We start from the raw sequence: 113,619 nt of genomic DNA, 5'->3' as shown, positions 1-113,619 counted from the left end.
GCACGGGACCTCGGCACCGCTGGATGAGGATCCCTCGCCGACGGTGTATGCGGCCAAGGCGGCCTATGAAGCCGCAGGCATCGGCCCCGAAGATGTCGACATCGCCCAGCTGCAGGACACCGACGCCGGCGCAGAGGTGATCCACATGGCCGAAACGGGACTGTGTGCCGACGGCGACCAGGAGAAGCTGCTTCTCGAAGGCGCGACGGAGATCAACGGCACGATGCCGGTAAACACCGACGGCGGCCTGATCGCCAACGGCGAGCCGATCGGCGCCTCGGGCCTGCGCCAGATGCACGAGCTCGTACGTCAGTTGCGCGGCGAGGCCGGCGAGCGCCAGGTACCGGGTAATCCGCGGGTCGGTCTGGCCCAGGTCTACGGCGCGCCGGGAACGGCCTCGGCCACCATCCTGTCGCTCTAGCTTTTCCGAGCAGTCCCCCGCAAGCGGGAGGAGCCCCCAGTGAACGTCCCCCGCAACCATCGTTTCGGGGGACGTTCGTGTCCGGTCGCACCGGGGCGGGCCTCAGGCGGGCAGTTCCAGCGGCTGCGGCTCACCTTCCAGGCGTCGCAGCCAGTCCTCACAGAACTTCAGCACCTCGGCGTGACCTGCCGTCATGCCCAGCGCCTGCTCCATGACCATCACCCGCGACACACTGGCCGCGATGAATGTCCACACGACGGGCGGCACCTCGGACGCCTCGACGCCGTAGCGCCGCAGCGCCCCGTCGATCGCCTTGGTTTCCGCCTCGCGGAACATCTCGGCGTAGCGGCCGATCTCAGCCCGCAGCGCCGGTCGATGGTTGGCCAGCCCCGTCATCTCCATCGTCAAGCGCGTAGCGCTCGGGTCGGTGCCGAACCGCCACAGCGCCCACAGCGGCTGCGGCGAGCTCAGGGCTTCGGCCTGCGCAGCCAGCCCCTCGTCAGCCCGCCGCACGAACACCGCCAGGAACAGGTCGTCCATCGTGCGGAAGTAGTAGTGCACCAACTGGGGCTTGAGACCGGCCCGCTCGGCCACCCGCCGGGACGTGACCGCGACGTACCCTTCCTCGATCATCAGCGCCTCGGCGGCGTCGAGCAGCACGATCCGGTTCTTCGCGTCAGGCGCCCCGATCCTTCGCGCCGATGCCATACCCGATCCTCCTTACGACTTACCCCCGACAACGTCTGCCTGATCGTAACTTTCGCCCAGCCACGTGACCTTGACCACGACTCTACCGTCATGCTAAGCAGGTGCTCAGCAATTTTCGCAAATTCTTCGCGCGGCGCAGCCCGTCGCGAAACCACCGCAGCGCATATCGATTTCGGGAGGCAGCGCACACCATGAGCGAGACCAACTACGACACTGTCGATTACTTCACCGACCAGTCGCTGGTGCCCGACCCGCACCCGTACTTCGACCACCTGCGCAGCAAGTGTCCGGTGGTGAAGGAGCCGAATTACGGCGTCATGGCCATCACCGGATTCGAGGAAGCCACCACGGTCCTCAAGGACACCGATCTCTTCTCATCGTGCATCGCGGTAGCGGGCCCGTTCCCGCCGCTGCCTTTCACGCCCGAGGGCGACGACATCACCGAGCAGATTGCCGCGCACCGCTCGCAGATGCCGATGTTCGAGCACATGGTCACCATGGACCCACCCGACCACACCAACGCCCGGTCCCTGCTCAATCGGCTGCTCACACCGCGCCGTTTGAAGGAGAACGAAGACTTCATGTGGCGGCTGGCTGACCAGTGCCTCGACGACTTCATCGCCGACGGCAAGTGTGAGTTCCTGAGCGCCTACGCAAAGCCCTTCTCCCTGTTGGTGATCGCCGACATGCTCGGCGTACCGGAAGAAGACCACGACGAGTTCCGCACGGTGCTGGGCGCCCCACGGCCCGGGGCTCAGGTCGGTTCACTCGACGGCGACCTCGTTGCCAGCAATCCGCTGGAATGGCTCGACGAGAAGTTCAGCGCCTACCTCGAAGACCGTCGAAAAGAACCGCGTGACGACGTGCTGACGGCACTCGCCACGGCGAACTACCCAGACGGTTCCGTACCGCCCATCATCGAGGTCGTTCGGTCCGCCACGTTCCTGTTCGCGGCCGGCCAGGAGACCACCACCAAGCTGCTCTCGGCCTCGCTGCGGGTACTCGGCGACCGCCCGGACATCCAGCAGGCCCTGCGCGACGACCGCAGCCGCATCCCGACCTTCGTCGAGGAAGCGCTGCGAATGGATGCACCCGTCAAGAGCCAGTTCCGGCTCGCCAAGAAGGACACCAAGCTCGGCGACATCGAGGTGCCTGCCGGTACCACCCTGATGGTGTGCCCCGGCGCGGTGAACCGCGACCCGGTCCGGTTCGAGGACCCGCACACGTTCAGCCTGGATCGCAAGAACGTCCGTGAGCACATCGCGTTCGGCCGCGGTGTGCACAGCTGCCCGGGTGGCCCACTGGCCCGCGTCGAGGGCCGGGTGTCGCTGGAGCGGATCCTGGACCGGATGGCCGACATCGGTATCGACGAGCAGTTCCACGGCCCCGCCGACGATCGTCGTTACTCCTACGAGCCGACGTTCATCCTGCGCGGCCTGACCGAGCTGAACATCACTTTCAAGCCGGTGCGCTGACTCCGCCGTTCGACAGGCGATTCCGCGGATCTCGCCTTCGCCGTATTTGCTATTCTCCAATTACGAGAATCACAATCTCAATGGCGAAGACGAGATTCCGGTTTCAGCACGGAGAAGCCTGGTCTCGTTCTATAGTCAGCCGACCAGTGCCAAGCCGTGGAGGTGCGTGTGAAGTCCAGCTTGATCCGTATGGCGATGAGCGCCGCGCTCGGGTTGGGGACAGCAATCGCATTGGCGCCGCCGTCGCAGGCCATGTATTTCGGCAACTACGCCCTGAACATGCCGGACCGCAGGGATTTCCACACCTGGATCTGGTCGGCGATCACCCCATGCCGCGATCCGGGGTCCGACGTCAGGCAGCACGACTGCATCACCATCAGGACCATCCCGCAACCGGTCGCCAAGGCGGTGCCCAACAGCGCGAACGCGAAGCTGGTCGATGGTCGCTACACGTTGACGATCGACGAGTTCTACGGACTCCGGTGCGGGGACATCTACTACGGGCCCACCATCCCGACCCACGACGTGTACTCGTGGGATGCCAACACACTCGCCGGCGAGATGGTGTCCTCGTTCGATGTCGGCTGCGACGGCGCTCCCGGTGGTTCCTTCACCTACCCGTTCACCCTGACAAGGATGTGATCGATGCGCGACTGGATGAGCCGGCCATTTACCTTGGCGACGGCGGCCACACTGGCCGCCGGTGCAATCGCCACGGCCGCACCGGCATTCGCCGATGATCCGGCGCCGGCCGGTCCGCCGCTGCACCACGTGCAGTACACGGTGACCGCTGACGCCCCGTACTGGGCCCACATCTACTACCGCGACACCGACCCGGTGCAGTTCTCGGATTACAGCCACAATCCGTACGAGTTCAGCCCGAGAGCCGACGTGGACGTCGCGCCGGACAGGCCATGGGTGTTCGATGCCATGCTGGCCGATCCGGACCTGTGGGCGATGGTCCTGGTGCAGAGCGGTGAGTCACCCAACTTTCCGACCCCGGGGTTCAACTGCAAGCTGGCAATCGACGGCGTGGTGGTCAAGACCAACAGCGGGCCCAAAGGCGCGCTGTGCTCGGTCCGGAACTGGTAGCCCGGCTTCACGAAACAATCGTCAAAACGCTTGAGGCGACGCAGTTTGCGTCGCCTCAAGCGTTTTCAGTCGTTGCGTCTCAGGCGTCGCCGCGAAGCCAGCGCGTCTCACCGTTCATCGGAACACAGCTCAGGAACAGCCCGTCCGGCGCCTGTGCCACCGAGTTCTGCTCGTTGATGCACAGGCTGTTCTCGTCGCGGATGCCCACCATCGGTGGCGAGCGGAACCATCTCGGCTCGTAGCGCCGCGGCGAACCACAGAACACCAGCCGGCCCCACCCGTTGCGGGCGTCGACCCCGAACACGTAGTACGAGGTGTTGTCGCACGGAGCACCGAGTACCGCGTTCGGGTTGATGCCCGGCGTGCAAAACGCGTCATTACATGTCTGCGGTCCCGCGTTTGCCTGCGGAGCAGCCAGCATCCCGGCGACAATCACTGAAGCGGTCGCCATCACCGTCACACGCACGTTGCTACTTTCGCATAGCTGGAAATTAAACTCTCAGTTTTGGAGAATATTACTACGAACCACCCGCCGCTGGTCCCCAGGATGGCAGCCTGACGGGTTGCCCTGCCCGAATCCATCGTGGAGCAGGCATTGATAGTGATATTCTCCGAAACTGAGAACATGGCTACCACGTCGTCAGGTCGGCCAGAAGGAGCGTTCATGTCAGTCTCCCGGGTTAGTGCCGTTGCGGTGGCCATCGCCGCCGCGACAACTATCGGCCTCAGTGGAGCCGCCCCGGCCAGTGCGGGCGAGCAGTGGGGCATCAACGGCACCTTCGCCACGTCGTCCAACGGCGATTGGGCCAAGATCAACGACCGCTACGAGAACCAACCCCCGGTACGCAGCAACTGGACCATATCGACCCAGTGCGTCTCCCCCACCGAATGCAATGGCACGGTGAACAGCGATGCGGGCTGGACCGCACCGATCTACACGACAAACGGCCTCTGGTACGTCAAGCGAGTCGTGCCGAACTGGCGTTTCTGCGCCGACGGCACACCCATCGAGGGCATGCAGGTATACAAGATCTACCCGGTGGGCTTCGACGGCCACGTGGACCTGGCCTCGACCGAATACACCGGCGAGGATGTGACCACCGGCCCCAGCGGCTCATGTGGGCGTAATCAGTGGCCTGCCATCCGGATGCCGTTCTACATGCGGCCCGCTTAGCTGCTGGCAGCTTCAAGCCAACACTAAAGCTGAAGACAGACAAAAGAATTGGCCCCGGGCTGTTGCCCGGGGCCAATTCTTTTGCCCTGCACTCTAGGTCGGCATCAGGTCCTGCCAGGTCTTGGGCGTGGACACCAGATCCGTCTGCTTGTACAGGTTGCCGTCACTACCCATGTACTCCCCGGTGCGCGGGTTGTACTTGGCGATCGCCACCGACGGTCCGTTTCCCGTACCGCCCTTGAACGCGCTCGGCGCCGCGCCGGGTTGTGCGGGCATGGGAAGCTCAGGAGCGTCCGGAAACACGCCTTGGCCGTGCGGGACCGGCGGAACCTCGGTTGCCTGTGGCAGGTCGGCCGGAGGCGTCGGCACCGCGTTGGGATCGCCCGCCGGTGGCGGCGGTACGCCGGGAACCGGCGGCTCCAGGTACATCGGCCGACCGGGCAGCAGCGGGCCTGGACCCGTACCGGCGAAGTTCGGAGCCGGCTGCGGTTCAGGTGCTGCCCCTGGCGGCGGGGCGTTCACTCCGGGCGGCAGGGGGGTGCCGCCGAGCGGCCCGAAGATCTTCTCGTCCGGCAGCACCCGGGTGTCGGGGGGCACACCCTGAGCGATCAGGCTGGGGTCGATCGGGTAAGGGCCGAGCGCATGCTGACGTTGCGCGATCGGCTGGAATCCCTTGGGGTCGTTGCACAATTCGACCGTGGGCGCCCGCTTGCCCGGATGCCCCATACACGGATAGTTGCGTGCGCCGCGCACGCCGATGGGGGAATCCTGCGGCAGCTTGCAGTAGATGTTGTCCGGAGTGTCGATCACGGTGGTGTCGGCCGGCGATCGCCAGGCCGAGGGCGGCAGGAAGCCGACAGTACACGTCGGTGGATCACCCAGGCCCAGCGAGAAGTCGGCCATCGGCAGACCGCTCGTGTTGTTGGTCGGCGCGTAGGTCTGCAGCTGAGCGACGTACGGCGGCAACAACACCAACAGCTGCTCGATCGACGGGTTGTAGGTCACCGCGATCTGGCCGAACGTGGTCAGATTCGCCAGCAGGATCGGCAACGTCGGCTTGATCTGCTCGAGCAGCTTGGTGGTTTCCTGGGCGAAACCCGGACCGTTGCGCAGCAGCGATCGCACCTCGGGATCGTTCTCCGCAACCTGCCCGGTGATACCGGCCAGACTTGCCGCCCAGGTTCTGATCGAATCGGTGGTCTGGGCTTGCGCGTCCAGGAACGGCTTGGAGTCATCGATCAACGCACGAGTCTGGTCTGAGATCGCGTTGGAGTCCCTGGTGATCGTCGATGCCGAGTCAAGCAGCGACCCGAAGTCATATCCGGTGCCGTTGAACGCGTTGTAGGACTCATCCAGCAGCTGGCTCAGCTTGTCCTTCGGGATGGTGTCCACAAGTGCGCTGAGCTGATCCAGCATCGGACCGACCTGCTGCGGAATCTTGGTGTTCGACACCGTGATCACCGAACCGTTGTCCAGGTAGGGCCCAGAGTTGGTGCGCGGCAACAACTCGACGTACTGCTCGCCGACCGCCGACATGCTCCGGACCTCGGCAGCCAGGTCGGCAGGCACCTTCGGAGAGCGGTCCAGGGACAGCGTCGCCTCGGCACCCTTCTCGGTCAGCTCCACCGAAGTGACCTTGCCGATCTGGGACCCGCGATAGGTGACATTGCCGAACTGATATAGGCCTCCGGTCGCCGGCAGTTCCATCTTCACCGTGATGCGACCGACACCGAGCAACGTCGGCACCTGCATATAGGCGAACAGCATGACGGCCACACCGACCACCGAGGCGACGGTGAAGAGAATCAGCTGAGTCCGGATGAAGCGTGTGAGCATTACCCACCACCTTGTGTCGTCGGCGCAGTGGGCGGAGCGGGCGGCGCCGGCTGTTCAGATGGCGCCGAACCACGTTGCTGCGCATAGGGACCCGCGAACACCGATGTCGACGGACTCGGCGGCGCAGCCGGCTGCGGCATGCCACCGGGCATCGTCATCGGAGCCGGAGGCACCACCGGAAGCACCGGGCCGGAATAGGTCGGCGCCGGGAGATCCGGTGGGGGCGGCGCGTCTGGCACGCCCGGCTCCGCTGCCTCCGGGAATGCGCCCGGCGGCGGCGGGTTCACGCCGGTCTTGAGCGGATCGTAGGTGTAGTTCAGATAGTTCGGATCGCCGGGCACCGGAACGTTTTGCGCATCTCCCTGCTCCCAACGAGTCCCCATCATCAAGCTGCGCTTGAGATGCGGGATGGTCATGTCGAAGTACGCGAACAGGTTGTAGTAATCGCCTCGGATCACCCGGTCCATGAAGCTCTGGGTGAACGGGAAATGCGGGGCATATTCGAGCACCTTGGTCAGGTCCGGCCCCACATTGGCCAGGGCCTTCAGTGCGGGTTCCAGGTTCTTCAGATTCCTGACCAGATCAGCCTGCGACTCGTTGACGAACTGGTTCGCTGTGTTGCTGAAAGTGCCCAGTTTCTGAAGTGCGGTGGTGAATCTCGGCCGCTCTTTGATCAACACGTCGAGCGCCGGTGGGATCTTCTCCAGCGCCCGGGTGATCACATCACGTTGCCCGGCGAAGGTCGAGGCCAGGCGATTCAGGCCCTCGATGGACGCCACGATGTTGTCGCGCTGGGCATCCAGCGCCCCGACGAAGGTATCCAACCGGGTGAGCAGGTCACGGAAATCGGTTTCCCGACCATTGATCGCGGCACTGAAGTTGTGGATGACGTCACCCATCTGTCCGAGACCACCACCGTTCACCACAGCGGCCAGCGAGGACAACGTCTGCTCCGTCGTCGGGTACGTCGACGAGTTGTTGAGCTGAATCGTTGCTCCCGGTTGGAGTTTTCCGTCGGGAGCCTGGCCCGCGGGCGGGTTGATCGCCAGGTGCATCGAACCCAGGAGGCTGGTCTGCCCGACGCTGGCCACCACGTTGGCCGGCACCACCACACCCGGCTTCACCGAGAACTCGACGTCGGCGTGCCAGTCCTTCACCGACAGGCTGCGTACGCTACCGACCACGACATCATTCATCATCACCGGTGAATTGGGTTCCAGTGTAGCCACATTCGCGATCTCGACGTGGTACACGCTGGAGTCGGCACCGCGGCCCACCGCCCCCGGGAGCGGCAGCGAGTTGACGCCTTGGAAGGCGCACCCGCTGGTGGTCAACGCGACGCAGGATCCGATGGCCATCGCCAGCCGCAGCGGCTTTCCCCTGATCATGCTGGCGGCGTCCCTTCTGCTGGTAACGGTGTCGCGGGCGCCGGCGCTTCGGCGGGCAGCGGACCTGGTGCAGGTCCCGGCGGCGGACCCGGTTGTCCACCAGTCGGATTGAGCATGTCCGACACCGTGTTCGGCATGTTGGGCGGATAGAACTCCCCACCCGGCAATAGCTGCTGGGCCCCTGGTGGCGGCACCCCGGGCTCCCGGCCGGTGAACGGCGGGGGCGGCTCGGGGCCAGGGTTGTAGGCAGAGATCGACGGCGGGATCTCGGGTGCGGTAGGCGACCCACCCTCGCCACCCGGTACCAGACTCGGTTCGGAGTACTCGAGCTGCTCGGGACTGGCCGATGGCATCAGGTACGGCGAGATCGGGAACGGCAGGTAGTTGAAGTTGAGCAGCCGCAACGCCGGCCCGAGATACTGCGAGCAGAGTTTCGCGGTCTCCGGTGCGGTGGTGTTCTCGACGGCGCCGATTGCACCGCAGATGAACTCGACCGGGTTGGAGAAGTTGTTCATCACGAACTGACCGACCGCGCTGCCCGAATCCGGGTTGTAAATGTTGTAGCCGTTCATGAAGGCGTTGGGCGCGACGTGGAGCAGATTCTCGATGTTCATCTTGTTGTCGACCAGGTTCTGGGTGACATTCGCCAGCCGCTGCACCTGCTCGGAGGTCTGATCACGGCTACCCGCCACGAACCGCTGCACTTCGACGACCGCTACCGACAGATTCGTCAGCGCCGCATCGAGGTCTGACCGGCTGCCGTCGACCACGCTGGTCAGGGTGGCCAACCGGTTCTGGAACTGCACCACCTGCTGGCTGCTGTCCCGCAATGCGGTAACGAACGTCTGCAGGTTCTTGATGATGTCGACGATGTTGCCGCTACCCTCGGCCAGCACTCGGGCGACGCCGGACAACTGCGAAATCGTCTGGCGCAGTTTGTCACCGTTGCCGGCCATAGCGTCGGCCGTGCTGTTGATGAACCGGGACACCGATGTCCCGTCGACGCCGCTCTGCGGTCCGAGGTCGGTGGACAACCGCATCAGCTGCTCCTTGACCTGATCCCACTCCACCGGAACGGCGGTGTGGTCCAGGCCGATCACTGCGTCGTCAGGCAGTGTCGGGCCACTCGACCGGTAGGCGGGCGCGAGCTGCACATAGCGTGCGGCGACCAGGTTCTGGGCGACGATCACCGCTTTGGCGTCCGCGGGGATCGGCACGTCATGATTGACCTTGAGGGTGACCCGGGTCTGGGTGCCCTCGGGCTTGATGGACTCGATGGTGCCGACTTTGACGCCGGAGACCCGGACATCGTCACCCGGGTAGACGCCGGTGGCCGAGGTGAACAGTGCCGAGATGGTCTTCTGCCCGAAGAACGTCTGACGCAACAGCACCGCCGCGCCGACAACCAGCAGCGCCACCAACGCCACCGCAAGCCACTTACCGAGACGACTGCGGTTCATCAGCGTGAACCTCCGGGGATTCCGTTGTAGGGCAAGGGCAATTCAGCCCGCGGACCGGCATTGTCCGGCGGCTGGCCGGCATTCTCTCCGCGCCGGAACCCGAACGCGTAGTCGAAGAACGGCTGCAGCAGCTGTGCCGGTTGCAGGTTGGGAACGTAGGCGTTGTAGTACGCCCCGTTCGCCAGGGTCTCGGCCTGGGACAACTGGAACTTGTTCAAGTTCGGCAACGCCTTGCTGATGTTGTCGCGGTTGCGCTCCAGCATCGCGGTCACGGAGTTGAGGCGCTTGAGCGTCGGCGCCAGCTGAGCCTCGTTGTCGGCGACGAGTCCCGTGAGTTGCTGCGAGACGGCTGCGGTGTTGGCCAGCAGATCGACGATGGCCTGGCGCCGGTCGTTGAGCACGCCGAGCAGATCATTGGCGTTGAGGATCAACGTGTTCAGCTGATTGCTGCGCTGTGACAGCACCACGGTGACGTCGCTCGCACTCTTGAGCAGGCTGGCCAGACTTTCGTTGCGGCCGTTGATCGATTTCGACAGGCGGCTCAGGCCGTCGAATGTCGGACCGAGCTTCGGTGCGACCTGGTCGATGGTCGCCGACAGCGTGTCCAGGGACTGGTTCAGCGATGCCGTGTCGGTACCCGCCGAATTGGTGGTCAGGTCTCCGACCACGTCGGTCAGCGAGTACGGCGACGACGTACGGGACGTGGGGATCACGTCGGTGGTGCGCAGTGTGCCGGCGCCATCGGACTCCAACGTCAGCACCCGCTCACCGAGCAGTGAACCGGTGCGGATGTGCGCGGTGGTCAGCGACCCCAGGGGGTACTTGCCCTCGGTGGTGAAGGTGACCAACGCGTCGCCGTTCTCCAGCGAAACGTCCGTGACGGCACCGATCTTGATTCCGGACAAGGTCACGTCGTTGCCGACGGCGATGCCGCCGGCCTCGCTGAACAGGGCCTGATGACGCACAGAGGAGGCCCATTGCTGCAGCCGCTCGGGCTGCAGCCCCACGGCGATGATGAGCATCATCAGCACGACGCCGATGAAACCCGCCTTGATCAGATTTGATTCGCGGTACTTAAGCATCAGGGCTCCGCGCACCTCCCGCCTTCTTGTTTGATCATCGGGAAGTGCGCAGTGCGCCCCTGTAGATCGGTGACACGGATACCAAGTCCGCAGATGTAGTACATGATCCAGCTGCCGTAGGAGCCCAGCCGGGCCAGCTTGCGGAAGTTGTCGGGGGCCTTCTGCAGGCCCCGGTCCAGGACGATCTGGTGGTCATCGAGCAACGGAGCCAGTCGGTTCATCTGATCGACGGTTCCCTTGAGCGGTGGGCGCGCCTCGGTGAGCAGGCTGGCGAGCGAGGCCGTCCCATTGTCGAGCTGGGTCACCGCTGTGCCCAACGGGTCGCGGTCCTGCGACAGACCGCTGATCAACTGCTCGAGCCGGTCGACGGTTCCGTCGAACTTCTTACCGTCCTTGGCCAGCGTTCCGACCACCGAGTTCAGGTTGTCGATCAGTTGCTGGATGACCTGGTCGTTGTTGGCCAACGTGTTCGAGAACGACGAGGTCTTGCTCAGCAGCGAATCCAGCGTGTCGCCCTGCCCTTGGAAGATCTGAATCAGGGAGGACGTCAACGCATTCACGTCCTGCGGGTTGAGCCCCTGGATCACCGGACGTAGGCCGCCTAGGAGCAGATCGAGATCGAGCGCGCTCGCGGTGCGGTCCTTGGGGATCTGCGATCCCGCTGGCAGTAGCTTGGTCGAGCCGGGGCTGTCGATCAGTTCCAGGTAGCGGTCCCCAACCAGGTTCAGGTAGCGCACCGCGACCTTGGTGCTCGTGGTCAGCGCAACACTGCGGTCGGTGTCGAAGTGGACCAGAACCGACTTATCCGGTTGCAGCGAAACGCTTTTCACCGTGCCGACCCGGACGCCGGCAACCCGCACCGAGTCTCCGGACTCAAGACGTGAGGCGTCACCGAAGACCGCAGAGTAACCCGAGTAGGAACCGCCGCGGTACTCAGAGAACGTCATGAACAGGAAGGCCGTCAGAACGGCCATCACGACGGCGAACGACGCGAACTTGATGAATGTGCTTCTGCCGCGCTTCATCCCGGCTGTCCGATCTGCATTGTGTTACGTGGCGGGCCGTCCAGGGGGCCGAACAGGATCTGCTTCAATCCGTCGGAGTTCAGCAGGATGCCCTGGTTGCCGTACTTGAACGGGTTGGCGTTGGTGTCGGTGACGAGGTACTTCGCCTTGTTGCCAAATCCGATGTACGGCAAGCCCATGCAATGCGGGCCGCCCTTGGCTGCCACCTTCGGCAGGTTCTGCGGGTAGCGGTAGCGCTCGATCCCCAGCGTGAACGCCACGTTGACCACGACGCCGGGTTCCATCTGCGGCGGCTGGTTGTAGAGGTACAGCATGCCCTTGAGGCCGCACTCGAGTCCGGGTGCGTACTCGTTGAGCAGATCGGTGGTGGGCGCCAACAGGTTCAGCGTGGTGCTGAGCGCCTGCCGGTTGCCGCCGATGACGTCGTTGCCGGCGTCGGCCAGGCCGATCGAGCTGACGAGGAAGTTGTCCAGGTTCTGCTGCTCGGCCACGATGCTGTCGCTGAGCCGGTTCGTGTTGTCGACGGTCTTGAGCAGGTCGGGCGCCGCGTCACCGTAGGCCCGCGAGACGGCGGCCATGCTCTCGATGTCGCCGGTCAGATTGGGCAGGCTCGGCTCGATCTTCTTCAGCACCGCATCGAAGTCGGACAGCGACTGCCCCATCGCCTCGCCGCGCCCGGAGAACGCCGACGACAACGCGCCGAGGGTCTCGTTCAGCTTCGCCGGGTCGATCTTGTTGAGGACATTGGTCAGTTGCTGGAAGACCGTGTTCATCTCGACCGTGACATGGTCGCCCTGCAGGGTCTGGCCGGGGCGGAGCTTGTCGGACGACGGCTTGTCCGGCGCGACGAGCTGCACGTACTTGGCGCCGAACACTGTCGTCGAGGCGATGTCGGCCTGAACGTTGCCTGGGATCAGGCGCAGCTGTGACGGGTTCATCGCCAGGTGCAGCACGGCCTTGCCGTCGGCGCGGTGCTCGATCGAGCTGACGGTGCCGACCTGCACACCACGCATCTTGACCTTGGCGTCCGGGTTCATCACCAGGCCGGCGCGGTCCGAGATCAGGGTGAGCGGCTCCGTCTTGGTGAAGCTGCCGCGGAACAGCGCGACCGCCAGCCCGAAGATCAGGCCTATCGCGACCACGGTCGCCAGGCCGGCCAATGGCCGCGCGGAGCCCCGCGCACCGAAGCTGCGTCCGGGGCGTGCTGCCACCGGCGCCGCGGTACTTGTGGTTTCGGACCGGTGGGCGGGGCCCGGTCCAACGTTTCTTGTCAACTCTTCTCCCTAACCCGACAGGTTGAAGTTGCCGTTGGAGCCGTAGACGGACAGTGACACCAGCAGGGTCACCGAGACCACGACGATCAGTGAGGTACGCACGGCGTTGCCGACCGCCACCCCGACCCCGGACGGTCCGCCGGAGGCGAAGTAGCCGAAGTAGGTGTGGATCAGCAGGATGGTGATGGCCATCAGGACGGCCTGCAGGAACGACCAGAGCAGGTCGATCGGATTGAGGAACGTCGTGAAGTAGTGGTCATAGAGGCCGCCTGACTGCCCGAGCAGCACCACGGTGGTGAACTGTGAGGCCAGGAAGGACAGGATCACCGCGATCGCGTACAGCGGTGTGATGGCGATCATCCCGGCCACGATGCGGGTCGACACCAGGTATTCGACCGGCCGGATCGCCATGGCTTCCAGCGCGTCGATCTCCTCGTTGATCCGCATCGCCCCGAGTTGGGCCGTCACGCCGGCGCCGAAGGTCGCGGCCAGGCCGATGCCGGCCACCACGGGCGCGGCGATCCGGACGTTGATGAAGGCGGCCAGGAATCCCGTCAGCGCTTCGATGCCGATGTTGCCCAGCGAGGAGTAGCCCTGGATGGCGAGCACGCCACCGGTAGCCAGGGTCAAGAATCCGACGATCACGACTGTGCCGCCGATCATGGCCAATGTGCCTGCGCCCATTGATATCTCGGCGATCAGCCGGACCAATTCCTTGCGGTAGTGCATCGCCGCATGCGGAGTGCCGGCCAGCGCCTTGATATAGAACAGCGTGTGATCGCCGATCCGGCTCAAGGTGGACACCGGCTTGTTGAACTGCCGGGTCACCCGCGGATAAGTCGACCGCAGGATCGTCATGGTTCCCATTGCGTCCCCTGCCTCAGTGCGCCGTCATGCGGATACCGATGGCCGTGACGACCACGTTGATGACGAACAAGGCCATGAAGGCGTAGACCACGGTTTCGTTCACCGCGTTACCCACCGCCTTGGCGCCGCCGCCGGTGATCGTCAATCCGCGATAGCAGGCCACGAGTCCGGCGATCAGGCCGAACAGCGCGGCCTTGACGCACGAGATGATCACCTCCGGCACACCGGTCAACAGCGTGATACCCGCCGCGAACGCACCCGGGTTCACGTCCTGGATGAACACCGAGAACACGTAGCCACCCAGGATGCCGATGATCACCACCAGGCTGTTGAGCAGCAACGCCACCAGTCCCGAGGCCAGCATCCGCGGCGTCACCAGACGCTGAATCGGATTGATGCCGAGCACCTCCATGGCGTCGATCTCCTCGCGGATCGTGCGTGAACCCAGATCCGCGCACATCGCCGTCGCCCCGGCACCGGCGACGATCAGCACCGTCACCATCGGTCCCAGCTGTGTCACCGCACCGAAGGCAGCGCCCGCGCCCGAAAGGTCGGCCGCGCCGAGTTCGCGGAGCAGGATGTTGAGGGTGAAGCTCACCAGCACGGTGAACGGGATCGCGACCAGCAGCGTCGGCGCCATCGACACGCGGGCCACAAACCAGCACTGCTCGAGGAACTCCCGGCCCTGGAACGGACGCTTGAAGATGAACCGGATGGCGTCCAGCGACATCGCGAACAGCGCCCCGACGGCCTGCATCGGACCCGACAGGCCGCGTAGCGACACTCCGGTCGACCATTTATCTGCCATGAGAACTCCTGTCCCGGCAAGTGGCTGCCGACACCGCGGTCGGTGCGCCGATGTTAGGTGCTTCACTGCGCCGGCGCTCGAGCAGATCTACTGCGTACGGTGCGGCCTGCGGCCCCAGCTGGGTCATGCCGCAACCCCGGACTCAGCACGTGCCAATCGGCCGGTTGGGCACCTGCCGATTCGGCTCTCAAACGAATTCAACTGAGTTCCAATATCTTTCACGGTCATAACAGCGCCCGAGCCTGGCAGCTCGACAATTGCCGGAACGTACGAGGTGCGTTCGGACATCTGACGCACCTCCTGTTTCCCGCTGATCTTCTGCGCTCCGCCAGACCCACCGGCGAAGCCGGACAGACTTGCCCCAACGACCGCCCCCCGAGTGCCTGATGCTATCGGACCCGGTATCTGTCGCGAAGGCAAATAACGCAGAACTTGCTCGGGTAGTTGACAATTGGGACGGCACCGGTCGTCCGGTTGCACCGCATGACTGCTCGTGCCGTGGGCTGCGATGGCAGCAGCCCACGACAGACGGATTGCGCTGGAAGCGATGAAGGGCATGACGCAGGTGGCCTAGGTGACTGCGCCGACGGTCTTGAGTTCGATGATTCGATCCCAGTCCAGACCGAGTTCGCCCAGGATGTCGTCGGTTTGTTCGGCGAATCCAGGTGCCGGCCCGGTGCTCGGCGCCGTGACGTCGAATTGCACTGGGTTGGCCACCAACTCGAGCTCGCCGGCCTGCACCAGGTACTCGTTGGCCCGGATCTGGGCGTCCTGTCCCGCCTGGAGGGTGTCCTGTACCGGAGCCCACGGCCCGGCCAGCGTGGTGAATCGCTCGCTCCACTCTGGCAAAGTCCGCTTCTTCATCGCCTCGGTGAGGATCTCGACTGCGTCGGGCGTGTGCTCTGCGAACGATTCGGCCGTGGCGAACCTCGGGTCGTAGATGTAGCCCTCCAGGTCCATGTGCCGGCAGACGTCGGCCCAGAACTTGGTCGGCTGCATCATCACGAACGAGATGTAGCGGTCGTCCGCTGTGCCGTACAACCCGACGAGCGGGTTGATCGGCGACCCGTGCACACCGGGTGGTGGTGTCACCATCAATTGGTTCAAGTGCTGGGTCAACGCCACCGTATGGCCCATCGACCACAGGCCGCTGCCCAGCAGGGATACGTCGACCACCGACGGCTCACCGGTGCGCTCCCTCTTGAACAGTGCCGCGGCGATGCCGCCGGCCAGATTGGTGCCCGAGATGGTGTCCCCGTAGGCCGGCCCGGGTGGGGCGATCATTCCCGCCATCCCGGCCGGGGTGATTGTCGCGGCGGTGCCGGCCCGGCACCAGAAGGCGGTCATGTCGTAACCGCCCTTGACCGACTCGTCACCGCGGGGACCCAGCGCGCTGCCGCGGGCGTAGATGATGTTCGGGTTGACCGCGCGGATGTCGTCGACGTCGATGCCGAACTTCTGCCGGTGCCCGGGCAGGAAACTGGTGAGGAACACATCGGCCTTTTTCGCCAGCTCGAGCAGAATCTCGCGCCCTTCGGGCACCGACATGTCGAGCCCGATGCTGCGCTTGCCACGGTTGGCGTGCTCGATGTTCGGGTTGGGATCGCCCTCGACGCGCAGCGGACCCGTCTGTCGCAGGCCGCGTTGCGGGTCGCCGGTGACGGCGTGCTCGACCTTGATGACGTCGGCACCCCACTCCCCCAGCACGGCCCCGGCCGACGGGACGAAGCCGTACATCGCAACCTCGAGAACACGGACGCCTTCGAGCGGGCCGGTCATGACAGCACCCGCGCGAACGTCTTGGCTTCCATGAACTCCTCGAGTCCGGCGGTTCCCATTTCCCGGCCGATGCCGGACTGTTTGTATCCGCCGAACGGACTGTCGGGGCTGAAGTAGTTGCCGCCGTTGATGGAGAACGTCCCGGTCCGGATCCGCCGGGCCACCGCGAGCGCGCGGTCCTCGGTACCGAACACCGCGCCGGAGAGCCCGTAGATCGAGTTGTTGGCGATGCGTACCGCGTCGTCGTCGTCTTCGTAGGCGATCACCGCGAGCACCGGTCCGAAGACCTCTTCCTGGGCGATCTCGCTGTCAGGGTCCACATCGGCCAGCAGCGTCGGGGTGTAGAAGTAGCCGGGATCGACCTTCTCGCCACCGGTCACCAGCGTGGCCCCGGCCTCGACGGCGCGCTTGACCATGCCGTCGACCTTGTCGCGCTGCTTCTCGCTGATCAACGGACCCATGTACGTCTTGGGATCCGTCGGATCCCCGTACCGAACCAGGCCGAAGTTGTTCTTGATCAGCTCGACGATCTCGTCTTTGTGCTTGGCCGGCACCAGCAGCCGCGAGGTCAGCGCGCAGCCCTGACCGGCGTGGGTGACCATGCTGAACGCCGAGAACAGTGCCGCGGTGTTGAAGTCGGCATCGTCGAGCACGATCGCGGCCGACTTGCCGCCGAGTTCCAGGAACACCTTCTTCAAGGTCTCGCTGGCCGCGGCCATGATGCGCCGGCCGGTCGGTGTGGAGCCCGTGAAGGTGACCATGTCGACGTCCGGGCTCGTGGTGAGCACTGCGCCCACCTCGGGGTCAGCGCCCGACAGCACGTTCACGACGCCGGCCGGGATGTCGGTGTGGTTGGCGATCAGCTCGCCGAGGGCCAGCGTGATCAACGGGGTGTCCGGAGCGGACTTCAGCACCACGGTGCAGCCGGCGGCCAGGGCCGGCGCCAGCTTGGCCAAGGCCAGCTGGTTCGGATAGTTGTAGGCGATGATCGCGGCCACCACGCCGCCCGCTTCCTTCTCTACCCACCGGTGATGCTGCATGCCGCGGCTCTCGATGTTTCCGAGGTCTTCGGTCAGTGGGTAGGTCTTGAGCAGCTCCGCGTAGTAGCGGACGATGTCGATCGGCCCGTCCAGCTGCGCACCGGCGCACAGCGCAGCGGTGGCCCCGACCTCGGTGGTGGTCAGTGCGGCCAGCTCGTCCCGGTGCTCGACCAGCGCCCGGTGCAACTGCTCCAGGCAATGGACCCGGAATTCGACGTTGGTGGACCAGTCGGTGTTGTCGAACGCCTGCCTGGCCGCGGCGACCGCAGCCTGGGCATCGGCGACCGTTGCGTCCGGCGCATAGCCGAACACCTCACCGGTAGCTGGATTGACGGAAGGAAACGTCCGCGGCGTCTCGCGCAGCTCTCCGCCGATCAACAACTTCCGGTCAGCCCGCTGTTCTTCCGCGATGGTCGGCGCTTCCTGCTGCATCATCCTCCTCAGGCGATTCCCTACTGTGATGGAAACTGCATTCTCATCACCGGCGAATCATACATTCGCTCGATGAGAACTCAAGTGAAAGCTAGATCAGCTAGTCATGCCCCATTCGCTGCAGATCCACCATCTACCCAGGCGGCACGCAGGTTGCGCCCGGATCTTGCGGTGCACACCGCTCCGAGAGTACGGTTCTCATAATCGGAAGGATGATTCTTGAGCCTTGAGCAAGTCCGGCGTCGCCCGGCGACCGGAGAACTGTCATGAAGAATGCCGTTGTCACCGGAGGAGGTTCGGGTATCGGGGCGGCCATCGCCGCCCGGTTGCGCGCCGACGGCCTCAATGTCGCGATACTCGACCTGCAGCCCTCGGATGACGAGTTCGCTCATGTAGCGGACGTGACCGACCGCGCCGCCGTCGATACCGCACTCAATGCCGTTCGCGCCCAACTCGGCCCGATCTCGGTGCTCGTCAACGCGGCCGGCCTGGACTGCTTCAAGCGCTTCAGCGATGTCTCGTTCGAGAAGTGGCAGCAGATCATCGACGTCAACCTCAACGGCGTATTCCACTGCATCCAGGCGGCATTGCCCGACATGCTCGAGGCCGGCTGGGGTCGCATCGTCAACATCTCGTCGTCGAGCACGCATTCGGGCCAGCCCTTCATGTCGCCCTATGTTGCGGCGAAGTCCGCGGTGAACGGCCTGACCAAGAGCCTGGCGCTGGAATTGGGGCCGAGCGGCATCACGGTCAACGCCGTTCCGCCGGGCTTCATCGACACGCCCATGCTGCGCAAGGCCGAAGGCAAGGGCTTCCTCGGCGACACCGAGAAGCAGATCGCCCAGACCCCGGTTCGGCGGATGGGCAAGCCGGAAGACATCGCCGCCGCCTGCGCCTTCTTCGTCTCCGAGGAGGCCGGCTACATCACCGGCCAGATCCTCGGTGTCAACGGCGGCCGTAACACCTGACGCGCGCGCGACGCACTCGAAACATCATCAGCGAAAGGACAAAATGTGGGAAGCGTAGAAGGCCGGGTAGCCGGGAAAGTCGCATTCATCACCGGCGCAGCCCGCGGCCAGGGCCGCAGCCACGCGGTTCGGCTGGCCGAAGAGGGCGCCGACATCATCGCGGTCGACATCTGTAAGAACTACGACACCGTCGGATATCCGATGGCGACCGCAGAAGACCTTGAAGAGACCAAGAACTACGTCGAGAAGACCGGCCGACGCATCGTCACCGCCCAGGCCGATGTCCGCAACGAGGCCGAGTTGCGCAGCGCGCTGGAGTCCGGACTCGCGGAATTCGGCAAGCTCGACATCGTCGTCGCCCAGGCGGGCGTCGCCGCGATGAAGGGCCAGCCCGCGATGCAGGCCTGGACCGACGGCATCAACACCAACTTCGTGGGCACCATCAACGCCATCCAGGTCGCGCTGCCGCACCTCAAGGAGGGCGCTTCGATCATTGCGACCGCGTCGGCCGCGGCACTGATGGACGCCCACAACAAGCCCAACCCTGGCGCCGATCCGGGCGGCATGGGCTACATGATCTCCAAGCGGCTGATCTCCGAATACGTCCATGCGCTGGCCACCGAACTGGCGGTGCGCGGCATCCGGGCCAACGTCATCCACCCCACCAACTGCAATACCAACATGCTGCAGAGCGAGCCGATGTACCGCTCGTTCCGGCCGGATCTGGAGAACCCCACCCGCGCCGATGCCGAGCCCGTGTTCGGCGTCCAGCAGGCCATGAAGGTCAACTTCATCGAGCCGGAGGACATCAGCAACGCGGTGCTGTGGCTGGCCTCGGAAGAGTCGCGTTACGTCACCGGCATGCAACTGCGTGTCGACGCCGGCGGTTACCTCAAGTGGTACGACTACCACGTCTAATTCCGCGTCCAGCGATTCGAAAGGAGTTGGCGTAGTGAAGGTTTCGGTTGATGCCAGTCGCTGCCAGGGGCACACCCTGTGCTCGATGATCGCGCCGGACTCGTTCGTCCTCGATGACGTCGACGGTCACGCGTCACCGGTTTCCGATGTGGTGCCCTCCGACCAGGAGGACGCGGTCCGCGAGGCCGCGCACTCCTGCCCTGAGCAGGCCATTGTCATCGAAGATTGATGCTGACCCGAATATCAAGGGAGACAACGCCGTGAGCATCCAGGATGTCACGACCGACGACGACCGCAAGAAGAACAACTACCACTTCGACCGGCACACACCGGAATACCGGTTGCAGTTCGAGAAGATCACCGAGGAGATGCAGTCCCGCTGCCCCATGGCGTGGACCGACAGCTACAACGGGCACTGGGTGGCTGCCGACAGCAAGCACGTCTTCGAACTGGCCCGCTGCCCTGTCGTCTCGAATCATCACGACATCAGCGGTGAGACGCCGTATCAGGGCATCACGATCCCGAAGGCCAGCCGGGCGACGGTGGTGCGCGGCGGCATCCTGGAAATGGACGAGCCCGAGCACAGCGCCTACCGCGGCGCGTTGAACCCGTACCTGTCCCCTGCCGCCGTCAAGCGGTGGGTGCCGTTCGTCGATGAGATCACCCGCGCCGCACTCGACGAGCACATCGAGTCCGGCGAGATCGACTTCGTCGAGCATCTGGCCAACGTGGTGCCCGCGGTGTTCACCCTCGCCATGATGGGTATCGAGCTCAAGAAGTGGAACGTCTACAGCGAGCCCACCCACGCGTCGGTCTACACCCCCGAGCACTCCCCCGATCGCGAGAAGATCAACGAGCAGCACCGCGAGATGGGTATCGACATCATCAACAACATGATGGAGATCCGGGAGACGCCGCGACCCGGGCTGGTCAACGCGATGCTGCAGCTACGCATCGATGGTGAACCGGCACCCGACATGGAGATTCTCGGCAACCTCGGGCTGGTCATCGGCGGCGGATTCGACACCACCACCGCACTCACCGCGCACGCGCTGGAGTGGCTGGGGCAGCACCCCGGTGACCGCACCCGGCTGAGCGATGAACGCGCGACACTCCTCGACCCGGCCACCGAGGAATTCCTGCGGTTCTTCACGCCGGCCCCCGGTGACGGCCGGACGTTCTCCGAGGATGTCGAGGTCGAAGGACAGCAGTTCAAGCAGTACGAGCGCTTGTGGCTGTCCTGGGCGATGGCCAACCGCGACCCGTCGGTGTTCGAACAGCCCAACGAGCTCATCATGGAGCGAAAGGGCAACCGGCACTTCAGCTTCGGCATCGGCGTACACCGCTGCGTGGGTTCGAATGTGGCCCGCACCGTGTTCAAGTCGATGCTCACCGCGGTGCTGGATCGGATGCCGGACTATGTGTGTGATCCCGAGGGCACCGTGCACTACGACACCATCGGCGTCATTCAGGGCATGCGAAATCTGCCGGCGCGATTCACCCCGGGCAAGAAGCTCGGCCCCGGCCTGGACGAGACCCTGGAAAAGCTGCAGCGCATATGCAATGAGCAGGAGCTGGCCCGGCCGATCACCGAGCGCAAGGAAGCCGCCGTCATCGACTGATGCAACCCGGCACCGGTTTCGCGAGGACGCCTTGTACGTCTGCCGCCTGTTAACCTCGAACGAGGTCGGGTCCGGCAAACGTGCAAGGCGTCGCCTTCTTGGGCGAACAACATGGGGGTTCCAACAGGTGATCAAGTCTTTCAAGTACATCGCGGCCGCTCTCGGTGGGCTGGCCGTGTCCATTCCGCTGGCGACGGGGGTGGCATCCGCCCAACCCGATTTCAGCGGCGTCGTCAACACGACATGTAGCTACGAGCAGGTGATGGCGGCGCTCAATGCGCAGCGTCCTGACCTGGCCCAGCAGTTCAACGCTTCCCCGTTCGCCCAGGGTGCGTTGCGTAACTTCCTGGCCTCGGGGCCGGTCGAACGCCAGCAGACGGTGGCCCAGCTGCAGGGCAGCCCGGCGGCCGCGCAGTACTTCGGGCCGATCAACTCGATCGCGGGCAGCTGCAACAACTACTGATGTCGCGGCTCCGTGGTCGATGATGCTGCACAGCATCGTCGACTTCGGAGACTGTGATCGAATACCTCGCTACTTCTGCAGCGTGAATTGATTAACGTCGAGATATCCGCCGCGGAAGAGGTCCGGACAACCGCTGAGGTACTTCATGTAGCGGTCATACATCTCGTGGGATTGCACGGCGATGGCCTGGTCACGGTGTTCTTCCAGGTTGGCCGCCCACTCCTCCAGGGTCCGCGGATAGTACTGACCGATCGGCTGCACCCTGGCCACCTTGAACCCGGCTTGTCGGGCGTGCTCCTCGACCATCGATGTCGTGGGCAACCGACCGCCGGGGAAGATCTCAGCCATGATGAACTTGACGAACCGAGCCACGTTCAGCGTCAACGGGATTCCCAGCCGCACCGCGTCCGCCTGGGTGATACCGCAGATCGTGTGCAGCAGCATCGATCCATCGGCGGGGAGCGCGTTGTAGGCCATCTTGAAGAAGGCCGGGTAGCGTTCGTGGCCGAAGTGCTCGAACGCACCGATCGACACGATCCGGTCGACGCTCCCGTCGAACTCCTCCCAGCCCTGCAGTCGAACCTCGACGCGGTGGCCGTTCGGGACTTTCGCCAGCTTGGCCGCGGCGTAGTCGCGCTGTGACCGGCTGAGGGTGAGACCGATGACGTTGACCTCATAGGTCTCGATCGCCCGCTGCAATCCCCCGCCCCAGCCGCAGCCGATGTCGAGCAGCGTCATGCCCGGCTGAAGGTTCAACTTGGACAGTGCCAGATCGAACTTCGCGTTCTGCCCCTCATCGAGGGACATGCCGGGGCGATCGAAGTAGGAGCAGGTGTAGCCCATCGTGGGGCCCAGGAACAGCTCGAAGAACTCGTCTGAGATGTCGTAGATCGACTGCAACGTCTCATAACGTGGACGTAGCGACGCCATGTGTTTGGATGGTAGCCCTCTCGGCTCCGCTACTGCGGTTGATTGGGGACCCCGGGGAACAACTGCTCGGTCGTACCCACCGTCACCCATCCGCCCAGCTTGGTCACCAGATGCGGCGCGAAGACCGAGGCATACACCGCATGCCCGACCACGATCGCGGCGATCACCGACAGCACCCCCGACTGCAGCCGGGTCTTGGAGATCTTGTCGGCCCACATCTCGATGACGTTGCGGCCCTGGGCATCGGTTCGGCCCAGCAGGTAGGTGAACACCATCATCTGCACACCCATCGCGATGGCGTCGTAGATGGGGTACTGGTGTTTGGTCCCCTCCCACAGGCCCAGACCTTCGATCACGTAGCCGTAGTAGAACAGGCCGAGACGCGCGCCGATGATCGCGTTGAAGAACAGCGCCCAGCAGAACCCGACGGCAAAACCCACCAGCAGCAGTGTCTGCGGCCGTCGCCAGTGCCACTTCCCGATCGCCCAGCGCCCCAGTGCGGCACCGATGATCGCCGGTAGTACGAAGTACCCCATGTAGCCGACGGGTACCGCCGACGGCAGCCCGCCCCAGGTCATGTCGAGTGGCCACCACGACGGCATCCGCGGCAGCGCGGGCGGAAACTGTGCATACATCGCCCAGTCGTAGGGTGCCTCGATCCAGGAGAACGAGAGCGCCGAGATACACAGCAACAGCAGCGGATGCAGGCGTCCGCGTCGGTAACTCAGGTAGATGCCGATAGCCAGGAAGCCCAGGCCGGTGAGATAGGCGAAGGCGACGCCGGCTTTGATCAGGAAGTCGACGCTCATCGCTCGACCTCCGGGACGAAGGCGCCACGCGCCTCAGGATCGAAATGGAGCACCAGCCCGACGATCAGGGCAATCAGGACGAGCAGGCTGCCTAGCATGATGATGGCGCCCACCACCACCTCCTTCTGTTGATTCGATGCCCGGTGCTACTGAGGACCGTTGGGCCACTTGAGCAATGAACCCGCGTCGACACGGATGTGTTGCCCGGTGATGTAGCGGCTGTCGTCGCTCGCCAGGAACACCCCTAGATTGGCCATGTCCTCCGGTTCGATGTACGGGATCGGCATGGCCTGGAACAGGTTGAACAGCGGTTCGGCATCTTCGCGGGTAGCCGTCTTCCCCGCGGCTTTGAGGTCGGGACGGAACACCCCGTACATGCCCTCGTTCTGCAGGAGGTGGGTGTTGCAGTTCGTGGGATGAATGGCGTTGATCCGGATCATCCGCGGCGCCAAATGCAGACACATCTCGTCGACGTACTCCATCACGATGCGCTTGCTCCAGCCATACCCGGCACCGCCCGGACCCATGTCGGGGCTGGTGGTGGTGCCGCGGATCATGCCTGCGGTCGAACCGGTGACGATGATCGAGGCACCGTCGGGCAGATGCGGAATCGTCACCGCGACAGTGTTCATCACGCCGAGCAGGTCGACGTCGGAGGCGTCGACAAAGCCCATCGGATCGGGATTCCCCATCGCCATCGGCAGGATGCCTGCGTTGGCGACCACGATGTCGATCCTGCCGAGGTCTGCGATACCCGCCTCGACCGCGTCGCGCAGTTCGTGGCGTTCCCGGACGTCGGCGACACGGGCGACGATGCGACGGCCGAGTTCCTTGACCGCCCTCTCGGTTTCGGCCAGGTCGTCGGGAGTGGCCAGCGGATAGGGGTTCGACGGGATGTCGCGGCAGATGTCGACGGCGACGATGTCGGCACCTTCGCGGGCCATCGCCAGCGCGTGCGCTCGCCCCTGCCCGCGGGCGGCACCGGTGATGAAAGCGACTTTGCCATCGAGCTTTCCGGCCATTGCATGCTCCTTTGGGTGTTCGGTCCGGCTCAGTCGAGCGGGGCAAAAGTGATGTGCAGGGCGCTCAGCCCACGCATGATGAATGTCGGTTCGTAGGTGTAGTCGCGGTTGTCCGGCGGGCCGTGGTGCTCGGGAGAGATCGTGATGTCGCTCATCCGGTCCAGGATGCGGTTCAGCGAGATCCGGCCCTCGGCGCGGGCCAGCGGTGCACCCGGGCAGGAATGGACCCCGCGGATGAACGCGATCTGTTCCCGCACGTTGGCACGGTCCGGCTGAAATACGTTGGGTTCCGGAAACTTCCGTTCATCACGGTTGCACGCACCGGGAAGCACCATGACGGTCGTCCCTGCCGGCACCTCGACATCACCGATGCTCGTGGTCCTACTGGCCATCCGGAAGTGCGATTTGACCGGGCTTTCCAAGCGCAGGGTCTCTTCGAGGAAGGCCGGTATCTTGCTGCGGTCCTCGCGCAGGAGCTTCTCGAATCCGGGGCTGTCCCCGATGAACCGCACCGCCGAACTCACCAGCTTGGTCGTGGTCTCCGTGCCCGCGGCGAACAGGAACGTCGACAGGTTCATCACGTCCTCGATCTCGGGCGTCGAACCGTCCTCGTAGAGGGCCTGCGCCAGCCCGGTCAGAACATCCTCACGTGGCGCGCGCCTGCGGTCCTCGATGTAGGCATAGAACTTCTCGTTGAGCCACTGCAGGGGGTTATGCGTTGTCGGTGCCTCTTTTCCGAGTTCGCCGACCGTCTCCAGCGCGAACGCCGCCTTGAACTCCTCGTGATCCTCGGCCGGGACGCCGAGCAGATCGGCGATGACCAGCAGCGAGAATGGTTTCGCGTAGTCCGCCAGGAATTCGCAGCCGCCCTTGTCGACGAATGTGTCGAGCTGCTGGTCGGCCAGCCGCCACATGAAGTCCTCGTTCTCCTTGAGGCGCTTCGGGGTGATCAGTTTGTTCATCAGACCGCGGGTGCGGGTGTGCACCGGCGGATCCTGTGAGGTGATGTGCTCGGCCATCGGAACCGCCGCGCGGTGCTGCTCGATCAGGTCGGTGACGTCATCACTGTCCCCTGGCCCGAACGGCATCCCGGAGAACGGACCCGCGACCGACACACAGGACGAGAACGCCGGGTCCTTGTAGACGGCCAACGCCTCGTCGTATCCGGTCACTGCCAGGACGTTGAACGGGGTCGCCTGGGTGACAGGACATTTGGACCGCAGTCGGTCGAAGTACGGGTACGGGTCCGGCACCAGCGATTCGTCGGTGAAGAAATCAACCGTTTCGAAATCTGTCACGAAGCGCTCCTAGTCACTTTTCCGCCATAGTTGTCATCCGAACAGAACGGGCAGCGAGGTCGGCGACCGGAAGACCTGCCCGCGGATGTGCGGGTCGTCTCCGTCCGGGTCCAGCCGCAGGTTGGGCAGTCGGTCCAGCAGAAGGTTGATGGCAGTGCGCATTTCGAGGCGTGCCAGGTGCATGCCGAGGCACACGTGTACCCCGTGACCCCAACCGAGGTTCCCCTTCGGGGTGCGGAAGATGTCGAACTCGTCGGGATTGTCCCAGCGGTCCTCCTGCCGATTCGTCGAGCCGAGCATCGGCAGCACCGAACAGCCTTCGGGAATGTGTACGCCGCCGAGCTCGGTATCGCAGGTGGTGGTGCGGGTGATGGTCAGCAGTGGTGGATTCCAGCGCACCGCCTCTTCGATGGCTTGCGGCAGCAGCGAGCGGTCGGCGCGGACAGCATCCAGTTGCGTTGTGTCCGAGAGCAAGGCGAACAGCAGATTCCCCAATGACCGATACGTGGTCTCCACGCCGGCGGGCAGCAGCAGTCGAAGGAAGGAGAAGATCTCGTCGTCGGTCAGCTTCTCACCGTCGATCTCGGCCTCGGCCAGGAGGCTGATCATGTCTTCCTTCGGTTCGGCACGACGGGCCTGCAGGATCGGCTCGAAGTACTCGCACAGCGCGGCCGACGCCGCCAGCCCCCGCTCCGGGTTCACGATCCAACTCAGCAGCGAGATGGACCAGCGTTGGAACTGCGGATAGTCCGCCTCGGGTAACCCCAGCAATCCGGCGATGATCCGGCTCGGGTAGTCGAAGGTGAATTCCTTGACCAGGTCGCCCTTGCCGTTGGCCGCGAACTTGTCGATGAGCTCATTGCCGACTCGGCCAACCAGCTCGTCTTCCCAACGCGCCAAGGCCTTTTGCGAGAACGCCTTCGACACCAGTGAACGCAGCCGGCCGTGCACCGGTTCGTCCATGCCCAGCATCACGCGCTCGCCGAGTACGGGGCCGAAGGCTGCGATGACACCGGACGACGAGTACGTCAGATTGTCCCGCAGCATCTGTTGGGCGTCCTCGTAGCGGTAGACGATGAATACCGGCTTGCCCTCCTCCCCCGGCATCGCGGACATGTCGAGCCGCTGGATCGGCTCCTCACGCCTGAGGCGGGCAAGCTCCGGGTACGGGTCTCGGACGTCACCCGAGACGGCGTCGTCGAACGAACCGAAGTCCTCGAGGTCATCAAATAACTGGGGCAAAGTTTCCTCCTTCAGGCTGCATGCGCTAGAGGGCCGGGTAGGCGACGGACTTGATCTCCGTGTACTGGCTGAATCCTGCGAGGCCGTTCTGGCGCCCGACGCCGCTGTTCTTGTAGCCGCCGAACGGTGTATCGGCGCCGTAGCCCGCGGTGCCGTTGAGCCCGATGAACCCGGCGCGAAGCCGCCGTGCGACAGCAAGCGACCGCTCCAGCGAGCTCGACATGACGTTGCCGGCAAGTCCGTACGGACTGTCGTTGGCGATCCGGATAGCGTCCTGTTCGTCCTCGTAGGGAATGACAACGAGCACCGGTCCGAAGATCTCCTCCCGGGCGATCGTCATCGAGTTGTCCACATCTGTGAACAGTGTTGGGCTGACCCAGAACCCCTTGTCGAACTGCTTTGGCGCCTCGGTGCTGCCGACGAGCATCGTGGCGCCTTCGTCGACACCCTTCCTGACATAGCCGAGGATCCGTGACTGCTGCTTGGCCGAAATGACGGGGCCGCAGAGGGTTCCGGGGTCCTGCGGATCACCGGGCGCGACGTTCTCGTAGATGGCCTTCAGGATCGCGACGCCCTCGTCGTAGCGGGAACGCGGCAACAGCATCCGGGTGGGGGCGGCACAGCCCTGCCCGGCGTGCAACAGGGGACCGATACCGATCAGGCAGGCGGTATCGAAATCCGCATCTTCCAAGACGATCGTCGCCGACTTGCCGCCGAGTTCGAGGAACAGGCGCTTCATCGTCGCGGCGCCTCTCTCCATGATCCGCTTGCCCACGGCTGTGGACCCGGTGAAGGAGATCATGTCGACCTTGGGTGACAGGGTCAGTTCTTCGCCGACGAGGTGGTCCGATGCGGTCACGACATTCACCACACCCGCAGGGATATCGGTGTGCTCGGCGATCAGCCGGCCGAGCCGCGTGGCGTTGAACGGGGTGTCCGGCGCGGGCTTGAGCACCACTGTGTTGCCGGTCGCCAGCGCCTGTCCCAGCTTGTTGATGGCGACCTCGAACGGAAAATTCCACGGCGTGATAGCACCGACCACCCCGACCGGCTCACGCCACACCTTGCGGGTGGTGTTCACCCCGGTGACGGAGACGACGGTGTCGCCGAGATCGGTTTCCCACGGGAACGTTTCAATGAGCCGGGCCGGATACTTGAGACCGTCGGCCAGCGGAGCGTCGAGCTGCGGGCCGTGCGTCACGGCCCGCGGAGCACCGGCTTCGGAGATGAGTTCCTCGCGCAACTCCTCCAGCTCGCCCACGATCGCCTCGTGCAGCTGTTCGAGGCACCGCTTGCGAAGTTGGTGGTCGGTCGACCAGTCCGTCTCGTCGAATGACCGACGGGCAGCATCGATCGCGCGGTTCATGTCGGCCTTCGAAGCATCCGAGACCTCTCCGAGGACCTCTTCGTTGGCCGGGTTGATGTTGGCGAACGTACCGGCCTCGCCATCGACGAGCTCGCCGTCGATCAGCATTCTCGATTCGAAGTCAGCCATGGTCTGTGTCTTCTCCTCGCAGTGCGCCGAACCGCGGGATGCCCATCATCAGCCGGGTCATCTGGTGCAACCCCGCTGCGGGAAGCAAACGGTTGGCAATCAACAACATTCGTGCATCAGGTCCAACGGCCGTCCTGACGAACGGCTTCGAGCTCCCGAGCGCCTCGGCCAGGCCCGCGGCGAACTTCTCGGGAGATTTGGCCGCGCGCTTCATCATGGCCCGCCCACGTTTGTCCATCGTGCGGTGGTGCGGCGCATACGGTCCCTGCAGATCGCGGTCGTCGGTGGTTCCGGCGTCGGTGATGATCTCGGTGTCGTAGGTGCCGGTGACCAGGATGGTGACGCCGATCCCGAATGGCGCCACCTCGCCCGCCATCGCCTCGCCCCACCGCTCCAGCGCACCCTTGACAGCCGAATACGGTGCGGTTGCGGGCATTCCGCGCACGCCGGCAGCACTCGATATGAGCACGATCCGGCCGGCCCCCGCCGCCCGCATGGACGGCAGAAGGGCCTTGGTGAGCGCCACCGGGCCGAAGACGTTCGTGGCGAACATGCGCTCCCAGAGGTCGGGTGATGTCTCCTCGACCATCCCCGCCGCAGAGATACCGGCGTTGTGCACCAACGCATACGGCGCACCGACGGCTTCCTCGATCGACTTGGCCGCCGCCGCGATCGACGCTCCGTCGGTGAGGTCGAGCTGGACCCCGATCAGCCTGTCGTCGTTCTCGGCGGCCCCCACCGCCGAGCGCAGCAGCGGCATCCCCGTCTCCGGGCTGCGCATCGCAGCCGCCACGCGCCACCCCTCGCGATAGAGGCGCACGGTCGAGGCGAAGCCGAGTCCCCGGGATGCACCGGTGATGACGACACTGCGGGGTTCACCCATTCTGGTTCTCCGGCGCGCACCGATCGCTCTTCGAGCCCAGCTCGACGTCGGGGTTGCGGGACGGCCCCTGCTGCCAGGTGGACCACTTGCCTACCGAGTAGGGTCCCTCGGCTCCGTTCGCCCGGTAATAGCCCTGCGGGTCATAAATCTTGGCCTCGGGATAGGGCCACGGGCACGCGACCGAGGTTGCCAGCCCGCTCGCCTTGATCGCCCAGAACCAGCCGCCGTAGGCGAAGTACGACACGTTGATGATCGCGAACATCACCAGGAACGTGCCGAGCACCGGCTTCGTCGGGAAGAGCTTCGCCTTCGCGGCGAGCTTCTCGGCGACCGATTTTCCGGTGTCGTCGCGGTAGACCAGGATCGCCGCGGGGACCATCACGAAGGTCACCGAGAGCGACTCCCAGATCAGCGGGAACTGGAAGGTGCTGCCGGGGAACAAAGTTCCGAACGGGATCGCCTGCGAATAGATGTAGAGGCCGGTCCGCACCAGGCTGACCTCCAGCATGGCGTCGAAGATGAAGCCGATCACCAGGACCAGACCGCCCAGGCTGATGAGCGGGTGCCGGGTGACGAACGCCTCCGGACCGTACTCGGCCTGCAACTTCCGCAGGATCCAGATGGCCGGGAAGTACGGCCCGAAGTAGAACAGTACGTAGCCGAACACGATGAACGGTTCCACCGTCGGCGACATCATGATCAGGTACCAATTCTCTGGCCAGTGCAGCAGCATCGGGTTGTACACCGCGTACGGCGACCAGTTCATGATCGGGTCCTGCCAGACGATCAGCGTCGTGCACAACACCATCAGCAACACCGGGCTGCCGGGGTTCTTCCGCCAGCCGCGGATGAAGGCGACGGTGAACACCACGACGATGATCACGGCGCCAGCCTGCGGGATGATCTGCCAGTGATCGAATGCCGTCAGGAATGCGACCGGACGGGGGCGCCCCTCGACGCTCGGGTTGGCCACCCGCGGGTCGACGTCCGTGCGTCCGACCGCGAGGAACAGTCCGAGGAAGCCGAGCCACGCGAGCAGGGCGATCACGCGGCCCCAGTTCGGACCCTTTCGCGCTGGTCTGTCGACCTGTGTATCCGGCGGTAGTGATTCCTGTGTCGTCATGATCATTACTCCCCGAAGCGATCGACCAAGTGCGAGTTGACCCCGTCCGCATCGAGCGTCCGGGCGACCAGGTACCCGGTGCCCATCCACGCACGCCGTGTCCACTTCCCCAGGGACACCCGGGTTCCGGGCGCGCCGGACGCCGCGGGCATCATCTTCACGCGCTCGAGGGCTTCTTTCACCCCGCGCGGGCTCAACGGATGCGCATCGGTGAAGGCACGCACCAGCGTGGCAGCGACATCATGGTTGACAACCGACACGCAGTACTCGGGCCGACTACCGTTGTACCGCTTCGCATACCGGTCCAGCCAGGCCTGCCCCACCGGGTTCCCCTCGTCGTATTGGTCGACCCCGATCCAGCCCAGAAATGCGTTCCACATGATCGGGTTGACCCATGCGTTCTGGAATGCGGTGGTGGTGAAGCGCGGAGGGTCCCAGTTGACAGCCTCAAGCGCCGGGTTGATGAAGACAATGCCGAAACCGAAACCGAGATGCACGATCGCCTCGGCCTTCGCTTCGTGCAGCGTGCTCACCGCGGAGCTGATGTCCTGTGCGGTCTGCGCGATCGCGGCTTCGGCGACAATGCGAATACCCTTGCGGGCACAGGCAGTTCGCAAATTCTTCAGATAGCTGTCACCGATGAGGTTCTGTTCCACCAGGACGCCGATCTCGGTCAGACCTCGCTTGGAGACCAGATCCGCCAGGAAGATGGGTTCGTCGGTCATCGATCCCTGAGGAAAGGCGAACGTCCACTCGCCCAGCCAATCGTCAGTTCCTGTGACGCTGATCGCCGGCACCTTGAAGCGCTCCTCGATCGCTTCCCGCAGTGGCACGCAGTTGTCGGTGATGTTCGGTCCGAACACCACCAGGCAGCCCTCGTCGACGAGCTCGCCATAAGCGTCGATAACCGCCTTGACCGAACCCTTCGGTAGCCCTTCCACCTCGCGGTAGATCATCTGCACCGGGCGATCCATGAGCCCCTGCTCGACCGCCTCTTCGAACACCAGGTCAAACGTCCGCGTGAACGACGCCATCAGTTCTTCCGGGAAACCCGGCGGGAGGGTGAAGTCCATCAGATAGCCGACCTTGATGGGCTGTGCAGTGCTCTCGTACGACATCTGACCTCCGTGTTTCGGCGTTCATCGGAGGAACGCCGTGGGCAGACCTAATATTTGTTCTGACAGTAATGGCGGCCGGACACACCGTCAATCACCAGATGCGGATCCGCCCAGGTAGACGTCGATCAACTCGTGCAACCCGCGCCCCACCGTGACGTCGTCGGTCAACGGTCCCGCGATCGCCACCCTGGCCGCCAACGCGACCGGTAGCCCTTCGGCGATGAGCCGTCCCGCCGCGATCAATACGCGGGTCGATGCGACTTCGCGCAACCCTCCGGCCTCCAGGCGCCGAATGGCCTGCCCGAACCGCACCAACTCGACAGCTGTGGAATGATCCACGCCCGCCTCGTGGGCGATGATGCCCTCTTCGACTTCAGGTGCCGGAAAACCGAACTCGATGGCCACCATCCGCTGGCGGGTCGAGTCCTTGAGGTCCTTGAGAACACTTTGGTAGCCCGGGTTGTAGGACATCACCAGGCCGAAACCCGGTGCGGCGTTCAGCGTGATACCGAGCCGCTCGATCGGCAACTGGCGCCGATAGTCGGAGAGGGGGTGCAACACCACAGTGGTGTCCTGCCGGGCTTCGACCACCTCATCCAGGTAGCAGATCGCACCCTCTCGCACCGCGCGGGTCAGCGGACCGTCCACCCAGACCGTCTCGTCACCGCGCAGCAGATACCGACCCACAAGGTCCGCCGTCGTGAGGTCGTCGTGGCAGGCGACGGTGATCAGCGGCCGCCCGAGGTCGTGGGCCATCGCCTCGACAAACCGTGTCTTACCGCACCCCGTCGGACCCTTGAGAACCAGCGAAAGACCTTGGCGGTAAGCCGCCTTGAACACGATCTCCTCGTTACCGACCGGCCGGTAATAGGGGCGCGTACTCACAGCCTGCGAATTGGCGCCGTTCTGGTGGGCGAGTCCGGACTCGTTGGCCATCAACACACCTTTCGTCGTATCCGCAACACTGCGGTACCGAAGTGAGCCTATCGCGGAACAGATGTTTGTTTCAACAGTTAGTCTCAGTGACGGCGCTAAGGCATTGACACGTCCAATGCCCCTCTGGCACTTGATATCACCGCCGCCAGATACCTCTACGACACCCGGCGACGAACCTCTCCGGAGCGGATCGCGGAGCGGAACAACGGGCCGATGACGCCGGCGAGCTGATCGGGACCGGAGATGGTGGCGTGTGCCGCACTACCGAAGACTCGCCGCAAGGACTCCACGTCGGTGCCGGCGCCGATGGTCAGACACACACAACCGGTCCCCCGGCGGCGCGCCTCGGTCAAGGCGCGTCTGGCATCGGCAGCACCGTAGGCGCGCTCGTAGCCGTGGTCATAGGCCAGTCCGTCGGACAGCACGACCAGTAGCCGGCGCGAGGTGCCACCGCGCTCCTCCAAGACCGCCGAACCGTGTCGGATCGCCGCTCCAAGCCGCGAATATGCGCCGGGCTCAAGGCTGTTCAGTCGCCGGAACACCTGCGCATCGAGGTGGTCGTCGAACCGCTTCACCGGAACCATGGTCACCGCCGACCGGCCCTGGGAGTAATAGGCGTACAGCGACACCCGATCGCCCAGATCGTGTAGCGCCGCCATCAGATGTGCCACCGCCGTGCGCTGCTGTTCATGCACGGTGCGCCCCACCGTGCCCGGCTCCGCGGTCGAACCGGAGATGTCCAACAGCAGCAGCACCGACAAATCCCGCCGGCGGCGCAGACTGTCCAGATAGACGGCCTCATCGGGCACCGATCCGGCCCGGACTTCGACACGTGCCTCGAGGGCTGCATCGATGTCGATGTCGTCGCCTTGGGGCTGGCGGTGCCGCCGATGTAGGCCCATGCCGAGGCGCGCCAGGGGGCGTCGCACGCTGATCGCACCCTCGATCTGTTGGGTGGCGTGCGGTTTGATCTGCGGGTCAACCTCGCGGACCGTGCACCAGTCGAGCCGGTAGACCCGGCGGTCGGCGTTCCATTCCGGGTACTTCACCCCGTCGGTCTTGACGTCGACGACTTCCTCCGACGAGACCGTGGCCAGCGATGAGACCGCATGTGCCCCGCGTTTCGTCGAGTTGGTGCGGTGTGTCGGCGAATCGGCACCGGGCGGCCCCCCGCCGTCACCACCTGTCTTGCGCGCCGATGACAACAGCTTCTTGAGCCATTTTCCGATGGCCCCGCCCCCGCCGACGGGGCTGGAGAACAGATCGGGGTCATCCGAGTCGTCGACGTTGTCCTCATCGAATTCCTCGAGTTCCTGCTTGCCACCCCGCCGCGGCACATGCCCCACCGACTGCTGATCGGCCGGCTTGGCCGCCGCGCACGCTGCCAGGACCTTCTTGACCTGGATCGCCCCGAATCCCGTCGGCGGATCAGGTAGCGCATCCTTTCCGCGCGCGATCTCCAGGGACGCCGCCGGCGAATCACTGCGTGCACCGATGCTGCGATCCGCCAACGCGCCCAGGGCGTTTGGCAACAACGCGTTGTTCGCCAACAACGCCCGGTGCGCCTCGACGGCGAGGTACCGCCTGGCGAGTCGCCGGTGCCGGACCAGCGTGCCGACCACCTCCGGGGCGAGACTGCCCGCCGCGATCAGCGACGCCTGCACCGCCACCGATTCGAGCCGTTCGCTTGCGGGGGCTGCGGGGTCGATGAACACGGTCCGGCCATCGGTCCACGGTGCGGCACCCGGGGCGGCGGCAGCCACCGCGACCGGACGATCTGCGAGCGCGGAGGCCAGCATGCCCAGCCCGGAAAACTGGCCGCCGTCGTCGCCACCGCCATCAGGCACCCGACACCTCCGCACCACTTACCCGCGTTGACCAAATATCTGTTCCACCGTAGAGTTCGACCCCACCGGAGTCAATCGACCGAGCCGGAACACCAACCAGTAAGGGCTGCAAAGTGATCGACTTCAACGACCAGGTGGCCGTCGTGACCGGCGCCGGCCGCGGGCTCGGCCGGGCGTACGCGCTCGAGCTGGCAAGGCGTGGCGCCGCCGTCGTCGTCAACGATCTCGGAGGCTCCATGTCAGGCGACGGCTCGGACGTCGCGGTCGCCGACCAGGTTGTCGGGGAGATCGTCACCGCCGGCGGCACCGCGGTGGCGTCCTACGATTCGGTCGACAGTCCCGAAGGCGGCGAGGCGATCGTGCGCACCGCCGTCGAACGGTTCGGCCGGCTCGACGCGGTGATCAGCAACGCCGGCATCTTCAACAACATCCCGTTCGACGAACTGTCCGCCGAGAACTGGCGCCGCATGCTGCGAGTGCACCTCGACGGCGGCTTCTACCTGTCCCAGCCCGCCTTCCGAGTGATGAAGAAGCAGGGCGATGGCCGGTTCGTGTTCATCGCTTCGTCGGCGGGGATGTTCGGCCAGCATCTCGAAGCCCATTACGCCGCAGCCAAGGCCGGTCTGGTCGGTCTTGCCAACGTGATCGCGCTCGAGGGCGCACCGCACGGAATCCTGGCCAACACCGTGCTGCCGTTCGGCATGTCACGAATGGTCACCGAGACGCTGGGCGATCCGAAAGCCCTTGAGGACAACGGCTTCTTCAAGGCGATCCGGCCCGAACTCGTCGCACCGTTGGTGGTGTACCTGGCCAGCCGCGACTGCGAGCTCAGCCACCAGAACTTCTCGGCCTGCGCCGGCCGGTTCGCTCGGGTGTTCATCGGACTGGGTGAGGGTTGGCTGGCGCCGCCCGACAGCAACCCGACCGCCGACGACGTGGCCGCTCACCTGTCGGAAGTGACTGCGACAGAGCCGTTCACAGTTCCGGGGTCGATCTACGACGAGGTGTTCGAGGTCACCGAGCGGCTCGGCGTCTCCGCGTGAGCCGTACGGCGACGTTGCGGTCGGCCGGTCATACACATACTCGCGGAGCCCGGGCGACGGTGTTCTACCGGCGCATTCTGCCGTCCGGGATCACCGGCGCACCAGCCCTGTTCTGGTAGCCTCTAACCAAATATTGGGTCTGACCACCCAAAACGCATGACAGGAGCCAGCAATCATCGTGGAGCCGCTGTGGGCCGTCCCCAGGTAACACCTGGGGAGCGCAAGACGCTCAAGCGCACCCCAGGTCGCGCAACCGACGCCGGCTCCACAGTCGAGGACCGCACGCGCCGCACCGAGATCCTCCAGACCGCCGCATCGTTGATCGCCACGTCGGGCCTACGTACGTCGCTGCAGGAGATCGCCGACGCGGCCGGCATTCTGCCGGGCAGCCTGTACCACCATTTCGAGTCCAAAGAAGCGATCCTGGTGGAGCTGCTCGAGCGTTATCACGAGGATCTCGACCTCATTGCCGAGCACGCCCAGAGCCGGTTGGACGGTCCCGATCCGGCGTCGCCGTTCGACCGCATAGCCGAGCTCGGCTCCGACATCGCGCGCTGCGCCGTCGCGCACCGCGCCGCACTGCAGATGTCGTTCTACGAGAGCCCGAGTTCCAACCCCGACCTCATCGCCCTCGCGCAGCGCCGGCCGACGGCCGCGCTGGATGCCATGCAGCAGACCTTGCGGGCCGCCCGATGGGCCGGCTATCTGCCGTCAGACGTCGACCTGGCGCTGCTGGCCGACCGGATCTGCCAGTCCATGCTCCGGGTCGGCCTCGACGTCATGCGCCACAATGCCGCACCGGAGAAGGTCGCCACCCTGTTGTGCCGGATTCTCCTGGAAGGCTTGTCCACCGGTCAGCCCACCGACGCGGAACTCGATGGGTCCCCGGCGTTCCAGGCGGCCGATGCGGTCGTGCGCAGCTGGACCGAGGACGCCCAAGCACAGGCCGACGACAAGACCGCCCACATCCGGGCGGTGGCCCGGGCCGAGTTCGGCCGCCGCGGCTACGAAAGCACCACAGTGCGCGACATCGCGTCAGCCGCCGGCATGGGCACCGGCACGGTGTACCGGCTCATCGGGTCGAAGGACGAACTGCTCGCGGCGATCATGCAGTCGTTCGGCGAGAAGATCGCGGTGGGCTGGACCGAGGTCCTTCGCTCCGACAGCACGACGGTCGAGAAGCTCGACGCGCTGAGTTGGATCCACACCAACGCACTGGACCAGTTCGGAGACGAGTTTCGGATTCAACTGGCCTGGATGCGTCAGTCACCCCCCGATACGCCCAACCCGGGCTGGCTGTTCACCAAGCGGGTCAAACAGGTGAAATCGCTTCTCTCCGAAGCCATCAAGGCCGGTGAGATCAGCATCGACAGCCCGTCGAACGAAATGTTGGCCCGGACGGTCATCGGTGTGGGCTGGATCCCCGAGAACATCCTGCGGCAGTTGGGCACCCGGACAGCGCAGATCCACGTCCGGGACACCAGCCTGCGCGGAGTCATCGCACGCTAGTCCAACCCGCGCGCAGGGAGCCCACCCCCGTTGCGCGAGCAGGAAAAGTCAGCGGCGGGGCAACCCCAGCACCTGGGTGGCGATGATGTTGCGCTGAATCTCCGAGGTTCCACCGGCGATGGTGCCGCCGAAGCTTCTGGCGTAGCGCTCGAACCAGCTGGAGAAGTAGTGGTCGAGATTCATGTGCTCGTACGGACCCGACGTGGCCGGGTGGATCAATCCGTCCGGACCGGCCGCGGTCAGTGCGTTCTCGAACGCACTGCGCTCGGCCTCGGACCCGAACAGCTTGAGCACCGACACCGACGCGGTGTCCATCTCACCGCGGGACGCCTTGGCCAGCGCCGCCGAACCCATCGCCCGCAGCGCCTGATAGTCCATGATCGTGGTGGCGTACTGGTCGCGCTCCAATTCGGTGCGCGGGTGAAAGTCGGCCAGCATGTTGTCGATTCGGTCGGCGAACCCGAGCCACATCATGGTGCGCTCGTGGCCGAGTGAGCCGTTGGCCACTCCCCAACCACCGTTGAGCGGGCCGACCAGGTTCTCGGCGGGCACCCTAGCATCGGTGAAGAAGACCTCGTTGAAGTCGAGGTTCTCCTCGCCGGTCATGTCGGCGAACGGGCGACACACCACCCCGGGGGTATCCGTCGGGATGATCAGCACGCTGATTCCCTTGTGCTTCGGTGCATCCGGGTCGGTGCGCACGAAAGTCAGCAGCCAATCTGCGTCGTGGGCGCCCGAGGTCCACACCTTCTGGCCGTTGACCACGAAATGGTCACCGTCGAGAACCGCTCGGGTGCGCAACGACGCGAGATCCGAACCGGCGCTCGGCTCACTCATACCCAGCGACGCGGTCTTCTCACCGCGCAGCACGGGCACGGCCCAGCGACGTTTCTGCTCCTCGGAACCGAACGTAAGCAGTGATGCCGCAATGATGTTGACGCCCTGCGGGTTGAAGCTGTGGTAGATCCGGCGCCGGCACAGCTCATCGAGGTGGACGAAAGTCTGCACCACGGTGGCGTTGCGCCCACCGAACTCCGGTGGTTGCGCGGGCAGCAGCCATCCGTTGTCGAACAGCAGCCGCTGCCAGTCGCGGGCCCATTGCGGCATGTGGGACACCGACCGGGGACGCTCCAACGTCTGGGTTTCCGACGGCAGGTTGGCGTCGAGGAAGGCGGAGAACTCGGCGCGGAACTCCTCGACGTCGGAATCGAATGTCAGCTGCATTTACAGTCCCCTGTAGGTCGTGCGGTACTCGGCGGCGATCAGCGCGCGGTGCTCGGCGGCGCCGCCCAACAGCAGCTCGCCGGCCTTGGCCCGCTTGAGCGCGAACTGCACGTCGTTCTCCCAGGTGAAGCCCATGGCCCCGAACAACTGCAGGCCGTGGCGGAAGACCACCGCCTGACATTCCCCGGCTGCGGCCTTGGCCATGGCCGATGCCAGCCGCCGGCGCGGGTCATCGGCGGCGATGGTCAGCGCGGCGAAATATGCCAGGGCACGGGCCCGTTCGATGGCGACGTGCATGTCGACGGCCTTGTGCTGCACGGCCTGGAACGACCCGATCGCCACGCCGAACTGCTGGCGCTGCTTGACGTGTTCGAGGGCCAGATCGAGCACCCGCTGGCAGGCCCCGACCATGGTGATGGCCATGCCGGTCAAGGCCAGGTGGTGGGCCTTCTCGGTATCGACGTGGACTCGGTCGGTGTCGTCGACGTGCACGTTGTCGAAGGACACCTCGGCCACGTGCAGCACCGGATCGAAGATCGAGCTGCGAACGACGACTGCTTTGGCCGCGTCGACCAGGAACACTCCACCATCGGTCACGACGGCGAGGTTTTGTGCCCGGTCGCCGTCGAGCACATGACGGGCGGTGCCGGACAGCACCCAGCCGGTGGCATCCCGGTTCGCCGCCACACCGCTGTACACCGCGGCGCCGGCCGTGGACGCGTCGAAGCGGTCCCCCGCCAGGGGGGCATACTGCGTCATGGTTGCCAGGTAGGGCGTCAGGTCGGTGGCCCGGCCGAGTTCCTCGAGCGCGATCGCCAATTCCACGGCGTTCTCGGAGTCCGTGAGCTCGGTCCAGCCCTGGTCGATGTAGCTCTGCCACAGCGGTGTCGGATCGACACCCTGTTCGGCCACCTCACGGACCAGCGTGGCCGGGCACTGTTTGGTCACCGCATCGCGCACGGTTTCCTGCCATAGCCGCTGATCGGCATCGAATTCGAGTAGCACCCGCCGCCTCCTGCTGCACTGTCACGTCCGAACGAGAATATCATTCTCTTTCTATGTTGTTACATTCTCCTCTGGCAAGTAGCGGTTCTCCCGGATAAGTTGCCGTGCGGGTGACCAGCACAGTGCTTACCTGCAGCGAAGCGCCACGTCGTCCCGAGAACTATGTTCTTGCTATCGAAGAATATGGATCTAGACTGGCGGTGAGGTCCGGCGCAGCAGCACGCCGCCATAGGCCCGTGCACAGCTCGTTTCCGGACGAACATCGGAGGACAGTCTTGGCCATCAACGACCCCGCGCAACCCGACAGCACAGGAACGACCGCCAGCTCACCGCTTGTCGATGCGAGCGTGCACGTCTTCTTCGGATCGAACCAGGACCTGCGGCAGAACTTCCTGAAGGAGCCGTTCGCCAGCCGTGGCTTCCCCGATTACGAGATGAACTGGTACGGCGCACCGGGTGGCGAATATGCCAAGGACACCAAGGGACCCGACCGTCAGTACCCCGGCTCGGATCCCGACATCGCCGCCCAGCACCTGTTCACCGACCGTGGCGTCGACATCGCGATCCTGCACCCGATGACGCGCGGCATCATGCCCGACCGTCACCTCGGTTCCGCGCTGGCCGCCGCACACAACGCCATGATGGTGACCCGCTGGCTCGAACATGCCGAACACGGTGAGCGGTTCCGTGGCACCATCCGGGTCAACCCGGACGACATCGCCGGCGCCCTGCGCGAGATCGACAAGTACAAGGACCATCCGCGCGTGGTGCAGATCGGCATCCCGATGCAGTCACGCGAGCTGTACGGCAAGCCGCAGTTCTGGCCGTTGTGGGACGCCGCCGCGGAAGCGGGACTACCTGTGGCCGTGCACATCGAGGGCGGTGCTGGCATCCAGTTCGCTCCGACGCCGTCGGGCAAGACCCGGACCTATGAGCAGTACCTGGGCTTCATGGCGCTCAACTACATCTATCACCTGATGAACATGATCGCCGAGGGCGTCTTCGAACGGACGCCGACGCTGAAGTTCGTCTGGGCCGACGGAGCCGCGGATATGTTGACGCCGTTCATGTGGCGGATGGATTGCTTCGGGCGCCCGCACCTGGAGCAGACGCCGTGGGCGCCCAAGATGCCCAGCGACTACCTGCCCGGTCACGTGTACTTCGTCCAAGGTGCGCTCGACGGACCCGGCGACACCGAGTTCGCCGGCGAGTGGTTCGGCTTCACCGGTAAGGAAGACATGGTGATGTTCGGCTCCAGCTACCCGCACTGGCAGCTGAACGAGCCGGAGGTCCCCAGCTCGTTCAGCACCGAACAGCGCGACAAATTGTTGTGGCGCAATGCCGCAAAGCTTTACGGACTGGAGCAGGATCTCGCAGGTCTGGTCCCATCGTCCGCGGTTGCGGCGCAGTAGGCTTCGAGGGAGGCACAGCACAGATGTCCGTCACAACCAACCCCCGGGTGCCCGCAGCCGAACGGATCGCAGTCCGTTGCGTCGACTCCGACGTCCACCCCATGCCGCGACGCGGTGAGCTGATCGAGTACATCCCCGAGCCATGGCGCAGCAAGTACTTTCTGAACCACAAAGTCGGCGAGCAGATCTATTACGACGCCCCCGATTACGCGCATGCGTACGCCATGCGGGTGGACGCATTCCCACCGGACGGCGAATTCGCGTGCAGCGACCCGGATATGGCCTTGCGCCAGCTCATCATGGAGGCCGGCTCCGACATCGCCATCCTGGAGCCCACCCACTCCGAGCACCGACTGGGCGAGGCCACCGCGGCCTACTGCACCGCGACCAACCTGTGGCTGGCCAATCATTGGCTGGACAGTCGGACCAACTGGCACGAACGCTGGCGCGGGTCGGTCTGTGTGGCGATCGAGGAGCCTCAGCTTGCCGTGGCCGAGATCGAGCAGTGGGCCGAACACCCCTACATGGCACAGGTTCTGCTCAAGGCCGAGCCGCGCCCGTCCTGGGGTGATCCGAAGTATGACCCGATCTGGGCCGCGGCCACCAAGCACGACATCACCGTGAGCTGCCACCTGTCCCGCGGCGAGTACGAGACCCTCCCGACCCCGCCCGTCGGGCTGCCCAGCTACAACCACGACTTCATGGTCAGCTACTCGCTGCTGGCCGCCAATCAGGTGATGAGCCTGATCTTCGACGGGGTCTTCGACCGGTTCCCCACCCTGCGCATCGTGTTCGTCGAGCATGCATTCACCTGGATCCTGCCGCTGATGTGGCGGATGGACGCCGTCTACGAGAAGCGCAAGGGGTGGATGGACATCAAGCGCAAGCCGAGTGAATACGTCAAGGAACACATCAAGTTCACCACCCAGCCGCTGGACTACCCCGAGGACAAGACCGAACTGTCGCGGGCCTTCGAATGGATGGAGTGCGAGAAGATCCTGCTGTACTCCAGCGACTACCCGCACTGGACCTTCGACGACCCCCGCTGGCTGGTCAAGCACCTGCCCGAGCACGCTCGCGAGGCCATCATGTTCCGCAACGGGATTCAGACCTACAAGCTGCCCGAGACCGTTCCAGCCCTTGAGGGACAGGCCCGGGTGTTCTGATGAGCGAGCCCGAGAAGCGCCCCCGACTGGCGCAGGGACGCGAGCACGTCGTCGCCACTGTCGATGAAATCCCGCCCGGCACACACAAACTCGTACCGATCGGACGTCACGGCGTCGGCGTGTACAACGTCAACGGCGCGTTCTACGCGATCGCCAACTATTGCCCGCACGAGGGCGGTCCACTGTGCTCGGGTCGGGCCCGGGGCCGCACGGTGGTCGATGAGAAGGTGCCCGGTGACGCCGTGATGGTGCGCGACAAGGAGTTCATCTACTGCCCCTGGCACCAATGGGGTTTCGAGTTGGCGACCGGCACCACCGCGGTGAAGCCGGAATGGAGTATCCGTACCTATCCGGTCCGTGTGGTTGGAGAAGAAGTGTTGGTGATGGCATGAGCGCGCCCTTGGGCACCCCGGAACTCAACCGGGGCGAGAAGAGCATCGAGATCAACGGCGGCAACGTCGTCTACGAGATCCTTGGCAAAGAGGGCGATTTCATCGCGCTGACACCGGGCGGTCGCTTCAGCAAGGACATCCCGGGGCTGCGCCCGCTGGCGCAAGCCCTGGTCAAGGGCGGCTACCGGGTGCTGCTGTGGGACCGGCCCAACTGCGGCCGCTCCGATATCCAGTTCTACGGTCAGAGTGAATCGCACATGCGGGCGGAGACGCTCTCGGCGCTGATCACCAAGCTGGGCATCGGTCCGTGCATCCTGGCCGGCGGTTCCGGCGGGGCTCGCGATTCGATGCTCACCGCGATGCTCTACCCCGAGGTCGTCACCAAACTCGTGGTGTGGAACATCGTCGGCGGCGTGTACGGATCGTTCGTACTGGGTTCCTACTACATCGTGCCGAGCATTCTGGCCGTCCGCGGGGCGGGCATGAAAGCCGTTGCACACATTGATGAGTGGAAGGAGCGCGCCGCGGAGAACCCCGCGAACCGCGACCGCATCCTGGCTCAGGACCCCGATGAGTTCCTCAAGCTGATGCTGCGTTGGCTCAACGCGTTCGTGCCGAAGCCCGGTCAGACCATCCCGGGCGTCGAGGACGAGATGTTCGACAACATCACCGTGCCGACGCTGATCATCCGCGGCGGCGAGAACGATCTGGACCATCCCAAGCGCACGTCGCTTGAGGTCAGCTGCCTGATCAAGGGTTCCAAGCTGATTGACCCGCCGTGGCCCGAGGACGCCTGGGAGCGCGCTGGTGAGGCTCGAGCCTCCGGAAAGGTCAAGCGGTTCAACATGTTCGACACCTGGGTGCAGGCCGCACCGGCGATCATCGACTTCCTGGGATCTACGCCCTCGGAGCCGACGTGAGCACAGCGCCGGTGTGTTCACACCGTCCGGATGTGCACCTCGCAGTTCAGCGAAGCCTCCAGGGCAGTGTGGATGCGGCTTTCCGGGATGCGTGCCAGGTCGGCCTTGTCCAGGGCCACCGTCACCACATCCCAGCCTTCGGCGTCGACCGACCGGCTGACGTCACCGGACAGGCCGAACCCGGCCAATACACCGCGAACGTCCTCATCGGTGCCGCGGCTGACGAAGGTGACCACCCCCGCCGCAGGGGTGGTGCCAAACGCCTTGGCGCACAGTTCCATCGCGATGGCCTGCAGCTCTGGTGCGTTGTCGCCGGCGATCAGCACCTCGACCTCGCGGCGATGCGCGGGCAGTTCGGCGAGCTGATTGTCCAACACCTCGGCCCCACGTTCACCCAGCAACTCACGGAGCGTTGCCATGCCGTCCGATAGCTGCTCCGCACCGAGCGCACCAGCCGGGTCGACTCCGACGCGCACCACCGCAGTTCTCATGCCGGTAAGCCTAGCCGGGGACGGGATGTGACCATGACAGCCGAACTCACAGTTGCGGTATGGCCGGGTATCACCCCGCGCCTGCTCCGCGACGGGCCGGAGAGCCTGGCTGAGTATCAGCAGGCCGGGGGCTATGGCGCACTTGCAGATTCGGAGCATCTACTGGCCGAAGTGCAGGCCAGCGGACTGCTCGGCCGGGGCGGCGCAGCATTTCCGTTGGCGGTGAAGCTGCGGACGGTGCGCGACAACGGCCGTAGTGCCGCCGAGGTTGCAGGCACCGTGGTGATCGCCAACGGCGAAGAGGGCGAGCCGGCTTCGATCAAGGACCGCTGGTTGCTGCGCAATCGCCCGCACGCAGTGCTCGACGGACTGCGCCTGGCCGCCGGCATCGTCGGCGCCGACCGCGCCGTGGTGTACGTATCGGATCCCCGGGCCGCCGAAAGTGTCGAGCGCGCGCTCGACGAACTCCCCGGCAAGTTGCCGAGTGTGACGATCGAATTGCTCACCGTCGCACCCGGTTACGTCGCGGGTGAGGAGACGGCCGCCGTGCATGTGGTCAACGGCGGACCGGCCAAGCCGACCGACAAGCCTCCGCGCCCGTTCGAGGAGGGCGTGGACGGCAAGCCAACGCTGATCAGCAACGTCGAGACGCTGGCACACCTGGCCTACCTCCACCAGCACGGCGCCCGGACGTTCCGGGAACTGGGCACCGAGGCCTCCCCCGGCACCTTCCTGGCCACGATCACCGGGGCCGGACGCGTGCCTGCGCTGTACGAACTGCCGTACGGCATCGCGTTCGCCGATCTGCTGACCCTGCACGGGGTGTCCGCCGACCACGTTCGCGGGGCGCTGATGGGCGGCTATTTCGCCGGGCTGGTCAACCGCGACATCGTCGGCGCCAAGCTGGATCACGAGTCCGTACGCGCGCTCGGCAGCGGGCTGGGCTGCGGCGCGATCGGCATCCTCACCGATGACTGCCCGGTGGCGGTCGCGGCCTCGGTGCTGGCCTACTTCGACCGGGAGAACGCAGGCCAGTGCGGTTCGTGCTTCAACGGGACCGCCGCGATGGCCGCGGTGGCCACCGGCCTGCGTGACGGGCTCGCGACTCAGGAAGATCTGGACCGGCTGACGCGGTGGTCGGTGGTGCTGCGCGGCCGTGGTGCCTGCGCGACTCTCGACGGCGCGGCCAATGTGGCGGCCAGCCTGCTGGCCCAGTTCCCCGATCACGTGCAGCGTCACCTCGAAAATGGCTGTCAGACCTGCCGTTCCGGTCCATTCACCGCCGCGCGGCCGTACGAAGCGGAGTCCCTGGAGGCGGTGGTCTCGGTATGAAGATCAAGCTCGATCGCACGCTGTGCGATGGCTTCGGGTTGTGCGCCAAGCACGCGCCGGAGTACTTCCCGCTGGACGACTGGGGATACGCCTCGCTTCAGGGTGACGGCAACATCCCCGAGGTCGACGAGGACGCGGTCCGACGTGCGCTGCTGGACTGCCCGGTGCACGCGATCATCGAGTTGAAGGAGACGCGCGCCGAGCGCGAGGTGGGCTGAGGCCCCGTTCGGAATATGAGGTCTGGATCACCTATCCCGGAAACTGGTAACGTGATTCTCCACACGGAATAACCCGCTTACCACCGGAGTCGAGTTGTCACAGATACCGGGGCGTCCGCTCCCGACGGTTACCACGCTCAACGAGTACTTCTGGACCGCCGGCGCCGACGGGGTGCTGCGAATCCAGGAGTGCCAGGACTGCAGCGCCCTCATCCATCCGCCGCAGCCGATCTGCCGCTACTGCCGCAGCCACAACATGGGTGTGCGCGACGTGTCGGGGCGCGCTTCGCTCGCCGGGTTCACGGTCAACCACCGGTTCGGTTTCCCTGATATGCCGCCGCCCTATGTGGTGGCCGAGGTCGCCATCGCCGAGGATCCCCGGGTCCGCTTGACGACCAACATCGTCGACTGTGATTCCGAGGATCTCAAACTCGGCATGCCGGTGGAGGTCGACTTCCAGCACATCGAGGATGTCTGGCTGCCGGTGTTCAAGCGGGCACCGGACTCCACACCGGCCCCTCGGATGGTCGCCGAACCCATCGCACCCCAGGACGTCGCCAAGTACGTCCGGCCGATGCTGACCAAGGCGAAATTCGAGGACCACTCGGCCATCACCGGCATCGGAATGTCCAAGATCGGTCGTCGACAAATGGTGCCGCCGCTGTCACTGACCATCGATGCAGCCGAAAAAGCGGTCGCCGATGCCGGTTTGACGTTCGACGACATCGACGGCCTGTCGACCTACCCAGGCCTGGCGATCGCCGGCATGGGCGAGGGCGGCGTGACCGCCCTGGAGGGCGCACTCGGGCTCCGTCCGACCTGGATCAACGGCGGCATGGACACTTTCGGCCCCGGCGGATCGGTCATCGCAGCCATGATGGCGGTCGCCACCGGCATGGCGCGCCATGTGCTGTGTTTCCGCACGCTGTGGGAGGCGACGTTCGGCCAGCTGGTCAAAGAGGGCAAGATGTCCCCTCCGATGGGCGGCCGCAGCGACAACTGGCAGCATCCGTACGGCGCCACCTCGGCGGCACACACGTTGGCGCAGAACGCCGGTCGCCACTTCGACCGGTACGGCACCACGCGGGAGACCCTGGGTTGGATCGCACTCAACCAGCGCGCCAACGCCGCGCTGAACCCGACAGCCATCTACCGCGATCCGATGACCATGGACGACTACCTGTCGGCCCGCATGATCACGACGCCGTTCGGCCTCTACGACTGCGATGTTCCGTGCGACGGGGCGGTGGCCGTCATCGTCTCCGCCGTGGATGCGGCGCGCGATCTGCCCAAGCCGCCGATCCTGTTCGAGGCAGTGGGCACCCAGATCATCGAACGGCTCGACTGGGACCAGACCACGCTCACCCACGAGCCGCAGGTGCTGGGCCAGAGCGCGCACATGTGGTCGCGAACCTCGTTGCGCCCCAGCGATGTCGACGTCGCGGAGCTCTACGACGGGTTCAGCTTCAACTGCCTGTCCTGGCTGGAGGGCCTGGGCTTCTGCGGCATAGGAGAGGCCAAAGAGTTCCTCGACGGCGGCCATAACATCGCCCGCGACGGCATCATCCCGCTCAACACCCACGGTGGCCAGCTCTCGCACGGCCGCACCCACGGCATGGGCCTGATCCACGAGGCCGTCACCCAACTCCGCGGGGAGGCCGGTGAGCGCCAGGTCGCGAACGCCCGTGTCGCCGTGGCCAGCAGCGGTGGACTCACCCCCAGTGGCGTGCTGCTGATGCGCAGGGACGACTAGGACATGAGCAAGGCCGATCCGCACCCCAGGGTGGTGATGGTCGACGGCGTCCCGATGTCGGCCCTGGTCGCCGAGTCCCCCGACCCGCGCGCCGTCGTCGTCGCACTGCACGGCGGGGCCACCACATCGGCCTACTTCGATTGCCCCGGACACCCGGAGCTGTCGTTGCTGCGCAGCGCGGTGGCCCAGGGGTACACCGTGATCGCACTGGACCGCCCCGGCTACGGTGCCTCCGCGGCCTACCCCGATGCCATGGCCCGGCCCGAACAGCGGGTCGCCTTGGCGTTCGGGGCGATCCGGCGCATCGCCGGTGCGGCGGACCTTTTCGTGCTGGGCCATTCGATGGGCTGCGAGCTGGCCCTGCACCTGGCCGTGCAGCAGCCAGAGGTACTCGGTGTCTCTCTGGCCGGAACCGGTCGCCGGTATCACCCGGCCGCGCAGGAACTGCTCAAAGATGCTTCGCCACAGCAACGGCCGCGCGGTCTGCGCGAGCTGCTATGGGAACCGGCTCGGCTGTACCCGTCGGACGTGATCGGCGCCGGGTTGTCCGCGGGCGGCACCGCCTACGAGGGTGATGTCATCAAAACCTGGGCGCGGCAGGAATTTCCGGCACTGGCCGGGCAGACGACAGTTCCGGTGCAATTCATCGCCGGCGAGTACGAGAACGTCTGGGAATCCGATCCCGAGTCGCTGGCCGCAATCGGTGCGATGTTCACCGTCTCGCCGCGGGTGGAGACCGGCGAACTCGCAGACAGCGGCCACAACCTCAGCGTCGGACTGAGCGCCGAGATCTATCACCGCAAGGTGCTGTCGTTCGCCGAACAATGTGTCGCCAACCGCGGCCTCGTGCCGGTGAAAGACATTGTGAATACCGAAGTGGAAGTGGAGGCAGGTTGATGCGAGTCGGATTTATCGGGCTGGGCAGCCAGGGGGCGCCGATGGCCCGGCGGATCGTCGAGGGCGGATTCGAGACCACCCTGTGGGCACGGCGCCCGGCGTCGCTGGAACCGTTCGCCGACACCGGCGCCAAGACCGCGGGCTCCCCCGCCGAACTGGCTGCCGCCAGCGACCTGGTGTGCCTGTGCGTGGTGGGTGACGACGACGTCCGTCAGGTGCTCGACGGTGAGACCGGCGTGCTGGCCGGGCTGGCTCCCGGTGGCGTCATCGCCATTCACTCGACGGTGCACCCCGACACCTGTCGAGAGATCGCAGACAAGGCGGCCGCCCAGGGGATTTCGGTCGTGGACGCCCCGGTGAGCGGCGGCCAGCCCGCCGCCTCGGCCGGCACTCTGCTGGTGATGGTCGGCGGCGATGAAGAGGTCGTCGAGCGGGTGCGTCCGGTGTTCGCCACCTACGCCGACCCGATCGTGCACCTCGGTGGAATCGGTGCCGGCCAGGTCGCCAAGATCTTGAACAACCTCCTGTTCAGCGCCAACCTGGGCGCAGCCATGAGCGCACTCGAACTCGGTGAGGCGCTCGGCGTTCCGCGCCAGGCGCTGTGCGAGGTGATCTCGCGCGGTTCGGCCACCAGCAAGGCACTCAACAGCATCGCGATGTTCGGCGGGACGCTGGACAACCTGGCACCGATCGCCGGCGCACTGCTGCAGAAAGACTGCAGGCATGCCGCCAGCCTGGCCGACGACGCCTCGGCCCCACAAGGGGCGGTATTCGACGCCGCGGACAACGCCCTGGCCATCATGAACCATCCCCGCTGATGCGCGTCGCCTTCATCGGGGCAGGCCGGATGGGCGCGCCGATGGTGCGCCGCCTGGCCGAGGCCGGACACCAGGTCCGAGCCTTGGGCCGGGACGATGAAAAGCGCGCTGCGATGGCTGAACTCGGCGCCGAACCGGTGGATTCGGCGAGCGCGGCCGTTGCCGACGCCGAGGTGGCGATCGTCTGCGTGTTCACCGATGAGCAGGTCCGGGAACTCTGCCCGGCGCTGATCGACGAGATGCCTGCCGGTTCGGTACTCGTGCTGCACACCACCGGCAGCCCACGCACGGCCGAGGCTCTCGCCGAGCGCGGGGCCGCTCACGGCATCGCCGTCGTCGACGCTCCGGTCAGCGGCGGACCGCACGACATCGCAGCCGGGACCGTGACGGTGTTCGCGGGTGGAGACGAGGACGCGGTGGCCCGTGCCCACGAGGTGCTGACGGCCTATGCCGATCCGGTACTGCACGTCGGTCCGGTCGGCGCCGGGCAGCGGGTGAAGCTGGTGAACAACGCGTTGTTCGCCGCGCAGATCGGCGCGGTGGCCGAGGGCGTGCGCCTAGGCGATCGACTGGGTATCGACGAGGCGACGCTGCTGACCGCGCTCACGCACGGCAGTGCGGCAAGCCGCGCGCTGGGCGGTATCGCCGCCACCGGCTCGGCGGACGCATTCATCGCCCGGGTCGGCGAGTTCATCGGCAAGGACGTCGCCGTGGTCCGCAGAACAGCCTCTGAACTGGACAGCGACCTCGGCAGACTCGAGGGTCTGCTCGACGCCGCGATCAACTGACCCAGCCTGCCGTCACGACCTGATCAGCGCGCATTTTGTGCTTTTCAAACACTCCCAACAGGATTACTGTTAGCGTTACAGTTCAACAGTTTCCCGTAACGTTTCACAGCACTTCCGGCCCAGCCCGCCGCGAAGGAGGAGCCAGCCAATGACCAAGGCCCAGGTGATTTTCGATCCGTTCTCCGAGGAGTTCTTCAACAACCCGTTCGACATGTACCGGCGGATGCGCCAAGACGCGCCGCTGTACTACAACGAGGACTCGGACTTCTATGCCCTGACCCGGCATGAGGACGTATCGGCCGCATTGAAGGATCACGAGGCGTTCTCCTCGTCACGTGGCTGCGATCTGGCCATGGTGCAGAGCGACGAGCCGCCGCAGAAGTCGATCATCTTCATGGACCCGCCCGATCACCGGCACATGCGCAGCCTGCTGAACAAGGCATTCACCCCGCGCATGATCCAGTCCCAGCGCGACACCGTCGTCGAGCAGATCGTTCACCACCTCAGACTGATCGACTCCGACGAATTCGATGTCGTACAGGATTTCTCCGGCCCGTTCCCGGTCGAGGTCATCACGCGGATGGCCGGCGTCGACCCGGAGTACCGCCAGCAGGTCCGGCACTGGATCGATACCAGCCTGTCGCGTGAACCGGGTCAGATCGGCTACTCCGAAGCCGGCATGCAGGCCAATATCGACACCGGCATCTACTACTACGGGCTGGTGCAGAAGCGCCGGGAAGACCCGCAGGACGACATGATCAGCCGGCTGATCGCCGCGGAGATCCCCGGCGAGGACGGCCAGATGCGTCGCCTCGACGACATCGAGATCACCGGATTCGCCACCCTTTTGGGCGGAGCCGGCGCCGAGACCGTCACCAAACTCGTCGGCACCGCGATGGTCCTCTTCGCTCGTAACCCCGAGCAGTGGCAGAAACTGCTCGACGACCGCGAGAAGGTCGGAGCCGCCGTCGAGGAGCTACTGCGTTACGAAGGCCCGGTGCAGTACAACGTCCGCTACACCCTCAAGGACGCCCACGTGCCCAGCGGCACCATCCCGGCAGGCAAGGCCGTGTTCTTGATCAGCGCCGCGGCCAACCGGGATCCCGATGCGTTTACCGATGCCGATACTTTCGACATCGACCGCGATCGCACAGAGGCCCAGAACCTGGGGCTGGGCTACGGCATTCACAGCTGTCTCGGCGCGGCACTGGCCCGCATGGAGAGCGCCGTCGCCCTGGAGAAGTTGCTCGATTTCATGCCTCGCTATGAAGTGAAATGGGATCAGCTGCAGCGGGTTCACATGCAGAACGTCGCGGGCTACTCGCACGTGCCGGTGAGGGTGTTGAGGTGATGAGCGCTTGCGCGAAGAACAGAGGGCGCTGATGACGAAGAAGGTTCACGTCGACTTCGAGATCTGCGAAAGCAACGCTGTCTGCATGGGGATCATCCCCGAGGTGTTCGATCTCGATGATCAGGACTACCTGCACATCCTGCAGGAGGATGTCACGCCGGAGAACGAGGCTCTAATCCGCGAAGCGGTGCGGCAATGCCCCCGGCAGGCCATCTCGATCAAGGACGAGTAGGCGTGCGGTTCGTCTTCGTACACGGCGGTTTTCATGCGGCCTGGTGCTGGGAGCGCACGATCGCCGAGTTGCAGAGTCTGGGTCACGACGGCGTCGCCGTGGACCTGCCCGGGCACGGCGCACGGGTAGCCGAGGAATCGACCCTGGCCAACCGACGGGCCGCGATCCTCGAGGTCATGCAAGCCGGGGACGTGCTGGTGGGGCACTCCGGCGGCGGGTTCGACGCCACCCTCGCTGCCGATGCGGCCCCGGAACTGGTGGGCCACATTGTGTATCTGGCCGCCGCGCTGCCCAGAGAAGGCCGGACGTATCCCGAGGCGATGGCCATGCGTTCGGCTGAAGATGCGTTGGGCGGCGAGTTCGACGGAGACGTCGGCGAGATGCTGGGCTACCTGCATTTCGACGACGAGGGCGCGATGCACTTCGCCGACTTCGACGGCGCGTGGCGCTACTTCTACCATGATTGCGACGAGGCAACGGCCCGTTGGGCTTTCGATCGTCTGGGCCCCGAGCGGTTCGGGGACACCACGGTGACCCCGGTGTCGGTGCCGCAGTTCTGGGCGGCCGATCTGCCCCGCAGCTTCATCCGCTGCCTGCAGGACCGTTCGATGCCGCAGTGGCTGGCCGACACCGTGACACAACGTCTCGGCGTCGAGCAGCTGACCATCGACGCGTCGCACTCACCGTTCCTCAGCCGCCCGCGCGAGCTGGCCGAGCTGCTGGTGCACGCGACGACGACCACGCCGATTGCCGCACTGACACCCGCCTGATTCACGGCTAAGCGGCGATCACCGTCTTGCCGAATTTCTCGGTCGCCTCCAGCGCATGCGCGAGGCTGTCCCCGGGCAGGGTCACATGTAGCCACGTCACACCCAGTGCGGCGAGCTTGTCCACACCGACCAGATACGCGTCGGCATCGAAGTCGTCGTCGCCGGGGTTTCCGCCCTCAAAGTTGTTGAACACGATGTCGATTCCGTCCGGATCACGACCGGCGGCGGCCAACCGGGCGCGCAGATCCTCGATGCCGGCGGCCAGCGCATCCAGCGAATCGATCGCGGCGGTGCCTGCAGTCTTGGCCAGGCCCGGCGGCGCGGCGAACGGGCACCAGCCGTCGCCGTGCTTGGCTACCCGGGCCCGCGCCGCTGAGGTGTTGCCGCCGATCCAGATCGGCGGATGCGGGCTCGCCGCAGGCCGAGGGTGTGCGGTGATACCGCGTGCGCTGAAAGTCTTCCCTTCGAAGCTGTAATCGTCGGTGGTCCAGATCCCGCGGATGACTTCGAGTGCCTCATCGAACAGCTCGGCCCGCTCGTCGTAGGAAACCCCGAGCGCGGCGAATTCCCGCTTGAGATAACCCACTCCGACGGCCAGGGTAAATCGGCCGCCGGACAGCACGTCTAGGGTGGCGCCGGACTTGGCCACCACGAACGGGTTTCGATACGGCAGCACCACAATGTTGGGCACCAGACGCAGTGTCGTGGTGTGCGCCGCGGCGAAGGCCATGGCCACGAACGGATCCACCGCATCGTGACCACCGGCGTCGAGCCAGCGTTGCGACGGAGCGGGATGGTCGGTGAACCCGAAGCCTGCGAAACCCGCCGCCTCGGCCGCAGCCGCTACCGCGGCAACTCCGCTGCCGCTCACCAGATCCGGATGGTACGGGTGAGTGTGCATCGGATAGGTGATGCTGTAACGCACTGCGGCCGGCCGATCAGGCGGGGAAGCCGGAAAGGATCACGCCGTTGCAATCCGCGGCGCCTTGGCGCACCTTGGCAGCCGCCTGGTAGGCGTCGGAGTAGTACCACTCCCGGGCGGCGTCAACGGATTCGAACTCCAGCACCACGGTTTGCGTGCCGTGCCAAGCGCCTTCGATCACCTCAGGCTTCTGGTCGACGGCCACGATGGTCGCGCCGCCCATCGCCTTCGACGCCAGCTTTGCGTACTCGCCCATGCCGGCCGGGTCCTTGATGTCCTCGGTGATGATCACATAGCCTTTGGCTGCCATTACGAATCTCTTTCTCTAGTTGTCGATTTCGCTGATCGCCCGTTCCGGGCAGTTGTCTATCGCCTCGCGCGCCGCGTCCTGCAGGTCGGCGGGGACCTCCTCGGGATCGGCGACCGCCCAACCATCGTCAGACATCTCGAAGACCTCAGGGCACAGCGTCAGGCACATGCCGTGGCCGGCACAACGGTCCTCGTCAACCCTGACCCGCATCAGCTGTCGAACTCCAGATGCAGCTCGGTCAGCCCGCGCAGGATGAAGGTCGGGATGTAGTTGTAGCGCCGGTCGCCGTCGGAGCCGTGCTTGGCCTCGGAGATCCGGATGTCGGTCGTGCGGTCGAGCAACCGCTCGATCCCCACGCGGGTCTCCGCGCGCGCCAACGGGGCACCGGGGCAGCTGTGGATGCCGCGGCCGAAAGCCAGGTGCTGACGGGCGTTCTTGCGCGCCGGGTCAAAGGTGTCAGGATCCTCGAAGCGCCGCGGATCGCGGTTGGCCGCACCGTTGAGCACCATCAGCGTGGTGCCGGCGTTCAACTCGGTGTCGCCGATGGTCACCGGGCAGCGTGACAGCCGGAAGTCGCCCTTGACCGGGCTCTCGATCCGCAGCGCCTCCTCGATGAAGTTCGGGATCAGGCTGCGGTCGGCACGCAGCCGCTGTTGAATCTCGGGCTGTTCACCCAGGACCTTCAGCGCCGTGCTGAGCAGGCGCACCGTGGTCTCCTGCCCTGCCGAGAAGACGTTGGTCGCGACCCGCGCGACATCGCCGACGTCGGGGATGCTGCCGTCCGGGAAGGTGGCCTCGGCCAGACCGGTGAGGACGTCGCCGCGCGGATTGGCCCGGCGATCCGATATGTAGTCGGAGAATTGGCCGTAGAGGAATTCGAGCGGGCTGTGCGACAGCGACTCCTTACTGGTGCTGCCGATGCCGCCGCCGGAATTGTGCTTGATGCCGTTGACGAAGCCTTCGCGATCCTCCGGCGGGATGCCCAGCAGGTCGGCGATCACCAGAAGCGTGAACGGACCGGCGAAGCCCTTGATGAACTCGCCCCCACCGGGCGCCAGGTAGCTGTCGAGCACCTCATCGGCCAACTGCCACATGGCGTCCTCGTTTTCCTTGAGGCGCTTGGGCGTGATCAGCCGCATCAACAGTGAGCGATGATCGGTGTGGGTCGGCGGATCCAGCGTCGGCAGCTGATCGCTGAACGGCAGTTCGTTGCGGTGCTTGTCGATGAGCGCGGTGACCTCTTCAGCACTGCGCCCCTCCAGCGGGACCGGGAACCCCGGGAACGGTCCGGTGACCGACAGGCACGACGAGAAGGTCTCCTCGTCGTTGTAGACCTGCACCGCTTCGTCCCAGCCGGTCACCATGGTGACGTTGTAGAGGTCTTCGCGGGTGACCGGGCACTTGTTCCGCAGCGCCTCGAAGAATGGGTACGGGTCGTCGACCAATCGTTCATCGCGAAAAAAATCGATACCGGTTGGGTCGATCGCCATCAGCTGCTCCCGTTCCAGCCACACGTATGAGAATGCGGCTCTCATCTATGAATAGATAGATTTCCACAGCACCGGTTACGCGTCAACGTCGGACCCCGACCCATCAGCGACAAGCAGCAAGAATAAGATTCTCACCCCCTAAGCGCCCAGCATCGTCAGTCCGCCGTCGACGGCGATCAACTAGCCGGTGATGAAGCCCGCGCCGTCGCCGGTGACCAGAATCCGGCGGCCATGCAACGGTGCGTTCATAAGAAAGATAGTTAGACAGACGTCAACTATTTTCAATAGCCGCATCCGTTGTTACAGTGCCGAATATGGCCAAGGGAACGGCGACGGATGCTGCTGACAGCAGTCAGCGCCGAGCCTCGTTCCAGCGGGCCCGCTCGCACCAGACCAAGCGCGACCTGGTCCAGGCCGCCATGGCGCTCTGGCGCACCAACGGCTACGCCAAGACCACGGTCGCCGACATCTGCCGGGCCGCAGGGGTGTCCCGCGCGCTGTTCTACTTCTACTTCCCGGCCAAAGAGGACGTGCTGTTCGAGGTGGGCCTGACCTCCACCCGGCTGGCCCAGAAGCGGGTGAAATCACTCCTGACCGGCGATTACGACGTGATGGTCGTGATCACCGAGGCACTGCGCAGCCTGGAACGGTCGATGGCCCGCAATCCACCCGATCTGATCGTCGAGACGATCCTGGAGGGGTACCGGCACGAGCACCGGATCCTGGCCGGCGATGTCGACCCGGATACGCAGGACGCCGACATGTTCGGCGAGTTGTTCGCCCGCGCTCAGGCTGACGGCAAGCTCGGCGCGCACGTCGACGTCACCCACCTGTCCCGGCTGTCGCAGATCCTCGTCAGCGAGGGCGTCCGGCACTGGGCCGGCGGCAGTTTCGGCAACCGCTCGTTCACCGACCTCGTCGCGCGCGATATCGGCGCGATGATCACCGGCTTCAATACCAACAACTAGATCGGAGAACCCCGATGGCGTGGGATTTCGAGACGGACCCGCAGTATCAGGAACTACTGGACTGGGCCGACGAATTCGTGACCGAGCAGGTCGAGCCACTCGACCTGGCCTGGCCACACAAGCAGTTCACCCCGCTGGAGGGCAAGCGGCGCCAGGCCATCGACCCGCTGAAGGCGCAGGTGCGCGAAAAGGGTTTGTGGGCTACCCATTTGGGCCCCGAGTTGGGCGGCCAGGGGTACGGGCAGCTCAAGCTGGCGCTGCTCAACGAGATCCTCGGCCGCTCGCAGTGGGCGCCGATCGTGTTCGGCTGTCAGGCCCCCGATACCGGAAATGCCGAGATCATCGCGCACTACGGCACCGAGGAGCAGAAGAAGCGCTACCTGCATCCGCTGCTCGAGGGCGAGCTCTTCTCCTGCTATTCGATGACCGAACCGCATGCCGGTGCGGACCCCACGCTGTTCACCACCAGCGCTGTACGCGACGGGGACGACTGGGTGATCAATGGTTGGAAGTTCTTCTCCTCCAACGCCGCAACGGCGTCGTTCCTGATCGTCATGGTGGTCACCAACCCTGAGGTCAGCGCCTACCAGGGCATGTCGATGTTCCTGGTGCCCACCGACACTCCGGGCGTCAAGATCGTCCGCAACGTCGGCCTGTACGGCGAACCGGACAACGAGGGCAGCCATGCGTTGATCCACTACGACAATGTCCGGGTACCGTCCGAGGCCCTCCTGGGCGGCGAGGGACAGGCATTCGTGATCGCCCAGACCCGGTTGGGCGGGGGCCGGATCCACCACGCGATGCGCACGATCGGCCTGGCCCAGAAGGCTCTCGACATGATGTGCGAACGCGCGCTGAGCCGGGAAACCCAGGGCAGCCGCCTGTCCGACAAACAGTTCGTCCAGGGCTACATCGCCGACTCCTACGCCCAGCTGCTGCAGTTCCGGCTGATGGTGCTCTATACCGCGTGGGAGATCGACAAGTACAACGACTACAAGTTGGTCCGCAAGGACATCGCCGCGGTAAAGGTGGCCATGCCCGCCGTGCTGCACGACATCGCCTGGCGGGCAATGCAGATCCACGGCGCGCTCGGGGTCACCAACGAGATGCCGTTCCTCGGCATGGTCACCGGCGCGGCGGTGATGGGACTGGCTGACGGCCCGACGGAGGTTCACAAGACCACGGTGGCCCGGCAGGTTTTGCGCGACTATCAGCCGACCACCGACACGTGGCCCACCGAGTGGATACCCCGCAAACGCGACGCTGCGAAGGCGAAGTTCGCCGAGTACCTGGAAGCCGAGGTGGGCAACCTGTGAGCGAGATAGACACTGCGCGCCTTGCCGATTGGATGGACAACGCCGGGCTGGTGGGCAAGGGCGAGCCGCTTGAGGCCCGCTTCCTGTCCGGCGGAACCCAGAACGTCATCTACGAGATCCGCCGCGGCGAACATTCCTGCGTCCTCCGCATGCCACCGGCCGGCGCCCCGCCGGACCGGGACAAGGGCATCCTGCGGGAATGGCGCATCATCGAGGCGCTCGACGGCACGGAGGTCCCGCACACCGCCGCGATCGGCGTGTGCCCCGATCCGGAGGTGCTGGGCCGACCGTTCTACGTGATGGGCTTTGTCGACGGCTGGTCCCCGATGGACACCCATGGCCACTGGCCCGAGCCGTTCAATACCGACCTGAGCACCCGCCCCGGGCTGAGTTATCAACTGGCCGAGGGAATTGCGTTGCTGTCCAAAGTCGACTGGCAGGCCAAGGGGCTGAGTGATCTCGGTCGGCCAGACGGCTTCCACGAACGCCAGGTCTCCCGCTGGATCGGGTTCCTCGACCGGATCAAGAACCGGGACCTGCCGGGCCTCGAGGTGGCCACGGACTGGCTGCGGACCCACAAGCCGCTCGATTTCATCCCCGGTCTGATGCACGGTGACTACCAGTTCGCCAATGTCATGTACCGCCACGGCGGCCCGGCCACCATGGCCGCGATCGTGGACTGGGAGATGGGCACCGTCGGCGACCCGAAGCTGGACCTGGCCTGGATGGTGCAGAGCTGGCCGTCCGATACCGACAACCCGGAGCCGTCCGAAATGGGCTATGTCGACATGCGCGGGATGCCCTCGCGTGACGACGTCGTGGCGCACTACGCCAAGGTGTCCGGACGACAGGTCGACGACCTCGACTACTACCTGGTGCTCGCCAAGTGGAAGCTGGCGATCGTGCTGGAGCAGGGTTTTCAGCGCGCCGGCGATGACGAGAAGCTGCTGGCTTTCGGTCCGGTGGTAACCGAACTGATGCGATCTGCCGCTGAGCTCGCCGAATCCACGGATTACCGGTGAAGGCTGTCGTCTGCCCCGAGTACGGGCCTCCGGATGTGGTTCGCCTCGAGGATGTCCCCACTCCCCCGCTCGCCGCCGGTCAGGTACGGGTTCAGGTCGGTGCAGCCGCGGTCAACTTTCCCGACGTGCTGCTGGTCGCCGGCCAGTACCAGATCAAGGTGCCGGTACCCTTCATCCCGGGCAGCGAATTCGCCGGCGTGGTGATCGAAGTCGCCGGCGACACTGACGGTTTCATTGTCGGCGACCGGGTGACCGGCACGGGGTTGTTCGGTGCGTTCGCCGAGCAGGTGTGCGTTCCGACGACCGGGCTGGCCCGAATCCCTGACGGTGTGGACGACGGTACCGCGGCCGCCTTCGGAGTGGCGCACCGCACCGCCTATCACACGCTGCGATCGATGGCCCGGATCCAACCGGGCGACGACGTGATCGTTCTGGGCGCCGGCGGCGGCGTGGGCCTGGCGGCCGTGCAGCTCGCGTCGGCGCTCGGCGCACGGGTCACCGCAGTCGCATCCTCGGACGAAAAACTCTCCACTGCAGCGCGATACGGTGCGGCCTCAGTCGTCAATCACGCAAAGGGCGACCTGCGCGGCGCACTGCGGGAGGTGCTGCCCGACGGCGCCCACGCGGCCCTCGATCCGGTCGGCGGCGACCTGTCGGAGCCCGCCTTACGGACGCTGCGCCGCGGTGGCCGGTTCGTGACCATCGGCTACGCCTCGGGCGCGATTCCCCGCATCCCACTGAACCTGGTACTGGTCAAGGGGATCCACGTCCTGGGCTTTCAGTTCCAGGACATCACCCCGGACGAGTTCACCCGTAACGAAGCCGAATTGCGCGACCTGTTGACCACCGGCGCCGTCCGGCCACACATCGGTGCGGTCTATCCACTGGAGCAGGCATCGGCCGCGCTACGGCAGGTCGCAGAAGGACGCGCCGTGGGCAAGGTCGTGATCGAGCTCAGGACTCCTTCGGCGGATAGAAATACTCCCGCCACGCCGTGATCTTCTCGTCCTTCACCTCATAGGCCCCCATGACCGGCCAGCTCATCTGCTTGCCGTCCACGATCCAGTGATCGCGCCGTTCCATCAGCACGACATCCCCGTCCACCGCGAGGTACCGGATTTCGAGGTCTACACATTTCCCGCCGGCGAAGAACACTTTCATCATCTCGTGGATCGCGTCGCGGCCAGAGAGCTTCGGCCAGTCCGGTCCGATGTCAAAGGTGGCGTCGTCGGCGAAGTGACTCATGACTTCGTCGACGTTGTTACTCCCCCACGCGGCGATCTCGGCACGCACGATCTCTTCAGCGGTCATAAGCCCCCCCTTGGCCGTTGTGACAGATATTTACACTAGCGCGACCCAGTGTAATTCCGATAGGAATCCTTGCCAGCCCTGTGCGCATTTCAATCCGCAACAGGCAGTAGCGAATTCGTTCCAGCACCGGGCACTCACATCCCAATCCTTGACCCAGCTACCTCGCGCCTGCTAAGCAGGTGCACAGCCCTTTCAATACGGTCAGGAGACCCGCCGTGCCCACGTCGACCGAAGCCGACCTGTACTACGACCCGTACAGCGTCGAGCTCAATATGGATCCCTATTCGGTGTTCGCCCGGATCAGGGAAGAGGCCCCGCTGTATTACAACGAGCAGCACGACTTCTACGCACTGAGCCGCTACGACGACGTCAACAAGGCCGTCATCGACCACGAGACCTTCATCTCGGGGCGCGGTGCACTGCTCGAGATCATCAAGTCCGGCATGGAAATTCCGCCGGGCACACTGATTTTCGAGGATCCGCCGATCCACAACATCCACCGCAATCTGCTGTCCCGGGTCTTCACCCCGCGCAAGGTGCTGGCGCTCGAGCCGCGGATCCGCGAGTTCACCGCGCGCTGCCTCGATCCGCTCGTCGGCGCGGACCGCTTCGACTTCGTCAACGACCTCGGTGAGCAGATGCCGATGCGCGTCATCGGCATGCTGCTGGGCATCCCCGAAGACCGTCAGCGGGCGATCACCGACCACGGTGAGGAGACCCTGCAAGGGCAGACGGTCGACGCACTGGCCACCGGTGAGGTGTTCGCCGAGTTCATCGACTGGCGGACCGAACACCCGTCCGACGACATCATGACCGACTTGCTCAATGCCGAGTTCACCGATGAGACCGGCACGGTGCGCACGCTGCGCCGCGACGAGTTGCTGCTGTACCTGACCGTCATCGCCACCGCGGGCTCCGAGACCACCACCCGGCTCATCGGCTGGGCCGGTAAGACCCTGGCCGACGTTCCGGATCAACGACGTGAGCTGGTGGAAAACCCTGAGCTCATCCCCCAGGCGATCGAGGAGATCCTGCGCTGGGAGCCGCCGGCGTTGCAGATCGCACGCTACGTCACCCGCGACGTCGAGTACTACGGCCGGACGGTGCCGGAGGGTTCCGCGATGCTGATGCTTGTCGGCGCGGCCAACCGTGACCACCGCCGGTTCGCACCCGACGGTGACGTCTTCGACATTCACCGGGAACAGAAGTCACACATGACCTTTGGTGCGGGCACGCACTTCTGCATGGGTAACGCCCTGGCCCGCCTGGAGGGGCGGATAGCTCTGGAGGAGATCCTCAAACGCTTCCCCGAGTGGGAAGTCGACTGGGCCAGCGCCAAACCGTCGGAAACCGCTGCGGTGCGGGGCTGGGCAGCCATGCCCACCCTGGTTTAGCGTCGAGTCTGCGTACAGATCGCGAGTTTGGTGATTCTCGCGATCTGTACGCAGGGTCGACGGCGCGGAGCGGACATCGAGCTCCGAAATAGGTCAGAAGGGAAGGTCGACAAAGCCATTCGTGGTGTTGACCTGGTCGTGGTTGTCGACGCTGTAGTGCGGCCCGACCGGGGTAACGGGCTCAGCTGACGCGGGCGCGGCGAGACTGAACACCGCGGCACTCAGACCGCCGGCGATCAGGGTAGCGAAACCGATCTTCTTCATTGTGGTGCCCTCTTCCGATGTGTTCTCCGGTGGCGTCGAGCGTCGTGCTACGGCTCCACAGGCCGGCGATTCGGTACTGCATTTCGCCGATCTGAAACATCAAACATCCAGGTCAGAGGGTTAATTCCGATGGCAGAATTTGACCTGCGTTTGGCAGAATTCTGCCCGCCGGCAGCCCGGCGAGAGAGCGGGCCGCCTCAGCTCGCCGGAATCAGGTCGGCGGGCACCGAGCGGCTGATCATCGTGCCGCACCGGAATTCCTCGCTGGCACCGACAACCCGGGCCTCGGGATCGTTGACCGCCGCCAGCGCCTGCGCCTTGAAAGCGCGTGCGGCAGCCGATAGTTCGTGACGTACGGGATCAACGCGCAGATCCGCCGGACACTCGTCGCCCCACAACGTCACCTCGGTATGCCCCTGCTCCAGCGCACCCAGGACGCCGCGTCGCACACGCTCGTCGGTGTTGAACAGATCGGCGGCCACCGCAACGGTCTGCGGATGCGGGCGGTCCTCCCAGGACTCCAGGACGGACTCCAGCGCAATGGTCTCCACCCCGAGGATCGCCAGCGGCCGGACGTCCTCGTCGGCGCCGATCAGCACCGTGACATCCCAACCCGCCATCACCCGGTCAACGAGCCAGCCACCGGCGAACCGGACTGCGTCCACCACGCAGGGGGCGACCACATCAAGCCGATACCGCATGTCGTCCTCCAATCTCACTGGCCGGCCGCCCCGTTGCGGCCGTCCGGCTGCTCGATTTCCCGCCCCAGCATCTCGGCGTAGCTCTTGAACACGTCCGTCAACGGGAGCGAGGGATCGAGTAGCCATGAGGTCTCCATTCCATTGATGAATGCCAGGATCTCCACGGCCTTGGTGGCCGCGTCGAAGTCGGAGCGATAGCGGCCGTCGAGCTGGCCGCGCGTGATGATGTCGGCGACGATGTCACGTGCAGCCTGCTGCCGTTTGAGCAAACGATCGTGCAGCGGCGCATCCGGCTGGATGTTCTCCACCAGCAGCACGGTGAAAGTGCCGACGAGCTCAGGCGCCCGGACGAACCGGTCGGCCACCCGTTTGATCTCGTCTGCCAGATCTCCGGACCGGTCCGCGTGCACGTCGTCGTCGTGATCGCGGATATCGAGCACCGCATTGAGCAATTGCTCTTTGGACTCGAAGTGGTGCAGCAGTCCGGCCGACGTGACGCCGGCTTCCCTGGCGATCTGCGCCAGCGAGGTGTTGCGCCAACCGTTGCGCGCCAGCAGCTTCTCGGCCACAGAAAGTATCCGCTGCCTGCGGTCTTCCCCCTTGGCCAGGAGCGTCTCATAAGGCCTTGCGCCCTCAGACTGCCCCTGCAGACCAGAAACCGAAGTCACCGAACTCCTTCGTCGAACCAACCTAGTGAACACACAGTAGGTTGGTTTGACGGCTGTGACAAGCGTCTCAGAGAAAGAAGTTCCCGGCAGCCGTCACAGCCGCCGGATGTGCCCGGTCAGAGCCCCAGCGACTTGGCGATGATCACCTTCATGACCTCGCTGGTCCCGGCGTAGATACGGGCCACCCGGGCATCCGTGTACAGCCGGGCGATGGGGTATTCCATCATGTAGCCGTACCCGCCGAAGAGCTGCAGGCAACGATCGATCACCCGCGCCTGCATCTCGGTGCAGAACAGTTTCACCCGTGCCGCATCGGCACCGGACAGCTCGCCGTCGACGTGCAGGGCCACCGCGCGATCCAACATCGCCTGGGCCGCTTCGACCTCCGTCGAGCACGCCGCGAGCTCGAACTTGGTGTTCTGGAACGACGCCACCGGCTGGCCGAACGCCTTGCGGTCTTTGGTGTAGCCGATCGCCGCGGCGATGGCCGAGCGGGCCTGAGCCACCGAACCCACGGCCACGGTGAGCCGCTCCTGGGCCAGGTTGTGGCCGAGGTAGCTGAAGGCCTCGCCCTCCTCCCCCAGCACGTTCGCCACGGGAACCCGGACGTCGGTGAACGACAGCTCCGCGGTGTCCTGCACCTTGCAGCCCATCTTCTCCAGCTCACGGCCCCGCTCGAAGCCCGCCATGCCGTCCTCGACGACCAGCAGAGTCAACCCCTTGCGGCGGTTCTCCGGGTCGGTGGACGTCCGCGCCACCACGACCACCAGGTCGGCCTGGATTCCGCCCGTGATGAACGTCTTGGCGCCGTTGAGCACGAACTCGTCACCGTCGCGGACCGCGGTGGTGCGCATGCCGGCCAGATCTGATCCGGTCCCCGGCTCGGTCATCGCGACCGCGGTCAGCAGCGTGCCCGCGGCCAGCCCGGGGAACCAGCGCTGCCGCTGTTCGTCATTCGCGTAGTGCAGGAAGTACGGCAGGATCACCTCAAGCTGCGTACGCACGGTCGACAACGTCACCAGCGCGCGGGCGGCCTCCTCCTGGAGCACCACGTTGTACCGGTAGTCGTCGACGCCGGCGCCGCCGTACTCCTCGGGGATCGCCATCCCGAGCATGCCGAGTTCACCCATGTGCTTGAAGACGTCACGGGGCATCCGGCCGCCCTTCTCCCACTCGGGATAGGCAGGGACGACTTCCTTTTCGATGAAATCGCGGGCCAGCGCCCGGAATGCCTCGTGGTCCTCGGTGAACAGATTGCGTTGCACTACTTCTCCCTAGCGTCAGTCGATGAGCTCGACCAGCGTGGCGTTGGCGGTACCGCCACCCTCACACATGGTCTGCAGGCCGTAACGAATTCCGTTGTCGCGCATGTGATTGATCATCCGGGTCATCAGCACCGCACCCGACGCGCCGAGCGGGTGTCCGAGCGCGATCGCGCCACCGAGTGGATTCAGTTTCGCCTCGTCAGCGCCCGTCTCTGCCAGCCAGGCCAAGGGCACCGGGGCGAACGCCTCGTTCACCTCGAACACGCCGACCTCGTCGAGGCGGACGCCGGCCTTGTGCAGCACCTTCTCGGTCGCCGGGATGGGCCCGGTCAGCATCAGCACCGGATCGGCTCCGGTCACCGCACCCGCGCGGTACCGCGCAATGGGCGAAAGGCCCATGGCCACAGCGGCTTCAGCGGTCATCACCAGCAGCGCCGCCGCGCCGTCGGAGATCTGCGAGGAGTTGCCCGCGTGAATCACCCCGTCCTCGGCGAAGGCGGGCTTGAGGCCGGCCAGTTTCTCCACCGTGGTGCCACGGCGCACTCCCTCGTCGGCGACCACCGGATCGAGTTGATCCGCCGGGTCGGGAAAAACGGTGATCATCTGGTTCTCGAAGGCACCGCGATCCTGCGCAGCGGCCGCCCGCTCGTGCGAAGCCACCGAGTACTCATCAACCCGAGTCCGGTCGAAACCCCACTTCTGCGCGATCATCTCAGCCGAGATGCCCTGGTTGAATGCGAAATCCTTGTACCGCTGAAATACTTTCGGCCCGTACGGGGTGCCGGTGGCCCGGGCCGCCCCCAGCGGAACCCGGCTCATCACCTCGACCCCGCCGGCCACCACGACATCCTGCTGACCCGACATCACGGCCTGGACCGCGAAATCCAGCGCCTGCTGGCTGGATCCGCAGGCCCGGTTGACCGTCGTGCCGGGGATGTGTTCGGGCCAGCCGGCGGCCAGCACCGAGTAACGGCCGATGTTGCTGGACTGATCGCCGACCTGCGACACACAGCCCCAGATCACGTCGTCGATGATGTCTGGGCTGATACCAGCCCGTTCCACCAGCGCATTGAGCACCAGTGCGGACAGGTCGGCGGCGTGGAAGCCGGACAGGCCGCCGTTGCGCTTGCCGACCGGGGTGCGGACGGCCTCGACGATGACGGTTTCGCGCATGGGATTCTCCGCTTCTGTGGACTAGGACTGTGAGTAGGCGGGGCCGACCGCGCCCTGCTCGCGCAGCACTGCGATCTGCTCGGCGGTCAGGCCGACCCCGCCCAGGATGGCATCTGTGTGCTCGCCGAGCCCCGGCACCGCACCCATGCCCAATTCCATGCCGCTGATCACCGGTGGCGGCAGCAGCGCCGAGATGTCCCCGTTGGGGGTTCCGACCTGACGCCACCGGTCCCGCGCCTGCAGATGTGGATGCACGATGACCTCGCTCGGCAGGTTGTACCGCGAATTGCCGATTCCGGCATTGTCGGCAGTCTGCTGAATGTCATCGAGATCATGCTGGGCACACCAGGATTCGATGGCCTTATTGAGTTCGTCCCGATGTGCACAGCGGTCTGAGTTGGTGGCGAATCGCGGGTCATCGGCCAGGTCCGGACGCTCGATGATCTCGCGGGCCAGCCGCTGCCACTCCCGGTCGTTGGTGGTGCCCAGCACCACCGTCTGCCCGTCGCGGGTATCGAAGGCGCCGTAGGGCGCGACTGCCGGCGAACTCATCCCGAGCGGAATCTGGTCGATCCCGGAGTGCTGAGTGTAGGCCAGCTGGTATCCCATGATGTCGGTCATGGTGTCGAACAGGCTGACCGCCACGGCCGGTGCGGCACCGGTGTCACCCTTGCGCGCCCGGCCGAGCAACAGCGCCATGATGGACAGCGCCGAATACAGGCCGGTGGTGATATCGGCAACCGCCGCACCGGGTTTGGCCGGCATCCCGGCATAACCGGTCGATGCACACGAACCGGATTCGGCCTGCACCAGAAGGTCGTAGGCGCGCTTGTGCGACAGTGGACCGCCGGGGCCGTAACCGTCGATCTCGACCGGGATCACCTGAGGATGACGCACCTTGAGGTCGTCGGGCCCGAGCCCGAGTCGCGCGGTGGCGCCCGGGGCGAGATTCGACACGAAGGCGTCGGCACCGTCGAGCAGTCGGTGCAGTACCTCCATCCCCTCAGCGGACTTCAAATTGAGGGTGACCGATTCCTTACCCCGGTTGGCCCACACGAAGTGCGCCGCCTGGCCGAGCACGACATCGTCATAGTCACGGGCGAAGTCACCGCCCTTGGGGTTCTCGATCTTGATCACCCGGGCGCCGAAGTCGGCGAGCACCCGCGTGCACATCGGCGCGGATACCGCCTGCTCCATCGCGATGACCGTGATACCGGCCAGCGGCAGGGAGGAACAGTCCGTTATCCGTGGTTCGCTCTTGAACTCGCTCACGAAGTCACATAACCATGCCGCCATCGACCGGCAGTACCTGCCCGGTGATGTACGACGCGGCATCGGAGGCCATGAAGACGAATGCGCCCGCGACCTCGTCGGCGTCGGCCCACCGCTTGAGCGGGATGCGGTTCATCATGTTGGCCGCGAACTTCTCGTTGGTACGGATGGTTTCCGTCATCGGTGTCGCGGCCAGGGGCGCCAGGGCGTTGACCATGATGTTCTTGCTCGCCAGCTCACGCGCCAACGACTTGGTGAACCCGATCAGGCCGGCCTTGGCCGCCGAGTAGTTCACCTGGCCCAGGGTGCCGGTGATCCCGGCAGCCGAGGTGACGTTGATGACGCGGCCGGTCCCGTCGGTGGGCATATGCGGAAGCGCCGCCTGGGTGACGTGGAAGGTCCCCATCACGTGGATGTCGAAGGTGACCCGGAACGTCTCGTCGGTCAGCTTGGGGAACATCGCCGGCGATGTGACGCCTGCGTTGTTGACGACGATGTGCAGGTTGCCCTCGCCCAGGGCAGCGGCCTGCGCGGCGGCCGCCACCGCGGCGTCACGGTCACTGACATCCAGCGCGGCACTGTCGGCTTTGCCTCCCGCGCTATTGATCCGCTCCGCGACCAGGGCCGCGGCGTCACCGCTGATGTCGGTGACGAGTACCGAGGCGCCGGCAGCGGCGAGTGCCTCGGATACCGCCGCGCCGATCCCGGCACCCGCGCCGGTCACCAGTGCCGAACGCCCGGTCAGGTCGAAATAGGTCCTCATTGAACTTCGATATCTCCTCAGTAGCTCTTGGGCAGGCCGAGAACGTTCGCGGCGAGGAAGTTCAGGATCATCTCCTGGCTCACCGGTGCGATCTTCATCAGTCGGGACTCCCGGAAGAACCGGGAGATGTTGTATTCCTCGGAGTAGCCCATCCCGCCATGCGTCTGTAGTGCACGGTCGGCGGCATCGAACCCGGCATCCGCGCACAGGTACTTGGCCATGTTGGCCTCCCGGCCGCACGGCTTGCCGTTGTCGTAGAGCCAGGTGGCCTTGCGCAGGATCAGCTCGGCCGCGTCGAGCCGGGCCAACGAGTCGGCGAGCGGGAACTGGATGCCCTGGTTCATGCCGATCGGCCGGTCGAACACCACCCGCTCGTTGGCGTACTTGACCGCACGGTCCAGCGCCACGCGGCCGATGCCGAGTGCCTCGGCGGCGATCAGCATCCGCTCAGGGTTGAGCCCGTGCAGGATGTACTTGAAGCCCTTGCCCTCCTCGCCGATCAGGTGCTCGGCGGGCACGCGCAGATCGTCGATGAACAACTCGTTGGAGCTCACCGCATTTCGGCCCATCTTGTTGATGGGACGGATCTCGACGTGGTCACGGTCGAGGTCGGTGAAGAACAGTGACAGTCCGTCGGTCGGCTTGCCCCCGCGCTTCTCCACGTCCTCTCGGGACTCGGTGCGGGTGAGCAGCAGGATCTTCTCGGACTCGAGTGCCTTCGAGATCCACACCTTGCGCCCATTGACCACATAACCGTCACCATCCCGCTTCGCGAACGTGGTGATTCGCGAAGTATCCAGCCCCGCACCGGGTTCGGTGACGCCGAAGCACACATGCAGATCCCCGTTGACGATCCGTGGAAGCGTCGCCTTCTTCATCTCCTCGGAGCCGAACACCACCACGGGCTGCATCCCGAAGATCGACATGTGGATCGCGCTGGCGGCGTTCATGGCTCCGCCGGACCGGGCCACCTCCTCGGCCAGGATGGTGGCCTCGGTGATGCCCAGGCCATGGCCGCCGTACTCCTCGGGAATGGTCATCCCGAGCCAGCCCCCGCCGGCGATGGCGTCGTAGAACTCCTGCGGGAACTCGTGCGCCTGGTCTTTGGTCATCCAATAGTGGTCGTCGAACTTGGACGACAGCTCCGCCACGGATTTGCGGATCAGCTGCTGGTCCTCGGTCAGTTCGAAGTTCATACCGCCCGACACTGTGTGTTCTCCTATTTTCTCGGCCGTTCGTCTCGGCATTCAGTCGCGCGCGCCGGAAACGGCTTTGGCGTTGGCCTGGAAGTCGGCAAAGCTGGTGCCGGTCTTCTCCTTGTGGCTCAACGCACGGATGGCGACATCGTGACCCTCAGCGGCCTTTCGTAATGCACCGACGGTCGCCTGGTCCTTGGGGACGTGGGCGAACGGTTCGAAGTGGTACAGCCGCATGGCGTTCTCGTGCGTGATCTTGTTGATCTCGTCGTCGGGCACCTCGTAGGTGTCGAACACCGCGCTCAACTCCTCGGGGGCACCCGGCCACATCGAATCGCTGTGCGGGTAGTCCATCTCCCAGCAGATGTTGTCCACACCGATCTCGTGGCGGTTCTTCACCCCGATCGGATCAGAGATGAAACAGGTCATGAAGTGGTCGCGGAACACCTCGGAGGGCAACTTGTCACCGAAGTCCTGATTCGTCCACGTCGAGTGCATCTCGTAGGTGCGATCCACCCGGTCCAGGAAGTACGGAATCCACCCGGTGCCACCCTCGGACAACGCGATCTTGAGCGTCGGGAACTCCTTGATCGGCGCCGACCACAACAGATCCGCGGCAGCCTGCACGATGTTCATCGGCTGCAACGTGATCAACACGTCCATCGGCGCATCCGGTGCGGTGATCGCGAGCTTGCCCGACGACCCGATGTGCACATTCATCACCGTCTCGGTATCAACCAACGCCTGCCACATCGGCCGCCAGTACTCCAGGTCATGGAACGACGGATAGCCCAGGGTCGACGGGTTCTCGGTGAACGTCAGCGAATGCACACCCTTGGCCGACACTCGGCGGATCTCGTCGGCGCACAGTTGCGGGTCCCAGATCGCCGGGATCGCCATCGGGATGAACCGGCCCGGATTCGATCCGCACCACTCGTCGATGTGCCAGTCGTTGTACGCCTGCACCAGCGCCAGGGAGAACTCGGCGTCCTCTGTGGCGAACAACCGTGCGGCGAAACCCGGGAACGATGGGAAGTTCATGGTGGCCAGCACGCCGCCGGCGTTCATGTCCTTGACCCGCTCGTTCGGGTCGTAGCACCCCTTGCGGATCTCATCGAGGCCTTGGGGTTCCAGGCCGTACTCCTCCTTGGGCCGACCCGCCACCGCGTTGAGGGCCACATTCGGGATCACCGTGTCCCGGAACTGCCAGGTGTCGCTGCCGTCGGGGTTGTGCACCAAACGGGGCGCCTCATCCCGGTACTTGGCCGGTAGATGGTTCTTGAACATGTTCGGCGGTTCGATGATGTGGTCATCGACGCTGATCAGGATCATGTCGTCTTTGTGCACTGCCTCACTCCATTCGATCCGCTGTCACATCGGTTCTCTATGAGAGAAAACTAGCTTCTCATCTAGCGAGAATCAATGTCTGATGCCGCTGACGAGCAGATTTAGCCAGGTCACCGCAGAACCTGGCACGTTCTTGTTGACCATCGCCGCAAAAGATGGAAATCTGTTAGTCGGAAATGAGAACCGGATTCTCGTCACCGAGAGTCTCCGATGGTCATCGAGAGGAGAACCGCCCCGTGCGCTTGGCCCCCTTGCCCGCCGAGGAGTGGGACGACGACGTGCGACGAGCACTGTCGGTCATGCTTCCGGAGGAGCGGCTCAATCCCGAGGGAGCGGGAACCGCGCTGTCGACACTGGCTCGCCATCCGTCCCTGACCAAGGCCTTCCTGCGGTTCAGCAATCATCTGCTGTTCCGCTCGACCCTGGACCCACAGATGCGCGAACTGTCCATCCTGCGGATCGCCCACCGCAAGAAGTGTGAGTACGAGTGGACGCACCACGCGTTCATCGGCAAGGCCGAAGGACTCACCGATGAGCGGATCGCGAGCAGCACGAGCGGCGAAGGTTCCACTCCCCTCGACCAACTGGTACTGGATGCCGTCGACGAACTCGACGGGCAATCGGAGATCTCGGACGGCACCTGGGCCGCCCTGAGCGAGCATCTCTCCGAGCGTCAGCGCATGGACCTGGTTTTCACGATCGGCGGCTATGGCCTGATGGCCATGGCTTACAACACCTTTGGAATTGCGCCGGAATCCGGCCACTAACTCAAGAAGAAAGTAGAGGTAGATGATGGCGTTCTTCCCGAAGCCAGCTGCCGGCAGCTGGACCGAGAACTGGCCCGAACTGGGCACCGGCCCGGTCAACTACGAGGATTCGATCGATCCCGAGCACTGGAAGCTTGAGCAGCAGGCCATCTTCCGCAAGACCTGGCTGCAGATGGGCCGGGTGGAGTTGATTCCCAAGAAGGGCAGATACATCACCCGTGAGCTGCCGTCGGTCGGCCCCGGCACCTCAATCATCATCGTCAACGACGGCGATCAGATCCGCGCCTTCTACAACCTGTGCCGCCACCGCGGCAACAAGCTGGTGTGGAACGACTACCCGGGCGAAGAGGTCTCCGGCAGCTGCCGGCAGTTCGTCTGCAAGTACCACGCCTGGCGTTACGACCTCAAGGGCGATCTGACGTTCATCCAGCAGGAGCAGGAGTTCTTCGACGTCGACAAGGCCGACTACCCGCTCAAGCCCGTGCGCTGCGAGGTATGGGAGGGCTTCATCTTCGTCAACTTCGACGACGACGCGGTGTCGCTCGAGGAGTACCTGGGCGAGTTCGGCGAGGGCCTCAAGGGTTATCCCTTCCACGAGATGACCGAGCACTACAGCTACCGCTCGGAGATCAAGGCCAACTGGAAGCTGTTCATCGACGCGTTCGTCGAGTTTTACCACGCGCCGATCCTGCACATGAAGCAGGCGGAGAAGGAGGAAGCCGAGAAGCTGGCCAAGTTCGGCTTCGAGGCGCTGCACTACGACATCAAGGGCGATCACTCGATGATCTCGTCCTGGGGTGGCATGAGCCCGCCGAAGGACCTCAAGATGGTCAAGCCCATCGAGCGCATCCTGCACAGTGGCCTGTTCGGGCCGTGGGACCGCCCCGACATCAAGGGCGTCCTGCCCGACGAGCTGCCCCCCGCGATCAATCCCGGCCGGCACTCGACGTGGGGCCAGGACTCTTTCGAGTTCTTCCCGAACTTCACTCTGCTCTTCTGGGCGCCGGGCTGGTATCTGACCTACAACTACTGGCCCACAGGGGTGGACAGCCACATCTTCGAGGCCGACTTGTACTTCGTGCCGCCGAAGAACCTGCGCGAACGACTGTCCCAGGAACTGGCCGCAGTGACGTTCAAGGAGTATGCGTTCCAGGACGCCAACACGCTGGAAGCCACCCAGACGCAGATCGGCACCCGCGCCGTACTCGACTTCCCGTTGTGCGACCAGGAAATCCTGCTGCGGCATCTGCATCACACCGCTCACAACTACGTCGACCGGTACAAAGAAGCCAAGGCCAACGGGAATGGCTCGACGAACGGCACGCATGCCGTCCCAAGTGACAAGGCCGCAGAAAAGGATGCCGCAAATGTCTAAGTTGCCAGAAGAATTCGCCGACCTGGAGCGGTTCAGCGACTGGTGCCTGCCCACCGAAGAGGAGCGCTATCAGAAGCGTCTCAACTCGTCGATGGACGAGATGCAGGAACTCTACGACGCCGGCATCGCGCGCCTCGAGGACATCATGGTCTACGTCGATGCCCGCTTCCCGCTGGCGAGCATGCCGGACGACGCCAAGGCGCTGGTGCACCTCGGACAGTCGGTCGTGATGGTCAGTTTCCCGATCGAGGTGTGGAAGCAACCGCGGGTGCTCGACAGCGGTGCGGCCTACGTCAATCTCATCAAGGAGCCGGTGGTTTAGTCGTGCTGACCCTCAAGGCTGCGGGTCTGGTCGACGTCGATGCCGGGACGATCATTCGTCCCGGCATTGTCCGTGTCGATGGAGACCGAATTGTCGGTGTCGGAGAAAGCGCGGAAGGCGAGAGCTCCGAGGTCATAGACCTGGGCGACTCCTACCTCCTGCCCGGCCTGATGGACATGGAGGTCAACCTGCTGATGGGCGGCCGGGGTGAGAACCCGGGCCTGTCCCAGGTGCAGGACGATCCCCCGACGCGCGTGCTGCGCGCGGTGGGCAACGCCCGCCGCACCCTGCGCGCCGGGTTCACCACGGTGCGAAACCTCGGGCTGTTCGTCAAGACCGGTGGCTACCTGCTCGATGTCGCCCTCGGCAAGGCCATCGACGCGGGCTGGATCGACGGTCCGCGCATCATCCCAGCGGGCCATGCCATCACCCCCACCGGCGGACACCTGGACCCGACGATGTTCGCGGCGTTCATGCCGGGCGCACTCGAGCTGACGGTCGAGGAAGGCATCGCCAACGGTGTCGACGAGATCCGTAAGGCGGTGCGCTACCAGATCAAGCACGGCGCCCAGCTGATCAAGGTGTGCGTGTCCGGCGGAGTCATGTCACTGACCGGAGAGGCCGGCGCACAACACTATTCGGACGAAGAACTGCGGGCGATCGTCGACGAGGCACACCGTCGTGGGCTGCGGGTCGCGGCCCACACCCACGGCGCAGAGGCCGTCAAGCATGCCGTGGACTGCGGCATCGACTGCATCGAGCACGGATTCCTGATGGACGACGAGGCGATCCAGAAGCTGGTCGACAACGACCGGTTCCTGGTCACCACCCGCCGCCTGGCCCAGGCCATGGATGTCTCGAAGGCACCGAAAGTGCTGCAGGACAAGGCTGCCGAGATGTTCCCCAAGGCCGAGACGTCGATCAAAGCGGCGTACGAGGCCGGGGTGAAGATCGCGGTCGGCACCGATGCACCGGCGATCCCGCACGGCAAGAACGCCGACGAGCTCGTCACGCTGGTCGAGTGGGGCATGCCGCCGGCCGCGGTACTGCGCGCCGCCACCGTGGTGGCCGCCGATCTGATCAACGTCACCGACCGGGGCCGGCTGGCCGAAGGACTGCTGGCCGACATCATCGCGGTGCCGGGCAATCCACTCGAGGACATCACCGTTACACAACATGTGGATTTTGTAATGAAAGGCGGTAAGGTCTTCCGCAATGAGCACATCAACTGATTCCCCGACGCGGACCGAGGATCTCATCGAGATCCAGCAGGTGCTCGCCAAATACGCGGTGACCATCACCCAGGGCGACATCGACGGTCTCATCAGTGTTTTCACCCCCGACGGCACCTACAGCGCATTCGGCGAGACCTACACGCTGAATCGCTTCCCGGTGCTGGTGGACGCCGCCCCCAAGGGCCTGTTCATGACCGGCACCGCCCTGATCGACCTCGTCGAGGGCGCCGACTCGGCGTCCGGCACACAGCCACTGTGCTTCATCGAGCACTCCAAGCACGACATGCGCATCGGCTATTACCGCGACACCTACGTGCGGACCGCCGAGGGCTGGCGGCTGAAGACGCGTGCGATGACCTTCATCCGGCGCAGCGGCGATCACGACCACGGCCGGCCGCACGCGATCGGCAGGCCGGAAGCGGGATGAGCGCGCGTAGCGAGCGAATCGCAGATCTGAAATGCGGGAGCCGAGCATGCGAGGCAACCGCATGAGCGACCTGTTCGACACCGCGACCTTCCGTACGGCGCTACAGGATTGGCTCGCCGAGAATGACCTGACGCCGCCCGACGATCATTCGCTGCAAGGCCACATGCGCCAGTTCGCCCGGGTACAGAAGGCGCTCTACGACGGCGGCTGGAGCCGCTACGGCTGGCCCGAGCACGCCGGCGGGCTGGGCGGACCTGCGATGCTGCGCGCGATCGTCGGCGAGGAGGTGGTAGGTCGCAGGCTGGCCGAACCCGGTCCTTATTCGATGCTCGAAGTGCTGGCGCCGACGATGATCGACTATGCGCCCAAGGAACTGGCCGCCGAGATGGTGCCGAAACTCCTGTCCGGCGAAGAGCAGTGGTGCCAGGGGTTCTCCGAACCCGGCTCGGGCAGTGACCTGGCCTCGCTGACCACCCGCGCGGTTCAGCGCGAGGACGGCAAATGGATCATCAACGGCCAGAAGGTCTGGACCAGCTTCGCGCAGTACTCGCACCGATGCATCCTGCTGACCCGTACCGGCGATGCGGATACACCCAACCACCAGGCCATCACGGCGTTCTTCGTCGACACGGACGCCCCCGGTATCACCGTCCGACCGTTGCGCACCATGCACGATGTCGACGAGTTCTGCGAGGTCTACTTCGACGATGTCGAGGTCGACCCGAGCCGGATGCTCGGCAACCCGGGCGACGGCTGGCAGCTGGCGATGGACCTGCTGCCCTACGAGCGTTCAACCTGCTTCTGGCAACGCATCGCCTACCTGTACTCACGGTTCGACGCATTGGTGGAAGCGGTGAAACGGCAAGGGCAGGTGGTGGATCCGGACCTCGGCGAGGTCTATCTGGCCCTGCACACGCTGCGCTGCCGGTCGGCGGCAACCCAGCACCGGCTGGCCGCGGGCCACAAGCTCGGGCCGGACACCTCGATCGACAAGGTGCTGCTGGCCAGCGCCGAGCAACTGCTCTACGACACCACCCGCAATCTGCTGCCCGGCGTGATCGAACTCGAAGATTCCGAATGGCGCACCGAGTACCTGTATTCGCGGGCCTCGACGATCTATGGCGGCACTGCCGAAGTGCAGCGCAACATCATCGCGCGCCGACTGCTGGACCTCGGGAAGGAGTGATCTGGTGAACGAATTGGATCCCGAATCACTGAGCCTGCTTGAAGACACCCTCCGCAAGACCATGCTGTCGGTCTCGGGCGCCGCGCTGGACGCTGCCCTGGCCGAACTCGGCTGGGGCGAGATGCTGGCCGACATGCCCGAGGTCGCCATGCCGTTGGTGTTCCGGCTGCTGGGCGAAACAGGTTCGCACGCCTCAATTCTCAACGATGTACTGCTGGAGACCATCGGTGGTCTGCCCGGCGGTACTCCGCCGATGCCCTATGCCGGTGGCACCTGGGTGGTGTGGGAACGGACCGATAGCGACAATCCGGCCCTCGGGGGCCTGCCATTGCGTCAGGTACCCGACGGCCAGCTGCTCCGCGTATCAGAGGCCCGCCGCGCTCTGGGCTGGTGGCTGGTCGGCTCGGCCCGTGCGATGCTCGCGCTGGCCCGACAGCACGCACTGGACCGGGTCCAGTTCGGCAAACCGATCTCGTCCTTCCAGGCCGTGCGGCACCGACTGGCCGAGACGCTGGTGGCCATCGAGGGTGCCGAGGCGACGCTGAGCCTGCCCGGCGCCGACAACGTCGACCTGAACTCGCTGCTGGCCAAGGCCGCTGCGGGCAAGGCCGCGCTGACCGCGGCCAAGCACTGCCAACAGGTGCTCGGCGGCATCGGTTTCACCGAGGAACACGAGCTGCACAACCACGTGAAGCGGGTCCTGGTGCTGGACGGATTGCTGGGCAGTTCAAGGGAACTCGCCCGCAAGGCCGGTGCCGGGCTGCGCGCCCGCGGGACCGTGCCGCGGCTGGCTCAGCTGTAGCGGGTCAGGGATCGCGCGGTTCGGCGAAGACGGTGGCCGTCGAGCGGCCACGCAGTACCGTCGAACCGCGCACCACCCAGTGCCCACCTTCGTCCGCGTCGGCGTGGGCCAGGGCACTGCCCGAACACAACACCGTCGACTCACGGTCCTTGGCGTGGTCGGCCAGCCGCGCCGCTTCGTTGACGGCGTCACCGATCACGGTGTACTCGTAGCGGTTCTCGGCGCCGATGTTTCCCGCGAACACCGAGCCGCACGAAATGCCCACGCCGAACTCCACATCCGGTAGTCCATGGAGCCGCGGCACCAGAGCTCGCGCGGTGGCCAGCGCCGAGGACGCCGGATTGTCCAGCCGTAGCGGTGCGCCGAACACGGCCAGCACGGCATCGCCCTCGAACTTGTTGATCAGGCCGTGATGGCGCTCGACTGTGTCCACGACGATCTTGAAGAACCCGTTGAGCAGCTGCGCCAGCTCCTGCGGCGGCCGGGAGGCTGCCAGCGCGGTCGAGCCGACCAGATCGACGTACAGGACGGCGGCCTCACGGACGTCGCCGGTGACCGCCACGCCCTGCTGCAGTGCAAGGCGGGCCACGTCTACCCCGACATAGCGACCGAACAGGTCCCGCAACCGGTTCCGCTCGGCCAGGCCGGCCAACATCCGGTTGAATCCGTACTGGAGTCGGCCTATCTCTGACGACTCGTAGACCTTGACCGACACACCGGACCAGCCGCGCTCAACGGCTTTCATGGCCAGGACGACGTCCCCGACCGGATCGGACACCGAACGCGCCACCAGAACCATCGACCGAAGTCCGAAGACCAGCGAGATGATTGCCACCACCAGCACCGCGGCCTCGACAGGCGCCGTCTTCTGCACGAACCAGCCGTTGGATCGGGCCAGCACGATCAAGGCGATGCCTGCCAAGGGCAGCCCGCTGAACAGCGTCCAGATGGTGATGAGGCGGGCCAGCACGCCGGGCATCCGGACGAGCGTGGCCGAGGACGCGGTCAGCGATGCCGCGACGATCGGCCGCAACATCCGTTGGGTCACCAGGAATCCCATGCAGGCAGCTGCGATGCCGCCGAAGAGGATCGCACCGCCCATCACGTAGGCGACGCCTCCCCCGACATCGAGGTTGAGCAGCGTGTACACGAGCGCGCTCACCGCCCACGTGGTGAACTGGATGATGGTCTGCCGCGGTGCGATACGCATGGCAGCCCGCTGCTGTTGTGGTGTCGGATTCTCCCCCGCGGCAAACCATTTGAACGTCGGATGGACGTTGACCCAACCGACGACCGTATCGACGATCGCGGCCGCGACCATCAGCGCGATCAGTGCAAAGAGATTCGCCTGGGTCAGCAGCTCGCGCGCATCACCGACGGTGTTACGGCTCAGCGCCAGCACCACGAGCGTCACCGCGGCCGCCGCGGTGGTCTGCGCGTAGATCTGTCTGGCCGCGTATGCCAGGCTGAGCCGGATCGCCCCCATTCCGAGAGGCCCAGGCCTACTTGATGTTCTGCTTCATCCCGTCGATGTCCATCAACACCGGCCAGCCGCTGACGCTGAGTGCGTTACCGTGCCCGGTCTGGTGGATATCGAACACCGATTGGATTGCGGCGTAGAACCCTTGTACGTCGAGGGTCTGATTCACCGCCCGCTTGGCCTGACGGAGAGCGAACGCCGGCATCTGGGCGATCTGCGCAGCCAACTCGGCGGTCTGGGTGTCGAGGTCGGCGCGCGGCACCACCCGGTTGACCATGCCGGTGCGCTCAGCCTCCTCGGCCGTCAGCGCCCGGCCGGTAAAGAGGATCTCCTTGGCCTTACGGGCGCCGAGTTCCCAGGTGTGACCGTGGTACTCGACACCGCCGATGCCCATCAGGGCCACCGGATCGGAGAACAGCGCGTCATCGGCGGCCAGGATCAGATCGCACGGCCAGCAGAGCAGCAGGCCGCCGGAGATGCAGCGTCCCTGGACTGCCGCGATCGACGGCTTGGGCACATTGCGCCATCGCAACGTGTACTCCAGGTAGCGCCGCGACTCGTGCTCGATGAGGAACTCCAGCGTGATCTTGTCGGGCACCGGGCCGCCGCCACGCAGGTCATGGCCTGCGGAGAAGTGCTTGCCGTTGGCCCGCAACACGATCACCTTCACCTCTCGGTCATCGGCAGCCCTGGTCCAGGCGGCATCGAGTTCGTCGAGTAGTTCGGGGTTCTGCGCGTTGGCCGCTTCCGGCCGGTTCAGCGTGATCGTGGCGATCGAATCGGCGACGTCATAGTCGATGTACACGTGTTTCCTTCTGGTCACCGCTGCCAAACGACAAGCCGTCTTCGCGATTCGGCAGCTACCGGCGAACAGCGCCCCGGCGGCGCAAAATTTTGATGCGAAACCCTTCTTCTCAAAGGACTTCTATAATTCCCGTCATGAGAATACTATTCTCACAGTACGAAAGTTACAATCTCCGACACATTGGCCGCGAGGGGGTCTGGCACCACAATGGCAAGGCGTTCTCCGGTACAGTCAGTTCATGTTCTCCCCACTCGACAAGCGTCGGAGCAGCCAGTGACTACCGCTGGCGAAGAACCCGCGTGGAAACAACGAGCTGTCGAGCGGTCGATCAAAACGGCCAAGTTGCGCGCCGCCCAGCGCGTGCAGCGGTTCCTCGACGCGGCCCAGGCGATCATCATCGAAAAGGGCAGCACAGACTTCACGGTCCAAGAGGTTGTGGACCGCTCCCGCCAGTCGTTGCGCAGCTTCTACCTGCAATTCGACGGCAAGCACGAACTCCTGCTCGCGCTGTTCGAAGACGCGTTGAGCCGCTCGGCCGACCAGATCCGGGCAGCCACCTCGACGCAGGGTGAACCGATCGAGCGGCTCAAGATCGCGATTCAACTGCTCTTCGAGTCGTCCCGGCCCGATCCGGCCGCCAAGCGTCCGCTGTTCACCGACTTCGCGCCCCGTTTGCTGGTCTCGCATCCGTCGGAGGTCAAGGTCGCCCACGCGCCGCTGCTGGCCCTGCTCACCGACCTCATGGAGGAAGCCTCCGAGGCCGGCCAGCTGCGCTCCGGGATCAACCCAAAGCGGATGGCGGCGATGACCATGCAGACGGTGATGTTCGTCGCGCAATCGAGCGGCGGCACCGACGAGGCGTCGATCCACCCGATCACCGCCGACGAGGTCTGGGATTTCTGCGCCAACGGATTCGCCGCCAGCTAGTTGAGAATTCCGTTCTCCTAGAGACAGAATTCTCCTTACACTCAGCTGTGTGCCCGATCTCCGGACTCACCGATATCGCGTCGCCCAATGGGCAACCGGCACCATCGGAACCCATGCATTGCGCTCGATCATCGGGCATCCGCACCTGGACTTGACCGCTGTTCATGTCTTCGGCGCCGGCAAGGTCGGCATCGATGCCGGCGAACTGTGCGGCCTGGAGCCCACCGGTATCACTGCCACCAACAGTGTCGATGCCATCCTCGACGCGGCTCCCGACTGCGTGCTGTACATGCCGGCGGCTCCCGATATCGAGCAGGTGTGTCGACTACTCGGCGCGGGCATCAACGTGGTCAGCACGTGCGGCCAGTTCCACCACCCGGCCACGGTCGACCCGGCACTGCACAGTGCCGTGACCGACGCCTGCCTGCGCGGCAACGCGTCACTGTATGCCACTGGAAGCAGTCCCGGGTTCATCACCGAGGCGATACCGCTGGCACTGACCTCGGTGCAGCGCCGGCTGAACCTGCTGGCGATCAATGAGTACGCCGATCTGTCCCAACGCAATTCGCCGGAGCTGTTGTTCGACGTGATGGGTTTCGGCGGCCCGGCCGGCCCGTTCGACCAGCGTCGGGCCGCCTATCTGCAGGGCAGTTTCGGTCCGTCGCTGCGCCTGGTGGCCGATGCGATCGGGCTGCCGCTGGACGCGGTGCACGCCGAGGGCCAGTGGGCGCTCGCGGCCGAGGCCACCACCATCCGCGCCGGACATCTCGCCGCCGGAACGGTGGCCGCACAACGAATCACCGTGTCGGGCATGCGCGCAGGCCGCCGGCTGCTGAGTTTCCAGGCCACCTGGTACTGCGGCACGAACCTCACCGAGGACTGGGACCTGCGCCCCACCGGGTGGCGCCTGACCGTGGATGGCGATGCACCCCTGGACATCGACGTCCGGATGCCCATTCCGCTCGAGCAGATGGCGGCAATTTCCCCGGGATACACCGCGAACCGCGCGGTCAACGCGGTGCCCTTCGTCTGCGCCGCCGAGGCGGGCATCCGCTCGACCGTGGACCTACCGCAGATCGTCGCCACGATGGGGGTCTGAGAACTTGATTCTTCTAAGCGGAGAGTACAAATTGCCCCAAACGTATCTGTCGTTGACACAGCGGGCGACCCGGTGACAGAGTTGCTGAGCAGGTGCACAGAATTTCACCGAGTATGCGGCAGACACGAAAACAGAACTGGGGTAATCAATGACTGGACGGGTGGAAGGCAAGGTCGCGTTCGTCACCGGCGCGGCCCGCGGCCAGGGACGTAGCCACGCGGTACGGCTGGCGCAAGAGGGCGCCGACATCATCGCGATCGACATCTGTGGACCGATCCGGCCCGGCGTGGAGACCGCCATCCCGGCCTCTACGTCCGATGACCTGGCCGAGACCGCCAACCTCATCAAGGGGCTGAACCGCCGCGTCGTCACCGCCGAGGTCGACGTCCGCGACGCGGATGCGATCAAGGCGGCCGTGGACAGCGGTGTCGAGCAGCTCGGTCGCCTCGACATCATCGTGGCCAACGCCGGTATCGGCAACGGCGGCGACGTCCTGCACGAGACCAGCCAGCTGGACTGGGACGAGATGATCGACATCAACCTGTCGGGCGTCTGGAAGTCGGTCAAAGCCGCTGTGCCGCACCTGATCAAGGGTGGCAACGGCGGCTCGATCATCCTGACCAGCTCGGTCGGTGGACTCAAGGCCTACCCGCACTGCGGTAACTACGTTGCCGCCAAGCACGGCGTCGTCGGCCTGATGCGCGGCTTCGCCGTGGAGCTGGGTCAGCACAATATCCGTTGCAACACCGTGCATCCCACGCACGTCGCGACCCCGATGCTCCACAACGACGGCACATTCAAGATGTTCCGGCCCGACCTGGAGAACCCCGGTCCCGACGACATGGCGCCGATCTGCCAGCTGTTCCACACGCTACCCATTCCGTGGGTCGAGGCCGTGGACATCAGCAACGCCGTGCTGTTCCTGGCCTCCGACGAGGCCCGCTACATCACCGGTGTGACGCTGCCGGTCGACGCGGGAAGCTGCCTCAAGTAGGTCCGGAACCTAGCCCGGACCAAGTGTTGCGGCACCGGTCTGCGGGTGGCGGTACCAGCCACCCGCAGCCCGGGTGCCACCGTCGACGTGAAGCGTCTGTCCGGTGACGTAGCCGGACAAGCTGGAAGCTAGAAAGACTGCGGCCCCCGCGATTTCGTCGACATGCCCGGCCCGACCCAGCGGGATGGCATCAGCGATACCCGGCGGCGGACCGTCCGGCGACAGAGCCATGAGTCCCTCGGTGAGGGTGAGGTCGGGCGCGATCGCGTTGACCCGGATCCTGTGCGGCGCAAGCTCGAACGACGCGGTCTGGGTGTAGTTGATGACGCCGGCCTTCGCCGCCGCGTACGCGGCATAACCGGGGGCCGCACGCACTCCCTCGATCGACGTGAGATTGATGATGCTGCCAGGTAATTCGTCGGCCACCAGCCGGCGCGCCACCCGCTGTGTGCACAGCAACACATGGCGCAGATTGCTCCTGTACAGCGCGTCCCAACCGTTCTCGCTCGTCTCCAGCAGCGACGAGGCGAACACACCGCCGGCATTGTTGACCAGGATGCTTACCGGCCCCAACTCGGCGGCGGTCTGAGCCAATGCGGCATCCACCTGCTCGGCATCGCGCACGTCGGCGACCACCCCCAGGGCACCGATCGACGCCGCGGCATCAGCACAGCTCTCCTGGTTGCGCTCCCAGATGGCCACCGACGCACCGAATGCCGCCAGCCCGGCGGCGATGCCCCGGCCGATACCGGCGCCGCCGCCGGTTACGACGGCCACCTGTCCGGTGAGCAGAATGTCAGAAGGATTGATAGCCATGGTGATTCAGGCTAGCGGCGGGACAGGTGGTGAGTCTATGCATTCGGCGTTCTCCCACAGGGCAACCGGGTCAACGCGATCACCCGCTTCGACCCCGCGGATCGCCGACAGCGAGCCGGTGCGGGCTCCGCTGTTGATGCTGAGTAATGTCCTGCACCTCTGGTACACCGTGGATTTCGCCGCGTTGCTCGACGAATTCGAGCGCCTCTGAGACAGGTTCAGCGAGTCGCCTTGCGACGTCCGCCCACCCCGGGCTCGGTCCCGATCACGCCGTCGGTGGCCAGTGCGGTGATCTCGTCGTCGGACAGCCCCAGCTCGGCCAGTAGTTCGTGATTGTGCTCGCCGAGCAGCGGTGCGGCCCGCCGATGCAGCGCCCGCGGGCCGTTCGCCAACGAGACGGGCAGGGTGCTGTGCGGCGCGGCGTTGTTGACCGGGTGCCCGACGTGCTCGAAGAACCGCCGGAACCGCAGCTGGGGCAACTCCAGTTGCCGGTGCGGCTGCATCACCTTGGCCACCGGTACGCCGGCGGGCCACAAGGTTTCGACGATCTCGTCGCCGCTGCGAGGCAGACACCAGGCCGCCAGCTTCTCGTCGATCACATCGTGACGTGCCCGGCGCCCGTCGGCGGAATCCAACTCGGGGCCCATGGCCCAATCCGGCTGCCCGAGCGCCGCCCGCAGGGCGGCCCACTGGGCATCGGTGCTCACCGCGATCGCGACCCAACTGTCTGCGCGGCCGAACTCGTCGATCTCGGCACTCCGGTAGATGTTCTGCGGCGCGGCGGCCGGACCACGGTTGCCGTCGCGCTGAAGTAGCGTGCCGTACGCCGAATACTCGATGACCTGCTCGGCGGCGACGTTGAGCGCGGCGTCGACCATCGCGGCCTCGACCAGCACTCCCTGCCCGGTACGGCGGCGGTGCTCGAGCGCGAGCATCAATCCCGACAGCGCATGCACCCCGGCGTTGGGGTCACCGATCGAATACGGTTCGAACGGAGTGCGATCCGGGTAGCCGGTGAGCCAGCTCAGCCCCGAGGCATCTTCGATGACGTACGCGAACGCCGGGTTGTCCCGCCACGGCCCGTCCAGCCCGAAGCCGGGCATGCGCACCATGATGATGTCCTCGCGCAACTCCCGCAGCGAATCGAAGTCGAGTCCGATCTGTTCGATCACCCTGGGGGTGAAGTTCTCCACGACCACGTCGCAGGTGGCGATCAGGCGGCGCAACAGATCCCGGCCCTGGTCGGTCTGGAAATCCAGGGTCAGGCCCTTTTTGTTGGTGTTGAGCGCGCTGAAGATCGGCGAACGCTCCCACCACTGTTCCACGGTGGCCGGGATGCCGGCGATCAACCGGGTGCCGTCCGGGCGTGGGGTGGATTCGAGGTGGATCACCTCGGCGCCGAGCATGCCGAGCGGATGGGTGCACGACGGACCGGCCCAGAACGTCGTCATATCGAGCACGCGTAACCCGCTGAACGGCAACCGATCGCCGCTCGGCGCACCGGCCGGGACTTCACGCGGGCTCAGCTCGGCCGCCCGGATCTCCTCGGTGTGCTCGCCGAGGCGGGGAGCCGGCGCCGCCTCCCGCAGCGCCACACCGGACAGCCGGTACGGCGCGGCAGGCTGGGTGAACCCGTACTCCGGGTTACGGACGAACGCGTTCCGCTCCACGAAATGGTCCATGGCGGTGACATTCTCACCGTTGCCGACCGGCGAGTTCGGGATCCGGAAAGCCGACGCGAGTTCTCGGACGTCGTCCACGTTCTGATCGCGCAACCAGCGGTACAACTCCTCGGCATGCAGGTTGGCCTGCTCGGTGATCGTCAGCTCGGAGTTCTCGTCGATCCACTCGTCATGGCCCGACATCGCGCACAGATCCCACCACTGCTGGGCAGTGCCGCATCCGAGTGCCACCAGGCCGTCGGCGGCCTGCGCCACCCCGGGAACTGTGGGCCTGCGCTCGCTGCGCCACGGGCGGCCCAGCATCTCGAAGTAGGTGACCGGGTAATAGGTCAGGCCCAGGATCTGTGCCTCCAACGCCGACAGGTCCACCAGCTCGCCGTGGCCGTCGCGCAGCGCCCGCGCCCGGAACGCCAAGGTCATCGCCGCCGCGTAGGCACCGGCGAGCCACTCGCCCACCTGACCGCCGATGGACACCGGCGCCCGGTCCTGCACACCGCGACCGATGCCGATCGCGCCACCAGACCATGCCTGCAGCGTGAACTCGGTGGCCGCCCGGTCACTCCACGGCCCGTCCAAGCCGAACGCTGTGATCGTGGTGACGATCAGATGCGGATGCTGCCGGAACAGATCCTCCGGTGCGACCGTCTGGGCCACAGCCGATTCCGGTGACCAGATGACGGCGTCGGCGCCGGACACCAACCGGTCCAGCAGCTCCCGGTCACCGGAGGACTCAGGGTCAACCGCCACACTGCGTTTACCACCGGCCAGGAAGGCGAACAGCGCGCCATCCTGGTCCGGGCCGACATGCGCGCCCGATGCCGACCAGCGGCGCATCGGGTCACCCTCGGGGGCTTCGACTTTGATCACATCGGCGCCGCCGTCGGCGAGAATCTTGGTGGCGTACGCCCCGGCGATCCCGCTGGACAGGTCGACGACGGTGTAGCCGGTCAGTGGTGAGCTCATGCGCCTATTCGGGTTTCGCCCGGTTCTTCTTGGACAGCCGAAAATCGGGCGGGAACTTGCTGTCGTTGTCATTGACCGCGGCCGACAGTCCGGAATCGATCGACTCGAACATGTCCAGGTCGTCATCGCTGTCGTTGGCCACCCCGTTGCCCATCGACTCGAAGAACGCCGACAGCAGGCTGCCCATGTACTCACCCTGCTGCTGTTTGAAGATCTCGAAGAACATCTTCTGCTGAAAGACGGTGTCCACCGGCCGGTTCCGGGTGCAGGCCAGCGCGTACTTCTGCACTTCGGCTTCCAGCTGATCGCGTGCCACCACCTTGTTCAGGAAGTTGCAGTCGTACATCTCCGCTGCCGTGAACGGCCGACCGGTGAAGACCATCTCCTGGAACTTGCGCAGGCCCATCATCTGGACCCACGTCCACATGCGTGGTCCCCAGCCGTGATACCGGAAGGAGGGATGCCCGAACAGTGCGTCGTCAGAGGAGATCACCAGATCCGCGTCGGCGCATTGGTAGAAGTGCCAGCCGTAGCAATAACCCTTGGCCTCGACGATGCTGATCTTCTTGAAGTCCTGCAGCGCACGGTTGCCGGCCTGGGAGTTCGCATACCACGAGCTGATCGTGGCCCCGTTGCGGAACGTGCCCTTCGGCGGATAGGTAACCTCCCCTACCCCGTCGTCCTCCAGCCGCAGCTCGGCCAGCCGTACCGCCGGATTGTCGTTGCCCTCCATGAACTCCGGCAGATCGGCCCCGCTGCCCAGGTTGTCTCCGACGCCGCGGATGATCACCACCTTGACGTCATTGTCGGCGTTGGCCGCCCGCAGCACATCGGCGTAGCGCAGCCGCGCCATCGACGTCGGCGCGTTGAGGAACTCCGGCCGGTTGAACGTGATGGTGGCGATCTTGGTCTTGGGGTCCTTCTCGTAGAGGATGATCTCTTCCGGACCGGGACGCTCAGGCATGTGCCGCCTCACTGTCTGACGGGGCGTGGGTCAGCACCTCGGGACCATCGGCACCGACGAGGACGGCATCGCGGGTGAACACCGCGCCGACGCCCGGCTCCCAGACGTAGCCGGTCACCGCGAGGACCATGCCCTCCTCGAGGAGGTCGGCCTCGGCGGTCGCCCGCAGGCTCGGGGACACCACCGGCGGGTCGAACCCCAACCCGAGTCCGTGCGCCACCGGCATCGCCGGTACCGGTTCGCCGGCCTGCTCGTACGCATCGAGCAACGCGCTGGTCGGCTTACCGGCATGGCAGGCATCAAGCAGCTTGTCCCACAGGTCATCCCGCCGTCGGTACAGCGATCGAACCGCATCCGTCGGTTCACCCACGCATACGGTGCGTGCGACCTCCGCGACGTAGCCGTCGGCGAGCACACCCGCCGACAGAGCCACCAGGTCGCCTTCGCTCACCCGGCCGTCGCCTTCGGCACGACGCCACGGGTGGTCCTTCGAGGTGACCCATGCGGCGTCCTGCGTGGCCGGAGTGCTGACCCCGCCGGCGGCTTCGGCCTCCAATATCGCACCGGCAAGGCGCTTCTCGGTGGTACCCGGAACCAACTCGGCGACGCCTTTGGCCAGGCCCTGTTCGGCGACCACCAACGCGCGTCGTAATGCCGAGATCTCCTCGCGGGTCTTGACTCGGCGCGCAGCCCGCATCGCCTGCTCACCGTCGACCAGCTCTGCGTTCGGGAAGGCCATCGGCAGCAGCTTGGCGAAGGTCGGTGTCAAAGCATCCGTTCCGATGCGCCACGCCGAATCGGAACCCTTGATGTTCTGCAGAACGCCGATCAGAGTCATCGGGTTCCACGCGAAGCCGTACAGGTTCTCGTGTGGGATCTCCTCGGGGATGCCCTCGTCCCACGTGCTGTTCAGGTGGATCTCACCCGTGGCGCGGACGAACGTGCAGATCGGCCCGAAAGGCCTGGTACCCACCACCCACAGCTGTGGGGCGCCGGAAATGTACCGAACGTTGGCCTGCCTGCCGAGTACCAGCGCATCGAGGTCATGGGCCTCCATCTGTGCGATGGCGCGCTCCCGACGGCTGACGCGCAGGGCCCGGCCGTCGGCCACAATTTCAGTTCCCACGGGACACCTCATAGGGGTCGTACGGATATGCGGTCAGCGGCATCCAGCCGCCCTCGGTTACCACCACGATCTCCTCGCCGCGATAGCCGCCGGTGCCGTCCTCCCAGACCACCGGCTCGAACACCAGCAACATGCCTTCCGGGAAGACGAAGTTGTCGTCCCACTTCTGGCCGAGATCCGTTCCGATCATCGGCATCTCAGCTGCGCTGGTACCGATGCCGTGTCCCAGGTAGAAGTGCGGCAGCCACGGCTTCTGCCCGCCACCGGCTGCGGTCGCCGCCCGGCCGAGGTCACCACACGTGGCACCGGCCTTGGTCACCGAGAGCACTGCGTCGACGATGCGACTCCACTTGCCGAATTGCTCCTGTTGGACCGGTGTCGGGTCCTGACCGACGATCCAGGTACGCCCGTGGTCGGAACAGTAGCCGTGGTAGGCGATGGACACATCGGTCCACAGCACATCGCCCCGCTGCAACTCGCGCTCGGTGGTCAGCAGGGGCAGAGCGAGATCGCCTGTAGTTGTCCAGGTGCCCTCCGCCTTCGACGCGGGCATGACCTGCCAGATCGAGTCGAACATGTTGGTCGTGGCGCCCAGTTCGAAAGTGCGGCGCACGAATTCGGCAGACAGGTCGATCTGGCGCACGCCGGGCGCCAGTGACTTCTGGATCTCGGCAACGGCCTGTTCGGTGATCTGACAAGCCCGGCGGACACAGGCGATCTGATCGATCGTCTTGACGAGTTTCGCCGCACCGATCACCGGGGCGGCATCCACCGGCGCGCTGGGAAACAGTGCACTGCCAGCCAGCCGCATCGCCCCGGTCAACTCGTCAGTCGCGATTGTCGCACCGGCGGGCACCAACCTGGCCACGATCTTCGCGAATTCTGCTACGCCCTCGTCGAATTCGAGATATACCGGCCCGTGCAGGTGGTCATCGGGCAGCGCTGTTTCCATGGCGACGCCCTCACGGAACGGCAGGAACAGGTGCGGGTGTTCGTCATCGGCCAGCACGACCGCGATCGGCCGCTCGACGTGCGACAGTCCCGCGTCGGCCAGCGGCCAGGCGATGCCGGTGGCGTACATGACGTTGCCGTTGCCGAGCAGCACGAGCGCGTCCACGCCCTGGTCGGCCATCGCGGCGTGCAGACGCACACCGACCTCTCGACGCATCCGGGCGAGGTCGGGCTCGTCGGGAATGTCGAGCGGGGTGAAGCCGGTCCGGGCGATCTGGGTTACGCCGGTCAGAGTGGAACTCGTCATAGGAGCCCCAGGAACTTCTGGATGTTGGTGGACACGATCTTGACGGCGTTCTCGGGGCCGACCGCCTCCACCACCGTGGCCAGCGACTTCTCCGAGTAGCCGAAGGTGGATTCATTGTGCGGATAGTCGCTGGACCACATCACGTTGTCGACGCCGATCTCATCGATGAGCCGCAGGCCGAGCGGATCGACCATGAACGACGCGGCCATGTGCTGGTCCCAATAGTGCCGGACCGGGTGCTGCAGTTCGTGGTTGAACATGTGCCGGTAGGAGGCCAGCATGTGCTCGGCGTCCTGCAAAGCGGTGGGCACCCAGGCGATTCCGCCTTCGAACCAGCCGATCTTGAGGCTCGGATGCCGATCCAGGATTCCGGAGAAGACGTACTTGGCGAACTGCTCCCGGAAGGAGTCGACGTTGACCATCATGCCGACCACGACGCTGTTGTTCTGGCACGGAGTCTTGGGCGGCGTCTCGCCGATGTGGTGGCTGACCGGCAGGCCGGCGGCCTCGATCTCGTCCCAGACCGCGTCCATCTCGGTGCTGCCGTAGTCGTAGATGTTGCCCTCGTCGTCCTTGCCCGGGTTCAGCGGCAGCAGGAACGTCTTGAGCCCCAGCGATTTCAGCTGCTCGAGGGTGCTACGGGTGCCGGCCGGATCCCACCAGTTGATCAGCCCGACCCCGTAGAAGTGGCCGTTACTCTTTTCCTGGAGTTCGGCCATCACCTCGTTGTAGATGCGGAACACCCGCTCACGAATCCCCTTGTCCGGGTAGTGGAACAGGGCGAGCACGGCGTTGGGGAAGGCAAGTTCCCTGTCGATGCCGTCTTCTTTGAGCTCACGGATGCGGGCCGCGATGTTGTTGGACGCCGCACCGGCGAGGTCGTCGTACTGCATCAGAACCCGGCCGAAATCCCCGCCGGTCCAGGCCTTGCCCTTCATCCCGACCATGTAGGCGCCGTCCTCGTACCAGATACGCGGGGCGGCACCTTTGAGGTCGTCGGGGAAGCGCTCGTAGAAGATGTCGTCGGCCACCGAGATGTGGTTGTCGGCCGAGAAGATCGTGGTGCCCTCAGGGAGTCCGGTCAGGCCTCCCTCCGTCGCGTGGCCGCGGCGATTCTTGGGTGCGCCAAAGCCTTCCGGTGGATAGAGGGTTGTCGAAGCAGTCATCTGTGGTACTCCAATCAGGGCTGTCGGTTACCAGGTCACGGGAAGTTCGTATACGCCGTAGGCGAGGCGGTCGTGCTTGAACGGCACGTCGTCGAACGGGATGGCCAGCTTCATCGTCGGGATGCGGCGCAGCAGGGTTTGGAACACGATCTGCAGTTCCGCGCGCGCCAGCTGCTGGCCGACGCACTGATGGCGGCCGTAACCGAAGCCGAGTTCCTGGCTGGCATCGCGGGTGAAGTCGACCTTGTCCGGATTCGGGAAGGCAGCGGCATCCCAGTTCGCGGGCGCCAGGTCGATGATGATGCCCTCGCCCTTGCGGATGGTCTCGCCGCCGATCTCGATGTCCTCGAGTGCCACCCGGCGCTGGCCGTTCTGGATGATGGAGTTGTAACGCATCAGTTCCTCACACGCGTTCGCGACGAACTTGGGATCATCGGAATCACGAAGCAGCGCTGCCTGTTCCGGGTTCTCCAGCAACGCCAACACACCGATACCGATCATGTTGGCGGTGGTCTCGTGACCGGCGATCAGCAGGCCGGTGCCCAGCTGTGCGGCCTCCTTCACGCTGATCTCGCCTGCGGTGACCCGCTCAGCCAGATCGGACACCGCGTCCTCGGCCGGATTGGCCTGCTTCTTCTCGACGAGGTCGATCAGATATTGATGCAGGCTCATCGCGCCCTTCTGCATGGCGTCCGCGGCTGCGAAGCGAGCCAGGCCGGCGTTGGCGTGCTCCTGGAAGAACTCGTGGTCCTCGTAGGGGACGCCGAGCATGTCGCTGATCACTTTCGTGGGCACCGGCAATGCCAGGGCCGAGACGATGTCAGCGGGTTGCGGGCCGGCGAGGATCGCGTCGATGCACTCGTCGGTGACCTCTTGGATCGTCGCCCGCAGGCCTTCGACCCGACGGAAGGTGAACGGCTTGGACAGCATCCGCCGGAACCGGGTGTGCTCCTCGGCATCGGAGGTGAATACTGAGCGCGGTCGCTTGTCGACGGTGGAGAGCATGTGCTCGTTCCAGTGCGGGAAGCCTTCGATGCGGTCGTCGACGCTGACCCGTGCATCGGCGAACAGCGCCCGCGCTTCCTCGTGTCCGGTGATCAGCCATGGCGTGGTGCCGTTCCAGATCTTCACCCGTTTCAGGCCTTTGGAGTTGCCGAGCATCTGCGGCGGAGGCGCGAACGGGCACCGCACGTCGCGTTCCATCGGGTAGTCCGGGATGTCGGCGGTGGTCACGGAGTCGGCAATGGTTTCAGACATGAGTCGGTGGCATTCCTCTGTGTCAGTCTTGGATCTCGATGGCTAGGGCTGGGCAGGCCGCTGCGGCGCGGCGGGCGTTGTCGGTCTGGTCCGGACCGGGGGCAGGTTCGAGTAGGACCACGACGCCGTCTTCGTCGCGCTGGTCGAATACCTCACCGGCGTTGAGTACGCACTGCCCCGACGAGACGCACTTGTCCTGGTCGACAGTGACTTTCATATGAGGTCGCTTTCTTGGGTAACCGGCGCCATCCAGAGGCCGACAATCGCGTCGATCAGTCCTGATGCCGCACCCTGCCAGGACGCGCGCGGCACGTTGCCGCCCTGCGCCATCGCACGTTCACGGTCAGCGGCACTGTGCATCAACAGGTTGCGCGCCATGATGTTGCGTTCGGCCCGGATCTCGTCGGGCAGATCGGGCAGGCAATTCTTCATCCCGTCGATGACCTGCACCAACGACTCCGAACTCAGGGCATCGCGGACCACGATGTTGTGGTAGGCAGGATCGGTCATGACCTGAGCGGCGAACCTGGCGTACCAGGTTGGGTTCCCCAGCGCCGCAAGGTGATCGGTGAGCGGCTGCACCAGGCAGGCGACCCAGTCCCGTAGCCCCGACGCGTCACCGGTGTCGGCGACCATCTGCTCCCGCAGGTACTCGATCGGGCCGCGGTGCTTGTGCTCGATGGCGCGGACCAGGTCGGTCTTGGTGCCGAAGTGGTAGCCGACCGCGGCGTTGTTGCCCTGCCCGGCCGCCTCGCTGACCTGCCGGTTGGACACCGCGAACACACCGTGCTCGGCGTACAGCCGCTCGGCCGCCTTGAGGATCGCCTCCTGGGTACTGCTGGCACGGTCGGCGCGAGCGGTCCGATTGGCTGCTGTCACCGTTACAGTCAACGCGCCTCCTGTAATTAAGTCAAGCAGTTGATTTAATTTCGTCCGCCGCCGGTCTGCGTCCACCCTCCGACTCGCCGAAACTACGCTTTTTGGCTGGATAACCGGGTGTTTTGGCCAGAAACCGTAGTGTCGGCGCAGCAGGGCTACGGCCGCGCAGCGGTCAGGACTTGGGCTTGCGGACGATGACCTTGCCCGCGACGGTGCCGCCGTCGATCGGCAACACGGTCCCCGTCACGTACCGCGAGCGGTCCGTCGCGAAGTACACGGCCGCCTCGGCCACGTCCTCGACGGTCCCCTCCCGCTTCAGCGGACGGTCGTTGCGCATCTGGGCCCGGATCCCCGCCTCGAATTCTTCGATGCGCTCGCGCTCCTCGGGCGACGCGGACTTGGCCACGATCGCCGTACGGATGTTGCCCGGCGCGATGGCGTTGACCCGGATCTCGTAGTGGGCCAACTCGATCGCCGCACACTTGGTGAACTGGATGACCGCGGCCTTCGACGCGCGATACGTCATCACGCCGCCGCCGGCCTGGATCCCGCCGATCGAGGTCAGGTTGAGGATGGAACCGCCGCCGTGCTCGGCCATGTACCGCGCTGCATCGCGGGTTCCGGCCATCACTCCGCCCACGTTGACGGACATCACCTTGTCGAAGTCGGCGAGATCGTCGTCGAGGAAACGGCGGTGCATCCGGCCCGAGACACCGGCGTTGTTGACCATGACGTCCAGGCCGCCGAACGTTTCCACCGCGGTCGACACGAGGCGGCCGACCTGCTCGATGTCACCGACATCGGTGGCCAGGAACGCGGCATTCTCACCGAGTTCGGCGGCCAGCGCCTTGCCGCGATCCTCGTCGACGTCACCGATCATCACCTTGGCGCCCTCGGCGGCGAAGCGGCGCACCAGACCTTCACCGAGACCCGACGCGCCGCCCGTGACCACCGTGACTTTTCCGACCAGTTCGTTACTCATTGCACCTCTTCCAGGAATTCCAGCAACACTGCGATGAGCGCGGCGGGCTGTTCGATCTGCGGACAGTGACCCGCTCCGGCGATCACCGCGCTGCGGGCACCGGCGATCTGGCCGGCGATTTCGGCGGCCCAACCGGACGGCAGCAGCTTGTCACGATCCCCCTCGATGATCATGGTCGGCACACCGATGCGGTCATATGCCCGTTGCGACGACGGCATCGCCGGCGCGTCCAGGCCGGGCCGCCGAAACCGGGCCGCGGCCAAGGTTTCCCAGGCCCCAGGCGCGATGCTCGACTCGTACCGCCGTTGCACGTAAGCCTCGTCGGCCGGATAGGCCGGATCGGCGAACAGTGCGGTGATGATGCGACGCATCCCGTCTATCGTGGCGTCGTAGTCGTACAACGCCGACAAGTGGTCGGTGCGCTGCATCTCCCCTCCCCCGCAGATCGCCACCAGCGACCGCATGGGGAGCCGCGGCGCATCCGAGGTCGCGTCGACGAGCAGGTTGATCGCGCCCATCGAGTTCCCGACGAAATGCGCTGAGGCGACGCCGAGTTCGGCGCAGAACCGGGCGATGTGCCGGATCCGCATGCCCCGGCCGTCATTGAAATCAATGACTTTGGCACTCTCACCGAAGCCGAGCATGTCCAGCGCCAGCACCCGGTAGTGCGCGGAAACTGCGCCGATGGCGTGTTCCCAACCCAGTTCGGCGCCGGCGCCGAACTCGCCGCCATGCAGCAGGACGACGGGGTCACCGGACCCGGCTTCGAGATAGCTCGTCGTCAGCCCGTCGACATCGAGAGTCTTGCGTGCGAAGTCCACGGCCACACGATACTGATGTTTTCCGTATTGGAGAACATCATTCTCTAATCCGTGAGATGACCAGACTGCTTAATCATGCGTCCCAATCATGCGTAGCGTCATGGCTGTGCTGGAGAAGTCGGAGATCCGGTTCCTTCCCCTCGGCGACCGCCGCATGGCCTACGAGACGCGCGGGGACGGTCCACCGCTGGTCGCTCCGGCTTGGTGGGTGAGCCACCTCGAACTCGACTGGCAGAGCGAGGGCTTTCGTCGATTCTGGGAAAGCGTCGCGGCCGGCTACACACTGATCCGCTACGACCGACTCGGCGTCGGCATGTCGGACCGCACCCTGCGAGATTCGGATCTGAGCCTTGATGCGGAAGTTGCGACGCTGCGCGCGCTTCTCGACGAACTCGACCTCGAACGCGTGTCGCTCATCGGCGGCTCGTCGGGGAGTTGCACCGCGATCGCCTTTGCCGCGGCGTTTCCGGAGCGTGTCGAGCACCTGGTGCTGTACGGGTCTTACCCCGACGGCGCGGCGCTCACCGCTCCGGGCGTGGGCGACGCGATTCTGGCTGCGGTACGCGCACATTGGGGACTCGGCTCGCGTCTGCTCAGCGGCCTGTTCCTCGGTACCGCCGACTCTGCGGAACAGGAGCGGTTTGCCCGGTTTCAGCGAGAGTCGGCGACCTCCGAGACCGCTGCCGCGTTGTTGAATCTGGTCTATCGCCTCGATGTGCGGGCATACCTTCCTCTCGTTCGCCGGCCGGCGCTGGTGGTTCATCGTCGTGACGATCGCGCTGTGCCGTCACGGCTGGGTCGTGAGGTCGCGGCAGCGGTTCCCGGCGCGACGTTCATCCCCCTGCAGGGAAGCGCGCACTTCCCCTGGCACGGTGACACCGATTCCGTGGTCCGCGCGTGCCGCCAGGCGCTGGCGCCGGCACAGCCGTCGCCGGCCGTGGCGAGCGAGCCGAAGCCGGTCCTGCTGTCCCCTCGGGAACGTGAGATCCTCGCCTGCGTCGCCCGCGGTCTCGGCGATCGCGAGATCGCAGAGCAATTGGTGCTGAGCCCGCATACCGTTCACCGCCACGTCGCGAATATCCGCCGCAAGCTGGGCCGCACCTCACGAACGGCCGCCGTCGCGGAGGCCGCGCGTCTCGGCCTCCTGTGAGATGGCCGGAACGGGCCATCGACAGAAGATGGCCGGTCTGGGCGATGCGTACCCGATGCGCCCGCTCCTATGTTCGAGGCATGACAGACATCATCGGCACCGAACTTCAGCCGAGCCCGCCGTCCAAGGCGTGGCTGCGCATCATGGCCCTGGTGTATGACCCATTCCTCTGTGTGGGCGAGATCGCAGGAATGCGTCGCCGGCGGCGCACGCTCCTGGGCGGCGCCCGCGGTCGCGTCGTCGAGATCGGCGCCGGGACGGGGCTGAATCTCGCGCACTATCCAGACGCAGTCGCCGAGCTTGTACTCACCGAGCCCGAGCCGGGCATGCGCCGACGCCTCGCGCGCCGCCTGCAACGACACGGGCGCGTCGCTCGGATCGTGGACGCGCCTGCGGAGCAACTACCGCTCGCCGACGGATCCGTGGACACCGTCGTTTCGACGCTCGCCCTGTGTACCGTCGGCGACCCCGAACGCGCGCTGCGCGAGATCGCCCGCGTACTCCGCCCGGATGGGCAGTTCCTGTTCATCGAACACGTGCGGGCGGAATCACGGTTCCTCGCGGCGTACCAGGACAAACTATTTGAACCGTGGCGACACTTCGCAGGCGGCTGTCGATGCAACCGCGCGACCGTGGAGCTGATGCGCGCATGTGGATTCGCTGTGGCAGCCGACGACGCCGTGTGGCGCGGCATGCCGGCGATCGTCCATCCGCTCGTGGTCGGCCGGGCGACTCGGTAATCCGAGCGAAACTACCGAGCGGCTCCACTGGAGCGGGCGAAGGTGAGCACCTGATTGGCCAGCATGTCGAGTTGGCTGCGCACCGGCCCATCGGTCAATTCGCCTGACTCGTCCCAGATCTGATCGGCGGAGTTGATCGCCACCCCGAGCGGCGTCGGCCACGCCCGCAACGCATGACCGATGGACCGCAACTGTCCCAGCGTCCCCACCGCGGCCTGCCAGCCGTAGGCGCAGCTGATGCAGCCCCACGGCGTGTTGTCGAGGTACACCCGCGGGTCCTCCCGCAGATCCTCGATGTAGTCCAGCGCGTTCTTGACCAGACCCGAGATCGCACCGTGGTACCCGGGCGAGCCCACCACCACGGCGTCGGCGTCGCGCAGCGCGGAGACGAACTCCAACGCCGCGGGTGTGCGCTCCAACGAATGCGGGGCATACATCGGCAGCTCCAGGTCCGGCCCGGCGAACATCCGGGTCCGGCCCCCTTGGCGCTCCACCGATTCCAGGCAGTACCGCACCGCCCGCTCGGTCGACGAGTTCGCACGCAAGGTGCCGCCGAGCCCCACCACGAACGGGACCTTCTCAGCTGTCGTCATCGTTCCTCACTTGATTGCAATGGGATTCACCGGCGAACCGACGGCTCCGGTCACCCGCAACGGCGGGGCGATGAGCTGGAATTCGTAGACGCCGTCGGCCGCACAGTCGGCGGCCAGCGCGCCGAGGTCCCAGTACTCACCCAGCATCAGGCCCATGTCGCGCAGGCAGAGCATGTGCATCGGCAGGAACGTGCCCTCGACACCGTTGGCCGGATCGGGGTCCTCGACCATGAGGTTGTCGGCGGCGACCGCGGCCACCTGGTGGTCGTGCAGCCACGAGGCGCAGTGCCAGTCCAGTCCTGATCCGGGCTCAGCCCCGTCACCATTGGCCAAAAACCTTGTCCACCAGCCGGTGTGCACCACCACGATGTCGCCCGGGCTGATGGCCACCCCCTGCGCCCTGACCACCTCGTCGAGCTCGGCCGGGGTGATCGGATTGCCCGGTTCCAGGAACTGCTCGGCGCCCCGGTGGCGGACCACGTCCAGCAGTACCCCGCGCGAGGTGATGCCCTTGCCGTCCACCTTGTCGATGCCGCAGTGGAAGGCACCGAAGCTGGTGACCGAATCAGCCGGGAAGCCGTTGTAGAGCTTGTCCTCGTAATAGACGTGCGACAGCGCGTCCCACTGTGTGGCCGCCTGCAGCGGCATGACGATCATGTCGTCGTTGAAGCGGAACGGATTGTCCGCGAAGAACCCGCTCACCTCGTGGGCCACCGAATTGCGGAGCCACTGCGGGCCGTACTGCGCCAGCGTATGGGCGTCCCCTCCGTCGACCGTCATCACGTGTGTGGGGTTCTGCCGGAACTGGAATGCCCCCTGCGGGCCGGCTGAGGAGAAGTCGACGCCGAGCGCGAAGACCTTGCCCTGCTTGGCCAGCGACGCCCCCTCCGCGACCTTTTCGGCGGTGATCAGGTTCAGGGTGCCGAGTTCATCGGCGTCGCCCCAACGGCCCCAGTTGCGCACATCGTCGGCGACCTTGCGGAAGTCTCTCATCGTCCCGGCCAAGCTCAGCTCCTCTGCCCAGAGTCGGTGTCCACTACAGCATCGACCAGAGCCGCGTGCCGCTGGGCCAGAATGCCGCCATCGGCCCAGATCACCTGCCCGCTCACGTAACTGGCCCCCGGGCTGCCTAGGAACCCCAGCAGCGCGGCCTGTTCGGCAGGATCGGATTTGCGACCGAGCGGGGTGGTGAACGAATCGAGAAACTGCTGCCCGTACGCCGAGCGCAGCTGATCCAGAATGGGTGTTTCCGTGACACCGGGTGCGGTGCAGTTGATCCGGATCCCGCGGGCGCCGAGTTCGGTGACCCGGCACATCGTGTAGAGGATCATCGCCTCCTTGGACAACCGGTAGCCGCCGTCGGCCAGTGCCTCGGGATTGTCGGCGCACCACTGCAACCCCTCGTCCACCGACCGTGTTCTGAGCAGACCCGCTGTGGTGGTGAGGTTTTCCCGATACCCCGATGCCGCCAACGAGGACACCGAGGTGATCGATCCGCCCGCGGGAATGCGGCCTTCCACCAGTTCGGTGAACTGCCGGGTGCCCAGGAAGTTGATCCGTACCACCAGAAGCGGGTTGCCGATGCCCGAGGACACACCGGCCACGTTGAACAGGGCGTCCACCGGACCGCCGACCGCTCCGGCGGCACGATCGACGGACTCCGGGTCCGCCAGGTCCAGTTCGATGAACTCCTCGGGCAGGTGATCGGGCGGTCGAATGTCCAGACCCGTCACCCGGGCGCCGAGCTCACCCAGCGCGCGGGTGACCTCGGCGCCGATGCCCGACGCGCAGCCGGTGACCACGACGTGTTTACCGTCGTAGCGCACCAGCTCGTCTAGGGCGGTCACGGTAGCCGACTGCTTCTCACTCCGACTTCCCGCGAGCGTCCTTCTCCGCCTGCGCTGCCTTGACCCGTCCCTCGTTGATCTCGGCCATCGCCTCGGGAATCTCACCGGCGGTGAACTTGTCGCGGCCGGTGGGCAGGCCACCGAAGGCGTAGGTCTCGTCGAACAGTGGGGCGTCGGACGGACGGCGACGCGCCTCGACCTTCTCGATCACCGGCGCCAGGCGCTTGGCCTTGTCCGCCACTGCCTTTGCGTCCCGCTCGATGAACTCGGGCAGGATCTCCTTGCCCATGATCTCGATGGATTCCATGGTGCCCTCGTGGCTGCGCGGGTTGAGCAGCAGGATGATCTCGTCGACCCCGCTCGCCTCGTAGGCACGCAGGAATTCGCGGACGGTGTCGGGCGAACCGATGGCGCCGCGGCCCGGACCGTAAGCCAGCGTCGGATCTTCCTTGACCGCCTCCTCGTACCGCTCCCACACCTTGGTGCGGCCGGGGGTGTGCATGCCGGTCAGGTAGTAGTGCATGATCCCGAACGAGAAGAAGCCACCACCGGTGCCCAGGCGCTTGAGGGCCTCGTCGTCGGAGCGGGCCACCATCATCGACAGGTCACCGCCGATGGCCAGGATGTTGGGGTTGATCGCCGGGGTGATGGGTGCGCCCTGCTCTTCGAATTCCTTGTAGTACCCGTCGACCCGCTCTTTGAGTGCCTCGGGACCGGTATAGGCGAAGCTCAATGCGCCGATGGCCTTCTGCGCTGCCATCTGCACCGACGACGGGCGGGTGCAGGCCACCCACACCGGCGGGTGCGGCGTCTGCAGCGGCTTGGGGATGACGTTGCGGGCGGGCATCTCGACGTGCTCGCCCTTGAAGCCGGTGAACGGCGCTTCGGTCATGCAGCGGATCGAAACCTCAAGAGCTTCTTCCCACATGGTGCGCTTGTCGGCCGGATCGATGTCGAAGCCGCCCAACTCGGCGACCGAAGAACCCTCACCGGTGCCGAACTCCACACGCCCATTGGACAGGTGATCCAGGGTGGCGACGCGCTCGGCGATGCGTGCCGGGTGGTTGATCGGCGGCGGCAGGTGCATCACACCGAAACCCAACCGGATGTCCTTGGTCCGCTGGCTGGCCGCGGCCAGGAACATCTCCGGCGCGGTGGAGTGGCAGTACTCCTCCAGGAAGTGGTGCTCGGTCAGCCAGACCGTGGAGAAACCGGCCTTGTCGGCGGCCTCGACCTCGGTCAGGCCGTGCTGGAACAGCTGATGTTCGTCATCCTCCGACCACGGCCGGGGCAGTGGGAACTCGTAGAACAGCGAAATCTTCATCGGTTTCCTCCTGGGGTGTTGCTGACGTTGTCCTGGACTTGATGATTGGCATCGTGTGAAACAGGTTGTGCAACAAGCTGTTCGGCTTGGAGATCGGCGATGTGCCTGGCTGCCACATACCCGAAGGTCATCGCAGGCCCGATGGTCGCGCCCGCACCGGCGTAGCTGCGGCCCATGACCGCCGCCGAGGCGTTGCCCACCGCGTAGAGCCCGTCCACCGCGGAATCGTCGACTCGCAGCACCCGCGCGTTCTCGTCGGTGCGCAGTCCGCCCGAGGTGCCCAGGTCGCCGAGGATGATCTGAAACGCGTAGTACGGAGGCTTACCGAGTGGCCGCAGATTCGGGTTGGGCAGCGTCGGGTCCCCGTAGTAGTTGTCGTACGCGCTGTCGCCGCGGTTGAAGTCGTCGTCGTGACCGGCGTGTGCCAACTGGTTGAACCGTTCGGCAGTGGACCGCAGGTTCTCTGCGGGCACACCGATCTTGCCGGCCAACTCCTCCCAGTTCTGCGCCTCGACAACCACTCCGGAGTCCAGCCAGGCCCGCGGTACCTTGCGCCCGGTGGGAACGGGGGCGAACGGGATCTTCGGGATGGGCAGGTGCCCGGCCACCACATACCGGTGGAACGAGTCGATGTCGGTGACCAGCCAGCATGGGATGTGCCCCACCCCGGACTGCTGTCCCTCGATCATCGCGTGGGCGAAATCCATGTAGGGCGCGGCCTCGTTGATGAACCGCTTGCCCTCACCGTTGACCACGAACTGCGACGGCATCATCCGCTCGTTGAGCATGAACTGCAGCCGACCGTCGGGCCAGCAGATGGCCGGGAACCACCACGCCTCATCGAGCAGCTCGGTGGCACCACCGGCCTTTTCCCCGGCCCGGATACCGTCGCCGGTGGCGGCCGGATTGCCGAAGCTCCAATCCTTCTCCAGGACCGGCAGGTGCTCCTTTCGCCACGCCATGTCGTGGTCGAATCCGCCGGAGGCCAGGATCACGCCACCGGTGGCCCGAATCCGCAGCGGCTTGCCGTCACGTTCGATGACAGCGCCGAGCACGTCGTCGCCCGCACCGGTGATCAACGATGTCATCGGTGCATCCAGCCACACCGGGACGTCGTGCTGCTTGAGCGCGAGCCGCATGCGGGCGGCCAGCGACTGGCCGATGGCCGCCATCCGGTCACCGAACACCCGGGCCCGCACCATCCGCCAGATCAACTTCAGCAGCACAGCCTTGCCGCGCCAGTTCTGTCGGATCTGGTAGAACAGCCGAAGATCCTTGGGCGCAAACCAGATTCCCTTGGGCGCAAGGGCCAGCGGGGCGAGCAACTCGTGCTCGTGCTCGCCGAGCTTGCGTAGGTCGATGGCTGGGACGTTGATCGTGCTGCCCTGTGCGGAGCCGCCGGGCAGTTCCGGGTAGTAGTCGGCGTAGCCGGGCTTCCAGACGAACTCGAACCAGTCGCTGTTGCGCTCGAGGAAGTCCATCATCTCCGGCGCCGCCTCGACGTACTTGCGCAACCGGGCATCACTGACGGTGCCCTCGGTGATCTGCTTGAGGTAGTCGAACACCCCGTCCGGTGAGGGCACATAGCCGGCCCGGCGCTGCGACGGCGCGCCGGGCACCCAGATGCCGCCGCCGGAAAGCGCGGTGGAACCGCCGAAGTGGGAGGACTTTTCGACCACGAGTGTTTTGAGGCCGGCCGCGTCGGCCGCCAGCGCAGCCGTCATGCCGCCGCCCCCGGAACCGATGACGAGCACGTCGACCGTTTCGCCGAAGCCTTCGTCGGCCGCCTGTGCAGTGGTGTCTGAAGTCATGCTGCGATTCCTACCGCCGTCCTGATTGCGAATCCTGCGATCAATTCCGGTGCCGCCCGGTAAAAGTGATTTCCGGTCCGGTATGGGCCATTGCTTGCGAGCGCTGCGAATGCGGCCACCCAGGTGCGGATTTCGTGCGCCGAGTTGCCCCCTTCGGCGGCGATGAAGTCATTGGACCAGCTGTCCAGGTCGGTGAGCCGACCTTCGTCGAAGATCTCCAGCAGGCGGTGATCCCACTCGGGATTCAGCGGCCGCAGCGCACTGTCACCGTGGGCGAAGTCGTGGGCAGCCTGGCTCACCGCGCGCTGCCGGGCCATCCGTTGTTCGTCGGTCATCGGGGCCCCGTGCACGATCCGGTCCAGCGCGGCCGGCGGTGCGGTGGCCAGCGTCGGTACCGGCGGATCATGCGACAGTCCACCGGATCCCAGCACCAGCACCCGCTTGTCGAGGGTGGCCAGGAACGCGCCGACGGCCGCGCCGAGCGCCCGGGAGCGCGACAGCGGACCCAGCGGCGTGGCAACGGAGTTGACGAAGATCGGCACGATGGGACGCGCGGTCGCCTCGCCGAACAATTCCTGCAGCGGCTGCACGGTGCCGTGATCGACGTCCATGCTCGTCGAGATCGCGATGTCGACCCCGGACTCCCACACCGCCTCCGCGCACTGCTGGGCGATGTCGCCCGCGACATTCAGCGCACCCTGATGCGTCCCGTAGTCACCCACTCCGGCCGCGGCGGTGCCGACGCAGAACGGGGGCATCAGCCGGTAGAAGAACCCGTTGTAGTGGTCCGGCGAGAACGTCACGACCAGCTCGGGGTCGTAGTCGGCCACGAACTCCCGCGCGGAGGCAAGCGCCGCGCCGATCTCGTCGAGGAGGTCAGCCGACGGTCCCGGAAGATTCAGCAGTGGGCTGTGGGACATACAGCACAGGGCTACTGGCACCGTTCACTCCTTCCTCCACCAGATGCAGGACGTCGAACAGGGCCGTGCTCAGTTCCGGGGCCCGCTGGGCGATGTCGGCCCCGGCGATGCACCGGTCCGGCCGCAGCACGAGTACCGATTCGGCATGCACGTCGAACCAGGACTTGAGCGCACCGGTGCTGTCACCGACGATCACGACGGATCCGTCATCGTGGTCGGCGTCGTGCCCCGCCCAGAACAACTGGGTCTGAGGTCGGGCGGCAATGAACTTCGCACCCAACGCTTTCCAGCGTCCGTAGGCCTGCTCACCGAGCAATGCGCGCGGATCGTTGTTCCAGCACAACACCGCGAAGTTGAGCCCGATCACGTCGTCGAGCAGCACGTTCGGCTGCTCGCGGGTATCGACCCGGGGTTGGATGAACAACGTGCCCACGGGCGAGTCGGCCGTCGGCGGCTTCGGGTGGTAGACCGCACCCTGGTCATAGCGCGGCATCGGCTTGAACCGCATCTCCAGCACGTAGCGCTTGAGCGCAGGAACAACTGAAGCACCGCGAATGAGCTTGTCCCGCACCACCGCGATCTTGCGGTTGGTGGGCGAGATGACCCGGCCGACCAGAGTCGACAGGTCGATCATCGCCCGGGCGTGCTTGCGGCGCTCCGTGTCGTAGCTGTCCAGCAATGCGTCGCCGGCCTGGCCGTTGACCACCGCGGCCAGCTTCCAGCCCAGGTTCGCCGCGTCCCGGATGCCGCTGTTGTAACCCTGGCCCTGCCACACCGGCATCAGGTGCGCTGCGTCGCCGGCCAGCAGGAACCGGCCCTTGCGGAAATTCCCCGCGATACGGGAGTGGTGGGTGTACACGCGGCGCCGGATCACGTCGACCTTGTCGGGATGCGGGACGAACGAAGCCAGCAGCCTCGCCACAAACTCGGGATCTTCGGCCTGCTCGTCGGTTTCGTCGGCGTGGATCATGAACTCGAACCGGCGGATACCGTGGGCGATCGAGATCGATGCGTACGGCCGGTCCGGATCGGCACCGACCTCGCTGTTGGGGTGTCCCAGCGGGTCATTGGCCAGATCCACCACCACCCAGCGGGTCGGCGAGGTGGTGCCGTCGAACGACACCCCAGCGATGCGGCGGGTGGCGCTGCGTCCGCCGTCGCATCCGATCACGTAGCGCGCCCGGACCGCGGGGACGTCCGGACCGAAGTCGACGTTCACCCCGTCGGCGGTCTCGACGGCCGATTCCATCCGTCGCCCCCAGGCCACCTGCACGTGCTCGAACCGGTTCAGACCGACCAGCAGTTGCGCGTCGACCAGTGGCTGGACGAACCCGTTGCGCTTGGGCCAGCCGAATCGTGCGTCCGGGGGCGCCATTTCGGCCAGCAGCCGGCGGTTGCCGTCGTAGAACCGCAGGATCTGATTGGGCACGGTGTGCGGCAGGATCGCCTCCACCAGCCCGATGGACTGGAAGGTACGCAGCGATTCGTCGTCGAGACCGACCCCACGCGGGTAGTCGATGAGGGTGTCGCGTTCCTCGACCACGAGCGTCCGGACACCCTGGATCCCAAGGATATTCGCCAGAGTCAGGCCGACCGGACCGGCCCCGACGATGACGACGTCGACCTCTTGGCCGGTCACAGCAGCCCTCTGTTCTTCGCGCAAGCGCTCATCACCGCGCATCCAGCAGGAAGTCGAGATGCAGCCGGTTGAACGTCTCGGGGTCTTCGTACTGCGGCCAGTGCCCACAGTCCGGCATCACCTCGAACACCGCACCCGGGATCATCGAGGCGATGCGTCGTCCCTCGCTGACGTCGGCGGTCGGGTCGTCGCTGGTCCACAACACCAGGGTGGGCGCGGTGATCGAGCCGTATTCCTTCTCCCCCAGCAGGTTCCGTGCACGAATCTCCGGATCCTGCAGTGCCATGATGTCGCTCATCGCGGCGACGAAACCAGGCTGGCGGTACACCGCCTGCCGGCTGGCCACGATGTCGTCGTAATCCTTTGTCTTGTCGGCCATCAGCCACTTGATCCGGGCCTGCACGGTCTCCCAGCTCGGATTCTCCGCGGCCGCCATCGACAGCGTGATGATCCGCTTCATCACCTCGGGGTCAGCCTGTGAGCCGCCGGCGGTGTTGAGGACCAACCGGTCAACGCGGTCCGGGTGATCGGCAGCGGCCCGCGCCGCCACCCAACCGCCCAGCGATTCACCGGAGATGTGGGCGCGCTGCGCACCGATCGTGTCGAGGAAGCCGATCAGGTGATCGACATAGTGCGCGACCTCCAGGGGATGACCCGGTTTGTCGGTGTAGCCGTGCCCGAGCATGTCGATCGACCACGTCGAGAAATGCTCGGCGTGGGATTCCAGGTTGCGCACATACGCCTCGGCATGTCCGCCCGAACCGTGCAGGAGAACGAGCACGGGCAGTTTCGGGTCACCGGCATGCAGGTAGCGGGTTCGGACGCCGCCCACATCGAGGTAGCCCTGCGAGAACGCCACGCCTTGGAGGTCAGCCCAGACGCTTTCGTGCTCGGTGGCCGAAACGGAACCGGATGCCGGCCCGGCGGCAGTGCTTGTCATGTTCCCCTCTCCGGAGATAGGGAGAATGATATTCTCCAAATTTGTAAGCACTTTGCTCATATAGCGCACACTAGAGTGCATTAATATCAGAGCATCACTCTCGCGGTTCTATCTGTCAAGGAGGGCGCGATGCCGGCCAAGGCAACCCAGCCTCAGGCACAATCGAAGGCCGACGGCTCTCCCACCGGTGTGCCCGGTTCGCAGACGCTGGCGCGCGGACTGAGCGCGCTCGCGGCCATCGCCGCAGCCCCGACCGGGCTCACCGTGCAACAGGTCGCCGACCATGTCGGAGCCCATCGCACGATCGCCTACCGGCTACTGGCCACCCTGAGCCAATTCCGTTATGTGACAAAGGGTGAAGATGGCCGCTACCGGCCCGGCGCCGGGCTGGCGGCACTCGGTTCGTCGTACGACAACAACATGCGCCAATTCAGCGTCCCGACGCTGCGCGCACTCGCCGACGAACTCGGCAGCACAGTCTCACTGCTGGTGGCCGAGGGCGATCAGCAGGTGGCCGTCGCGGTGATCGTCCCGACTCAGGTGTTCTACCAACTGTCCTTCCACGAAGGCAGCCGTCACCCGCTCGAGCTCGGCGCGGCCGGGGTGGCGTTGCTGGCGAGCATGCCGCCGCGCCCCGGTGAGCGCGAACTGGTCCGCCAGACCCGCGAACAGGGTTGGGTGATCACCCACGGCGAGATCGAACCGAACACCTATGGCCTGGCGGTACCCGTGCGCCGGCGTCTGCCCTCACCCCCCACCTGCATCAACCTCATCTCCCACCGTGAAGACGTCGTGCTGGGGGGCAAGGACGCGGTGGTCCGCGCAGCGAATGAACTATCGGCGATCCTGTACTGAAAGGGAATGACTGTGACCCGTACCGAATTCGACTGGGATGACGAGGTCGACGTCGTCGTGCTGGGTAGCGGGGGCGCCGGGCTCACCGCGGCGCTGACTGCGTCGGTCAGCGGCGCATCGGTCGCGATCTACGAGAAGGCACCGACGGTCGGCGGCACGACCGCGGTTTCCGGCGGCATTGTGTGGATCCCGTCCCATGACCGCAGTGCCGACGGGCCGCTGCCGGTCTCCGATGCGGTGGACTACCTGCAGGCCCAGTCGCTCGGCTACATGGACACCGATCTCGTGGACACCTTCGTCCGGACCGGACCGGCGATGCTCGACTTCGTCGAGGAACACAGTGAGCTGCGTTTCGCCGTCGCCGAAGGCTTTCCCGACTACAAGCCCGAACTGCCCGGCGGGCGCCCCGGGGGTGGCCGCTCGCTGAGCGCAGGCCCGGTGGATCAGGGCAAGCTCGGCGCGTGGCGGGACCGGATCACGTCCTTCCCCGCCGATTTCAGCAACGTCGGGATCGACGCCGAGACCCGCGCCCGCATCCACGCCGTCTACGACGATCCCGACGCCGACCTGTGCGTGGCCGGCACCGCACTGATCGCCGGCCTGCTGCGGGGGCTGCTCGATCGAGGCATACAACCAGTGACCGAAGCCCGCGCGGTAGAGCTGATCGGTGATGCCACCGGCATCGTCGGGGTACTGATCAGTGTCGACGGCGCCGATATCCACGTGCGCGCCCGCAGCGGCGTGGTGCTGGCCACCGGTGGCTTCGAATGGGACGCCAAGCTGGTCGAGGCCTACCTGCGCGGGCCGATGCGCGGCGCGGTGTCTCCACCGAACAACACCGGCGACGGGCTCCGGATGGCCATGGCACATGGCGCCGACCTGGCCAATATGGGTGAGGCATGGTGGGTTCCGATCGTGCAGATCCCCGGCGACACCATCGACGGTCACCCCCGCAGCCGCAGCGTGCGGCTGGAACGCACCCGGCCGCGCAGCGTCATCGTCAACCGGGCCGGCAAGCGCTTCCTCAACGAGGCGGGCGAATACAACTCGATGGCCGGGGCATTCCAGTACCTCGACCCCAAGCTCGGCTACGCCAACGATCCGGCCTGGATCGTGTTCGACTCCGTGCATCTTCAGCGGTACGGGTTCCTGGGCGTGGAACCCGGTGAGCCGGTGCCGGATTGGTTCTGCGAGTCCGCCTCGCTCGCCGAACTCGGCACCAAGACCGGTATCGACGCCGAGGGCCTGGCCGCGACCCTGGGGCGATGGAATGACAACGTCGCCGCCGAGATCGACACCGATTTCGGCCGCGGATCCAGCGCCTACGACGGGTACTGGGGCGACAACTCAGCTGCCACCCCGGCCGGACAGACACTGGGTCCGGTCGACACCGCGCCGTTCTACGCGGTGCCCGTCAAGATCGGCGCGATGGGCACCAAGGGCGGGCCGCGCACCGACCGCGACGGTCGCGTCCTGCACGTCACCGGTGCGCGGATCCCGGGCCTGTTCGCTGCCGGTAACGCCATGGGCGGGGTGACCGGCAAGGCCTACGGTGGCGCCGGCGGCACCCTCGGTCCGGCAATGGTGTTCGGCTATCGCAGCGGCTACGCGGCGGCGACGGGCAAGTCCGTCAGCTGAATTCGATTACCGTCGACGTGCCCTCGACCCCGCGCGGCGCCGCGCAGACCCGCATCCTCGATGGGACGGGTGATCGCGCTCCCCGACTCAGCGGGCCGAGTCGGCGATCAATTGCGCTGCCGCCGTGTACGGGTCGGTGGTGCCGTCGGCCACGGCCGCAGCCAGCCCGTCCAGCTCCCCGTGGTTGCGCAGCAAGGTCTGGGCCAGCGACAGGATCTGGGTCCTGGCCCGCGCAGCGCGACGCGCCGCGGTGTCGGCCCGGTGGTGGGCGTCGATAGCCTCGACCAATTCGGCCAGGCCCTCCCCCTGCGCCGCAACAAGTTTGAGTACCGGAACGCTGGCCTCTGCCCGCAGATCGCGGGCGGTCTGATCGGCACCCTCGCGGTCGGCCTTGTTCACCACCACCAGATCGGCGACCTCCAGCAGGCCGGCCTTGGCCGCCTGCACCGCGTCACCGGCACCGGGATTGAGGATCACCACGGTCGGGTCGGCGATCGCGGCGATCTCGATCTCCGACTGCCCCACACCCACGGTCTCCAGCACGATCAGGTCGTAGGACAGCGCGGCCAGCAAGCGGATCGCCGCCGGCACGGCGGCAGCCAGTCCGCCGAGATGCCCGCGGGTGGCCACCGAGCGGATCAATACGTCAGGGTCGTTGATGTGGGCGGCCATCCGGATCCGGTCCCCGAGGAGCGCTCCACCGCTGTACGGGGACGACGGATCCACCGCGAGCACCGCCACCCTCAGACCACGCTCGCGGTAGGCACCTACGAGAACGCCCACTGTCGTCGACTTTCCGGCCCCAGGTGGCCCGGTAATGCCGATGACGCGCGGAGATGCCGTGCCCAGCACCGCGAGAACCTCGTCGCGACGGTCACTTTCGACCAGGCTCAGCAACCGACCGACGGCACGCTGGGATCCGCCGCGCGCCGCGGTGATGAGCTCTTCGATGTTGTACTTCGTCATCACGGTTGACACTACGGCGAAGGCACCTCGATGACCGTCGCCGAGCCCATACCGCCGCCCGCACACATCGCTGCCACGCCGATACCGCCGCCGCGGCGGCGCAACTCGTGGACCATGGTGGCGAGCATCCGCGCCCCGGTGGCAGCCACCGGATGGCCCAGCGAGCACCCGCTTCCGCTGACGTTGACGATCTCCGGGTTGATGTCGAGCAGTTTGACGGTGGCCACACACATCGACGCGAAGGCTTCGTTGATCTCGAATAGGTCCACGTCCGCCAGTGAGAGCCCAGCCCGGCCAAGGGCTTTGGTGATGGCTTCGACGGGCGCCAGGCCGGTCGAGGCCGGGTCGACCCCCACCGACGCCCAGGACTTGATGGTGGCCAACGCCGGCAGTCCGAGTTCGTCGCTGGCGATCGTCAACAGCGCGGCCGCGTCGTTGGCGCCACACGCGTTGCCTGCGGTGATCGAGAACCCGTCGATCTCGGGGTGCAGCGGCTTGAGCCCGGCCAGCTTCTCCAGGGTGGTGTCGCGGCGCGGATGCTCGTCGGTGTCGAAGAGACCGTGGGGAGTGTCGATCGGGACGATCTCTTCTTTGAACCGGCCCTCGTCGATCGCCGCGATAGCCTTGAGGTGCGAGCCCAACGCCCACTGGTCCATCTCCTCGCGGCTCACCCCAGCTTTGACCGCGGCGTTCCAGCCGACCGTGATCGACATGTCCATGTTCGGTGCGTCCGGGCGGTCCGGGTGCGTGGGCGGGAACCAGTTCACCCATTCGGCGTCCTTGGCGCTGCTGGCCGCGCGGATGAACCGGGGCGAGGTCGAGGCCGAGTTGACGCCGCCGGCCAGGATCAACCGGTCCATCCCGGCGCGGATGCCGGCGGCGGCGCTCTGCACGGCGGCTTGACCGGCGGCGCAGTGCCGATTGATGGACGCACCGGGGACCGTCGTGAGGCCGGCGGTAATGGCGGCATGACGGGCGATGACGCCGCCGCCGTAGAGGCCCTCTCCCAGGATCACGTCGTCGATTGATGCTGCCAGGTCGGCAGGCATATCCTCCAACGCCGCCCGCACCACGTGGTCGGCCAGCACATAGGCGTCGGTATCGCGCAACGTGCCCTTCTTGGCTGTACCGATGGGGGTACGCAGCGCGGACACGATGACGGCTTCAGGCATTGATCTGCTCCCTGGTTCACCCGGTAAGAGAATGTTATTCTCGCAGCCAGAGAGTGTCAGTTGCAAGAAGGGGAACCGTATGCAAATCGCCGGTAGTTCCGCGATCGTCGTCGGCGGTGCGGGCGGCCTGGGTGAAGCGACCGTCCGCCGCCTGCAGGCAGCGGGCGCCAAGGTGGTCGTCGCAGACCTGGCCGACGAGAAGGGCGCCAAGCTCGAGAACGAGCTGGGTGTGCGCTATGTGCCCACCGACGCCACTTCCGAGGAGTCGGTGCTCGCCGCCATCGCTGAGGCCGAAGCCCTTGCCCCGCTCCGCATCTCAGTGGACACCCACGGCGGGCCGGCCGCCGGCGGCCGCCTCGTGGGCAAGGACGGGTCCCCACTGGACCTCGACGGCTTCAAGAAGACCATCGAGTTCTACCTGACCGCGGTGTTCAACGTCATGCGACTGTCGGCCGCGGCGATCGCCAAGACCGAACCGCTGGAGGAAGGCGGCCGCGGCGTCATCGTCAACACCGCATCGATCGCAGGGTACGAAGGCCAGATCGGCCAGCTGCCCTACTCGGCCGCCAAGGGCGGCGTGCTCGGCATGACCCTCGTCGCCGCACGCGACCTGTCGCCGCTGGGCATCCGGGTCTGCACCATCGCCCCCGGCACCATCAACACCCCCGCCTACGGCAAGGCCGCCGATCAGCTTGAGCAGTACTGGGGTCCGCAGGTGCCGTTCCCCAAGCGCATGGGCCGATCGACCGAGTACGCACAGCTTGCGCAGAGCATCATCGAAAACGACTACCTCAACGGCGAAATCATCCGCCTCGATGGGGCATTGCGATTCCCGCCCAAATAATGCCCACCTCTTGGCATTTGCACCGCGAGCGTGCGTGCCTGTTGGTGGACACGCCGATTCCGCTCGGCACTTCGTGCACACTCGGCACATGACGAACGTGCACGAAGCGTCGATCCACGGTGACGGAACCACCGGCAGGCTCGACGGCAAGATCGCCTTCGTCGCTGGGGCCAGCCGCGGTATCGGCGCCACGATCGCTCGAACCCTGGCCGCCGAGGGCGCTGCGGTCGCGGTCGCGGCTCGTTCGCAGGAGCAGGGCAAGCTACCCGGCACCATCGGATCGGTGGCCGCGGCCATCAACGAAGCAGGCGGGCGGGCGCTGCCGGTCGCCTGCGACGTCACCGACGAGGAATCAGTGAACAAGGCTGTCGCCAAGACAGTTTCGGAATTCGGCGGCATCGACATCCTGGTGGCGAATGCCGGCGTGCTGTGGCTCGGCCCGATCGAGACGACGCCCCTCAAGCGCTGGCAATTGTGCCTGGACGTGAACCTCACCGGGGTGTTCCTGGTGACCAAGGCCGTCATCCCAGAGGTGCGCAATCGCGGTGGCGGTTCGCTCATCGCGATCACCACCACCGGCGTCGACATGGTCGAGCACGGCGCCAACGCCTACTGGGTGTCCAAGGCTGCCGCCGAACGCCTCTACCTCGGTCTGGCGGCCGATCTGCGCGGCGACAACATCGCGGTCAACTGCCTGAGCCCGTCACGGGTGGTGCTGACCGAAGGGTGGCAGGCCGGCGGCAGCGGTCTCCAGATCCCCCCGGAGATGGTCGAGCCCCCCGAAGCGATGGGACTCGCTGCCGTGCGACTGGCGGGGCAGGATGCCAGTGGTGTCACCGGCACCGTCCAGCGCTCCGAAGCCCTCACGTTCTAGGTGCTTCTAGTTGCACCGCGAGCGACCGTGCCTGTACGCCAACACGCCGCAATGTGCGTACATCTGCGGTCGCTCGCGGTGCCTGATAATCAGTTCTTGGCGATCAGGCCATCGACGATCCGATTGAAATCAGCTGTGCCGAACGACACGTACTCGGCGAGGTTGGCGTAATCGAGCGACGCCATCACCTGCTGCTCGAGCTGAATGTTCATCAACCGTTTGGTGGCCTCGACGGCCTGCTTGGGCAGATCGATGAGCTTCTTCGCGCAGGCGATCGCCTCCGACAACGGGTCTGCCACCACATGGTTGGCCAGCCCGAGTTCCAGGGCCCGCTGGGCCTTGATCCGCACGCCGGTCAGCGCAAACTCCTTGGCCTGCAACAAGCTGATCTGAGAACCCCATACCAGCGGGCCACCGTCGGCGGCCACCAGCCCGATCTGTACGTGCGGATCGGCGAAGTGTGCGGTCTCGGCCATGTAGACGACGTCGGACAGCGCGGCCAGGCTGCAGCCCAGCCCCACTGCCGGGCCGTTCACGGCGGCCACGACCGGGATCCGGCACCGCACCATGCCGATCACGAGATCCCGTCCATGCTTGATCGTCTTCTGGCGCAACGCCTCGTCGCGGCGCAACTCGTCGAGGTAGTTGAAGTCGCCACCGGCCGAAAACGCCCGTCCCGCACCGGTGATCACTGCCGCACGTGCTTCGGCGTCCTCGTTGAGCGCCTCCCACAACCGCGCGAGCCCGACATGCAGGTTGTCATTGACCGCATTGAGCGCATCCGGGCGATTCAGCGTGATGATGCGCAGCGCACCGTCGGCCTGCACATCGATTTCGTCTGGCATTCCGTACATGTATCTAGACTCCCAGCCCGAGGATTCGTGACGCGATGATGTTCTTCTGGATCTGCGACGTGCCACCCATGACGCTCTGCGCCCGGCTGTACAGATAGGCGCTGAGCAGTTCAGGGTCCGTGGTTCCGGTCACCGAGAGTGCAGCGTGCCCGACGGACTGCTCGACCCAGGTCATCAGCAGCTTGTCCAGCGAGCCGTCCGGGCCGTGCTTGAGCCCGTCGAGCTGTTCGGACAGTCGCCGGCGCACGTGCAGGCGCAGCATCTCGGCCTGCACCCCGGCCCAGGCCAGATCTTCGGGAACCTTGCCGCCCACGCTTTCGACCCGAGATGCCATCTCCCGCACGAGCTTTCCGTAGCGCGCGGAGTAGCCCAGCGTCGACGGTTCGCGCTCATGGCTGACCACGGTCATGGCGAGGCGCCAACCGTCGCCCGGCTCACCGACCATATTCGAGGCCGGCACCACCGCGCCGTCGAACGCCACCTGACCGAATTCCGTGGTGACACCGTTGATCATCTGCAACGGCCGCTGCTCGATGCCGTCCTGGTGCATCGACACGATGAACGCCGAAATGCCCTTGTGGCGGGCCACGTCCTTGTCGGTGCGGGCCAACACCAGGCACCAGTCCGCCACATCGGAATAGCTGGTCCAGATCTTGTGCCCGTTGATGATGTAGTTGTCGCCGTCGCGGGTCGCGGTGGTGGTGAGCGAGGCGAGGTCAGAACCGGCGCCCGGTTCCGAAAATCCCTGGCACCAACGCTCGGTGCCGTTGATCATCCCCGGAAGGAACCGCTGCTGCAGTTCCTTGCTGCCGTGGTGTCCCAGGCCCACGACCAGGTAGCCGAGGCTGGGGCGCGGCGGGGCGCCGGCCCTGGCCAGCTCCTCATCGACGATGACGTCGTAGACCGGTGGCAGGTCCTGGCCACCGAACTCCTTGGGCCACGAGGTCCCGAAAAAGCCTGCGGCATAGAGGGCCTGATGCCACTCCCCCATCCGGGCCCAGTAATCGTCGCCGGACGCCTTGAACGACGCGGCGTTGTCTGCCAGCCAGGTCCGCAGCCGGTCCCGGAAGACAGCTTCCTCAGGTGAATCACGAAAGTCCAAGATCAGTGACCTCCAAGTCCTCTAGCTTGACGGGCCACAACTCGGTGGCCACCAGAACGCGGCGCAGATACACGTGCGCCAGGCATTCCCAGGTGTTTCCGATGCCGCCGTGTACCTGGATCGCGGTCTCGCAGACGGTGCGCGCGGCGCGGGCGCAGTAGACCTTCGCGATCTTTCCGGCTCGGACGGCTTCTTCGGCCGGCAGTTCGTCGACGGCCCATGCCGCATGGCGCAGCACGCTGATCGAACCCTCGATCAGAGCGAGTCCCTCGGCCAGCAGGTGCGCGACAGCCTGGTACGAGCCGATCGTCGAGCCGTACTGCTCACGGACTTTCGCATAATCGACGGCCAGCGCGTGCACGCCGCGTGCAGCGCCGACAAGATCGGCGCTCGTGGCCGCGAGCGCAAGCGCCTGCCAGCGCAGGACGTCCTCGTCCGACAGCTCGCCGAGTTCGGCCGGCGACTCGACGACGCCCGCCGTGCTGCGGGTCAGATCCACGCCGGCGGTGGCAGCCTCGCCCCCGCCAGACTCTCGCAAGCCGACCACCGTCACCTCACGATCGAGCCGACGAGCCAGATCGTCGGCGAGCACCGGCCCGAGGAACGGCACGTCGACAAGACCGCGCCCGAACTCTTCGGCGACGATCGCCACTTCCACCCCGGAGGCGCCGTCGGACCGCAGGGTGCGCCACTCGGTGGCAGCGACCGTACTTTCCAACCGGGCGATCCGGCCCTCATCCGACAATTCCTGGACCGCACCCGGTCCGAGGTCGTCGGCCAGTTTCGCTGCGGCCTCTCGCAGCTGCTGTTGTTCAGACGTCAGACGAACGTCCATGCCGCTCCTTCAGCACTCGTCGCAATACCTTTCCCGAAGGTAACCGCGGTATGTCGGTTACGAACTCCACGCGGCTGGGCCGCTTGTACGAGGCCAGCCGCTCACCGACGAGATCGATGAGTTCCTCGGCCGACACCGCAGAACTTGTCGCCACGGCAGCCACCACGGCCTCACCGTCGGCCGCATCGGCCACACCGAACACGGCGCAGTCGGTGACTGCCGGATGGCCGTGCAGCACCGCTTCGATCTCGGCCGGTGCCACCTGGAAACCGCGGACCTTGACCATCTCCTTGGAGCGGTCGGTGATGCGCAGGTATCCGTCGCCGTCGAGGTAGCCGATGTCACCGGTGCGGTACCAGCCGTCACAAAATGCGCCCGCGGTGGCGTCCTTGGGCAGGTACCCGGCCATCACCGAATCCGACCGCACCTGGATCTCGTCGTCCTCGCCGATCCGTACGTCCACCCCGCGCACCGGCATACCGACGGTGTCGATGTGGGTGGCGTCCAGCGGATTACACGCGATCACGGGAAGCTCGGTTGTGCCGTAGGCGGTCAGCCACTGAACCCCGGCACGCTCCGTGACGGTGTCGGCGACACTGCGGGTGACCGGGGTGGCACACCACATCACGTAACGCAGCGACGACAGATCGTAGCGCCCCAGATCGGGATGCGCGGCCATGGCCAAAGCGATTGGCGCCACGGCCATCTCGATCGTGATCCGGTCTGATTCGATATGGCGCAGCATGGTGTCGATATCGAAACGGCGGTGCAGACGCATCCACGCGCCGGTATCGAGCACCATGGCGATGTTGAGCAGGCCCAGGATGTGCGACGGCGGCGTCATGATCTGCATGCGGTCCGCGCAGGTGAAACCCAGCGCGTCGCGCCAATGCTCGATGGCCGCGGCGAACCCGCGATGGGTGTGCCGGACCGCCTTGGGCAGG

General features: G+C 65.6%; 114 protein-coding genes (2 of these 114 running past the window's edge). 47 read left to right on the top strand and 67 right to left on the bottom strand.

Annotation, left to right across the window (positions count from 1 at the left end):
- On the top strand, positions 1–421 hold the 3' end of the coding sequence (locus AB0I14_RS29160) for a thiolase family protein (protein ID WP_358029446.1). Its footprint begins 725 nt before the window's first position; the window shows 421 of its 1,146 coding nt (coding positions 726–1,146); its start codon lies off the left edge, out of view; the stop codon is at positions 419–421.
- Positions 422–523: 102 nt separating this feature from the next.
- Here AB0I14_RS29160 and AB0I14_RS29155 read toward each other — a convergent pair whose 3' ends face one another.
- Positions 524–1,129, bottom strand: a complete 606-nt coding sequence (locus AB0I14_RS29155; RefSeq protein ID WP_358029443.1) for a helix-turn-helix domain-containing protein — start codon at positions 1,127–1,129, stop codon at positions 524–526.
- Positions 1,130–1,320: 191 nt separating this feature from the next.
- Here AB0I14_RS29155 and AB0I14_RS29150 point away from each other — a divergent pair, with 191 nt between their 5' ends.
- From AB0I14_RS29150 to AB0I14_RS29140, 3 genes are all read left to right on the top strand, one after another.
- Positions 1,321–2,604, top strand: a complete 1,284-nt coding sequence (locus tag AB0I14_RS29150) for a cytochrome P450 (RefSeq protein ID WP_358029441.1) — start codon at positions 1,321–1,323, stop codon at positions 2,602–2,604.
- 195 nt (positions 2,605–2,799) lie between these two features.
- Positions 2,800–3,246, top strand: a complete 447-nt coding sequence (locus tag AB0I14_RS29145) for a hypothetical protein (protein ID WP_358029482.1) — start codon at positions 2,800–2,802, stop codon at positions 3,244–3,246.
- Between the two features lie 3 nt (positions 3,247–3,249).
- Positions 3,250–3,696 carry a hypothetical protein gene (locus AB0I14_RS29140; protein WP_358029440.1) on the top strand — a complete coding sequence of 149 codons (447 nt, stop codon included), beginning with the start codon at positions 3,250–3,252 and terminating at the stop codon, positions 3,694–3,696.
- Between the two features lie 79 nt (positions 3,697–3,775).
- On the opposite strand, the gene AB0I14_RS29135 is transcribed toward AB0I14_RS29140, so the two are convergent.
- The gene (locus tag AB0I14_RS29135; protein WP_044524129.1) at positions 3,776–4,147 is read right to left on the bottom strand and encodes a hypothetical protein; all 372 of its coding nucleotides are present in this window, start codon (positions 4,145–4,147) and stop codon (positions 3,776–3,778) included.
- A 213-nt stretch (positions 4,148–4,360) separates the two neighbouring features.
- On the opposite strand from AB0I14_RS29135, the gene AB0I14_RS29130 reads away from it, so the two are divergent.
- Positions 4,361–4,870, top strand: coding sequence for a hypothetical protein (locus AB0I14_RS29130; RefSeq protein ID WP_358029438.1), 510 nt, complete (start codon positions 4,361–4,363; stop codon positions 4,868–4,870).
- Between the two features lie 93 nt (positions 4,871–4,963).
- Here the strand turns inward: AB0I14_RS29130 and AB0I14_RS29125 are convergent, their stop codons facing one another.
- The 10 genes from AB0I14_RS29125 to AB0I14_RS29080 form a co-directional block, all read right to left on the bottom strand.
- Positions 4,964–6,706 carry an MlaD family protein gene (locus AB0I14_RS29125; protein WP_358029437.1) on the bottom strand — a complete coding sequence of 581 codons (1,743 nt, stop codon included), beginning with the start codon at positions 6,704–6,706 and terminating at the stop codon, positions 4,964–4,966.
- Positions 6,706–8,094 (bottom strand): MCE family protein, encoded by a 1,389-nt coding sequence (locus AB0I14_RS29120; protein ID WP_358029434.1) that lies wholly within the window; start codon positions 8,092–8,094, stop codon positions 6,706–6,708. Before AB0I14_RS29120 ends, AB0I14_RS29125 begins: the two co-directional genes overlap by 1 nt.
- Complete coding sequence (locus AB0I14_RS29115; RefSeq protein WP_358029431.1) at positions 8,091–9,554, bottom strand: MCE family protein; 1,464 nt, start codon at positions 9,552–9,554, stop codon at positions 8,091–8,093. The genes AB0I14_RS29120 and AB0I14_RS29115 overlap by 4 nt, the downstream gene beginning before the upstream one ends.
- Entirely contained in the window at positions 9,554–10,636 is a 1,083-nt protein-coding gene (locus AB0I14_RS29110) for an MCE family protein (protein ID WP_358029429.1), read from the bottom strand. The genes AB0I14_RS29115 and AB0I14_RS29110 overlap by 1 nt, the downstream gene beginning before the upstream one ends.
- Complete coding sequence (locus AB0I14_RS29105) at positions 10,636–11,661, bottom strand: MCE family protein (RefSeq protein WP_358029426.1); 1,026 nt, start codon at positions 11,659–11,661, stop codon at positions 10,636–10,638. Before AB0I14_RS29105 ends, AB0I14_RS29110 begins: the two co-directional genes overlap by 1 nt.
- Positions 11,658–12,872 (bottom strand): MCE family protein, encoded by a 1,215-nt coding sequence (locus AB0I14_RS29100; RefSeq protein ID WP_358029423.1) that lies wholly within the window; start codon positions 12,870–12,872, stop codon positions 11,658–11,660. The genes AB0I14_RS29105 and AB0I14_RS29100 overlap by 4 nt, the downstream gene beginning before the upstream one ends.
- A 72-nt stretch (positions 12,873–12,944) precedes the next feature.
- The gene (locus tag AB0I14_RS29095) at positions 12,945–13,802 is read right to left on the bottom strand and encodes an ABC transporter permease (protein WP_358029420.1); all 858 of its coding nucleotides are present in this window, start codon (positions 13,800–13,802) and stop codon (positions 12,945–12,947) included.
- A gap of 13 nt (positions 13,803–13,815) precedes the next feature.
- A complete protein-coding gene (locus AB0I14_RS29090; protein ID WP_358029418.1) occupies positions 13,816–14,610 on the bottom strand; it encodes an ABC transporter permease in 795 nt (264 codons plus the stop codon).
- Between the two features lie 570 nt (positions 14,611–15,180).
- The gene (locus AB0I14_RS29085) at positions 15,181–16,389 is read right to left on the bottom strand and encodes a CoA transferase (protein ID WP_358029416.1); all 1,209 of its coding nucleotides are present in this window, start codon (positions 16,387–16,389) and stop codon (positions 15,181–15,183) included.
- Positions 16,386–17,864: an aldehyde dehydrogenase family protein gene (locus tag AB0I14_RS29080; protein WP_358029413.1), complete on the bottom strand. Its 1,479-nt coding sequence runs from the start codon at positions 17,862–17,864 to the stop codon at positions 16,386–16,388. The genes AB0I14_RS29085 and AB0I14_RS29080 overlap by 4 nt, the downstream gene beginning before the upstream one ends.
- 263 nt (positions 17,865–18,127) lie before the next feature.
- On the opposite strand from AB0I14_RS29080, the gene AB0I14_RS29075 reads away from it, so the two are divergent.
- The 5 genes from AB0I14_RS29075 (at position 18,128) to AB0I14_RS29055 (ending at position 21,832) form a co-directional block, all read left to right on the top strand.
- Complete coding sequence (locus AB0I14_RS29075; protein WP_358029411.1) at positions 18,128–18,829, top strand: SDR family NAD(P)-dependent oxidoreductase; 702 nt, start codon at positions 18,128–18,130, stop codon at positions 18,827–18,829.
- A gap of 45 nt (positions 18,830–18,874) precedes the next feature.
- Positions 18,875–19,747 carry a mycofactocin-coupled SDR family oxidoreductase gene (locus AB0I14_RS29070; protein ID WP_358029409.1) on the top strand — a complete coding sequence of 291 codons (873 nt, stop codon included), beginning with the start codon at positions 18,875–18,877 and terminating at the stop codon, positions 19,745–19,747.
- A gap of 34 nt (positions 19,748–19,781) precedes the next feature.
- Positions 19,782–19,976, top strand: a complete 195-nt coding sequence (locus AB0I14_RS29065; RefSeq protein WP_358029406.1) for a ferredoxin — start codon at positions 19,782–19,784, stop codon at positions 19,974–19,976.
- Between the two features lie 31 nt (positions 19,977–20,007).
- The gene (locus AB0I14_RS29060; protein WP_358029402.1) at positions 20,008–21,369 is read left to right on the top strand and encodes a cytochrome P450; all 1,362 of its coding nucleotides are present in this window, start codon (positions 20,008–20,010) and stop codon (positions 21,367–21,369) included.
- A 127-nt stretch (positions 21,370–21,496) separates the two neighbouring features.
- Positions 21,497–21,832 (top strand): hemophore-related protein, encoded by a 336-nt coding sequence (locus AB0I14_RS29055; RefSeq protein ID WP_358029399.1) that lies wholly within the window; start codon positions 21,497–21,499, stop codon positions 21,830–21,832.
- A 69-nt stretch (positions 21,833–21,901) separates the two neighbouring features.
- On the opposite strand, the gene AB0I14_RS29050 is transcribed toward AB0I14_RS29055, so the two are convergent.
- From AB0I14_RS29050 to AB0I14_RS29000, 11 genes are all read right to left on the bottom strand, one after another.
- Positions 21,902–22,762 (bottom strand): cyclopropane mycolic acid synthase family methyltransferase, encoded by an 861-nt coding sequence (locus AB0I14_RS29050; RefSeq protein WP_358029396.1) that lies wholly within the window; start codon positions 22,760–22,762, stop codon positions 21,902–21,904.
- A gap of 29 nt (positions 22,763–22,791) precedes the next feature.
- Positions 22,792–23,571, bottom strand: a complete 780-nt coding sequence (locus AB0I14_RS29045) for a spirocyclase AveC family protein (RefSeq protein ID WP_358029393.1) — start codon at positions 23,569–23,571, stop codon at positions 22,792–22,794.
- A gap of 146 nt (positions 23,572–23,717) precedes the next feature.
- On the bottom strand, positions 23,718–24,593 hold the full coding sequence (locus AB0I14_RS29040) for a mycofactocin-coupled SDR family oxidoreductase (protein WP_358029390.1): 876 nt from the start codon (positions 24,591–24,593) through the stop codon (positions 23,718–23,720).
- A 29-nt stretch (positions 24,594–24,622) separates the two neighbouring features.
- The gene (locus tag AB0I14_RS29035; RefSeq protein WP_358029388.1) at positions 24,623–25,891 is read right to left on the bottom strand and encodes a cytochrome P450; all 1,269 of its coding nucleotides are present in this window, start codon (positions 25,889–25,891) and stop codon (positions 24,623–24,625) included.
- Between the two features lie 33 nt (positions 25,892–25,924).
- On the bottom strand, positions 25,925–27,133 hold the full coding sequence (locus AB0I14_RS29030) for a cytochrome P450 (RefSeq protein WP_358029386.1): 1,209 nt from the start codon (positions 27,131–27,133) through the stop codon (positions 25,925–25,927).
- Between the two features lie 25 nt (positions 27,134–27,158).
- The gene (locus tag AB0I14_RS29025; protein WP_358029383.1) at positions 27,159–28,628 is read right to left on the bottom strand and encodes an aldehyde dehydrogenase family protein; all 1,470 of its coding nucleotides are present in this window, start codon (positions 28,626–28,628) and stop codon (positions 27,159–27,161) included.
- Positions 28,621–29,511 carry an SDR family oxidoreductase gene (locus tag AB0I14_RS29020; protein WP_358029380.1) on the bottom strand — a complete coding sequence of 297 codons (891 nt, stop codon included), beginning with the start codon at positions 29,509–29,511 and terminating at the stop codon, positions 28,621–28,623. Before AB0I14_RS29020 ends, AB0I14_RS29025 begins: the two co-directional genes overlap by 8 nt.
- On the bottom strand, positions 29,504–30,634 hold the full coding sequence (locus tag AB0I14_RS29015; RefSeq protein ID WP_358029377.1) for a spirocyclase AveC family protein: 1,131 nt from the start codon (positions 30,632–30,634) through the stop codon (positions 29,504–29,506). Before AB0I14_RS29015 ends, AB0I14_RS29020 begins: the two co-directional genes overlap by 8 nt.
- Before the next feature lie 5 nt (positions 30,635–30,639).
- The gene (locus tag AB0I14_RS29010; protein WP_358029375.1) at positions 30,640–31,752 is read right to left on the bottom strand and encodes an ABC transporter substrate-binding protein; all 1,113 of its coding nucleotides are present in this window, start codon (positions 31,750–31,752) and stop codon (positions 30,640–30,642) included.
- An 87-nt stretch (positions 31,753–31,839) separates the two neighbouring features.
- Positions 31,840–32,688, bottom strand: a complete 849-nt coding sequence (locus tag AB0I14_RS29005; RefSeq protein WP_358029372.1) for a CbbQ/NirQ/NorQ/GpvN family protein — start codon at positions 32,686–32,688, stop codon at positions 31,840–31,842.
- A gap of 155 nt (positions 32,689–32,843) precedes the next feature.
- A complete protein-coding gene (locus tag AB0I14_RS29000; protein WP_358029478.1) occupies positions 32,844–34,487 on the bottom strand; it encodes a VWA domain-containing protein in 1,644 nt (547 codons plus the stop codon).
- Between the two features lie 161 nt (positions 34,488–34,648).
- On the opposite strand from AB0I14_RS29000, the gene AB0I14_RS28995 reads away from it, so the two are divergent.
- Positions 34,649–35,578: an SDR family NAD(P)-dependent oxidoreductase gene (locus AB0I14_RS28995; protein WP_358029370.1), complete on the top strand. Its 930-nt coding sequence runs from the start codon at positions 34,649–34,651 to the stop codon at positions 35,576–35,578.
- A gap of 189 nt (positions 35,579–35,767) precedes the next feature.
- The gene (locus tag AB0I14_RS28990) at positions 35,768–37,087 is read left to right on the top strand and encodes a TetR/AcrR family transcriptional regulator (protein WP_358029368.1); all 1,320 of its coding nucleotides are present in this window, start codon (positions 35,768–35,770) and stop codon (positions 37,085–37,087) included.
- 48 nt (positions 37,088–37,135) lie between these two features.
- Here the strand turns inward: AB0I14_RS28990 and AB0I14_RS28985 are convergent, their stop codons facing one another.
- Complete coding sequence (locus tag AB0I14_RS28985; RefSeq protein WP_358029366.1) at positions 37,136–38,311, bottom strand: acyl-CoA dehydrogenase family protein; 1,176 nt, start codon at positions 38,309–38,311, stop codon at positions 37,136–37,138.
- Positions 38,312–39,316: an acyl-CoA dehydrogenase family protein gene (locus AB0I14_RS28980; RefSeq protein WP_358029363.1), complete on the bottom strand. Its 1,005-nt coding sequence runs from the start codon at positions 39,314–39,316 to the stop codon at positions 38,312–38,314.
- 275 nt (positions 39,317–39,591) lie between these two features.
- Here AB0I14_RS28980 and AB0I14_RS28975 point away from each other — a divergent pair, with 275 nt between their 5' ends.
- Genes AB0I14_RS28975 through AB0I14_RS28960 form a run of 4 tightly spaced genes read left to right on the top strand, consistent with a single transcriptional unit; the run spans position 39,592 to position 43,206 of the window.
- The gene (locus tag AB0I14_RS28975; RefSeq protein WP_358029360.1) at positions 39,592–40,728 is read left to right on the top strand and encodes an amidohydrolase family protein; all 1,137 of its coding nucleotides are present in this window, start codon (positions 39,592–39,594) and stop codon (positions 40,726–40,728) included.
- Positions 40,729–40,751: 23 nt separating this feature from the next.
- Positions 40,752–41,894: an amidohydrolase family protein gene (locus tag AB0I14_RS28970; protein ID WP_358029358.1), complete on the top strand. Its 1,143-nt coding sequence runs from the start codon at positions 40,752–40,754 to the stop codon at positions 41,892–41,894.
- Positions 41,894–42,286 carry a Rieske 2Fe-2S domain-containing protein gene (locus AB0I14_RS28965; protein WP_358029356.1) on the top strand — a complete coding sequence of 131 codons (393 nt, stop codon included), beginning with the start codon at positions 41,894–41,896 and terminating at the stop codon, positions 42,284–42,286. The genes AB0I14_RS28970 and AB0I14_RS28965 overlap by 1 nt, the downstream gene beginning before the upstream one ends.
- Positions 42,283–43,206: an alpha/beta hydrolase gene (locus AB0I14_RS28960; RefSeq protein ID WP_358029354.1), complete on the top strand. Its 924-nt coding sequence runs from the start codon at positions 42,283–42,285 to the stop codon at positions 43,204–43,206. Before AB0I14_RS28965 ends, AB0I14_RS28960 begins: the two co-directional genes overlap by 4 nt.
- A 17-nt stretch (positions 43,207–43,223) precedes the next feature.
- Here the strand turns inward: AB0I14_RS28960 and AB0I14_RS28955 are convergent, their stop codons facing one another.
- Entirely contained in the window at positions 43,224–43,697 is a 474-nt protein-coding gene (locus AB0I14_RS28955) for a hypothetical protein (protein WP_358029352.1), read from the bottom strand.
- Between the two features lie 33 nt (positions 43,698–43,730).
- Here AB0I14_RS28955 and AB0I14_RS28950 point away from each other — a divergent pair, with 33 nt between their 5' ends.
- The 9 genes from AB0I14_RS28950 (at position 43,731) to AB0I14_RS28910 (ending at position 51,856) form a co-directional block, all read left to right on the top strand.
- On the top strand, positions 43,731–45,029 hold the full coding sequence (locus AB0I14_RS28950) for an NADH-ubiquinone oxidoreductase-F iron-sulfur binding region domain-containing protein (RefSeq protein ID WP_358029349.1): 1,299 nt from the start codon (positions 43,731–43,733) through the stop codon (positions 45,027–45,029).
- On the top strand, positions 45,026–45,247 hold the full coding sequence (locus AB0I14_RS28945; RefSeq protein ID WP_358029346.1) for a ferredoxin: 222 nt from the start codon (positions 45,026–45,028) through the stop codon (positions 45,245–45,247). Before AB0I14_RS28950 ends, AB0I14_RS28945 begins: the two co-directional genes overlap by 4 nt.
- A 94-nt stretch (positions 45,248–45,341) precedes the next feature.
- Positions 45,342–47,000: an OB-fold domain-containing protein gene (locus tag AB0I14_RS28940; RefSeq protein ID WP_358029343.1), complete on the top strand. Its 1,659-nt coding sequence runs from the start codon at positions 45,342–45,344 to the stop codon at positions 46,998–47,000.
- A 3-nt stretch (positions 47,001–47,003) separates the two neighbouring features.
- A complete protein-coding gene (locus tag AB0I14_RS28935; protein ID WP_358029340.1) occupies positions 47,004–47,897 on the top strand; it encodes an alpha/beta fold hydrolase in 894 nt (297 codons plus the stop codon).
- On the top strand, positions 47,897–48,715 hold the full coding sequence (locus AB0I14_RS28930) for an NAD(P)-dependent oxidoreductase (RefSeq protein ID WP_358029337.1): 819 nt from the start codon (positions 47,897–47,899) through the stop codon (positions 48,713–48,715). Before AB0I14_RS28935 ends, AB0I14_RS28930 begins: the two co-directional genes overlap by 1 nt.
- Positions 48,715–49,503: an NAD(P)-dependent oxidoreductase gene (locus AB0I14_RS28925; RefSeq protein ID WP_358029334.1), complete on the top strand. Its 789-nt coding sequence runs from the start codon at positions 48,715–48,717 to the stop codon at positions 49,501–49,503. The genes AB0I14_RS28930 and AB0I14_RS28925 overlap by 1 nt, the downstream gene beginning before the upstream one ends.
- 148 nt (positions 49,504–49,651) lie before the next feature.
- Positions 49,652–50,854 (top strand): cytochrome P450, encoded by a 1,203-nt coding sequence (locus AB0I14_RS28920; RefSeq protein WP_358029332.1) that lies wholly within the window; start codon positions 49,652–49,654, stop codon positions 50,852–50,854.
- A gap of 31 nt (positions 50,855–50,885) precedes the next feature.
- Positions 50,886–51,086: a ferredoxin gene (locus AB0I14_RS28915; protein ID WP_044522319.1), complete on the top strand. Its 201-nt coding sequence runs from the start codon at positions 50,886–50,888 to the stop codon at positions 51,084–51,086.
- Positions 51,087–51,088: 2 nt separating this feature from the next.
- Positions 51,089–51,856 (top strand): alpha/beta fold hydrolase, encoded by a 768-nt coding sequence (locus AB0I14_RS28910; protein ID WP_358029329.1) that lies wholly within the window; start codon positions 51,089–51,091, stop codon positions 51,854–51,856.
- A 7-nt stretch (positions 51,857–51,863) separates the two neighbouring features.
- Here the strand turns inward: AB0I14_RS28910 and AB0I14_RS28905 are convergent, their stop codons facing one another.
- From AB0I14_RS28905 to AB0I14_RS28890, 4 genes are read right to left on the bottom strand one after another with little or no spacing between them, the layout of a single operon-like run.
- Positions 51,864–52,781 carry an LLM class F420-dependent oxidoreductase gene (locus AB0I14_RS28905; protein ID WP_358029327.1) on the bottom strand — a complete coding sequence of 306 codons (918 nt, stop codon included), beginning with the start codon at positions 52,779–52,781 and terminating at the stop codon, positions 51,864–51,866.
- Positions 52,782–52,794: 13 nt separating this feature from the next.
- Positions 52,795–53,088: a DUF1330 domain-containing protein gene (locus tag AB0I14_RS28900; protein WP_358029325.1), complete on the bottom strand. Its 294-nt coding sequence runs from the start codon at positions 53,086–53,088 to the stop codon at positions 52,795–52,797.
- Positions 53,089–53,103: 15 nt separating this feature from the next.
- Entirely contained in the window at positions 53,104–53,298 is a 195-nt protein-coding gene (locus tag AB0I14_RS28895) for a ferredoxin (RefSeq protein ID WP_358029322.1), read from the bottom strand.
- The gene (locus AB0I14_RS28890) at positions 53,298–54,578 is read right to left on the bottom strand and encodes a cytochrome P450 (RefSeq protein ID WP_358029476.1); all 1,281 of its coding nucleotides are present in this window, start codon (positions 54,576–54,578) and stop codon (positions 53,298–53,300) included. The genes AB0I14_RS28895 and AB0I14_RS28890 overlap by 1 nt, the downstream gene beginning before the upstream one ends.
- A 314-nt stretch (positions 54,579–54,892) precedes the next feature.
- Here AB0I14_RS28890 and AB0I14_RS28885 point away from each other — a divergent pair, with 314 nt between their 5' ends.
- From AB0I14_RS28885 to AB0I14_RS28870, 4 genes are read left to right on the top strand one after another with little or no spacing between them, the layout of a single operon-like run.
- Positions 54,893–55,546 (top strand): TetR/AcrR family transcriptional regulator, encoded by a 654-nt coding sequence (locus AB0I14_RS28885; protein ID WP_358029320.1) that lies wholly within the window; start codon positions 54,893–54,895, stop codon positions 55,544–55,546.
- Between the two features lie 14 nt (positions 55,547–55,560).
- A complete protein-coding gene (locus tag AB0I14_RS28880; RefSeq protein WP_358029318.1) occupies positions 55,561–56,862 on the top strand; it encodes an acyl-CoA dehydrogenase family protein in 1,302 nt (433 codons plus the stop codon).
- Positions 56,863–56,894: 32 nt separating this feature from the next.
- Positions 56,895–57,884 (top strand): phosphotransferase family protein, encoded by a 990-nt coding sequence (locus AB0I14_RS28875; RefSeq protein ID WP_358029474.1) that lies wholly within the window; start codon positions 56,895–56,897, stop codon positions 57,882–57,884.
- Complete coding sequence (locus AB0I14_RS28870; protein WP_358029315.1) at positions 57,881–58,882, top strand: NADPH:quinone oxidoreductase family protein; 1,002 nt, start codon at positions 57,881–57,883, stop codon at positions 58,880–58,882. The genes AB0I14_RS28875 and AB0I14_RS28870 overlap by 4 nt, the downstream gene beginning before the upstream one ends.
- Here the strand turns inward: AB0I14_RS28870 and AB0I14_RS28865 are convergent.
- Positions 58,839–59,195: a limonene-1,2-epoxide hydrolase family protein gene (locus tag AB0I14_RS28865; RefSeq protein ID WP_358029312.1), complete on the bottom strand. Its 357-nt coding sequence runs from the start codon at positions 59,193–59,195 to the stop codon at positions 58,839–58,841. The two genes, AB0I14_RS28870 and AB0I14_RS28865, sit on opposite strands and share 44 nt — an antisense overlap.
- 272 nt (positions 59,196–59,467) lie before the next feature.
- Here AB0I14_RS28865 and AB0I14_RS28860 point away from each other — a divergent pair, with 272 nt between their 5' ends.
- Positions 59,468–60,589, top strand: a complete 1,122-nt coding sequence (locus AB0I14_RS28860) for a cytochrome P450 (RefSeq protein WP_358029472.1) — start codon at positions 59,468–59,470, stop codon at positions 60,587–60,589.
- Positions 60,590–60,682: 93 nt separating this feature from the next.
- Here AB0I14_RS28860 and AB0I14_RS28855 read toward each other — a convergent pair whose 3' ends face one another.
- From AB0I14_RS28855 to AB0I14_RS28815, 9 genes are all read right to left on the bottom strand, one after another.
- Positions 60,683–60,853 carry a hypothetical protein gene (locus tag AB0I14_RS28855; protein ID WP_358029309.1) on the bottom strand — a complete coding sequence of 57 codons (171 nt, stop codon included), beginning with the start codon at positions 60,851–60,853 and terminating at the stop codon, positions 60,683–60,685.
- A gap of 197 nt (positions 60,854–61,050) precedes the next feature.
- A complete protein-coding gene (locus AB0I14_RS28850) occupies positions 61,051–61,554 on the bottom strand; it encodes a hypothetical protein (protein WP_358029306.1) in 504 nt (167 codons plus the stop codon).
- Positions 61,555–61,568: 14 nt separating this feature from the next.
- Positions 61,569–62,204 carry a helix-turn-helix domain-containing protein gene (locus tag AB0I14_RS28845; protein WP_358029470.1) on the bottom strand — a complete coding sequence of 212 codons (636 nt, stop codon included), beginning with the start codon at positions 62,202–62,204 and terminating at the stop codon, positions 61,569–61,571.
- Positions 62,205–62,338: 134 nt separating this feature from the next.
- Positions 62,339–63,487, bottom strand: coding sequence for an acyl-CoA dehydrogenase family protein (locus tag AB0I14_RS28840; RefSeq protein WP_358029303.1), 1,149 nt, complete (start codon positions 63,485–63,487; stop codon positions 62,339–62,341).
- 15 nt (positions 63,488–63,502) lie between these two features.
- Positions 63,503–64,660, bottom strand: a complete 1,158-nt coding sequence (locus tag AB0I14_RS28835) for a thiolase family protein (RefSeq protein WP_358029300.1) — start codon at positions 64,658–64,660, stop codon at positions 63,503–63,505.
- A gap of 21 nt (positions 64,661–64,681) precedes the next feature.
- On the bottom strand, positions 64,682–65,905 hold the full coding sequence (locus AB0I14_RS28830) for a CaiB/BaiF CoA-transferase family protein (RefSeq protein ID WP_358029467.1): 1,224 nt from the start codon (positions 65,903–65,905) through the stop codon (positions 64,682–64,684).
- Between the two features lie 31 nt (positions 65,906–65,936).
- Positions 65,937–66,695: an SDR family NAD(P)-dependent oxidoreductase gene (locus tag AB0I14_RS28825; protein ID WP_358029297.1), complete on the bottom strand. Its 759-nt coding sequence runs from the start codon at positions 66,693–66,695 to the stop codon at positions 65,937–65,939.
- 17 nt (positions 66,696–66,712) lie between these two features.
- The gene (locus tag AB0I14_RS28820) at positions 66,713–67,891 is read right to left on the bottom strand and encodes an acyl-CoA dehydrogenase family protein (protein WP_358029295.1); all 1,179 of its coding nucleotides are present in this window, start codon (positions 67,889–67,891) and stop codon (positions 66,713–66,715) included.
- A gap of 51 nt (positions 67,892–67,942) precedes the next feature.
- On the bottom strand, positions 67,943–69,238 hold the full coding sequence (locus AB0I14_RS28815; protein ID WP_358029292.1) for an amidohydrolase family protein: 1,296 nt from the start codon (positions 69,236–69,238) through the stop codon (positions 67,943–67,945).
- Positions 69,239–69,474: 236 nt separating this feature from the next.
- On the opposite strand from AB0I14_RS28815, the gene AB0I14_RS28810 reads away from it, so the two are divergent.
- From AB0I14_RS28810 to AB0I14_RS28780, 7 genes are all read left to right on the top strand, one after another.
- Positions 69,475–70,005 (top strand): carboxymuconolactone decarboxylase family protein, encoded by a 531-nt coding sequence (locus tag AB0I14_RS28810; protein ID WP_358029290.1) that lies wholly within the window; start codon positions 69,475–69,477, stop codon positions 70,003–70,005.
- Between the two features lie 25 nt (positions 70,006–70,030).
- Positions 70,031–71,380, top strand: coding sequence for an aromatic ring-hydroxylating dioxygenase subunit alpha (locus AB0I14_RS28805; RefSeq protein WP_358029465.1), 1,350 nt, complete (start codon positions 70,031–70,033; stop codon positions 71,378–71,380).
- On the top strand, positions 71,373–71,702 hold the full coding sequence (locus AB0I14_RS28800; protein WP_358029287.1) for a hypothetical protein: 330 nt from the start codon (positions 71,373–71,375) through the stop codon (positions 71,700–71,702). Before AB0I14_RS28805 ends, AB0I14_RS28800 begins: the two co-directional genes overlap by 8 nt.
- Positions 71,703–71,704: 2 nt before the next feature.
- Positions 71,705–72,934, top strand: a complete 1,230-nt coding sequence (locus AB0I14_RS28795; protein ID WP_358029284.1) for an amidohydrolase family protein — start codon at positions 71,705–71,707, stop codon at positions 72,932–72,934.
- Complete coding sequence (locus AB0I14_RS28790) at positions 72,918–73,364, top strand: nuclear transport factor 2 family protein (protein WP_358029282.1); 447 nt, start codon at positions 72,918–72,920, stop codon at positions 73,362–73,364. The genes AB0I14_RS28795 and AB0I14_RS28790 overlap by 17 nt, the downstream gene beginning before the upstream one ends.
- Positions 73,365–73,425: 61 nt before the next feature.
- Positions 73,426–74,550 (top strand): acyl-CoA dehydrogenase family protein, encoded by a 1,125-nt coding sequence (locus tag AB0I14_RS28785; RefSeq protein ID WP_358029462.1) that lies wholly within the window; start codon positions 73,426–73,428, stop codon positions 74,548–74,550.
- Between the two features lie 13 nt (positions 74,551–74,563).
- Positions 74,564–75,352 carry an acyl-CoA dehydrogenase family protein gene (locus AB0I14_RS28780; protein ID WP_358029460.1) on the top strand — a complete coding sequence of 263 codons (789 nt, stop codon included), beginning with the start codon at positions 74,564–74,566 and terminating at the stop codon, positions 75,350–75,352.
- 4 nt (positions 75,353–75,356) lie between these two features.
- Here AB0I14_RS28780 and AB0I14_RS28775 read toward each other — a convergent pair whose 3' ends face one another.
- Together AB0I14_RS28775 and AB0I14_RS28770 are read right to left on the bottom strand one after the other, a co-directional pair.
- On the bottom strand, positions 75,357–76,838 hold the full coding sequence (locus AB0I14_RS28775; RefSeq protein WP_358029279.1) for an adenylate/guanylate cyclase domain-containing protein: 1,482 nt from the start codon (positions 76,836–76,838) through the stop codon (positions 75,357–75,359).
- 16 nt (positions 76,839–76,854) lie between these two features.
- A complete protein-coding gene (locus AB0I14_RS28770; protein WP_358029277.1) occupies positions 76,855–77,637 on the bottom strand; it encodes an enoyl-CoA hydratase in 783 nt (260 codons plus the stop codon).
- A gap of 207 nt (positions 77,638–77,844) precedes the next feature.
- Here AB0I14_RS28770 and AB0I14_RS28765 point away from each other — a divergent pair, with 207 nt between their 5' ends.
- From AB0I14_RS28765 to AB0I14_RS28755, 3 genes are all read left to right on the top strand, one after another.
- Entirely contained in the window at positions 77,845–78,564 is a 720-nt protein-coding gene (locus AB0I14_RS28765) for a TetR/AcrR family transcriptional regulator (protein WP_358029274.1), read from the top strand.
- A 49-nt stretch (positions 78,565–78,613) separates the two neighbouring features.
- Positions 78,614–79,663, top strand: coding sequence for a dihydrodipicolinate reductase (locus AB0I14_RS28760; RefSeq protein ID WP_358029272.1), 1,050 nt, complete (start codon positions 78,614–78,616; stop codon positions 79,661–79,663).
- Positions 79,664–79,811: 148 nt separating this feature from the next.
- Entirely contained in the window at positions 79,812–80,657 is an 846-nt protein-coding gene (locus AB0I14_RS28755; RefSeq protein WP_358029270.1) for a mycofactocin-coupled SDR family oxidoreductase, read from the top strand.
- A gap of 9 nt (positions 80,658–80,666) precedes the next feature.
- On the opposite strand, the gene AB0I14_RS28750 is transcribed toward AB0I14_RS28755, so the two are convergent.
- Positions 80,667–81,473: an SDR family oxidoreductase gene (locus AB0I14_RS28750; protein WP_358029267.1), complete on the bottom strand. Its 807-nt coding sequence runs from the start codon at positions 81,471–81,473 to the stop codon at positions 80,667–80,669.
- Positions 81,474–81,510: 37 nt separating this feature from the next.
- On the opposite strand from AB0I14_RS28750, the gene AB0I14_RS28745 reads away from it, so the two are divergent.
- Positions 81,511–81,684 carry a hypothetical protein gene (locus AB0I14_RS28745; RefSeq protein WP_358029264.1) on the top strand — a complete coding sequence of 58 codons (174 nt, stop codon included), beginning with the start codon at positions 81,511–81,513 and terminating at the stop codon, positions 81,682–81,684.
- 7 nt (positions 81,685–81,691) lie between these two features.
- Here AB0I14_RS28745 and AB0I14_RS28740 read toward each other — a convergent pair whose 3' ends face one another.
- The 10 genes from AB0I14_RS28740 to AB0I14_RS28695 all read right to left on the bottom strand — a co-directional run bounded on the left by AB0I14_RS28740 (position 81,692) and on the right by AB0I14_RS28695 (position 92,571).
- Complete coding sequence (locus AB0I14_RS28740) at positions 81,692–84,118, bottom strand: CoA transferase (RefSeq protein WP_358029262.1); 2,427 nt, start codon at positions 84,116–84,118, stop codon at positions 81,692–81,694.
- A gap of 4 nt (positions 84,119–84,122) precedes the next feature.
- Complete coding sequence (locus AB0I14_RS28735) at positions 84,123–85,082, bottom strand: enoyl-CoA hydratase/isomerase family protein (protein ID WP_358029260.1); 960 nt, start codon at positions 85,080–85,082, stop codon at positions 84,123–84,125.
- The gene (locus AB0I14_RS28730) at positions 85,075–86,208 is read right to left on the bottom strand and encodes a M24 family metallopeptidase (protein WP_358029258.1); all 1,134 of its coding nucleotides are present in this window, start codon (positions 86,206–86,208) and stop codon (positions 85,075–85,077) included. Before AB0I14_RS28730 ends, AB0I14_RS28735 begins: the two co-directional genes overlap by 8 nt.
- Positions 86,198–87,466, bottom strand: coding sequence for a Xaa-Pro peptidase family protein (locus tag AB0I14_RS28725; RefSeq protein WP_358029254.1), 1,269 nt, complete (start codon positions 87,464–87,466; stop codon positions 86,198–86,200). Before AB0I14_RS28725 ends, AB0I14_RS28730 begins: the two co-directional genes overlap by 11 nt.
- A complete protein-coding gene (locus AB0I14_RS28720; protein ID WP_358029252.1) occupies positions 87,463–88,632 on the bottom strand; it encodes an amidohydrolase family protein in 1,170 nt (389 codons plus the stop codon). Before AB0I14_RS28720 ends, AB0I14_RS28725 begins: the two co-directional genes overlap by 4 nt.
- A gap of 27 nt (positions 88,633–88,659) precedes the next feature.
- The gene (locus AB0I14_RS28715; RefSeq protein ID WP_358029250.1) at positions 88,660–89,889 is read right to left on the bottom strand and encodes a cytochrome P450; all 1,230 of its coding nucleotides are present in this window, start codon (positions 89,887–89,889) and stop codon (positions 88,660–88,662) included.
- Between the two features lie 22 nt (positions 89,890–89,911).
- On the bottom strand, positions 89,912–90,106 hold the full coding sequence (locus AB0I14_RS28710) for a ferredoxin (protein ID WP_358029248.1): 195 nt from the start codon (positions 90,104–90,106) through the stop codon (positions 89,912–89,914).
- On the bottom strand, positions 90,103–90,768 hold the full coding sequence (locus tag AB0I14_RS28705; RefSeq protein WP_358029245.1) for a TetR family transcriptional regulator: 666 nt from the start codon (positions 90,766–90,768) through the stop codon (positions 90,103–90,105). Before AB0I14_RS28705 ends, AB0I14_RS28710 begins: the two co-directional genes overlap by 4 nt.
- Positions 90,769–90,940: 172 nt before the next feature.
- Positions 90,941–91,750 (bottom strand): glucose 1-dehydrogenase, encoded by an 810-nt coding sequence (locus AB0I14_RS28700; protein ID WP_358029243.1) that lies wholly within the window; start codon positions 91,748–91,750, stop codon positions 90,941–90,943.
- Positions 91,747–92,571 (bottom strand): alpha/beta hydrolase, encoded by an 825-nt coding sequence (locus AB0I14_RS28695; protein WP_358029241.1) that lies wholly within the window; start codon positions 92,569–92,571, stop codon positions 91,747–91,749. Before AB0I14_RS28695 ends, AB0I14_RS28700 begins: the two co-directional genes overlap by 4 nt.
- 100 nt (positions 92,572–92,671) lie before the next feature.
- Here AB0I14_RS28695 and AB0I14_RS28690 point away from each other — a divergent pair, with 100 nt between their 5' ends.
- Positions 92,672–93,721, top strand: a complete 1,050-nt coding sequence (locus AB0I14_RS28690) for an alpha/beta fold hydrolase (protein ID WP_358029458.1) — start codon at positions 92,672–92,674, stop codon at positions 93,719–93,721.
- Between the two features lie 80 nt (positions 93,722–93,801).
- Entirely contained in the window at positions 93,802–94,461 is a 660-nt protein-coding gene (locus AB0I14_RS28685) for a class I SAM-dependent methyltransferase (RefSeq protein WP_358029239.1), read from the top strand.
- An 11-nt stretch (positions 94,462–94,472) separates the two neighbouring features.
- Here the strand turns inward: AB0I14_RS28685 and AB0I14_RS28680 are convergent, their stop codons facing one another.
- The 8 genes from AB0I14_RS28680 to AB0I14_RS28645 are packed head-to-tail and all read right to left on the bottom strand — an operon-like array spanning position 94,473 to position 103,535.
- Positions 94,473–95,054 carry an NADPH-dependent FMN reductase gene (locus tag AB0I14_RS28680; protein WP_358029236.1) on the bottom strand — a complete coding sequence of 194 codons (582 nt, stop codon included), beginning with the start codon at positions 95,052–95,054 and terminating at the stop codon, positions 94,473–94,475.
- Between the two features lie 6 nt (positions 95,055–95,060).
- Positions 95,061–96,047: a cyclase family protein gene (locus AB0I14_RS28675; protein ID WP_358029456.1), complete on the bottom strand. Its 987-nt coding sequence runs from the start codon at positions 96,045–96,047 to the stop codon at positions 95,061–95,063.
- Positions 96,048–96,061: 14 nt separating this feature from the next.
- The gene (locus tag AB0I14_RS28670) at positions 96,062–96,901 is read right to left on the bottom strand and encodes a coniferyl-alcohol dehydrogenase (protein ID WP_358029233.1); all 840 of its coding nucleotides are present in this window, start codon (positions 96,899–96,901) and stop codon (positions 96,062–96,064) included.
- Positions 96,902–96,917: 16 nt separating this feature from the next.
- The gene (locus tag AB0I14_RS28665; protein WP_358029230.1) at positions 96,918–98,225 is read right to left on the bottom strand and encodes an LLM class flavin-dependent oxidoreductase; all 1,308 of its coding nucleotides are present in this window, start codon (positions 98,223–98,225) and stop codon (positions 96,918–96,920) included.
- Positions 98,222–100,036, bottom strand: a complete 1,815-nt coding sequence (locus AB0I14_RS28660) for an FAD-binding protein (protein WP_358029227.1) — start codon at positions 100,034–100,036, stop codon at positions 98,222–98,224. The genes AB0I14_RS28665 and AB0I14_RS28660 overlap by 4 nt, the downstream gene beginning before the upstream one ends.
- A complete protein-coding gene (locus AB0I14_RS28655) occupies positions 100,033–100,956 on the bottom strand; it encodes a 3-carboxyethylcatechol 2,3-dioxygenase (RefSeq protein ID WP_358029224.1) in 924 nt (307 codons plus the stop codon). Before AB0I14_RS28655 ends, AB0I14_RS28660 begins: the two co-directional genes overlap by 4 nt.
- Positions 100,913–102,637: a bifunctional 3-(3-hydroxy-phenyl)propionate/3-hydroxycinnamic acid hydroxylase gene (locus AB0I14_RS28650; protein WP_358029221.1), complete on the bottom strand. Its 1,725-nt coding sequence runs from the start codon at positions 102,635–102,637 to the stop codon at positions 100,913–100,915. Before AB0I14_RS28650 ends, AB0I14_RS28655 begins: the two co-directional genes overlap by 44 nt.
- Positions 102,627–103,535 (bottom strand): alpha/beta hydrolase, encoded by a 909-nt coding sequence (locus AB0I14_RS28645; protein WP_358029219.1) that lies wholly within the window; start codon positions 103,533–103,535, stop codon positions 102,627–102,629. The genes AB0I14_RS28650 and AB0I14_RS28645 overlap by 11 nt, the downstream gene beginning before the upstream one ends.
- Positions 103,536–103,664: 129 nt before the next feature.
- On the opposite strand from AB0I14_RS28645, the gene AB0I14_RS28640 reads away from it, so the two are divergent.
- Positions 103,665–104,390, top strand: coding sequence for a helix-turn-helix domain-containing protein (locus tag AB0I14_RS28640; RefSeq protein ID WP_358029217.1), 726 nt, complete (start codon positions 103,665–103,667; stop codon positions 104,388–104,390).
- Positions 104,391–104,396: 6 nt separating this feature from the next.
- Positions 104,397–106,028 (top strand): FAD-dependent oxidoreductase, encoded by a 1,632-nt coding sequence (locus AB0I14_RS28635; RefSeq protein ID WP_358029215.1) that lies wholly within the window; start codon positions 104,397–104,399, stop codon positions 106,026–106,028.
- An 87-nt stretch (positions 106,029–106,115) separates the two neighbouring features.
- On the opposite strand, the gene meaB is transcribed toward AB0I14_RS28635, so the two are convergent.
- Both meaB and AB0I14_RS28625 read right to left on the bottom strand, forming a co-directional pair.
- On the bottom strand, positions 106,116–106,994 hold the full coding sequence (gene meaB / locus AB0I14_RS28630) for a methylmalonyl Co-A mutase-associated GTPase MeaB (RefSeq protein ID WP_358029213.1): 879 nt from the start codon (positions 106,992–106,994) through the stop codon (positions 106,116–106,118).
- Positions 106,995–107,005: 11 nt separating this feature from the next.
- Positions 107,006–108,166 (bottom strand): thiolase family protein, encoded by a 1,161-nt coding sequence (locus AB0I14_RS28625; protein WP_358029211.1) that lies wholly within the window; start codon positions 108,164–108,166, stop codon positions 107,006–107,008.
- A gap of 79 nt (positions 108,167–108,245) precedes the next feature.
- Between AB0I14_RS28625 and AB0I14_RS28620 the strand changes: the two genes are divergently transcribed.
- Together AB0I14_RS28620 and AB0I14_RS28615 are read left to right on the top strand one after the other, a co-directional pair.
- On the top strand, positions 108,246–109,010 hold the full coding sequence (locus AB0I14_RS28620; RefSeq protein ID WP_166905655.1) for an SDR family NAD(P)-dependent oxidoreductase: 765 nt from the start codon (positions 108,246–108,248) through the stop codon (positions 109,008–109,010).
- A gap of 88 nt (positions 109,011–109,098) precedes the next feature.
- Complete coding sequence (locus AB0I14_RS28615) at positions 109,099–109,884, top strand: SDR family NAD(P)-dependent oxidoreductase (RefSeq protein WP_358029207.1); 786 nt, start codon at positions 109,099–109,101, stop codon at positions 109,882–109,884.
- An 89-nt stretch (positions 109,885–109,973) separates the two neighbouring features.
- Here AB0I14_RS28615 and AB0I14_RS28610 read toward each other — a convergent pair whose 3' ends face one another.
- The 4 genes in view from AB0I14_RS28610 to AB0I14_RS28595 are tightly spaced (at most 4 nt apart) and all read right to left on the bottom strand, a layout consistent with a single transcriptional unit that may run on beyond the window.
- Positions 109,974–110,738: an enoyl-CoA hydratase/isomerase family protein gene (locus tag AB0I14_RS28610; protein WP_358029204.1), complete on the bottom strand. Its 765-nt coding sequence runs from the start codon at positions 110,736–110,738 to the stop codon at positions 109,974–109,976.
- A gap of 4 nt (positions 110,739–110,742) precedes the next feature.
- Entirely contained in the window at positions 110,743–111,840 is a 1,098-nt protein-coding gene (locus AB0I14_RS28605) for an acyl-CoA dehydrogenase family protein (RefSeq protein WP_358029201.1), read from the bottom strand.
- Positions 111,827–112,675, bottom strand: coding sequence for an acyl-CoA dehydrogenase family protein (locus tag AB0I14_RS28600; RefSeq protein ID WP_358029198.1), 849 nt, complete (start codon positions 112,673–112,675; stop codon positions 111,827–111,829). Before AB0I14_RS28600 ends, AB0I14_RS28605 begins: the two co-directional genes overlap by 14 nt.
- On the bottom strand, positions 112,653–113,619 hold the 3' portion of the coding sequence (locus AB0I14_RS28595) for a class I adenylate-forming enzyme family protein (RefSeq protein WP_358029195.1). Its footprint extends 404 nt past the window's final position; the window shows 967 of its 1,371 coding nt (coding positions 405–1,371); its start codon lies off the right edge, out of view; the stop codon is at positions 112,653–112,655. Before AB0I14_RS28595 ends, AB0I14_RS28600 begins: the two co-directional genes overlap by 23 nt.

The sequence above is a fragment of the Mycobacterium sp. NPDC050441 genome, from assembly GCF_040655355.1.
Taxonomy (GTDB): domain Bacteria; phylum Actinomycetota; class Actinomycetes; order Mycobacteriales; family Mycobacteriaceae; genus Mycobacterium.
Note: the sequence above shows the minus strand (reverse complement) of the source record. Positions and strands in the feature narration are given on the sequence as shown.

Coding starts and splice junctions, on each gene's coding strand:
- AB0I14_RS29155 (WP_358029443.1), bottom strand. CDS start 1,129: ATGGCATCGGCGCGAAGGATCGGGGCGCCTGACGCGAAGAACCGGATC.
- AB0I14_RS29150 (WP_358029441.1), top strand. CDS start 1,321: ATGAGCGAGACCAACTACGACACTGTCGATTACTTCACCGACCAGTCG.
- AB0I14_RS29145 (WP_358029482.1), top strand. CDS start 2,800: ATGAGCGCCGCGCTCGGGTTGGGGACAGCAATCGCATTGGCGCCGCCG.
- AB0I14_RS29140 (WP_358029440.1), top strand. CDS start 3,250: ATGCGCGACTGGATGAGCCGGCCATTTACCTTGGCGACGGCGGCCACA.
- AB0I14_RS29135 (WP_044524129.1), bottom strand. CDS start 4,147: ATGGCGACCGCTTCAGTGATTGTCGCCGGGATGCTGGCTGCTCCGCAG.
- AB0I14_RS29130 (WP_358029438.1), top strand. CDS start 4,361: ATGTCAGTCTCCCGGGTTAGTGCCGTTGCGGTGGCCATCGCCGCCGCG.
- AB0I14_RS29125 (WP_358029437.1), bottom strand. CDS start 6,706: ATGCTCACACGCTTCATCCGGACTCAGCTGATTCTCTTCACCGTCGCC.
- AB0I14_RS29120 (WP_358029434.1), bottom strand. CDS start 8,094: ATGATCAGGGGAAAGCCGCTGCGGCTGGCGATGGCCATCGGATCCTGC.
- AB0I14_RS29115 (WP_358029431.1), bottom strand. CDS start 9,554: ATGAACCGCAGTCGTCTCGGTAAGTGGCTTGCGGTGGCGTTGGTGGCG.
- AB0I14_RS29110 (WP_358029429.1), bottom strand. CDS start 10,636: ATGCTTAAGTACCGCGAATCAAATCTGATCAAGGCGGGTTTCATCGGC.
- AB0I14_RS29105 (WP_358029426.1), bottom strand. CDS start 11,661: ATGAAGCGCGGCAGAAGCACATTCATCAAGTTCGCGTCGTTCGCCGTC.
- AB0I14_RS29095 (WP_358029420.1), bottom strand. CDS start 13,802: ATGGGAACCATGACGATCCTGCGGTCGACTTATCCGCGGGTGACCCGG.
- AB0I14_RS29090 (WP_358029418.1), bottom strand. CDS start 14,610: ATGGCAGATAAATGGTCGACCGGAGTGTCGCTACGCGGCCTGTCGGGT.
- AB0I14_RS29085 (WP_358029416.1), bottom strand. CDS start 16,389: ATGACCGGCCCGCTCGAAGGCGTCCGTGTTCTCGAGGTTGCGATGTAC.
- AB0I14_RS29080 (WP_358029413.1), bottom strand. CDS start 17,864: ATGATGCAGCAGGAAGCGCCGACCATCGCGGAAGAACAGCGGGCTGAC.
- AB0I14_RS29075 (WP_358029411.1), top strand. CDS start 18,128: ATGAAGAATGCCGTTGTCACCGGAGGAGGTTCGGGTATCGGGGCGGCC.
- AB0I14_RS29050 (WP_358029396.1), bottom strand. CDS start 22,762: ATGGCGTCGCTACGTCCACGTTATGAGACGTTGCAGTCGATCTACGAC.
- AB0I14_RS29045 (WP_358029393.1), bottom strand. CDS start 23,571: ATGAGCGTCGACTTCCTGATCAAAGCCGGCGTCGCCTTCGCCTATCTC.
- AB0I14_RS29040 (WP_358029390.1), bottom strand. CDS start 24,593: ATGGCCGGAAAGCTCGATGGCAAAGTCGCTTTCATCACCGGTGCCGCC.
- AB0I14_RS29025 (WP_358029383.1), bottom strand. CDS start 28,628: ATGGCTGACTTCGAATCGAGAATGCTGATCGACGGCGAGCTCGTCGAT.
- AB0I14_RS29020 (WP_358029380.1), bottom strand. CDS start 29,511: ATGGGTGAACCCCGCAGTGTCGTCATCACCGGTGCATCCCGGGGACTC.
- AB0I14_RS29015 (WP_358029377.1), bottom strand. CDS start 30,634: ATGACGACACAGGAATCACTACCGCCGGATACACAGGTCGACAGACCA.
- AB0I14_RS29010 (WP_358029375.1), bottom strand. CDS start 31,752: ATGTCGTACGAGAGCACTGCACAGCCCATCAAGGTCGGCTATCTGATG.
- AB0I14_RS29005 (WP_358029372.1), bottom strand. CDS start 32,688: ATGGCCAACGAGTCCGGACTCGCCCACCAGAACGGCGCCAATTCGCAG.
- AB0I14_RS29000 (WP_358029478.1), bottom strand. CDS start 34,487: ATGCTGGCCTCCGCGCTCGCAGATCGTCCGGTCGCGGTGGCTGCCGCC.
- AB0I14_RS28985 (WP_358029366.1), bottom strand. CDS start 38,311: ATGCAGCTGACATTCGATTCCGACGTCGAGGAGTTCCGCGCCGAGTTC.
- AB0I14_RS28970 (WP_358029358.1), top strand. CDS start 40,752: ATGTCCGTCACAACCAACCCCCGGGTGCCCGCAGCCGAACGGATCGCA.
- AB0I14_RS28965 (WP_358029356.1), top strand. CDS start 41,894: ATGAGCGAGCCCGAGAAGCGCCCCCGACTGGCGCAGGGACGCGAGCAC.
- AB0I14_RS28960 (WP_358029354.1), top strand. CDS start 42,283: ATGAGCGCGCCCTTGGGCACCCCGGAACTCAACCGGGGCGAGAAGAGC.
- AB0I14_RS28955 (WP_358029352.1), bottom strand. CDS start 43,697: ATGAGAACTGCGGTGGTGCGCGTCGGAGTCGACCCGGCTGGTGCGCTC.
- AB0I14_RS28950 (WP_358029349.1), top strand. CDS start 43,731: ATGACAGCCGAACTCACAGTTGCGGTATGGCCGGGTATCACCCCGCGC.
- AB0I14_RS28945 (WP_358029346.1), top strand. CDS start 45,026: ATGAAGATCAAGCTCGATCGCACGCTGTGCGATGGCTTCGGGTTGTGC.
- AB0I14_RS28935 (WP_358029340.1), top strand. CDS start 47,004: ATGAGCAAGGCCGATCCGCACCCCAGGGTGGTGATGGTCGACGGCGTC.
- AB0I14_RS28930 (WP_358029337.1), top strand. CDS start 47,897: ATGCGAGTCGGATTTATCGGGCTGGGCAGCCAGGGGGCGCCGATGGCC.
- AB0I14_RS28925 (WP_358029334.1), top strand. CDS start 48,715: ATGCGCGTCGCCTTCATCGGGGCAGGCCGGATGGGCGCGCCGATGGTG.
- AB0I14_RS28920 (WP_358029332.1), top strand. CDS start 49,652: ATGACCAAGGCCCAGGTGATTTTCGATCCGTTCTCCGAGGAGTTCTTC.
- AB0I14_RS28915 (WP_044522319.1), top strand. CDS start 50,886: ATGACGAAGAAGGTTCACGTCGACTTCGAGATCTGCGAAAGCAACGCT.
- AB0I14_RS28900 (WP_358029325.1), bottom strand. CDS start 53,088: ATGGCAGCCAAAGGCTATGTGATCATCACCGAGGACATCAAGGACCCG.
- AB0I14_RS28895 (WP_358029322.1), bottom strand. CDS start 53,298: ATGCGGGTCAGGGTTGACGAGGACCGTTGTGCCGGCCACGGCATGTGC.
- AB0I14_RS28890 (WP_358029476.1), bottom strand. CDS start 54,578: ATGGCGATCGACCCAACCGGTATCGATTTTTTTCGCGATGAACGATTG.
- AB0I14_RS28885 (WP_358029320.1), top strand. CDS start 54,893: ATGGCCAAGGGAACGGCGACGGATGCTGCTGACAGCAGTCAGCGCCGA.
- AB0I14_RS28880 (WP_358029318.1), top strand. CDS start 55,561: ATGGCGTGGGATTTCGAGACGGACCCGCAGTATCAGGAACTACTGGAC.
- AB0I14_RS28875 (WP_358029474.1), top strand. CDS start 56,895: ATGGACAACGCCGGGCTGGTGGGCAAGGGCGAGCCGCTTGAGGCCCGC.
- AB0I14_RS28865 (WP_358029312.1), bottom strand. CDS start 59,195: ATGACCGCTGAAGAGATCGTGCGTGCCGAGATCGCCGCGTGGGGGAGT.
- AB0I14_RS28860 (WP_358029472.1), top strand. CDS start 59,468: ATGGATCCCTATTCGGTGTTCGCCCGGATCAGGGAAGAGGCCCCGCTG.
- AB0I14_RS28855 (WP_358029309.1), bottom strand. CDS start 60,853: ATGAAGAAGATCGGTTTCGCTACCCTGATCGCCGGCGGTCTGAGTGCC.
- AB0I14_RS28850 (WP_358029306.1), bottom strand. CDS start 61,554: ATGCGGTATCGGCTTGATGTGGTCGCCCCCTGCGTGGTGGACGCAGTC.
- AB0I14_RS28835 (WP_358029300.1), bottom strand. CDS start 64,660: ATGCGCGAAACCGTCATCGTCGAGGCCGTCCGCACCCCGGTCGGCAAG.
- AB0I14_RS28825 (WP_358029297.1), bottom strand. CDS start 66,695: ATGAGGACCTATTTCGACCTGACCGGGCGTTCGGCACTGGTGACCGGC.
- AB0I14_RS28820 (WP_358029295.1), bottom strand. CDS start 67,891: ATGAACTTCGAACTGACCGAGGACCAGCAGCTGATCCGCAAATCCGTG.
- AB0I14_RS28805 (WP_358029465.1), top strand. CDS start 70,031: ATGGCGTTCTTCCCGAAGCCAGCTGCCGGCAGCTGGACCGAGAACTGG.
- AB0I14_RS28800 (WP_358029287.1), top strand. CDS start 71,373: ATGTCTAAGTTGCCAGAAGAATTCGCCGACCTGGAGCGGTTCAGCGAC.
- AB0I14_RS28790 (WP_358029282.1), top strand. CDS start 72,918: ATGAGCACATCAACTGATTCCCCGACGCGGACCGAGGATCTCATCGAG.
- AB0I14_RS28785 (WP_358029462.1), top strand. CDS start 73,426: ATGAGCGACCTGTTCGACACCGCGACCTTCCGTACGGCGCTACAGGAT.
- AB0I14_RS28775 (WP_358029279.1), bottom strand. CDS start 76,838: ATGGGGGCGATCCGGCTCAGCCTGGCATACGCGGCCAGACAGATCTAC.
- AB0I14_RS28765 (WP_358029274.1), top strand. CDS start 77,845: ATGGCAAGGCGTTCTCCGGTACAGTCAGTTCATGTTCTCCCCACTCGA.
- AB0I14_RS28755 (WP_358029270.1), top strand. CDS start 79,812: ATGACTGGACGGGTGGAAGGCAAGGTCGCGTTCGTCACCGGCGCGGCC.
- AB0I14_RS28750 (WP_358029267.1), bottom strand. CDS start 81,473: ATGGCTATCAATCCTTCTGACATTCTGCTCACCGGACAGGTGGCCGTC.
- AB0I14_RS28745 (WP_358029264.1), top strand. CDS start 81,511: ATGCATTCGGCGTTCTCCCACAGGGCAACCGGGTCAACGCGATCACCC.
- AB0I14_RS28740 (WP_358029262.1), bottom strand. CDS start 84,118: ATGAGCTCACCACTGACCGGCTACACCGTCGTCGACCTGTCCAGCGGG.
- AB0I14_RS28735 (WP_358029260.1), bottom strand. CDS start 85,082: ATGCCTGAGCGTCCCGGTCCGGAAGAGATCATCCTCTACGAGAAGGAC.
- AB0I14_RS28725 (WP_358029254.1), bottom strand. CDS start 87,466: ATGACGAGTTCCACTCTGACCGGCGTAACCCAGATCGCCCGGACCGGC.
- AB0I14_RS28720 (WP_358029252.1), bottom strand. CDS start 88,632: ATGACTGCTTCGACAACCCTCTATCCACCGGAAGGCTTTGGCGCACCC.
- AB0I14_RS28715 (WP_358029250.1), bottom strand. CDS start 89,889: ATGTCTGAAACCATTGCCGACTCCGTGACCACCGCCGACATCCCGGAC.
- AB0I14_RS28710 (WP_358029248.1), bottom strand. CDS start 90,106: ATGAAAGTCACTGTCGACCAGGACAAGTGCGTCTCGTCGGGGCAGTGC.
- AB0I14_RS28700 (WP_358029243.1), bottom strand. CDS start 91,750: ATGAGTAACGAACTGGTCGGAAAAGTCACGGTGGTCACGGGCGGCGCG.
- AB0I14_RS28690 (WP_358029458.1), top strand. CDS start 92,672: ATGGCTGTGCTGGAGAAGTCGGAGATCCGGTTCCTTCCCCTCGGCGAC.
- AB0I14_RS28685 (WP_358029239.1), top strand. CDS start 93,802: ATGACAGACATCATCGGCACCGAACTTCAGCCGAGCCCGCCGTCCAAG.
- AB0I14_RS28680 (WP_358029236.1), bottom strand. CDS start 95,054: ATGACGACAGCTGAGAAGGTCCCGTTCGTGGTGGGGCTCGGCGGCACC.
- AB0I14_RS28675 (WP_358029456.1), bottom strand. CDS start 96,047: ATGAGAGACTTCCGCAAGGTCGCCGACGATGTGCGCAACTGGGGCCGT.
- AB0I14_RS28665 (WP_358029230.1), bottom strand. CDS start 98,225: ATGAAGATTTCGCTGTTCTACGAGTTCCCACTGCCCCGGCCGTGGTCG.
- AB0I14_RS28660 (WP_358029227.1), bottom strand. CDS start 100,036: ATGACTTCAGACACCACTGCACAGGCGGCCGACGAAGGCTTCGGCGAA.
- AB0I14_RS28655 (WP_358029224.1), bottom strand. CDS start 100,956: ATGTCCCACAGCCCACTGCTGAATCTTCCGGGACCGTCGGCTGACCTC.
- AB0I14_RS28650 (WP_358029221.1), bottom strand. CDS start 102,637: ATGCGCGGTGATGAGCGCTTGCGCGAAGAACAGAGGGCTGCTGTGACC.
- AB0I14_RS28645 (WP_358029219.1), bottom strand. CDS start 103,535: ATGACAAGCACTGCCGCCGGGCCGGCATCCGGTTCCGTTTCGGCCACC.
- AB0I14_RS28640 (WP_358029217.1), top strand. CDS start 103,665: ATGCCGGCCAAGGCAACCCAGCCTCAGGCACAATCGAAGGCCGACGGC.
- AB0I14_RS28635 (WP_358029215.1), top strand. CDS start 104,397: ATGACTGTGACCCGTACCGAATTCGACTGGGATGACGAGGTCGACGTC.
- meaB (WP_358029213.1), bottom strand. CDS start 106,994: ATGACGAAGTACAACATCGAAGAGCTCATCACCGCGGCGCGCGGCGGA.
- AB0I14_RS28625 (WP_358029211.1), bottom strand. CDS start 108,166: ATGCCTGAAGCCGTCATCGTGTCCGCGCTGCGTACCCCCATCGGTACA.
- AB0I14_RS28620 (WP_166905655.1), top strand. CDS start 108,246: ATGCAAATCGCCGGTAGTTCCGCGATCGTCGTCGGCGGTGCGGGCGGC.
- AB0I14_RS28615 (WP_358029207.1), top strand. CDS start 109,099: ATGACGAACGTGCACGAAGCGTCGATCCACGGTGACGGAACCACCGGC.
- AB0I14_RS28610 (WP_358029204.1), bottom strand. CDS start 110,738: ATGTACGGAATGCCAGACGAAATCGATGTGCAGGCCGACGGTGCGCTG.
- AB0I14_RS28600 (WP_358029198.1), bottom strand. CDS start 112,675: ATGGACGTTCGTCTGACGTCTGAACAACAGCAGCTGCGAGAGGCCGCA.